Annotated in this window: 124 protein-coding genes, 2 tRNA genes, 1 other RNA gene and 1 pseudogene (2 of these 128 only partly in view); 63 read left to right on the forward strand and 65 right to left on the reverse strand. The window is 62.4% G+C overall.

Annotated elements, in window-relative coordinates:
* Nucleotides 1-41: the start of a DUF7511 domain-containing protein gene (locus ACSFC7_RS10595; RefSeq protein WP_436347675.1), read on the reverse strand. The gene continues 142 nt to the left of window position 1, outside the view; 41 of the gene's 183 nt are visible here — the first part of the coding sequence; its start codon is at nucleotides 39-41; the stop codon falls past the left edge of the window.
* Between the two features lie 143 nt (nucleotides 42-184).
* Here ACSFC7_RS10595 and ACSFC7_RS10600 point away from each other — a divergent pair.
* From ACSFC7_RS10600 to ACSFC7_RS10650, 11 genes are all read left to right on the forward strand, one after another.
* Nucleotides 185-259: transfer RNA gene (locus tag ACSFC7_RS10600), tRNA-Arg, on the forward strand.
* Nucleotides 260-424: 165 nt separating this feature from the next.
* A complete protein-coding gene (locus tag ACSFC7_RS10605) occupies nucleotides 425-667 on the forward strand; it encodes a DUF7563 family protein (protein WP_436347676.1) in 243 nt (80 codons plus the stop codon).
* Nucleotides 660-1,016, forward strand: coding sequence for a hypothetical protein (locus ACSFC7_RS10610; protein ID WP_436347677.1), 357 nt, complete (start codon nucleotides 660-662; stop codon nucleotides 1,014-1,016). Before ACSFC7_RS10605 ends, ACSFC7_RS10610 begins: the two co-directional genes overlap by 8 nt.
* Entirely contained in the window at nucleotides 1,013-1,534 is a 522-nt protein-coding gene (locus ACSFC7_RS10615; RefSeq protein WP_436347678.1) for a hypothetical protein, read from the forward strand. Before ACSFC7_RS10610 ends, ACSFC7_RS10615 begins: the two co-directional genes overlap by 4 nt.
* Nucleotides 1,531-2,049, forward strand: coding sequence for a DUF488 family protein, N3 subclade (locus ACSFC7_RS10620; RefSeq protein WP_436347679.1), 519 nt, complete (start codon nucleotides 1,531-1,533; stop codon nucleotides 2,047-2,049). Before ACSFC7_RS10615 ends, ACSFC7_RS10620 begins: the two co-directional genes overlap by 4 nt.
* Entirely contained in the window at nucleotides 2,046-3,665 is a 1,620-nt protein-coding gene (locus tag ACSFC7_RS10625; RefSeq protein ID WP_436347680.1) for a DUF7845 domain-containing protein, read from the forward strand. The genes ACSFC7_RS10620 and ACSFC7_RS10625 overlap by 4 nt, the downstream gene beginning before the upstream one ends.
* Nucleotides 3,666-4,040: 375 nt before the next feature.
* Nucleotides 4,041-4,886: a hypothetical protein gene (locus ACSFC7_RS10630; RefSeq protein ID WP_436347681.1), complete on the forward strand. Its 846-nt coding sequence runs from the start codon at nucleotides 4,041-4,043 to the stop codon at nucleotides 4,884-4,886.
* A gap of 3 nt (nucleotides 4,887-4,889) precedes the next feature.
* Nucleotides 4,890-5,258: a hypothetical protein gene (locus tag ACSFC7_RS10635; protein ID WP_436347682.1), complete on the forward strand. Its 369-nt coding sequence runs from the start codon at nucleotides 4,890-4,892 to the stop codon at nucleotides 5,256-5,258.
* 229 nt (nucleotides 5,259-5,487) lie between these two features.
* A complete protein-coding gene (locus tag ACSFC7_RS10640; RefSeq protein ID WP_436347683.1) occupies nucleotides 5,488-5,778 on the forward strand; it encodes a DUF7692 domain-containing protein in 291 nt (96 codons plus the stop codon).
* Nucleotides 5,779-5,780: 2 nt separating this feature from the next.
* A complete protein-coding gene (locus ACSFC7_RS10645; RefSeq protein ID WP_436347684.1) occupies nucleotides 5,781-6,035 on the forward strand; it encodes a hypothetical protein in 255 nt (84 codons plus the stop codon).
* Complete coding sequence (locus tag ACSFC7_RS10650; RefSeq protein WP_436347685.1) at nucleotides 6,032-6,271, forward strand: hypothetical protein; 240 nt, start codon at nucleotides 6,032-6,034, stop codon at nucleotides 6,269-6,271. Before ACSFC7_RS10645 ends, ACSFC7_RS10650 begins: the two co-directional genes overlap by 4 nt.
* Before the next feature lie 215 nt (nucleotides 6,272-6,486).
* Here the strand turns inward: ACSFC7_RS10650 and ACSFC7_RS10655 are convergent, their stop codons facing one another.
* The 9 genes from ACSFC7_RS10655 to ACSFC7_RS10695 form a co-directional block, all read right to left on the reverse strand.
* A complete protein-coding gene (locus ACSFC7_RS10655) occupies nucleotides 6,487-6,870 on the reverse strand; it encodes a hypothetical protein (protein WP_436347686.1) in 384 nt (127 codons plus the stop codon).
* On the reverse strand, nucleotides 6,857-7,135 hold the full coding sequence (locus tag ACSFC7_RS10660; protein WP_436347687.1) for a hypothetical protein: 279 nt from the start codon (nucleotides 7,133-7,135) through the stop codon (nucleotides 6,857-6,859). Before ACSFC7_RS10660 ends, ACSFC7_RS10655 begins: the two co-directional genes overlap by 14 nt.
* A gap of 47 nt (nucleotides 7,136-7,182) precedes the next feature.
* Entirely contained in the window at nucleotides 7,183-7,449 is a 267-nt protein-coding gene (locus ACSFC7_RS10665; protein WP_436347688.1) for a hypothetical protein, read from the reverse strand.
* A gap of 235 nt (nucleotides 7,450-7,684) precedes the next feature.
* On the reverse strand, nucleotides 7,685-8,860 hold the full coding sequence (locus ACSFC7_RS10670) for a hypothetical protein (protein WP_436347689.1): 1,176 nt from the start codon (nucleotides 8,858-8,860) through the stop codon (nucleotides 7,685-7,687).
* Between the two features lie 108 nt (nucleotides 8,861-8,968).
* Entirely contained in the window at nucleotides 8,969-9,793 is an 825-nt protein-coding gene (locus tag ACSFC7_RS10675; protein WP_436347690.1) for a hypothetical protein, read from the reverse strand.
* The gene (locus ACSFC7_RS10680) at nucleotides 9,790-10,377 is read right to left on the reverse strand and encodes a hypothetical protein (protein ID WP_436347691.1); all 588 of its coding nucleotides are present in this window, start codon (nucleotides 10,375-10,377) and stop codon (nucleotides 9,790-9,792) included. Before ACSFC7_RS10680 ends, ACSFC7_RS10675 begins: the two co-directional genes overlap by 4 nt.
* A 2-nt stretch (nucleotides 10,378-10,379) precedes the next feature.
* Nucleotides 10,380-13,013 carry an outer membrane protein assembly factor BamB family protein gene (locus ACSFC7_RS10685; RefSeq protein WP_436347692.1) on the reverse strand — a complete coding sequence of 878 codons (2,634 nt, stop codon included), beginning with the start codon at nucleotides 13,011-13,013 and terminating at the stop codon, nucleotides 10,380-10,382.
* Complete coding sequence (locus tag ACSFC7_RS10690; protein WP_436347693.1) at nucleotides 13,013-13,753, reverse strand: hypothetical protein; 741 nt, start codon at nucleotides 13,751-13,753, stop codon at nucleotides 13,013-13,015. The genes ACSFC7_RS10685 and ACSFC7_RS10690 overlap by 1 nt, the downstream gene beginning before the upstream one ends.
* Nucleotides 13,754-13,771: 18 nt before the next feature.
* Nucleotides 13,772-14,203 (reverse strand): hypothetical protein, encoded by a 432-nt coding sequence (locus ACSFC7_RS10695; RefSeq protein ID WP_436347694.1) that lies wholly within the window; start codon nucleotides 14,201-14,203, stop codon nucleotides 13,772-13,774.
* Nucleotides 14,204-14,314: 111 nt separating this feature from the next.
* Between ACSFC7_RS10695 and ACSFC7_RS10700 the strand changes: the two genes are divergently transcribed.
* Complete coding sequence (locus ACSFC7_RS10700; RefSeq protein WP_436347695.1) at nucleotides 14,315-14,500, forward strand: hypothetical protein; 186 nt, start codon at nucleotides 14,315-14,317, stop codon at nucleotides 14,498-14,500.
* A gap of 105 nt (nucleotides 14,501-14,605) precedes the next feature.
* On the opposite strand, the gene ACSFC7_RS10705 is transcribed toward ACSFC7_RS10700, so the two are convergent.
* The gene (locus ACSFC7_RS10705) at nucleotides 14,606-15,061 is read right to left on the reverse strand and encodes a type IV pilin (RefSeq protein ID WP_436347696.1); all 456 of its coding nucleotides are present in this window, start codon (nucleotides 15,059-15,061) and stop codon (nucleotides 14,606-14,608) included.
* Between the two features lie 329 nt (nucleotides 15,062-15,390).
* Between ACSFC7_RS10705 and ACSFC7_RS10710 the strand changes: the two genes are divergently transcribed.
* Complete coding sequence (locus tag ACSFC7_RS10710) at nucleotides 15,391-16,185, forward strand: hypothetical protein (protein WP_436347697.1); 795 nt, start codon at nucleotides 15,391-15,393, stop codon at nucleotides 16,183-16,185.
* A gap of 1 nt (nucleotide 16,186) precedes the next feature.
* On the opposite strand, the gene ACSFC7_RS10715 is transcribed toward ACSFC7_RS10710, so the two are convergent.
* A complete protein-coding gene (locus ACSFC7_RS10715) occupies nucleotides 16,187-16,453 on the reverse strand; it encodes a winged helix-turn-helix domain-containing protein (RefSeq protein WP_436347698.1) in 267 nt (88 codons plus the stop codon).
* 603 nt (nucleotides 16,454-17,056) lie between these two features.
* On the opposite strand from ACSFC7_RS10715, the gene ACSFC7_RS10720 reads away from it, so the two are divergent.
* From ACSFC7_RS10720 to ACSFC7_RS10780, 13 genes are all read left to right on the forward strand, one after another.
* Nucleotides 17,057-17,362 (forward strand): hypothetical protein, encoded by a 306-nt coding sequence (locus tag ACSFC7_RS10720; RefSeq protein WP_436347699.1) that lies wholly within the window; start codon nucleotides 17,057-17,059, stop codon nucleotides 17,360-17,362.
* Complete coding sequence (locus ACSFC7_RS10725; RefSeq protein ID WP_436347700.1) at nucleotides 17,359-17,562, forward strand: hypothetical protein; 204 nt, start codon at nucleotides 17,359-17,361, stop codon at nucleotides 17,560-17,562. The genes ACSFC7_RS10720 and ACSFC7_RS10725 overlap by 4 nt, the downstream gene beginning before the upstream one ends.
* Nucleotides 17,559-18,602 carry a tyrosine-type recombinase/integrase gene (locus ACSFC7_RS10730; protein ID WP_436347701.1) on the forward strand — a complete coding sequence of 348 codons (1,044 nt, stop codon included), beginning with the start codon at nucleotides 17,559-17,561 and terminating at the stop codon, nucleotides 18,600-18,602. The genes ACSFC7_RS10725 and ACSFC7_RS10730 overlap by 4 nt, the downstream gene beginning before the upstream one ends.
* A gap of 226 nt (nucleotides 18,603-18,828) precedes the next feature.
* Nucleotides 18,829-19,071: a DUF7563 family protein gene (locus ACSFC7_RS10735; RefSeq protein WP_436347676.1), complete on the forward strand. Its 243-nt coding sequence runs from the start codon at nucleotides 18,829-18,831 to the stop codon at nucleotides 19,069-19,071.
* Entirely contained in the window at nucleotides 19,064-19,420 is a 357-nt protein-coding gene (locus ACSFC7_RS10740) for a hypothetical protein (protein WP_436347677.1), read from the forward strand. Before ACSFC7_RS10735 ends, ACSFC7_RS10740 begins: the two co-directional genes overlap by 8 nt.
* On the forward strand, nucleotides 19,417-19,938 hold the full coding sequence (locus ACSFC7_RS10745; protein WP_436347678.1) for a hypothetical protein: 522 nt from the start codon (nucleotides 19,417-19,419) through the stop codon (nucleotides 19,936-19,938). The genes ACSFC7_RS10740 and ACSFC7_RS10745 overlap by 4 nt, the downstream gene beginning before the upstream one ends.
* Nucleotides 19,935-20,453 (forward strand): DUF488 family protein, N3 subclade, encoded by a 519-nt coding sequence (locus ACSFC7_RS10750; RefSeq protein WP_436347679.1) that lies wholly within the window; start codon nucleotides 19,935-19,937, stop codon nucleotides 20,451-20,453. Before ACSFC7_RS10745 ends, ACSFC7_RS10750 begins: the two co-directional genes overlap by 4 nt.
* Nucleotides 20,450-22,069 carry a DUF7845 domain-containing protein gene (locus tag ACSFC7_RS10755; RefSeq protein WP_436347680.1) on the forward strand — a complete coding sequence of 540 codons (1,620 nt, stop codon included), beginning with the start codon at nucleotides 20,450-20,452 and terminating at the stop codon, nucleotides 22,067-22,069. Before ACSFC7_RS10750 ends, ACSFC7_RS10755 begins: the two co-directional genes overlap by 4 nt.
* A gap of 375 nt (nucleotides 22,070-22,444) precedes the next feature.
* A complete protein-coding gene (locus ACSFC7_RS10760; protein ID WP_436347681.1) occupies nucleotides 22,445-23,290 on the forward strand; it encodes a hypothetical protein in 846 nt (281 codons plus the stop codon).
* 3 nt (nucleotides 23,291-23,293) lie between these two features.
* Nucleotides 23,294-23,662: a hypothetical protein gene (locus ACSFC7_RS10765; RefSeq protein WP_436347682.1), complete on the forward strand. Its 369-nt coding sequence runs from the start codon at nucleotides 23,294-23,296 to the stop codon at nucleotides 23,660-23,662.
* 229 nt (nucleotides 23,663-23,891) lie between these two features.
* The gene (locus ACSFC7_RS10770; RefSeq protein WP_436347683.1) at nucleotides 23,892-24,182 is read left to right on the forward strand and encodes a DUF7692 domain-containing protein; all 291 of its coding nucleotides are present in this window, start codon (nucleotides 23,892-23,894) and stop codon (nucleotides 24,180-24,182) included.
* 2 nt (nucleotides 24,183-24,184) lie between these two features.
* The gene (locus tag ACSFC7_RS10775; RefSeq protein ID WP_436347684.1) at nucleotides 24,185-24,439 is read left to right on the forward strand and encodes a hypothetical protein; all 255 of its coding nucleotides are present in this window, start codon (nucleotides 24,185-24,187) and stop codon (nucleotides 24,437-24,439) included.
* Nucleotides 24,436-24,675: a hypothetical protein gene (locus ACSFC7_RS10780; RefSeq protein WP_436347685.1), complete on the forward strand. Its 240-nt coding sequence runs from the start codon at nucleotides 24,436-24,438 to the stop codon at nucleotides 24,673-24,675. The genes ACSFC7_RS10775 and ACSFC7_RS10780 overlap by 4 nt, the downstream gene beginning before the upstream one ends.
* Before the next feature lie 215 nt (nucleotides 24,676-24,890).
* On the opposite strand, the gene ACSFC7_RS10785 is transcribed toward ACSFC7_RS10780, so the two are convergent.
* The 9 genes from ACSFC7_RS10785 to ACSFC7_RS10825 form a co-directional block, all read right to left on the reverse strand.
* A complete protein-coding gene (locus tag ACSFC7_RS10785) occupies nucleotides 24,891-25,274 on the reverse strand; it encodes a hypothetical protein (protein WP_436347686.1) in 384 nt (127 codons plus the stop codon).
* On the reverse strand, nucleotides 25,261-25,539 hold the full coding sequence (locus tag ACSFC7_RS10790; RefSeq protein ID WP_436347687.1) for a hypothetical protein: 279 nt from the start codon (nucleotides 25,537-25,539) through the stop codon (nucleotides 25,261-25,263). Before ACSFC7_RS10790 ends, ACSFC7_RS10785 begins: the two co-directional genes overlap by 14 nt.
* A 47-nt stretch (nucleotides 25,540-25,586) precedes the next feature.
* A complete protein-coding gene (locus ACSFC7_RS10795) occupies nucleotides 25,587-25,853 on the reverse strand; it encodes a hypothetical protein (RefSeq protein ID WP_436347688.1) in 267 nt (88 codons plus the stop codon).
* 235 nt (nucleotides 25,854-26,088) lie between these two features.
* Nucleotides 26,089-27,264 (reverse strand): hypothetical protein, encoded by a 1,176-nt coding sequence (locus tag ACSFC7_RS10800; protein ID WP_436347689.1) that lies wholly within the window; start codon nucleotides 27,262-27,264, stop codon nucleotides 26,089-26,091.
* A gap of 108 nt (nucleotides 27,265-27,372) precedes the next feature.
* Nucleotides 27,373-28,197 (reverse strand): hypothetical protein, encoded by an 825-nt coding sequence (locus ACSFC7_RS10805; RefSeq protein ID WP_436347690.1) that lies wholly within the window; start codon nucleotides 28,195-28,197, stop codon nucleotides 27,373-27,375.
* A complete protein-coding gene (locus tag ACSFC7_RS10810; protein WP_436347691.1) occupies nucleotides 28,194-28,781 on the reverse strand; it encodes a hypothetical protein in 588 nt (195 codons plus the stop codon). Before ACSFC7_RS10810 ends, ACSFC7_RS10805 begins: the two co-directional genes overlap by 4 nt.
* A gap of 2 nt (nucleotides 28,782-28,783) precedes the next feature.
* Entirely contained in the window at nucleotides 28,784-31,417 is a 2,634-nt protein-coding gene (locus tag ACSFC7_RS10815) for an outer membrane protein assembly factor BamB family protein (protein ID WP_436347692.1), read from the reverse strand.
* Nucleotides 31,417-32,157 carry a hypothetical protein gene (locus ACSFC7_RS10820; RefSeq protein ID WP_436347693.1) on the reverse strand — a complete coding sequence of 247 codons (741 nt, stop codon included), beginning with the start codon at nucleotides 32,155-32,157 and terminating at the stop codon, nucleotides 31,417-31,419. Before ACSFC7_RS10820 ends, ACSFC7_RS10815 begins: the two co-directional genes overlap by 1 nt.
* Nucleotides 32,158-32,175: 18 nt before the next feature.
* On the reverse strand, nucleotides 32,176-32,607 hold the full coding sequence (locus tag ACSFC7_RS10825) for a hypothetical protein (protein WP_436347694.1): 432 nt from the start codon (nucleotides 32,605-32,607) through the stop codon (nucleotides 32,176-32,178).
* A gap of 111 nt (nucleotides 32,608-32,718) precedes the next feature.
* Here ACSFC7_RS10825 and ACSFC7_RS10830 point away from each other — a divergent pair, with 111 nt between their 5' ends.
* Complete coding sequence (locus ACSFC7_RS10830) at nucleotides 32,719-32,904, forward strand: hypothetical protein (RefSeq protein WP_436347695.1); 186 nt, start codon at nucleotides 32,719-32,721, stop codon at nucleotides 32,902-32,904.
* Nucleotides 32,905-33,009: 105 nt separating this feature from the next.
* Here ACSFC7_RS10830 and ACSFC7_RS10835 read toward each other — a convergent pair whose 3' ends face one another.
* A complete protein-coding gene (locus tag ACSFC7_RS10835) occupies nucleotides 33,010-33,465 on the reverse strand; it encodes a type IV pilin (protein WP_436347696.1) in 456 nt (151 codons plus the stop codon).
* A gap of 329 nt (nucleotides 33,466-33,794) precedes the next feature.
* Between ACSFC7_RS10835 and ACSFC7_RS10840 the strand changes: the two genes are divergently transcribed.
* Nucleotides 33,795-34,589, forward strand: coding sequence for a hypothetical protein (locus ACSFC7_RS10840; RefSeq protein ID WP_436347697.1), 795 nt, complete (start codon nucleotides 33,795-33,797; stop codon nucleotides 34,587-34,589).
* Between the two features lies 1 nt (nucleotide 34,590).
* Here ACSFC7_RS10840 and ACSFC7_RS10845 read toward each other — a convergent pair whose 3' ends face one another.
* Nucleotides 34,591-34,857, reverse strand: a complete 267-nt coding sequence (locus ACSFC7_RS10845; RefSeq protein ID WP_436347698.1) for a winged helix-turn-helix domain-containing protein — start codon at nucleotides 34,855-34,857, stop codon at nucleotides 34,591-34,593.
* A 603-nt stretch (nucleotides 34,858-35,460) separates the two neighbouring features.
* On the opposite strand from ACSFC7_RS10845, the gene ACSFC7_RS10850 reads away from it, so the two are divergent.
* Genes ACSFC7_RS10850 through ACSFC7_RS10860 form a run of 3 tightly spaced genes read left to right on the forward strand, consistent with a single transcriptional unit; the run spans nucleotide 35,461 to nucleotide 37,006 of the window.
* Nucleotides 35,461-35,766, forward strand: a complete 306-nt coding sequence (locus ACSFC7_RS10850; protein ID WP_436347699.1) for a hypothetical protein — start codon at nucleotides 35,461-35,463, stop codon at nucleotides 35,764-35,766.
* Nucleotides 35,763-35,966 (forward strand): hypothetical protein, encoded by a 204-nt coding sequence (locus tag ACSFC7_RS10855; RefSeq protein ID WP_436347700.1) that lies wholly within the window; start codon nucleotides 35,763-35,765, stop codon nucleotides 35,964-35,966. The genes ACSFC7_RS10850 and ACSFC7_RS10855 overlap by 4 nt, the downstream gene beginning before the upstream one ends.
* On the forward strand, nucleotides 35,963-37,006 hold the full coding sequence (locus ACSFC7_RS10860) for a tyrosine-type recombinase/integrase (protein WP_436347701.1): 1,044 nt from the start codon (nucleotides 35,963-35,965) through the stop codon (nucleotides 37,004-37,006). Before ACSFC7_RS10855 ends, ACSFC7_RS10860 begins: the two co-directional genes overlap by 4 nt.
* A gap of 409 nt (nucleotides 37,007-37,415) precedes the next feature.
* Here the strand turns inward: ACSFC7_RS10860 and ACSFC7_RS10865 are convergent, their stop codons facing one another.
* The 3 genes from ACSFC7_RS10865 to ACSFC7_RS10875 form a co-directional block, all read right to left on the reverse strand.
* Nucleotides 37,416-37,574: a hypothetical protein gene (locus ACSFC7_RS10865; protein ID WP_436347702.1), complete on the reverse strand. Its 159-nt coding sequence runs from the start codon at nucleotides 37,572-37,574 to the stop codon at nucleotides 37,416-37,418.
* Nucleotides 37,575-38,392: 818 nt separating this feature from the next.
* Nucleotides 38,393-38,608, reverse strand: a complete 216-nt coding sequence (locus ACSFC7_RS10870; RefSeq protein ID WP_436347703.1) for a hypothetical protein — start codon at nucleotides 38,606-38,608, stop codon at nucleotides 38,393-38,395.
* A gap of 203 nt (nucleotides 38,609-38,811) precedes the next feature.
* Entirely contained in the window at nucleotides 38,812-39,471 is a 660-nt protein-coding gene (locus tag ACSFC7_RS10875; RefSeq protein ID WP_436347704.1) for a MaoC family dehydratase, read from the reverse strand.
* 403 nt (nucleotides 39,472-39,874) lie between these two features.
* Between ACSFC7_RS10875 and ACSFC7_RS10880 the strand changes: the two genes are divergently transcribed.
* The 4 genes from ACSFC7_RS10880 to ACSFC7_RS10895 all read left to right on the forward strand — a co-directional run bounded on the left by ACSFC7_RS10880 (nucleotide 39,875) and on the right by ACSFC7_RS10895 (nucleotide 43,862).
* Nucleotides 39,875-41,521: a potassium channel family protein gene (locus ACSFC7_RS10880; protein ID WP_436347705.1), complete on the forward strand. Its 1,647-nt coding sequence runs from the start codon at nucleotides 39,875-39,877 to the stop codon at nucleotides 41,519-41,521.
* A gap of 66 nt (nucleotides 41,522-41,587) precedes the next feature.
* The gene (locus tag ACSFC7_RS10885) at nucleotides 41,588-42,298 is read left to right on the forward strand and encodes a DUF2270 domain-containing protein (RefSeq protein ID WP_436347706.1); all 711 of its coding nucleotides are present in this window, start codon (nucleotides 41,588-41,590) and stop codon (nucleotides 42,296-42,298) included.
* A gap of 215 nt (nucleotides 42,299-42,513) precedes the next feature.
* Nucleotides 42,514-42,825: signal recognition particle sRNA (gene ffs / locus ACSFC7_RS10890), an RNA gene on the forward strand.
* 236 nt (nucleotides 42,826-43,061) lie between these two features.
* Nucleotides 43,062-43,862: a LolA family protein gene (locus ACSFC7_RS10895; RefSeq protein WP_436347707.1), complete on the forward strand. Its 801-nt coding sequence runs from the start codon at nucleotides 43,062-43,064 to the stop codon at nucleotides 43,860-43,862.
* Nucleotides 43,863-43,898: 36 nt separating this feature from the next.
* Here ACSFC7_RS10895 and ACSFC7_RS10900 read toward each other — a convergent pair whose 3' ends face one another.
* The 3 genes from ACSFC7_RS10900 to ACSFC7_RS10910 form a co-directional block, all read right to left on the reverse strand.
* Nucleotides 43,899-44,831 (reverse strand): mechanosensitive ion channel family protein, encoded by a 933-nt coding sequence (locus ACSFC7_RS10900; RefSeq protein WP_436347708.1) that lies wholly within the window; start codon nucleotides 44,829-44,831, stop codon nucleotides 43,899-43,901.
* Nucleotides 44,828-45,076 (reverse strand): YhbY family RNA-binding protein, encoded by a 249-nt coding sequence (locus tag ACSFC7_RS10905; RefSeq protein WP_436347709.1) that lies wholly within the window; start codon nucleotides 45,074-45,076, stop codon nucleotides 44,828-44,830. The genes ACSFC7_RS10900 and ACSFC7_RS10905 overlap by 4 nt, the downstream gene beginning before the upstream one ends.
* Nucleotides 45,077-45,220: 144 nt before the next feature.
* Entirely contained in the window at nucleotides 45,221-45,499 is a 279-nt protein-coding gene (locus ACSFC7_RS10910; protein WP_436347943.1) for a ribonuclease P protein component 4, read from the reverse strand.
* 236 nt (nucleotides 45,500-45,735) lie between these two features.
* Between ACSFC7_RS10910 and ACSFC7_RS10915 the strand changes: the two genes are divergently transcribed.
* From ACSFC7_RS10915 to ACSFC7_RS10930, 4 genes are all read left to right on the forward strand, one after another.
* Entirely contained in the window at nucleotides 45,736-47,562 is a 1,827-nt protein-coding gene (locus tag ACSFC7_RS10915) for an ABC transporter substrate-binding protein (protein ID WP_436347710.1), read from the forward strand.
* Nucleotides 47,562-48,401 (forward strand): phosphatase PAP2 family protein, encoded by an 840-nt coding sequence (locus ACSFC7_RS10920; protein ID WP_436347711.1) that lies wholly within the window; start codon nucleotides 47,562-47,564, stop codon nucleotides 48,399-48,401. Before ACSFC7_RS10915 ends, ACSFC7_RS10920 begins: the two co-directional genes overlap by 1 nt.
* An 86-nt stretch (nucleotides 48,402-48,487) precedes the next feature.
* Nucleotides 48,488-50,302: an ABC transporter substrate-binding protein gene (locus ACSFC7_RS10925; protein ID WP_436347712.1), complete on the forward strand. Its 1,815-nt coding sequence runs from the start codon at nucleotides 48,488-48,490 to the stop codon at nucleotides 50,300-50,302.
* On the forward strand, nucleotides 50,302-51,171 hold the full coding sequence (locus ACSFC7_RS10930) for a phosphatase PAP2 family protein (RefSeq protein WP_436347713.1): 870 nt from the start codon (nucleotides 50,302-50,304) through the stop codon (nucleotides 51,169-51,171). Before ACSFC7_RS10925 ends, ACSFC7_RS10930 begins: the two co-directional genes overlap by 1 nt.
* A gap of 374 nt (nucleotides 51,172-51,545) precedes the next feature.
* Here the strand turns inward: ACSFC7_RS10930 and ACSFC7_RS10935 are convergent, their stop codons facing one another.
* Entirely contained in the window at nucleotides 51,546-51,929 is a 384-nt protein-coding gene (locus tag ACSFC7_RS10935; protein ID WP_436347714.1) for a hypothetical protein, read from the reverse strand.
* A 134-nt stretch (nucleotides 51,930-52,063) separates the two neighbouring features.
* On the opposite strand from ACSFC7_RS10935, the gene ACSFC7_RS10940 reads away from it, so the two are divergent.
* Together ACSFC7_RS10940 and ACSFC7_RS10945 are read left to right on the forward strand one after the other, a co-directional pair.
* Nucleotides 52,064-52,408: a hypothetical protein gene (locus tag ACSFC7_RS10940; RefSeq protein WP_436347715.1), complete on the forward strand. Its 345-nt coding sequence runs from the start codon at nucleotides 52,064-52,066 to the stop codon at nucleotides 52,406-52,408.
* 170 nt (nucleotides 52,409-52,578) lie between these two features.
* Nucleotides 52,579-53,211, forward strand: a complete 633-nt coding sequence (locus ACSFC7_RS10945; RefSeq protein ID WP_436347716.1) for a hypothetical protein — start codon at nucleotides 52,579-52,581, stop codon at nucleotides 53,209-53,211.
* A 564-nt stretch (nucleotides 53,212-53,775) separates the two neighbouring features.
* Here ACSFC7_RS10945 and ACSFC7_RS10950 read toward each other — a convergent pair.
* A complete protein-coding gene (locus ACSFC7_RS10950) occupies nucleotides 53,776-55,245 on the reverse strand; it encodes an FAD-dependent oxidoreductase (RefSeq protein WP_436347717.1) in 1,470 nt (489 codons plus the stop codon).
* Nucleotides 55,246-55,891: 646 nt separating this feature from the next.
* Here ACSFC7_RS10950 and ACSFC7_RS10955 point away from each other — a divergent pair.
* On the forward strand, nucleotides 55,892-56,227 hold the full coding sequence (locus ACSFC7_RS10955; protein ID WP_436347718.1) for a DUF5789 family protein: 336 nt from the start codon (nucleotides 55,892-55,894) through the stop codon (nucleotides 56,225-56,227).
* 176 nt (nucleotides 56,228-56,403) lie between these two features.
* On the opposite strand, the gene ACSFC7_RS10960 is transcribed toward ACSFC7_RS10955, so the two are convergent.
* Nucleotides 56,404-57,108 (reverse strand): tyrosine-type recombinase/integrase, encoded by a 705-nt coding sequence (locus ACSFC7_RS10960; RefSeq protein WP_436347719.1) that lies wholly within the window; start codon nucleotides 57,106-57,108, stop codon nucleotides 56,404-56,406.
* 153 nt (nucleotides 57,109-57,261) lie between these two features.
* Nucleotides 57,262-57,606 carry a DUF5789 family protein gene (locus tag ACSFC7_RS10965; RefSeq protein ID WP_436347720.1) on the reverse strand — a complete coding sequence of 115 codons (345 nt, stop codon included), beginning with the start codon at nucleotides 57,604-57,606 and terminating at the stop codon, nucleotides 57,262-57,264.
* Between the two features lie 594 nt (nucleotides 57,607-58,200).
* Between ACSFC7_RS10965 and ACSFC7_RS10970 the strand changes: the two genes are divergently transcribed.
* Nucleotides 58,201-58,713, forward strand: a complete 513-nt coding sequence (locus tag ACSFC7_RS10970) for a hypothetical protein (protein ID WP_436347721.1) — start codon at nucleotides 58,201-58,203, stop codon at nucleotides 58,711-58,713.
* 197 nt (nucleotides 58,714-58,910) lie between these two features.
* Here the strand turns inward: ACSFC7_RS10970 and ACSFC7_RS10975 are convergent, their stop codons facing one another.
* The 3 genes from ACSFC7_RS10975 to nth form a co-directional block, all read right to left on the reverse strand.
* Nucleotides 58,911-59,675 (reverse strand): DUF2797 domain-containing protein, encoded by a 765-nt coding sequence (locus ACSFC7_RS10975; RefSeq protein WP_436347722.1) that lies wholly within the window; start codon nucleotides 59,673-59,675, stop codon nucleotides 58,911-58,913.
* 190 nt (nucleotides 59,676-59,865) lie between these two features.
* Nucleotides 59,866-60,108 carry a hypothetical protein gene (locus ACSFC7_RS10980; protein ID WP_436347723.1) on the reverse strand — a complete coding sequence of 81 codons (243 nt, stop codon included), beginning with the start codon at nucleotides 60,106-60,108 and terminating at the stop codon, nucleotides 59,866-59,868.
* A gap of 108 nt (nucleotides 60,109-60,216) precedes the next feature.
* A complete protein-coding gene (gene nth / locus ACSFC7_RS10985; protein WP_436347724.1) occupies nucleotides 60,217-60,900 on the reverse strand; it encodes an endonuclease III in 684 nt (227 codons plus the stop codon).
* 283 nt (nucleotides 60,901-61,183) lie between these two features.
* On the opposite strand from nth, the gene ACSFC7_RS10990 reads away from it, so the two are divergent.
* Together ACSFC7_RS10990 and mvaD are read left to right on the forward strand one after the other, a co-directional pair.
* Nucleotides 61,184-61,951, forward strand: a complete 768-nt coding sequence (locus ACSFC7_RS10990) for a hypothetical protein (RefSeq protein ID WP_436347725.1) — start codon at nucleotides 61,184-61,186, stop codon at nucleotides 61,949-61,951.
* 74 nt (nucleotides 61,952-62,025) lie between these two features.
* Nucleotides 62,026-63,009, forward strand: coding sequence for a phosphomevalonate decarboxylase MvaD (mvaD, locus tag ACSFC7_RS10995; RefSeq protein ID WP_436347726.1), 984 nt, complete (start codon nucleotides 62,026-62,028; stop codon nucleotides 63,007-63,009).
* A 373-nt stretch (nucleotides 63,010-63,382) separates the two neighbouring features.
* Here the strand turns inward: mvaD and ACSFC7_RS11000 are convergent, their stop codons facing one another.
* From ACSFC7_RS11000 to ACSFC7_RS11015, 4 genes are all read right to left on the reverse strand, one after another.
* A complete protein-coding gene (locus tag ACSFC7_RS11000; RefSeq protein ID WP_436347727.1) occupies nucleotides 63,383-63,574 on the reverse strand; it encodes a hypothetical protein in 192 nt (63 codons plus the stop codon).
* Nucleotides 63,574-63,702 (reverse strand): hypothetical protein, encoded by a 129-nt coding sequence (locus ACSFC7_RS11005; RefSeq protein WP_436347728.1) that lies wholly within the window; start codon nucleotides 63,700-63,702, stop codon nucleotides 63,574-63,576. Before ACSFC7_RS11005 ends, ACSFC7_RS11000 begins: the two co-directional genes overlap by 1 nt.
* 171 nt (nucleotides 63,703-63,873) lie before the next feature.
* Complete coding sequence (gene fen, locus ACSFC7_RS11010) at nucleotides 63,874-64,851, reverse strand: flap endonuclease-1 (RefSeq protein WP_436347729.1); 978 nt, start codon at nucleotides 64,849-64,851, stop codon at nucleotides 63,874-63,876.
* Nucleotides 64,852-65,092: 241 nt separating this feature from the next.
* Complete coding sequence (locus ACSFC7_RS11015; protein ID WP_436347730.1) at nucleotides 65,093-65,692, reverse strand: GNAT family N-acetyltransferase; 600 nt, start codon at nucleotides 65,690-65,692, stop codon at nucleotides 65,093-65,095.
* Between the two features lie 215 nt (nucleotides 65,693-65,907).
* Here ACSFC7_RS11015 and ACSFC7_RS11020 point away from each other — a divergent pair, with 215 nt between their 5' ends.
* The 4 genes from ACSFC7_RS11020 (at nucleotide 65,908) to ACSFC7_RS11035 (ending at nucleotide 70,093) form a co-directional block, all read left to right on the forward strand.
* The gene (locus tag ACSFC7_RS11020; RefSeq protein WP_436347731.1) at nucleotides 65,908-66,462 is read left to right on the forward strand and encodes a hypothetical protein; all 555 of its coding nucleotides are present in this window, start codon (nucleotides 65,908-65,910) and stop codon (nucleotides 66,460-66,462) included.
* A 154-nt stretch (nucleotides 66,463-66,616) separates the two neighbouring features.
* Nucleotides 66,617-66,985 carry a DUF7344 domain-containing protein gene (locus tag ACSFC7_RS11025; RefSeq protein ID WP_436347732.1) on the forward strand — a complete coding sequence of 123 codons (369 nt, stop codon included), beginning with the start codon at nucleotides 66,617-66,619 and terminating at the stop codon, nucleotides 66,983-66,985.
* A 49-nt stretch (nucleotides 66,986-67,034) separates the two neighbouring features.
* Nucleotides 67,035-67,775 carry a DICT sensory domain-containing protein gene (locus tag ACSFC7_RS11030; protein WP_436347733.1) on the forward strand — a complete coding sequence of 247 codons (741 nt, stop codon included), beginning with the start codon at nucleotides 67,035-67,037 and terminating at the stop codon, nucleotides 67,773-67,775.
* 98 nt (nucleotides 67,776-67,873) lie between these two features.
* Nucleotides 67,874-70,093, forward strand: coding sequence for a PAS domain-containing sensor histidine kinase (locus tag ACSFC7_RS11035; protein WP_436347734.1), 2,220 nt, complete (start codon nucleotides 67,874-67,876; stop codon nucleotides 70,091-70,093).
* A 366-nt stretch (nucleotides 70,094-70,459) separates the two neighbouring features.
* On the opposite strand, the gene ACSFC7_RS11040 is transcribed toward ACSFC7_RS11035, so the two are convergent.
* From ACSFC7_RS11040 to ACSFC7_RS11055, 4 genes and pseudogenes are all read right to left on the reverse strand, one after another.
* Nucleotides 70,460-70,530 (reverse strand) — tRNA-Gly (locus ACSFC7_RS11040).
* 106 nt (nucleotides 70,531-70,636) lie between these two features.
* On the reverse strand, nucleotides 70,637-71,356 hold the full coding sequence (locus tag ACSFC7_RS11045; protein ID WP_436347735.1) for a class I SAM-dependent methyltransferase: 720 nt from the start codon (nucleotides 71,354-71,356) through the stop codon (nucleotides 70,637-70,639).
* A 125-nt stretch (nucleotides 71,357-71,481) separates the two neighbouring features.
* Nucleotides 71,482-73,587 (reverse strand): type II secretion system F family protein, encoded by a 2,106-nt coding sequence (locus tag ACSFC7_RS11050; RefSeq protein WP_436347736.1) that lies wholly within the window; start codon nucleotides 73,585-73,587, stop codon nucleotides 71,482-71,484.
* Nucleotides 73,584-75,484, reverse strand: a pseudogene (locus tag ACSFC7_RS11055) (type II/IV secretion system ATPase subunit). The gene ACSFC7_RS11050 and the pseudogene ACSFC7_RS11055 overlap by 4 nt, the downstream one beginning before the upstream one ends.
* A gap of 223 nt (nucleotides 75,485-75,707) precedes the next feature.
* Here ACSFC7_RS11055 and ACSFC7_RS11060 point away from each other — a divergent pair.
* The 5 genes from ACSFC7_RS11060 (at nucleotide 75,708) to ACSFC7_RS11080 (ending at nucleotide 81,399) form a co-directional block, all read left to right on the forward strand.
* On the forward strand, nucleotides 75,708-76,178 hold the full coding sequence (locus ACSFC7_RS11060) for a DUF5793 family protein (RefSeq protein WP_436347737.1): 471 nt from the start codon (nucleotides 75,708-75,710) through the stop codon (nucleotides 76,176-76,178).
* A gap of 120 nt (nucleotides 76,179-76,298) precedes the next feature.
* Nucleotides 76,299-77,453, forward strand: coding sequence for an ABC transporter ATP-binding protein (locus tag ACSFC7_RS11065; protein ID WP_436347738.1), 1,155 nt, complete (start codon nucleotides 76,299-76,301; stop codon nucleotides 77,451-77,453).
* A 169-nt stretch (nucleotides 77,454-77,622) separates the two neighbouring features.
* Nucleotides 77,623-78,273 (forward strand): DUF998 domain-containing protein, encoded by a 651-nt coding sequence (locus tag ACSFC7_RS11070; protein WP_436347739.1) that lies wholly within the window; start codon nucleotides 77,623-77,625, stop codon nucleotides 78,271-78,273.
* 69 nt (nucleotides 78,274-78,342) lie between these two features.
* Nucleotides 78,343-78,621: a UPF0058 family protein gene (locus tag ACSFC7_RS11075; protein WP_006089374.1), complete on the forward strand. Its 279-nt coding sequence runs from the start codon at nucleotides 78,343-78,345 to the stop codon at nucleotides 78,619-78,621.
* 48 nt (nucleotides 78,622-78,669) lie between these two features.
* Nucleotides 78,670-81,399: a DUF7527 domain-containing protein gene (locus ACSFC7_RS11080; RefSeq protein ID WP_436347740.1), complete on the forward strand. Its 2,730-nt coding sequence runs from the start codon at nucleotides 78,670-78,672 to the stop codon at nucleotides 81,397-81,399.
* A 322-nt stretch (nucleotides 81,400-81,721) separates the two neighbouring features.
* On the opposite strand, the gene ACSFC7_RS11085 is transcribed toward ACSFC7_RS11080, so the two are convergent.
* On the reverse strand, nucleotides 81,722-82,027 hold the full coding sequence (locus ACSFC7_RS11085) for a hypothetical protein (RefSeq protein WP_008163294.1): 306 nt from the start codon (nucleotides 82,025-82,027) through the stop codon (nucleotides 81,722-81,724).
* 417 nt (nucleotides 82,028-82,444) lie between these two features.
* Here ACSFC7_RS11085 and ACSFC7_RS11090 point away from each other — a divergent pair, with 417 nt between their 5' ends.
* The 3 genes from ACSFC7_RS11090 (at nucleotide 82,445) to ACSFC7_RS11100 (ending at nucleotide 84,694) form a co-directional block, all read left to right on the forward strand.
* On the forward strand, nucleotides 82,445-83,815 hold the full coding sequence (locus ACSFC7_RS11090) for an adenylosuccinate synthase (protein WP_436347741.1): 1,371 nt from the start codon (nucleotides 82,445-82,447) through the stop codon (nucleotides 83,813-83,815).
* A 78-nt stretch (nucleotides 83,816-83,893) separates the two neighbouring features.
* A complete protein-coding gene (locus ACSFC7_RS11095; protein ID WP_436347742.1) occupies nucleotides 83,894-84,103 on the forward strand; it encodes a methytransferase partner Trm112 in 210 nt (69 codons plus the stop codon).
* Between the two features lie 15 nt (nucleotides 84,104-84,118).
* Nucleotides 84,119-84,694 carry a DUF7524 family protein gene (locus ACSFC7_RS11100; RefSeq protein WP_436347743.1) on the forward strand — a complete coding sequence of 192 codons (576 nt, stop codon included), beginning with the start codon at nucleotides 84,119-84,121 and terminating at the stop codon, nucleotides 84,692-84,694.
* Nucleotides 84,695-84,803: 109 nt separating this feature from the next.
* Here the strand turns inward: ACSFC7_RS11100 and ACSFC7_RS11105 are convergent, their stop codons facing one another.
* The 5 genes from ACSFC7_RS11105 to ACSFC7_RS11125 form a co-directional block, all read right to left on the reverse strand.
* Nucleotides 84,804-85,955 carry a DR2241 family protein gene (locus ACSFC7_RS11105; protein ID WP_436347744.1) on the reverse strand — a complete coding sequence of 384 codons (1,152 nt, stop codon included), beginning with the start codon at nucleotides 85,953-85,955 and terminating at the stop codon, nucleotides 84,804-84,806.
* A 9-nt stretch (nucleotides 85,956-85,964) separates the two neighbouring features.
* On the reverse strand, nucleotides 85,965-86,876 hold the full coding sequence (locus ACSFC7_RS11110) for a CbiX/SirB N-terminal domain-containing protein (protein ID WP_436347745.1): 912 nt from the start codon (nucleotides 86,874-86,876) through the stop codon (nucleotides 85,965-85,967).
* A 109-nt stretch (nucleotides 86,877-86,985) separates the two neighbouring features.
* Nucleotides 86,986-87,339 (reverse strand): BsuPI-related putative proteinase inhibitor, encoded by a 354-nt coding sequence (locus ACSFC7_RS11115; RefSeq protein ID WP_436347746.1) that lies wholly within the window; start codon nucleotides 87,337-87,339, stop codon nucleotides 86,986-86,988.
* 582 nt (nucleotides 87,340-87,921) lie between these two features.
* The gene (locus tag ACSFC7_RS11120) at nucleotides 87,922-88,752 is read right to left on the reverse strand and encodes an NAD(+)/NADH kinase (protein WP_436347747.1); all 831 of its coding nucleotides are present in this window, start codon (nucleotides 88,750-88,752) and stop codon (nucleotides 87,922-87,924) included.
* A 79-nt stretch (nucleotides 88,753-88,831) separates the two neighbouring features.
* Nucleotides 88,832-90,142, reverse strand: a complete 1,311-nt coding sequence (locus ACSFC7_RS11125; protein WP_436347748.1) for a M28 family peptidase — start codon at nucleotides 90,140-90,142, stop codon at nucleotides 88,832-88,834.
* A 146-nt stretch (nucleotides 90,143-90,288) separates the two neighbouring features.
* Here ACSFC7_RS11125 and ACSFC7_RS11130 point away from each other — a divergent pair, with 146 nt between their 5' ends.
* The 3 genes from ACSFC7_RS11130 (at nucleotide 90,289) to ACSFC7_RS11140 (ending at nucleotide 92,188) form a co-directional block, all read left to right on the forward strand.
* Nucleotides 90,289-91,353, forward strand: a complete 1,065-nt coding sequence (locus ACSFC7_RS11130; RefSeq protein ID WP_436347749.1) for a polyprenyl synthetase family protein — start codon at nucleotides 90,289-90,291, stop codon at nucleotides 91,351-91,353.
* 184 nt (nucleotides 91,354-91,537) lie between these two features.
* Nucleotides 91,538-91,939, forward strand: a complete 402-nt coding sequence (locus ACSFC7_RS11135) for a DUF7541 family protein (protein ID WP_436347750.1) — start codon at nucleotides 91,538-91,540, stop codon at nucleotides 91,937-91,939.
* Between the two features lie 12 nt (nucleotides 91,940-91,951).
* Nucleotides 91,952-92,188 carry a DUF6684 family protein gene (locus ACSFC7_RS11140; protein WP_436347751.1) on the forward strand — a complete coding sequence of 79 codons (237 nt, stop codon included), beginning with the start codon at nucleotides 91,952-91,954 and terminating at the stop codon, nucleotides 92,186-92,188.
* 69 nt (nucleotides 92,189-92,257) lie between these two features.
* On the opposite strand, the gene ACSFC7_RS11145 is transcribed toward ACSFC7_RS11140, so the two are convergent.
* Entirely contained in the window at nucleotides 92,258-92,392 is a 135-nt protein-coding gene (locus ACSFC7_RS11145) for a hypothetical protein (protein ID WP_436347752.1), read from the reverse strand.
* Nucleotides 92,393-92,750: 358 nt separating this feature from the next.
* On the opposite strand from ACSFC7_RS11145, the gene ACSFC7_RS11150 reads away from it, so the two are divergent.
* From ACSFC7_RS11150 to ACSFC7_RS11160, 3 genes are all read left to right on the forward strand, one after another.
* A complete protein-coding gene (locus tag ACSFC7_RS11150) occupies nucleotides 92,751-93,017 on the forward strand; it encodes a DUF7520 family protein (RefSeq protein WP_436347753.1) in 267 nt (88 codons plus the stop codon).
* Nucleotides 93,018-93,176: 159 nt separating this feature from the next.
* Nucleotides 93,177-94,052: a hypothetical protein gene (locus tag ACSFC7_RS11155; RefSeq protein WP_436347754.1), complete on the forward strand. Its 876-nt coding sequence runs from the start codon at nucleotides 93,177-93,179 to the stop codon at nucleotides 94,050-94,052.
* A 111-nt stretch (nucleotides 94,053-94,163) separates the two neighbouring features.
* Entirely contained in the window at nucleotides 94,164-94,439 is a 276-nt protein-coding gene (locus ACSFC7_RS11160; RefSeq protein WP_436347755.1) for a HalOD1 output domain-containing protein, read from the forward strand.
* Nucleotides 94,440-94,790: 351 nt separating this feature from the next.
* Here the strand turns inward: ACSFC7_RS11160 and ACSFC7_RS11165 are convergent, their stop codons facing one another.
* From ACSFC7_RS11165 to ACSFC7_RS11230, 14 genes are all read right to left on the reverse strand, one after another.
* A complete protein-coding gene (locus ACSFC7_RS11165) occupies nucleotides 94,791-95,561 on the reverse strand; it encodes an NAD(P)-binding oxidoreductase (RefSeq protein WP_436347756.1) in 771 nt (256 codons plus the stop codon).
* Between the two features lie 105 nt (nucleotides 95,562-95,666).
* Nucleotides 95,667-96,473, reverse strand: a complete 807-nt coding sequence (locus ACSFC7_RS11170) for a CBS pair associated ParBc domain-containing protein (protein WP_436347757.1) — start codon at nucleotides 96,471-96,473, stop codon at nucleotides 95,667-95,669.
* Between the two features lie 111 nt (nucleotides 96,474-96,584).
* The gene (locus tag ACSFC7_RS11175; protein ID WP_436347758.1) at nucleotides 96,585-98,141 is read right to left on the reverse strand and encodes a DHH family phosphoesterase; all 1,557 of its coding nucleotides are present in this window, start codon (nucleotides 98,139-98,141) and stop codon (nucleotides 96,585-96,587) included.
* 128 nt (nucleotides 98,142-98,269) lie between these two features.
* Nucleotides 98,270-99,799 carry an NADH-quinone oxidoreductase subunit N gene (locus ACSFC7_RS11180; protein ID WP_436347759.1) on the reverse strand — a complete coding sequence of 510 codons (1,530 nt, stop codon included), beginning with the start codon at nucleotides 99,797-99,799 and terminating at the stop codon, nucleotides 98,270-98,272.
* On the reverse strand, nucleotides 99,799-101,322 hold the full coding sequence (locus ACSFC7_RS11185; protein WP_436347760.1) for a complex I subunit 4 family protein: 1,524 nt from the start codon (nucleotides 101,320-101,322) through the stop codon (nucleotides 99,799-99,801). The genes ACSFC7_RS11180 and ACSFC7_RS11185 overlap by 1 nt, the downstream gene beginning before the upstream one ends.
* The gene (gene nuoL, locus ACSFC7_RS11190) at nucleotides 101,322-103,370 is read right to left on the reverse strand and encodes an NADH-quinone oxidoreductase subunit L (RefSeq protein WP_436347761.1); all 2,049 of its coding nucleotides are present in this window, start codon (nucleotides 103,368-103,370) and stop codon (nucleotides 101,322-101,324) included. The genes ACSFC7_RS11185 and nuoL overlap by 1 nt, the downstream gene beginning before the upstream one ends.
* A 1-nt stretch (nucleotide 103,371) precedes the next feature.
* A complete protein-coding gene (gene nuoK, locus ACSFC7_RS11195) occupies nucleotides 103,372-103,677 on the reverse strand; it encodes an NADH-quinone oxidoreductase subunit NuoK (RefSeq protein WP_436347762.1) in 306 nt (101 codons plus the stop codon).
* On the reverse strand, nucleotides 103,674-104,168 hold the full coding sequence (locus ACSFC7_RS11200) for a hypothetical protein (RefSeq protein WP_436347763.1): 495 nt from the start codon (nucleotides 104,166-104,168) through the stop codon (nucleotides 103,674-103,676). Before ACSFC7_RS11200 ends, nuoK begins: the two co-directional genes overlap by 4 nt.
* Nucleotides 104,165-104,434 (reverse strand): NADH-quinone oxidoreductase subunit J, encoded by a 270-nt coding sequence (locus ACSFC7_RS11205; protein WP_436347764.1) that lies wholly within the window; start codon nucleotides 104,432-104,434, stop codon nucleotides 104,165-104,167. The genes ACSFC7_RS11200 and ACSFC7_RS11205 overlap by 4 nt, the downstream gene beginning before the upstream one ends.
* Before the next feature lie 2 nt (nucleotides 104,435-104,436).
* Complete coding sequence (locus tag ACSFC7_RS11210) at nucleotides 104,437-104,898, reverse strand: NuoI/complex I 23 kDa subunit family protein (RefSeq protein ID WP_436347765.1); 462 nt, start codon at nucleotides 104,896-104,898, stop codon at nucleotides 104,437-104,439.
* Nucleotides 104,895-105,983 carry a complex I subunit 1/NuoH family protein gene (locus ACSFC7_RS11215; RefSeq protein WP_436347766.1) on the reverse strand — a complete coding sequence of 363 codons (1,089 nt, stop codon included), beginning with the start codon at nucleotides 105,981-105,983 and terminating at the stop codon, nucleotides 104,895-104,897. Before ACSFC7_RS11215 ends, ACSFC7_RS11210 begins: the two co-directional genes overlap by 4 nt.
* Before the next feature lie 2 nt (nucleotides 105,984-105,985).
* A complete protein-coding gene (locus tag ACSFC7_RS11220) occupies nucleotides 105,986-107,644 on the reverse strand; it encodes an NADH-quinone oxidoreductase subunit D (RefSeq protein WP_436347767.1) in 1,659 nt (552 codons plus the stop codon).
* The gene (locus tag ACSFC7_RS11225) at nucleotides 107,641-108,348 is read right to left on the reverse strand and encodes an NADH-quinone oxidoreductase subunit B (protein ID WP_436347768.1); all 708 of its coding nucleotides are present in this window, start codon (nucleotides 108,346-108,348) and stop codon (nucleotides 107,641-107,643) included. The genes ACSFC7_RS11220 and ACSFC7_RS11225 overlap by 4 nt, the downstream gene beginning before the upstream one ends.
* Nucleotides 108,345-108,519, reverse strand: partial view of an NADH-quinone oxidoreductase subunit A gene (locus tag ACSFC7_RS11230; RefSeq protein ID WP_436347769.1) — the final stretch only. The gene runs 239 nt beyond the window's last position; only the last 175 of its 414 coding nucleotides appear in the window; its start codon lies off the right edge, out of view — the gene reads right to left on this strand; the stop codon is at nucleotides 108,345-108,347. Before ACSFC7_RS11230 ends, ACSFC7_RS11225 begins: the two co-directional genes overlap by 4 nt.

Here is a 108,519-nt window from a genome sequence, read left to right on the forward strand (position 1 = left end):
GACTGGCCGTCGTCTGAGACTGGGGCCTCGTTCACCGTCATGGACGGGTGTATGGTGTGCACGGCAAAGACCCCGGGCGGCGGTTTTCATCGGATGAGAAGTTCCGATAGTGGGTGTGGGGATGGCTGTCGAAATGCTCCCAAACCGAGCGACTTATACGGGGTCGCCGGAATTGCTGTAGTACGGGCGCTTAGCTCAGTCTGGACAGAGTGCTTGGCTTCGGACCAAGTTGCCACGGGTTCAAATCCTGTAGCGCCCACTCACAGACGGCCCGATTCTCGACTAATTCTAACCATGGAATAGAGGTATCGAAAGCCTCGATTTCGTCGTTTTCTTCATTCGAGAGCAGGGGAGCTAAATCTGATCCAAACGGGGAACGGGTTGCGTCCCCGTCACGTCATGCGAATCTCTTCGCAAACGGGGGGTGGTCGGCGTGACGGTCGCTCCGTGGCCGTCGACCGATACCTCGACGACGTGCGGACACTGCGGAGCCTACGTTTCGGACCGTTTCTGCCGCGTCTACGGCGACAACAGCGACCGCGCCCACCGCTGCGGAGAGTGTGATTCGTATCGACGACTGACCCGCGGATCCGCAGCTGGTGTCGACGTCGGCATTCCCGATCCGGAGATGGCACTCGGTCACCACGGAGGTGAGGCCGATGTCTGAGTTCGTCCCGGCGAGTCAGCTGTACAACGTCGAGAGTCGAACGCCCATAGCCCATCCAGCCCATCAGGCTACCGATGCGGACGTTCACCGTGCGCTTAAGAAGAAAGGAGTTCGAATCGACGGCAGTGTCAATAGCGGTACTGAGGTCAGGAATGTCAGGGTAGAAGACCCTGACACGGAGCAGATCTGCGAACTGCTCTATGGAATTCGGACTCATTTGGCGGTTCTGATAGTGGTGGTGCAGGATACCTCTGAGTCCAGTTCAAGGGACTCAGTAAACGATAATAAATTCGCTAGGAGTTGGCAACAATCGCCGGGTGCTGTGCCTGAGAACGGTGATTCGCGATGAGTTCGCGGACGTCCGAACTCGAGAGTCCGAAGGCCAGCGGTGACGCCCTCGAGGCGGAGATCGTGCAGGTGATCGACGCCCTGGAGTACGTCGGCGATCGCACGGCCACCTGGCACGACGCGCGAACGACGGCCGTCCTCGAAGCGAGCCGATCGCTGCCGTTCTACGGCATCGTTCTCGTCGAACCTGAGACGCCAGTCGAGATCAAAGGCTGTCAAATCAAAACAAGCAACGGCAGCCGATCGACTCGAGGCCGGTTCTACGTCAAACGCAGCGCTCACGAGCAGTTGCTCGAGGCGGGTGGGATGTACCTGCTCGTGGTCTATCTGCCGCGACCGGGGCTGCCCCAGGTCGCGCGAGCGATCGTCCCGGCGACGATCGTCGACGAGTTGCTGTCCGGACGGTGGTACGACGTCGGCGGGTCGCGTTCCGAACAGGAGGTCGCGAAACTCGCGTGGTCGCACGTGATGAACCCGGCCGGTGTCGATCCGGCCGAGACTGTGGGGTGGTCGCGATGACGGTCTACACGTCGTACTTCGGCGGACTCTCGAGTCACGACCCTGCCGACGAGGATGACGTCTTCGGCGTCGTTCGGTACCCACAGGAATTCGTGAAGCGCCTCACCGATCGGAATATCCCGGCGGTTGCGCCACCCGAAGACCTGCTAAACGCGTACAAGACCGTCGAGTCGGCAGCCGAGGAAAACGGTGAGTCGAATCCGGCTGCGGTCGCATGGAACTCCGTCGACTACGAACGCCGCTATCTCGAGTCCCTCGAGCGGAAGGGGCCACAGACTGTGATCGACGAGCTGGCCGACCGCGCTCGCGAACGCGATATTTGGCTCGTCTGCTGGGAGAAAGACGCTCGCTGGTGTCACCGTCGGTTGCTCGCGAACGCGATCATCGCTGACCTCGAGGACGTCGAGATCGTTCACCATCCGGACCCGTCGACCATCCCGATCGAGGCGGAAGCCGACGCCGACGATGAGTCTGCTGCCACGCTCGCGGACTTCGCCGCGAGCGGAGGACGATGACGCAAGTCGAGACGACGCCGCACGAGATCGAAGGCCGCTGGAAGTGGCCCGACTGGGGTCGCGGTCCGTACGATGCGCTGTCGTCGGTGATGCTCGGCCCGCCGTTCGAGGGATACCTGGAACTGGACGTCGAGATCGGCGGCGAGCCCTGGCACCTCGAGGTGCGGTACAGTAAATCCGGATTCGCGCCGCGACTGTCGGACGGGATCAACGCGGAACGGCTGTACGAATGGGATATCGTGGGCCGTGGGCGCGGTGAACGGAAGGCGTCGTACAACATTTCGCCGCGGTTTCCGAACATGCGCCACTGGGAAACCGGCGACCCGATTCAGCTCCCGTGGGAGAATCAGATCGGCGAGGTCGACGGCGTCGACGTCGAGTTCCACACGAGCAACGTCGAAGCCGAACGCGGGCTCGAGTTGCTGCCGGAGTTCTACGCGGCGGTGTTCGAACACGCGAACGAGCGAGTTCATCCCGAGTATTTCCGGACGGAACCGCACTCAGCGAGCCGAATGTGGGCGTACGAGCGGTACGTCCGGATTCGACGCGAGTGGGCGGAAAAGCTCTCGTCGGCCGGTGTGCTCCAGAAGGTCGCGCTCTATTTGTCCGACCTCAAGGGCGTGAAGGCGGAACTCCACATCGACAACGAGGAGACGATCAACCACCAGAATCGGCTGTTTTTGAATCCGGCGTCGGCCAGTAAGCTGCTGCCGGGTCACACCTACGGACGGAAGTTCGAGATCTACCAGCTAAAGGACCCGGACGCGGTTTCGAAAGATCACCCGTCCTACCACCCGAAGGTGGAGGTGCTGGTAAACAAGTCGATGAACGACCGCGAGGCATGGGCATGGGCCGATCGCCACGCGGTGACCGAGCAAATCGAGGAGACGCTGTTGAACGCGCTCCATTGGGAAGACATCCCGCTCGGTCCCGATGGGAACGGCGTCTACATCGCTGACGATCATTTCGACGCGGTGGCTCGAGAGCAGCCTGTGGAACTCTACGAGGACCCCACGCCGCGCCTCGAGGCGAAGACGGATCACCTGTTGATGACGACGCTCCGAGACATGGGCGAGACTGCTCGCAACGTGACAGAGCGGGTTGCGACCGACGGTGGATCGACGGTCGACGGTCTCGCCGACGAACTGGGGAAGCACCCCGCGACGATCTATCGGGCAATCCAGGATCTTGGCGACGTCCTCGAGCTCGACCAGGGCGACGTGTCGTTCCGTGCTCGAAAGTATCGGGAGGAACTCCGCGCACTCGTCGAGTCCGCCGAGTACGCGATCGAGAGTTACGCCGATCGGATGCAGCACCTGATGGGACTGGCGGACCACGTTGCGGAGTCCTCGCCGTTTCAGAAGTGGCTTGCAGAGAACGGTGCCGACCTCGAGTTCGACGAGAACGGCGACCCCCGACGAATGCGGGTCGATACGATTCTCTCGCGACTGAAGTTCGATAGCTTCGAGACTGTCGAGGCGATCGCCGCCGAAGCCCTCGAGAAATGGTCGAAGTCGGGCAACGATCCGACGGTTCTCCGCGGCGCCGAGCTGACCTGGAAGACTCCCGGCGGCGGGAGCGAAACCGGATTTGTCGGCGCTGTCGCTGATCGGTGAACCGGCCCGAGTAGTGGCAACGCTACCCCTTTGCTTCATTTAGACAATCAGAACTTCATTAGCGGCTGATTTTCGCAACTTCGGTTGTATTTGAACCCTCGAGGGCGGGGTCGGCACCGCGATCGCACCGCAGGGCCTGCGGGGTCGTTTCGCGCTTCGCGCGAAAGCCCCCTTGGCGGGTGTCCCCAAGGGGACTGAGCCAAAAAATTACAACGCCCTGCCTCGTCTCCGAACGTAGATCTCCAGTTGAAGCACATGAAACGGGGGTTACTGCCAGAGATTTTACCTTCACTCTCACCGGGGCAATCAAATATCAAAAGATAATAACGCTTCACTCTTGTATCCGCATATATCCAGAAGTCGGGTCCATCTAATATGATTGAGAAAGTTAATAGAGAAAATGTAGGTAATTTAGCCGGGTATATTCTGCTGTGCGTTGTTTCTGCTGTCAGTATTGCTCTTGCAGTTACTCAAGATTATTCTGGGAATGTTACGCTTGGACTTATATTAGCAGCATTCTTGTCAGCTATATTGTTCCTGGAATTCGAAACTCTGAAACTGAAATTCAGAGATGTACAAATGGAGCTCGGAAGTCGTGGTCGATCTAGTGAACACCATTTTAGAGAAATTCTAGAGATAGCTCAAAACGAGTCAGATAGAGCATATGCACTGTTAACTCAGATTGAAAGTGAGAGCACATCAATTAGAACGTTTGATGAACTTTCTAATGTGATCGAACAAGGACTAGTACTCAAGTCATCTTCACCATTTGAGTACGTTCTTCAAGTCATGAATGAAATCGTTTCTACAAAGAAATACACTAGTAAATATGATGATACAGAGATGAAGGTAGTTCGGTTTGAAAATGATACACTATATGTGAAATCAGAAGAAAGGGGCCCCGATCTAAAGAGGGGAATGAAGTTTGAAGTAGTGAGAATCGGAACGCAGCCATCAGGAGAAGAAATTGAGGAGGTTAGTGAAAGGGTTGCTATTGCAGAGGTTTCGTTAGCACAGAAGAGAACAACTGAACTTAAGATCATTAGATGGGAAGTGCGAACAGACCAAGAAGAGATCATTGAAATTCGGAATAACAACCTTCTTGATAGAAGAGTCACCGTAGACATAATAACGCCTGAAGAAATAGAAGAGATTAGCCAAGATGAATTGGAAGAGACTCAAAGGGAGTTACAGCGACTGTTCTATGGAAAAGAGGGGTAAATTATGATAGAGGGAAAGGTTGCTGATATCCTCAATGAATACGAAATCGTCGCAAATGTTGGAGAGGAGGACGGCGTTGAAGAAGGAATGGAATTCATTGTCTATTCTGTTGGAGATGTTATTGAGGATCCAGATACCGGTGAAGCACTCGGTAATGTTGAGCATGTGAAAGCTAAAGTACAAGCTAAGCATGTGCAGGAATCAATAACAGTCATGAAATCTGCAGAGACAATTAAAAAGAAAACGGGGTTGGCCCATGTAACTTCATCAGGAACGAAAAGAGTAACCCGGGAAATTGCTGAAGGACCTGAAGAAAAGGAAGACGACAAAGTCCGAAAAGGAGATCTAATCCGGCAAAACATCTCTGAATAATTCAGACTTTCCCTTCTCTCCTCTCCCTCCCCTTGCGGTTGGACGTCGTGAAGATCGATTTCCCCGATATGAACACGAACCGAGTACCGGCCGTGTTCATATTCCGCCCATAGCCCACGAGATCGTCACGGCCATCGCGCCGATCACGCCGGATCACGACCCCTCTTTATAAACTGAGACCGTTTGAGTGAACCGAAAAAACTAGGATAGGCGGGTTGTGTTCACGGCCATGTCTCACTCAGAGACGCCCGGATCGGTTCGAATCCGGACCGACGACGGTAACGAATGGCGATTCGACGCTATCCAGAAAGCTTCCCGGTTCTACGACTGCAACCGGAGCAACGCGGTCGCGTTCGCTTGCGAAGATGTCGACCAGCTTGTCTCCGCAGCTACACGCGTCCTCGAGCGCGACGACCTCACTCGCGAACAGCGCCGGGAGATCGCCGAGACGCTCTCGACTCGAGCTGTCAGCTTCGATGTCGAGACCTCGGTTGCGGTCACGACGAAGGGGGACATGTGACGATGACTATCGACGATCTACTCAGAGAGGCCGAGCGAGAGAGTCGCCGCGAACTCGAGGAGAAGGCGATCGAACTGTACGAAGTCCGCGCGCGAATGCCGACCATTGTTCGCAAGTCGATCGCCCAACTGCTCGAGGAGGCCGACGACCTCGAACACGCCCGCGAACTCGCCGGACTCGAGCGCGACGATCGCCCGAACCCCGCCGAGCCGACCACTCGCGGATTCAAGTACGTCAGCAAGGAGACCGGCACATGAAGGACTATATTCGCGAGGGACCGGGTCCAGGGCTGTCAACAGCCGACTTTGTGCTCGGTTGCCTGCTGTACTGGCGAGTATGGGCGATGGGCGGCATCATGACCGTCGGTTACTTCGGTGGCGCCGCGATCGCGACGACTGCCGGAACAGACTGGTTCTATCCGATCGGATTTGTCGCGGGAGCAATCACGTTCGAGGTGGCCGGTAGACTGTCCAATTTTGGGGACCAGAAATGATCGCTCACTATCTCCCACCAGATTACCCGTGGTACGTCGAGTACCTCCCTCACGGGATGTTTGCTCTGTCGGTAGTGATGTCGGTTTACCTCGCAATTGCGATCTACCGAGACCCTGAATTTCTCCTGTTTTTCCCTCTGGCAGTGTTCGTCCTGGTGGTGATCGCTGTCGAAAAAGTGGTGGCTCGTGTGTCCGATTTCGGTCAGAAAGACCAGTCAGAAAACGTCTGAGATTGCTATTTTTGCCTGCTCAGTTCCACGGTGATCGCCGCCACCATGCCATTTTAGCATGGGCAACGACGCCGATTTCATCATCGTATCCTTGACGATCGTGCAGCCGGAGCGACCGTGTGGCCGGTAGACGACGAAACAGTACCAGCCGTCCGCTCGCCGGAGTTTCTCGTGGTATTCCCTGTAGACCTTGAAATTCCCCGGCTGGCCGTCGCTGTGCTCGAGCATCGTGCTCTTGATTTCCACCGGCGTTCCGTTCTCAAACCGTGCATCGTGCCATGACGCCCGCTCGAGCGTGAACCGTCGTTTCTTCGCCATCCGTTTCTCACACGCCGTTCCGAAGTGATTCGCTCGCTTACTTCGGTTCATGGGCTTCCTCGATGGAATGGGCCTCCGCCCCGATCGGGACGGACACCGGGACCCACTCACGAACTCGTTCGATCGTTTCGGGAATGTCGGTTCCCGTGTAGTACAACAGTTGAGACGTCCACATGAGGGAAATAACGTACCACGTCCATAACGGGAATCCGAAGACTCCCGCCAGCGCCAGCGGAACCGCGAATACGTTCAGTTTAATCGCGAGCAGGATCGCTGGAAGCTCCCACAGACCGGACGAGACGACTGCGAGCAGCACGCCGATAACTACGTCTGCCGAGTGTCGTGAGAGTCGGCGACGGAGCCTCACGGATCGTCCCTCCGTTCGTCACGCCAGCGCCGATCGGCTCGAGCCGTCGACCACGTGAAGAACCCGGCGAAGAGCAGACCGGACAATCCCAGCCCGTACGCGCCCTTCGCGATCGCGGCGACGGCGATCGCGCTCGTGCCACCGATCACGGCCAGCGTCTCTCGAGGGAACACGCCGCGTTCGTAGTCTCGCCGCAACTCGTGGGCCAGGTCGACAGCGGTGAATCGAGCCACATCGATCAGATACCGGAGCGCGACGGTCACGCCGATCGACCCCCATCACGCGCGACGCGATTTTTTCGAAATCGACATCTAAAAAATGTCTGTTTGCTTAGAGTTTGCACGCGCTCCACGCGTGGTAATATATACTCCTCCGCTGCTCGTGAAACGCTCCGCCCATCGGTCGCTTCGCTCCCCCCGGGAGCGAGCGGTGGGCTATGGGCTTGACATCTACTAAAGGGGGGCTGGTTTCGGTTTACAGGTTTACAACCCGCCGCCGTCATGCGATCACGCTCTCTACGGTGTCAACCCATTCTCGCTTCTGGCCGCCTTCATCGATCTCTTTCCACCAGTTTGAGACGGTAGCGTGGCTATACGGCACGAATTCGGAGGTTTCGCGGGCCGACATTCCCTGTTCTCGGCACGCTTCCATCGTCCAGGCGGCCACCTGTTTCACCTCGTCTTCGCCGATCGCCGGCTCGTCGTCGTCGCTCGAGGGAGCGTTCCACGACCAGTCGGCTTCGTCGTTCGTGTGCGGTTCCCAGTCTGCCGGAGGAATCCCGGTGAACGGCCGCGGATCAACGTCCTGCAGTTTCCCGCCGCTGATTCGCTCCGCTTGGATCGCCTTCCCCTGGTCGTTCCGATCCGGCTTTTTCAGGATCGTTCCGACGCGCCAGAGGAGCGGATGTATCGACGATTCGTCGTGGCCGATGTAGATCAGCGCGCCGTTGTACTTGCGGATCTTGAACACCAGCGGACCCATCAGTTTCCGAACTTTCTGGCCGTCCTCGCCGGTCCCGCTCGCGTTCGTCGAGAACTCGTCTCCGATGAACAGTTTCGGCTGTTGTGCGTTCTCGACTGGATCGCCGTCCTTCTCGACCCACTCCTCGAGGAGCGGGTAGTGCGGAATCCAGCCGTCCTCGACATCGCCGGAGTGGGTCACCCAGTCGTCGTTACGCGGCAGCGTGCGGATGTTCGACGCTACTTTGAGATCGCCGTCGACCCACCGATCCCGCAGCTGCGCAATCAGGCACGCGAGGTTCGTTTTCCCCGCTCCCATCTCGCCCAGGATCACGATCACTGGAGCAGGCCCGGCGACGATCTCCTGTAGCCGGGTGATCGCTTTGATACCCGACAGGCTCGCCTCCTGCGACGGGTCGCCGAGATAGTGCTTCAAGGTCAGCGTATCGCCGTTCTCGAGCGCCTCACGCGCCGTGTGGCTACCTTCGCCCTGAACGATCCGCCGGTTCTTTCCGACGTCCATGTACGTCGCTGCGGCCTTCCCTTGCCAGCGGTCCGGGTCGTGGTGGAGCGCTCGAACGGTCATCTGTCGGTCGATCTGCTCGTCACGAACGAATCCCGTGTGCTCGAGCACCTCGTCGGGATTGCGCTTCATCTTGCCGTCCTGATACTCGCGGAATCCGCCGACGTTGTAGTTTTCTTGCTCGTCACTCATCGTTCGAAACCTCCTTTTCTAACTCAGCGATCACCCACGCCGACGCGATCGCGACCGTTCCGATTCCGGCGAACGCTGAAACCATCACTAACTGCGGGAGTGATTCCATCATTGGTCTGTTCCTCCATCGGTTGCAGCGGACTGTTCTGTGGCCTGTGCGCGCGTCTGCGGTGGTCCGCCGACCGTGTTGATTCCGTGCTCGTCGCTGTAGTCCTCGACGTACTCGGTGATGTCCTTAATCTCGTCCGTGTCGGCTTCCTCAGCGTCGTCTTTCGCCGATTCGAACCGATCCTTTACGGACGTGCGCGGGTTCATCAGACCGCGCTCGTCGGCCTCTGCTTCCTCGTTGATCACGTCGCCCTGAATCTGGAGCCCCATCTTCGAGATTCGGCCCCGGAGTCGGTTGTACTCGAGAAACGCGTCAACGAGGTCGCCGTGGATGTCCTCGAGCATGGCTTTCGTCGTGACGAGTTTCGAGTCGGCCATCTGGCTGAAGTAACAGCCGCGAACGATCAGCGTGCCGTGCTCGCCCTGGTCTTCGTGCCAGTCGAACTCGCGCACCTCGAACGACTCCCCGTCGTTCACGCTGTACGGAGACGGCCCCTCGACGGTCTTCTTACCCCACACGGCCGGCTCGACGTAATATTTCTTCCTCACGTCGCTGACACCGTTGATGTGGTAGACTTCGACCATTCGGCGCTGCCGGAGCGCTCGCGCTCCCGTGACGAACAGACCGAGCAGCGGCGGCCCAAGAAGCAACAGCGCTGCGAACCAGCCGAAGACAATCGGCGGAACGCCGGGGAGAGACGGCCGAATCCAGATCAACGCGGCACCAAGCGAGACCGCGAGACCGAGAACGATCAACTGCCCTTCCGCGGCGATGTGGGTGAGCCGATCGGCCCATCCACCGAAGGTGTTGCTCGTGTCGCTCATGCCTCGATTACTCCGCTTTCCTCGGATCGAATCACGTACCACGAGCCGCCCCCGGCCATACCGACCGTCATTAAGACGCCGGAGAACAGCCCGCTTTCACCGCCGAAGTGACGGAACGGGTTTTGTTCGACCTGCCCGATGCTGAGGGTCGCGCCGCCGCCCTGTTCGAGTGACCGTCTCGTCGCGATCGCGACGCCCGCCCCCTGCCGGTCGGTGACCGGCATGGTGATCGTGTTGTTTCCTTCCTCAACGTCGAATTCTTCGTAGTTGAACGAACCTGCACCTTCCTCGAAGTCACCCGCTTCGGTGACCGAAACCCGGGTTCCCTCGTCGGCTTCGATGACGATTTCGAACATTCCGGGGTTGTACGACCAATCGACGATTCTCGTATCTGAGTCGATTTCTCGAACGAAGTCCTCGTTCGGCGAGACCGCCGACTCGTTCGCGCCCTCGAGCTCACCGTCGGCCTGGTCGCTCGAGTTCGTCGTGTTCTCTTGCGCGGCGATCGCGCTGCCCATGCCCATGCCCATGCCCATCGCTGCAAGCAGGGCTACCGTCGTGGCAAAAATCAAAATCCGTTTCATGGTCAGTTACCCAGTCCAGGAATTACGTCGGTCACGATACCGATCACCGCCAGCACGACGACGCCGATGAGACCGAGACCGAGCATCCCCGAATCAACGCCTAAGTCTGAGAAGGGGTTGCTAATCCCTACACTGACTTCGCTATCGCTATCGTCGTCTTCCTCGCCGGCTGCAACAGCGTCAGCGTGTTTCGTCGAGACCTCATCGAGGTACTCGCTGAACGGCTCCATATCGACTTCATCGTACTCGGGTCGGTCCCATTCGGCTTCGTAGTCGTCCTCGAGTTCCTCGCCGTCCGACGTGGTTAGTTTCTGGATCTGTAGTTCGCCGTTTACCAGTTCGTATTCGTCGCCGGACGGGGCGTCGAAGAACGTGCCACGGAATACGTCGTCGTATTCGGGGATCGAAGAGGATACGACTCGAGCGTTATCGCCAGTGTTCTCCTCTATAGCGACCACTTCGTTTTCTTCGAGATCGTAGACGTGGAGTTCCTCATCGAGTCTCCCAGCGATAGCGACGTATCGCCCCTGTCCGGCAATGTCGATCGAGTAAATGCGCTCGCCGAAGTCATACGAGAACGTTGTCGAGCCGTCCTCGGCGTCGAGACCGATCACCGGCCCGCCAGTGTCTTCGGTCGCGACGATCTCGTTCCGTTCGGGGACATAGACTATATCGTCGCTGTATCCGTTGAGGTCAACACTCCAGTCCTCCGACGGCGAAGACGGGTCAGAGAGGTCGTAACGGGTGTAGTTGCCGCTTTGGTCGTGGAAGATGAGCGACTCTCCGTCGTTGAACAGTTCGATAGCGTAGACGCTATCACTGCCTCTGGTCTCAGTGTGGAGCACGTCGCCAGTCTCGGTGTCGAACACCTCGAAATCGGTGTCATCGACCGACGCAACGCCGATCCCGGCTGACTCGGATACCTGGACGTAATCCGAACTGCCAGAGTCGCTCGACCAGTTCTGACTGACGCTGTTTTCCGATACGTCGAACGAGGAATAGGAGCCGCTCGCGGCCACGTAGAGCGTGCTTCCAGACTTGTACGCGCCGTTAACGTCGTCGGGAGCGAGATCGTTTCGCCAGAGTTCGTCGCCCGTATCCATATCGAGTGCGACAACTTCTGACGCTTCGAATTCGGGGACGTAGTACCACAGTTCTCCGTCCTCGTAGGCTTTCGAGTCGATGTTGATCGGGATGGCCCCGGCGGAGACAGTCTCGCCCTGCGTCCAGACCGTGTTTCCAGACATGGCCTGTCGGCAGACGATCGACCCGCCGAGTTCAGCAGTGAACATGAGCGGGTTGCACTGGTACGTTGAGTCAGGTGAGAGCGAGCCGGAGAGGTCGCCGAATAGCTGGCCTTCCAGTTCGACGGTCTGCTCATCGAGCAGTTCGACGCGCTCGAGTTCGCCAGTGTCGGAGTCGCGGACCATCTCGCGGTCAGTGAACCCGTCGTACTCGGCCGTCATCGATGAGACCTCGGAGAGGTCCTGTCGGTCGAGTCCGAGCGAGTTCAGCAGCGCCATTCGGTAGCGGTCCGAGGTCGCATCAGTGGACCCGCTCAGGTGTTCGGTGAGTCCGTAGACGCCACGGACGTCCGACGGTTCGATCAGTCCGTCATCCAGCGCAGCGTAGATGTCGTCGACGAGGCTCAGATCGTAGTTTCCTTTGACCTCCTGCATCTGGTCCTCGATCTCCTCGAGTTGTTCCATCACTTCGCGGAGATCGAATATCGCCTCGGACTCGAGTTCTTCATCCGGGACAGCCATCGACTGGAACAGACCACGGGCATCAGCGGTTTCGTCGTTTTGGGTGGTCAGGTTGAACAGTTCGTCAGTGTAACTGTAGCTGTCGAGGAGGTCTCCGTCGAGTTGGAACGACACGCTATCGCCGTCATCCCACTCTTGGTAGATCACCGGAGAGCGGACCTCTTTGGTTTCGCCGTTTGGAAGCGTAACGTCACTGGTGTTGATTCCGGGTGTGATGTTCGTTTCCTCCTCGACGATCGCGCCAGAGCCCGAGTAGTCGCTATTGAGGATCGTATGCGTGACGAAGCGGTCGTCAATCTCGCTGGACGCTTGAGCCACTTCGGACACGTAGCTGATCTGCTCAAGGACGGTTCCGGCGACCTCGAGCGTGTTTCCGTACGGAACCGAGAACGTGTTTTCTACTGCGTCAAACACGTAATCGTTAGCTTCGCTTGAACTCGCGCCATCTTCCCACGCATCAGCGATCGCCGCCCGTCCGTTGGAGTGGGCGGCCATTTGCAGGTCCGTGAGACGATTATCGAGCATCGTCGCGTAGGCGTTGTTCCACCATTCTCGGGCCGTTATGAGTGCCGAGTAAAGTGCGATTTCGTCTGAGTTCGGTTCGTCGTTCGTATCTCCCGAACCGAAGACCTTCCCGAACAGGAAGCCAACGGTGTCAGGAGCAACGTTTTGCTCCTCAAAGGACTGGTCGTAGTAGTCCGGGTTCGTGGGGTCGTCCGTAGCTGCCGCCGTGCTCGAGGCCGCCACCCCGCCCGCCGCGATCGCCGCGGCCGCGGCCGTCCCCTGGAGGAACGTCCGCCGGTCGAGCGAGCAGCCGGGGACGACCTCGTGGGCCGTGGGCTGTGGGCTGCTGTCTTCTGCCGACGACATCATTCACCTCCCGATCGGACTCGAGCGACGACGCAGGCCACCGCGATCGCCGCGATCGCGACCGCAGCGCCGAAGCCAGGCGAGCCGTCCGAGCCGCCGAAGATACCACCGACTGATCCGTCATCGACCGTGACGGAATCCGCTTCCGTGTCGTCGGCCGAGACGATCACTCGGTACTCATCGCCGTCGACAAGCCCGTCAGCGTCCGTGTATTCAGCGTCCGTCGTGTTGCCCGGATCCGCCGTCATCGAATCGGACACCACCGAATCCGCCGTCGCAGTCACGGACAGAATCGTGTCGTCGGCCGTCAGCGTATCAGACGTGTGGTCGGACAGGTCAACCGTCCCATCGTCCGCGATGTCAGCCGACCCCACCGTTACCGTCGTCGCGGACTGGTCGAGCTCAACGTCGAACGTCGTGTCGTTCGAGACGTTCGAGTCGTCGAACTCGGCGACCGTTTCGTTCAGCGTTTCCGAATCAAGATGCGAGTCGGTCACATCGTCGCCGTCGATCTGGTAGGCAGACTCGCCGTAAATCGTCACGTCCGCCGTCGCGCTCGAGTCCGCGTCATCCATCCAGTCAACTTCAACCGTCACGTTCGCCGAATCGTCGAACACAACCGGTTCGTTCGCCATGTCGGTAACCGCGATCGAGGCCGCGCCGATCCCGGCCGAGCCGACGATCGAGACCGAAATCAGTGCCAGTGCAACTACCGCCGCCGTGAGTTTCGAAAATTGCATTGTGAAGTCCTCTATGTGTTATTTGTAGGCGATAACGTAGAACGCGGCCGCGTTCAGGATCACAGTGAACCAGCCGACGTACCACATCGACTCGAGCGTCACCGAGATGGCCGGAACGAGGCTGCTCAGGATGTTGAGGATGACCGCCAGGAGCACGACGACGGTTTCCACGTCGGTCCAGTCCTCCGGCGTGCTCTCGTTGGTCAACCAAGCGATCACGAGGATACCCATGCTCATGATGAACGCGTAGGTGATCTCTGTCCCGTGGGCCGAGTAAAGCGGTTCAGCGAGCGACATATTGAACGGCGCGAAGAACTCGAGCGTTCCGACCGCGCCGACCGAGATACTCGCGAGCACGAACAGCGGCGCGAGAAGGCTGTCTGTCAGGTCGATTCCGTCCTCCCGACGTACCGTGTCGGGAACCATGTTCTGCGGTAGGCTAAGTGCCATACGCACGCCCGCTTTCCCCGTTCTGACAAAACACTTAGGAATACCGCCGGAATACCTTGGTTATCCAGAGGTTCACCAAGTTTTATGAGAAGTGGGGTCGCGCACCGAGATATGGCACTGAATAAAATTCGGCAGTTGGACAACGACTCCGTCGGGATCACGCTCCCGAAAGACGACATGCGCGTTGAGGGATTAATCGATAAAAACGGCGAACTCGAGGGCGACCATCACATTCACATCCGACACGTCGGCGAAGGAGAGTGGACGCTCGAGTTGATGGAAGGTCTCAACTCATAGTCTAAGTCTGGAATTTGAGGACTAACTATAATATCTCTCTGCTGATTAGCTACCTCAGTGATAAAAAAACGCGGAACCGTAGTGATTTAATTGTTGTTTGCCATGTCAGTCGGTGGTCCAATCCCAATCGAAACTACCGGCGTTGCTCTCTGAATCGCCGTCGATTGCGATAACGTTCGCAGTGCCACTCTCTTGCAAGACTTCACCTTTGTCTGTCTCATTGCCACTGGTGAGCGTCTGGGTATCGCCAGTTTGGTTGAGATCTAGCTCTACTTCATTGTCAAGAGTCTCGTTGAGATCACCACGGAGGACAAACTTATCGACGTTGTTAGCTGTTGTCACATCTAACGACACTTCCTCATTACTGTTGCTGACGTCAGAACTCACAGCAGCGTCCACCGAACCACTTCCCATGTCATCGCCGATATCAAGCACGAACGCGGCGATCACGGCTGCTAGAATCACTGTTATGGCAACCATCAAGATGACCCCGATAACTGGGGACACGGCCCGTTCGTCTTCGCTTCCAATCAGCTTGCTGCGGTACTTTTTCAAATCCATTGTTGTCACGCACCGCCTGAACGGTCGGAAAGCTTATTCTCGGCGGCCCGATACCACCGTGTGACGCTCAGGGGGATTGGGTTTGCACAACCATCCCGTGCGTCATCCTTCCTGCCGTTCGGTTTTGGTGCTGATAGCAACCAGCCCACCGGACCCATATATATCTAGAGGATAGTGAATCTCTCAGAGACTGATAGCGGTTTCATAGATGATAATCAGCGTCTGATAGAATCCTTGCAGTGTGTCCTTGAAACGCTTGAGTCGCCCGATTTCGGAGCTTCGGAGCGAAACCAGCAATTGTTAACCCGGTTCGACAACACTACCTCGATATGACTACTTCGGCATTGATATCCGAACGCGCTCTCGCGCGCACCTACAACACGCCCTCTTACGCAGATCCGTTCGAGTCCGTCGAAGACTACGAACGAGTGATGGAATACGCGAGCAAGCACCCGAACAAAGGATCAGGCGCAATCTCGTCTCAATTAGAACTCCCCCGTGGCCGAATCCGACCGTGGGTAGACAACAACTCGAAACCAGATCCAGTTCGGGCGATTGAAGCGGCACGCGAGTACGGTTGGCTCGAATGTTCCTTCGGGGACCCGGAGTTCACAGCCCTCAACACACTCGTCGCGAACGTCTTTTCGGGTGGATCGATCGCCGAACGCAATTACGAATCGAGCTTCGCACTGAACCATCGGGGCGAAGAGAGCCACGTCTTCGACGCCCTCGAGCTGGCCGGCGTCGACTACCAGGTGGTCGGCGATCGCGATGGCCGGGCGGACGAAGTACGGCCGACCGAACACGGGACGGTTCTCGGTCGCGTGCTCGCGGTACTCGGTGCACCAGTGGGACCGAAAGCCGAGCAGCACCTCTCGTTACCTGGCTATCTTTCGAGCGCACCAACGGACGTTCGCGAGCAGTTCGTGTACGCGTATCTCGAGAATCGAGCCGTCGAACGATCCGGGAAGGATACGCTCACAATACGCGAGAAGCGAAACTGGGACTATCTCTCTTCGTTGGCCGATTTAATCGAGGCGGTGGCAGGTGGATCTGTGAGACTCGGAAAACATGATATCATCGTCTCGGCCGATGCAGCACGCCGCCTCGGGACGGTTCGATAGCTCAAGACGAGTCGTTTTCTTCCAGATCCTCCGCGTCGAGTTCGCCCTCGAGATACGCACGGCCGCGTTCGGTGATCCGGTAGTAACTCCCGTCCACTTTCTCGATGAGCCCGGCGTCCTCCAGCTTACTCATTCGTCGAGAGACCCAGTTTCTCGAATAGTCCAAGTTAACCGCTGCAACTGCGGGCGAGAGGATCAAATCGGATTCCTCCAGTAGCTCGAGAATCCGGTTATCAGTCTGGTTCATCCACTCCACCCGCGGGCGCATACCCGTTCGTCGTATGCATGCATTTAACAGATAACGAATCTTGTATGACCAAATTGCATTCGGTGTTCGATAGAACACGGATTGTTGGGTTAGTATTAAGTAGTCCCCGTGACTGGGTGAGTGCAACGGAGGCCAGACGGACCCGCCGCTACTCGGTCGGGTCCTCGTCAGAAACGCGGACCCGGTGTAGTAGCACCGGCCCGCCTGGCTTCCGTAATCAGGGTACGGAAGCATGTATTCGCACATCGCTACGGGGGAAAAAGCCCCCGATCGGCCGCAGCGCGTGGACTGTAGCCCACAGCCCACGCCGAAATGGAATCGTTTCGGAACTCGACGATACTCGCGAAATCGTTCTCGAGAGCGAGTCTATCACCGAAAGCTGATTTTATCGGAATTCGGAATTCGGGCTCCGACTACTAAGAGGGCGGGGTACAGTCGATACGAACAGCCGACGGACAGCGACCGCACGCGCCCCCTGGTCCAACAAGTGGCGCGCGCGGTTCGTCCGCGGTCCCACAACAGTGAGACCATGAGCGAAATAGCACGCATCCACGGTAAGAGTACCGGATACTGTAACTACAGCGACGATCCCGAGGTGGGCCGATGAGTGACGATCGCGACCAGGAGCGCCAGGCCGACGCGATGGAACGACAGGCCGCGGCCCTCGAGGCGATCGCGACGGAACTGCGCTATCAGAACGCGGCGCTCGTCGAGACGATCGACGTGATCGACCAGCTGGCCGCGCACGTCGACGACCACCACGTTTCGGAAACCGAGCCGCGTAACCGGTCGGGCGCTGCGCTCCAGACGGCGATCGCGGATCGGCTGTTCGAACGCGACGACCGTGAGGACGATCTGATGAACGGCCTAGATCGTTCGGAGAACTGGTCGGACGGTGATGGGCGATGAGCCTCTACGGTCTCTGCTACGACTGCGGCGACCAAGCGACCCTTCGGTTCAAGCCGGACGTTGCGCTCGATGATCAGACCCGGCCGTCGGTCTGCAACGCCTGTCGAATGCGTCGCGAAGAGCGGATGGTCGACGAGTTCCGTGCGGAGCGACCCGTGTCGCCGCGTGTTCCGTCAGTCCCCGATGAGGGTGACCGATGAGCGAGGGTCTCGAGCCGATCACGCCGTCCGCTGCCGTCGACTTGCACCTCGACGCGATGAAGGACGGATCAGCCGAATGGACTCAGACGAGCCACAAGAGCGATCTTCGAGCGTTCGTCGAGTGGTGCCGCGAAGAGGGTGGAATCGACAACATGAACGAACTGAACGGACGGCACCTCTACGAGTTCCGCGTCTGGAGACGCGAAGGCGGCTACTCGAACGGCAAAGACGACGAACTCGCGAAGAAGACGTTGCATTCGAACCTCACTACGATTCGGGCGTTCCTCCGGTTCTGTGGTGACGTGGAGGCCGTTCACGAGGACCTGTATCTGAAAGTCCCGCTGCCGGACCTCTCGATCGGTGACGAAGTCAGTGACAGCAAGATCGTCCCCGAGCGGGTGCCGCCGGTCCTCGAGTATCTCTCTCGCTACGAGTACGCGAGCAGGGATCATGTCATGTGGACGCTGATCTGGGAGACCGGTGCTCGTCTCGGTGGACTCCGCGCGATCGACCTGCAGGACTGCGAACTCGAGGGGCGTCAACCGGGAATCGATTTCGTTCACCGCCCGGAGAGCGAGACGCCGCTGAAAAACGACGAAGGAGGCGAGCGGTACAACCGAATCACCGAGCAGACAGCGAGGATGGTTCAGGACTGGATTGAGGGGCCACGACCGAGCGTCACCGACGACCACGGTCGCGATCCGCTCATCACGACGAAGCAGGGGCGAGTGAGCCGGAGTTGTGTTCGCGATGCGGTCTACCGATGGACCCGCCCGTGTACTCGCGAGGAGTGCCCGCACGATCGTGATCCCGACACCTGCGAGGCTATCGATCACTCGTCGATGAGCAAGTGTCCCTCGAGCCGGTCACCGCACGACGTTCGGAAGGCGAGAGTGACGAAGTACCGAAACGACGGGGTTCCTCGAGGAGTCGTTTCCGACCGCCTCGACGCCTCGGAAGAAATTCTTGACAAGCACTACGACCGCGCCAGTCGGCGTGAGCGAGCATCGCGACGCTGGAAAATAATCAACGGACAATGAATATGAAAACTGCAAGCAAGCAGGTAGCAACGACCCGGCCACTCAAGGCCTGTAGCGCCCACTCACAGACGGCCCGATTCTCGACTAATTCTAACCATGGAATAGAGGTATCGAAAGCCTCGATTTCGTCGTTTTCTTCATTCGAGAGCAGGGGAGCTAAATCTGATCCAAACGGGGAACGGGTTGCGTCCCCGTCACGTCATGCGAATCTCTTCGCAAACGGGGGGTGGTCGGCGTGACGGTCGCTCCGTGGCCGTCGACCGATACCTCGACGACGTGCGGACACTGCGGAGCCTACGTTTCGGACCGTTTCTGCCGCGTCTACGGCGACAACAGCGACCGCGCCCACCGCTGCGGAGAGTGTGATTCGTATCGACGACTGACCCGCGGATCCGCAGCTGGTGTCGACGTCGGCATTCCCGATCCGGAGATGGCACTCGGTCACCACGGAGGTGAGGCCGATGTCTGAGTTCGTCCCGGCGAGTCAGCTGTACAACGTCGAGAGTCGAACGCCCATAGCCCATCCAGCCCATCAGGCTACCGATGCGGACGTTCACCGTGCGCTTAAGAAGAAAGGAGTTCGAATCGACGGCAGTGTCAATAGCGGTACTGAGGTCAGGAATGTCAGGGTAGAAGACCCTGACACGGAGCAGATCTGCGAACTGCTCTATGGAATTCGGACTCATTTGGCGGTTCTGATAGTGGTGGTGCAGGATACCTCTGAGTCCAGTTCAAGGGACTCAGTAAACGATAATAAATTCGCTAGGAGTTGGCAACAATCGCCGGGTGCTGTGCCTGAGAACGGTGATTCGCGATGAGTTCGCGGACGTCCGAACTCGAGAGTCCGAAGGCCAGCGGTGACGCCCTCGAGGCGGAGATCGTGCAGGTGATCGACGCCCTGGAGTACGTCGGCGATCGCACGGCCACCTGGCACGACGCGCGAACGACGGCCGTCCTCGAAGCGAGCCGATCGCTGCCGTTCTACGGCATCGTTCTCGTCGAACCTGAGACGCCAGTCGAGATCAAAGGCTGTCAAATCAAAACAAGCAACGGCAGCCGATCGACTCGAGGCCGGTTCTACGTCAAACGCAGCGCTCACGAGCAGTTGCTCGAGGCGGGTGGGATGTACCTGCTCGTGGTCTATCTGCCGCGACCGGGGCTGCCCCAGGTCGCGCGAGCGATCGTCCCGGCGACGATCGTCGACGAGTTGCTGTCCGGACGGTGGTACGACGTCGGCGGGTCGCGTTCCGAACAGGAGGTCGCGAAACTCGCGTGGTCGCACGTGATGAACCCGGCCGGTGTCGATCCGGCCGAGACTGTGGGGTGGTCGCGATGACGGTCTACACGTCGTACTTCGGCGGACTCTCGAGTCACGACCCTGCCGACGAGGATGACGTCTTCGGCGTCGTTCGGTACCCACAGGAATTCGTGAAGCGCCTCACCGATCGGAATATCCCGGCGGTTGCGCCACCCGAAGACCTGCTAAACGCGTACAAGACCGTCGAGTCGGCAGCCGAGGAAAACGGTGAGTCGAATCCGGCTGCGGTCGCATGGAACTCCGTCGACTACGAACGCCGCTATCTCGAGTCCCTCGAGCGGAAGGGGCCACAGACTGTGATCGACGAGCTGGCCGACCGCGCTCGCGAACGCGATATTTGGCTCGTCTGCTGGGAGAAAGACGCTCGCTGGTGTCACCGTCGGTTGCTCGCGAACGCGATCATCGCTGACCTCGAGGACGTCGAGATCGTTCACCATCCGGACCCGTCGACCATCCCGATCGAGGCGGAAGCCGACGCCGACGATGAGTCTGCTGCCACGCTCGCGGACTTCGCCGCGAGCGGAGGACGATGACGCAAGTCGAGACGACGCCGCACGAGATCGAAGGCCGCTGGAAGTGGCCCGACTGGGGTCGCGGTCCGTACGATGCGCTGTCGTCGGTGATGCTCGGCCCGCCGTTCGAGGGATACCTGGAACTGGACGTCGAGATCGGCGGCGAGCCCTGGCACCTCGAGGTGCGGTACAGTAAATCCGGATTCGCGCCGCGACTGTCGGACGGGATCAACGCGGAACGGCTGTACGAATGGGATATCGTGGGCCGTGGGCGCGGTGAACGGAAGGCGTCGTACAACATTTCGCCGCGGTTTCCGAACATGCGCCACTGGGAAACCGGCGACCCGATTCAGCTCCCGTGGGAGAATCAGATCGGCGAGGTCGACGGCGTCGACGTCGAGTTCCACACGAGCAACGTCGAAGCCGAACGCGGGCTCGAGTTGCTGCCGGAGTTCTACGCGGCGGTGTTCGAACACGCGAACGAGCGAGTTCATCCCGAGTATTTCCGGACGGAACCGCACTCAGCGAGCCGAATGTGGGCGTACGAGCGGTACGTCCGGATTCGACGCGAGTGGGCGGAAAAGCTCTCGTCGGCCGGTGTGCTCCAGAAGGTCGCGCTCTATTTGTCCGACCTCAAGGGCGTGAAGGCGGAACTCCACATCGACAACGAGGAGACGATCAACCACCAGAATCGGCTGTTTTTGAATCCGGCGTCGGCCAGTAAGCTGCTGCCGGGTCACACCTACGGACGGAAGTTCGAGATCTACCAGCTAAAGGACCCGGACGCGGTTTCGAAAGATCACCCGTCCTACCACCCGAAGGTGGAGGTGCTGGTAAACAAGTCGATGAACGACCGCGAGGCATGGGCATGGGCCGATCGCCACGCGGTGACCGAGCAAATCGAGGAGACGCTGTTGAACGCGCTCCATTGGGAAGACATCCCGCTCGGTCCCGATGGGAACGGCGTCTACATCGCTGACGATCATTTCGACGCGGTGGCTCGAGAGCAGCCTGTGGAACTCTACGAGGACCCCACGCCGCGCCTCGAGGCGAAGACGGATCACCTGTTGATGACGACGCTCCGAGACATGGGCGAGACTGCTCGCAACGTGACAGAGCGGGTTGCGACCGACGGTGGATCGACGGTCGACGGTCTCGCCGACGAACTGGGGAAGCACCCCGCGACGATCTATCGGGCAATCCAGGATCTTGGCGACGTCCTCGAGCTCGACCAGGGCGACGTGTCGTTCCGTGCTCGAAAGTATCGGGAGGAACTCCGCGCACTCGTCGAGTCCGCCGAGTACGCGATCGAGAGTTACGCCGATCGGATGCAGCACCTGATGGGACTGGCGGACCACGTTGCGGAGTCCTCGCCGTTTCAGAAGTGGCTTGCAGAGAACGGTGCCGACCTCGAGTTCGACGAGAACGGCGACCCCCGACGAATGCGGGTCGATACGATTCTCTCGCGACTGAAGTTCGATAGCTTCGAGACTGTCGAGGCGATCGCCGCCGAAGCCCTCGAGAAATGGTCGAAGTCGGGCAACGATCCGACGGTTCTCCGCGGCGCCGAGCTGACCTGGAAGACTCCCGGCGGCGGGAGCGAAACCGGATTTGTCGGCGCTGTCGCTGATCGGTGAACCGGCCCGAGTAGTGGCAACGCTACCCCTTTGCTTCATTTAGACAATCAGAACTTCATTAGCGGCTGATTTTCGCAACTTCGGTTGTATTTGAACCCTCGAGGGCGGGGTCGGCACCGCGATCGCACCGCAGGGCCTGCGGGGTCGTTTCGCGCTTCGCGCGAAAGCCCCCTTGGCGGGTGTCCCCAAGGGGACTGAGCCAAAAAATTACAACGCCCTGCCTCGTCTCCGAACGTAGATCTCCAGTTGAAGCACATGAAACGGGGGTTACTGCCAGAGATTTTACCTTCACTCTCACCGGGGCAATCAAATATCAAAAGATAATAACGCTTCACTCTTGTATCCGCATATATCCAGAAGTCGGGTCCATCTAATATGATTGAGAAAGTTAATAGAGAAAATGTAGGTAATTTAGCCGGGTATATTCTGCTGTGCGTTGTTTCTGCTGTCAGTATTGCTCTTGCAGTTACTCAAGATTATTCTGGGAATGTTACGCTTGGACTTATATTAGCAGCATTCTTGTCAGCTATATTGTTCCTGGAATTCGAAACTCTGAAACTGAAATTCAGAGATGTACAAATGGAGCTCGGAAGTCGTGGTCGATCTAGTGAACACCATTTTAGAGAAATTCTAGAGATAGCTCAAAACGAGTCAGATAGAGCATATGCACTGTTAACTCAGATTGAAAGTGAGAGCACATCAATTAGAACGTTTGATGAACTTTCTAATGTGATCGAACAAGGACTAGTACTCAAGTCATCTTCACCATTTGAGTACGTTCTTCAAGTCATGAATGAAATCGTTTCTACAAAGAAATACACTAGTAAATATGATGATACAGAGATGAAGGTAGTTCGGTTTGAAAATGATACACTATATGTGAAATCAGAAGAAAGGGGCCCCGATCTAAAGAGGGGAATGAAGTTTGAAGTAGTGAGAATCGGAACGCAGCCATCAGGAGAAGAAATTGAGGAGGTTAGTGAAAGGGTTGCTATTGCAGAGGTTTCGTTAGCACAGAAGAGAACAACTGAACTTAAGATCATTAGATGGGAAGTGCGAACAGACCAAGAAGAGATCATTGAAATTCGGAATAACAACCTTCTTGATAGAAGAGTCACCGTAGACATAATAACGCCTGAAGAAATAGAAGAGATTAGCCAAGATGAATTGGAAGAGACTCAAAGGGAGTTACAGCGACTGTTCTATGGAAAAGAGGGGTAAATTATGATAGAGGGAAAGGTTGCTGATATCCTCAATGAATACGAAATCGTCGCAAATGTTGGAGAGGAGGACGGCGTTGAAGAAGGAATGGAATTCATTGTCTATTCTGTTGGAGATGTTATTGAGGATCCAGATACCGGTGAAGCACTCGGTAATGTTGAGCATGTGAAAGCTAAAGTACAAGCTAAGCATGTGCAGGAATCAATAACAGTCATGAAATCTGCAGAGACAATTAAAAAGAAAACGGGGTTGGCCCATGTAACTTCATCAGGAACGAAAAGAGTAACCCGGGAAATTGCTGAAGGACCTGAAGAAAAGGAAGACGACAAAGTCCGAAAAGGAGATCTAATCCGGCAAAACATCTCTGAATAATTCAGACTTTCCCTTCTCTCCTCTCCCTCCCCTTGCGGTTGGACGTCGTGAAGATCGATTTCCCCGATATGAACACGAACCGAGTACCGGCCGTGTTCATATTCCGCCCATAGCCCACGAGATCGTCACGGCCATCGCGCCGATCACGCCGGATCACGACCCCTCTTTATAAACTGAGACCGTTTGAGTGAACCGAAAAAACTAGGATAGGCGGGTTGTGTTCACGGCCATGTCTCACTCAGAGACGCCCGGATCGGTTCGAATCCGGACCGACGACGGTAACGAATGGCGATTCGACGCTATCCAGAAAGCTTCCCGGTTCTACGACTGCAACCGGAGCAACGCGGTCGCGTTCGCTTGCGAAGATGTCGACCAGCTTGTCTCCGCAGCTACACGCGTCCTCGAGCGCGACGACCTCACTCGCGAACAGCGCCGGGAGATCGCCGAGACGCTCTCGACTCGAGCTGTCAGCTTCGATGTCGAGACCTCGGTTGCGGTCACGACGAAGGGGGACATGTGACGATGACTATCGACGATCTACTCAGAGAGGCCGAGCGAGAGAGTCGCCGCGAACTCGAGGAGAAGGCGATCGAACTGTACGAAGTCCGCGCGCGAATGCCGACCATTGTTCGCAAGTCGATCGCCCAACTGCTCGAGGAGGCCGACGACCTCGAACACGCCCGCGAACTCGCCGGACTCGAGCGCGACGATCGCCCGAACCCCGCCGAGCCGACCACTCGCGGATTCAAGTACGTCAGCAAGGAGACCGGCACATGAAGGACTATATTCGCGAGGGACCGGGTCCAGGGCTGTCAACAGCCGACTTTGTGCTCGGTTGCCTGCTGTACTGGCGAGTATGGGCGATGGGCGGCATCATGACCGTCGGTTACTTCGGTGGCGCCGCGATCGCGACGACTGCCGGAACAGACTGGTTCTATCCGATCGGATTTGTCGCGGGAGCAATCACGTTCGAGGTGGCCGGTAGACTGTCCAATTTTGGGGACCAGAAATGATCGCTCACTATCTCCCACCAGATTACCCGTGGTACGTCGAGTACCTCCCTCACGGGATGTTTGCTCTGTCGGTAGTGATGTCGGTTTACCTCGCAATTGCGATCTACCGAGACCCTGAATTTCTCCTGTTTTTCCCTCTGGCAGTGTTCGTCCTGGTGGTGATCGCTGTCGAAAAAGTGGTGGCTCGTGTGTCCGATTTCGGTCAGAAAGACCAGTCAGAAAACGTCTGAGATTGCTATTTTTGCCTGCTCAGTTCCACGGTGATCGCCGCCACCATGCCATTTTAGCATGGGCAACGACGCCGATTTCATCATCGTATCCTTGACGATCGTGCAGCCGGAGCGACCGTGTGGCCGGTAGACGACGAAACAGTACCAGCCGTCCGCTCGCCGGAGTTTCTCGTGGTATTCCCTGTAGACCTTGAAATTCCCCGGCTGGCCGTCGCTGTGCTCGAGCATCGTGCTCTTGATTTCCACCGGCGTTCCGTTCTCAAACCGTGCATCGTGCCATGACGCCCGCTCGAGCGTGAACCGTCGTTTCTTCGCCATCCGTTTCTCACACGCCGTTCCGAAGTGATTCGCTCGCTTACTTCGGTTCATGGGCTTCCTCGATGGAATGGGCCTCCGCCCCGATCGGGACGGACACCGGGACCCACTCACGAACTCGTTCGATCGTTTCGGGAATGTCGGTTCCCGTGTAGTACAACAGTTGAGACGTCCACATGAGGGAAATAACGTACCACGTCCATAACGGGAATCCGAAGACTCCCGCCAGCGCCAGCGGAACCGCGAATACGTTCAGTTTAATCGCGAGCAGGATCGCTGGAAGCTCCCACAGACCGGACGAGACGACTGCGAGCAGCACGCCGATAACTACGTCTGCCGAGTGTCGTGAGAGTCGGCGACGGAGCCTCACGGATCGTCCCTCCGTTCGTCACGCCAGCGCCGATCGGCTCGAGCCGTCGACCACGTGAAGAACCCGGCGAAGAGCAGACCGGACAATCCCAGCCCGTACGCGCCCTTCGCGATCGCGGCGACGGCGATCGCGCTCGTGCCACCGATCACGGCCAGCGTCTCTCGAGGGAACACGCCGCGTTCGTAGTCTCGCCGCAACTCGTGGGCCAGGTCGACAGCGGTGAATCGAGCCACATCGATCAGATACCGGAGCGCGACGGTCACGCCGATCGACCCCCATCACGCGCGACGCGATTTTTTCGAAATCGACATCTAAAAAATGTCTGTTTGCTTAGAGTTTGCACGCGCTCCACGCGTGGTAATATATACTCCTCCGCTGCTCGTGAAACGCTCCGCCCATCGGTCGCTTCGCTCCCCCCGGGAGCGAGCGGTGGGCTATGGGCTTGACATCTACTAAAGGGGGGCTGGTTTCGGTTTACAGGTTTACAACCCGCCGCCGTCATGCGATCACGCTCTCTACGGTGTCAACCCATTCTCGCTTCTGGCCGCCTTCATCGATCTCTTTCCACCAGTTTGAGACGGTAGCGTGGCTATACGGCACGAATTCGGAGGTTTCGCGGGCCGACATTCCCTGTTCTCGGCACGCTTCCATCGTCCAGGCGGCCACCTGTTTCACCTCGTCTTCGCCGATCGCCGGCTCGTCGTCGTCGCTCGAGGGAGCGTTCCACGACCAGTCGGCTTCGTCGTTCGTGTGCGGTTCCCAGTCTGCCGGAGGAATCCCGGTGAACGGCCGCGGATCAACGTCCTGCAGTTTCCCGCCGCTGATTCGCTCCGCTTGGATCGCCTTCCCCTGGTCGTTCCGATCCGGCTTTTTCAGGATCGTTCCGACGCGCCAGAGGAGCGGATGTATCGACGATTCGTCGTGGCCGATGTAGATCAGCGCGCCGTTGTACTTGCGGATCTTGAACACCAGCGGACCCATCAGTTTCCGAACTTTCTGGCCGTCCTCGCCGGTCCCGCTCGCGTTCGTCGAGAACTCGTCTCCGATGAACAGTTTCGGCTGTTGTGCGTTCTCGACTGGATCGCCGTCCTTCTCGACCCACTCCTCGAGGAGCGGGTAGTGCGGAATCCAGCCGTCCTCGACATCGCCGGAGTGGGTCACCCAGTCGTCGTTACGCGGCAGCGTGCGGATGTTCGACGCTACTTTGAGATCGCCGTCGACCCACCGATCCCGCAGCTGCGCAATCAGGCACGCGAGGTTCGTTTTCCCCGCTCCCATCTCGCCCAGGATCACGATCACTGGAGCAGGCCCGGCGACGATCTCCTGTAGCCGGGTGATCGCTTTGATACCCGACAGGCTCGCCTCCTGCGACGGGTCGCCGAGATAGTGCTTCAAGGTCAGCGTATCGCCGTTCTCGAGCGCCTCACGCGCCGTGTGGCTACCTTCGCCCTGAACGATCCGCCGGTTCTTTCCGACGTCCATGTACGTCGCTGCGGCCTTCCCTTGCCAGCGGTCCGGGTCGTGGTGGAGCGCTCGAACGGTCATCTGTCGGTCGATCTGCTCGTCACGAACGAATCCCGTGTGCTCGAGCACCTCGTCGGGATTGCGCTTCATCTTGCCGTCCTGATACTCGCGGAATCCGCCGACGTTGTAGTTTTCTTGCTCGTCACTCATCGTTCGAAACCTCCTTTTCTAACTCAGCGATCACCCACGCCGACGCGATCGCGACCGTTCCGATTCCGGCGAACGCTGAAACCATCACTAACTGCGGGAGTGATTCCATCATTGGTCTGTTCCTCCATCGGTTGCAGCGGACTGTTCTGTGGCCTGTGCGCGCGTCTGCGGTGGTCCGCCGACCGTGTTGATTCCGTGCTCGTCGCTGTAGTCCTCGACGTACTCGGTGATGTCCTTAATCTCGTCCGTGTCGGCTTCCTCAGCGTCGTCTTTCGCCGATTCGAACCGATCCTTTACGGACGTGCGCGGGTTCATCAGACCGCGCTCGTCGGCCTCTGCTTCCTCGTTGATCACGTCGCCCTGAATCTGGAGCCCCATCTTCGAGATTCGGCCCCGGAGTCGGTTGTACTCGAGAAACGCGTCAACGAGGTCGCCGTGGATGTCCTCGAGCATGGCTTTCGTCGTGACGAGTTTCGAGTCGGCCATCTGGCTGAAGTAACAGCCGCGAACGATCAGCGTGCCGTGCTCGCCCTGGTCTTCGTGCCAGTCGAACTCGCGCACCTCGAACGACTCCCCGTCGTTCACGCTGTACGGAGACGGCCCCTCGACGGTCTTCTTACCCCACACGGCCGGCTCGACGTAATATTTCTTCCTCACGTCGCTGACACCGTTGATGTGGTAGACTTCGACCATTCGGCGCTGCCGGAGCGCTCGCGCTCCCGTGACGAACAGACCGAGCAGCGGCGGCCCAAGAAGCAACAGCGCTGCGAACCAGCCGAAGACAATCGGCGGAACGCCGGGGAGAGACGGCCGAATCCAGATCAACGCGGCACCAAGCGAGACCGCGAGACCGAGAACGATCAACTGCCCTTCCGCGGCGATGTGGGTGAGCCGATCGGCCCATCCACCGAAGGTGTTGCTCGTGTCGCTCATGCCTCGATTACTCCGCTTTCCTCGGATCGAATCACGTACCACGAGCCGCCCCCGGCCATACCGACCGTCATTAAGACGCCGGAGAACAGCCCGCTTTCACCGCCGAAGTGACGGAACGGGTTTTGTTCGACCTGCCCGATGCTGAGGGTCGCGCCGCCGCCCTGTTCGAGTGACCGTCTCGTCGCGATCGCGACGCCCGCCCCCTGCCGGTCGGTGACCGGCATGGTGATCGTGTTGTTTCCTTCCTCAACGTCGAATTCTTCGTAGTTGAACGAACCTGCACCTTCCTCGAAGTCACCCGCTTCGGTGACCGAAACCCGGGTTCCCTCGTCGGCTTCGATGACGATTTCGAACATTCCGGGGTTGTACGACCAATCGACGATTCTCGTATCTGAGTCGATTTCTCGAACGAAGTCCTCGTTCGGCGAGACCGCCGACTCGTTCGCGCCCTCGAGCTCACCGTCGGCCTGGTCGCTCGAGTTCGTCGTGTTCTCTTGCGCGGCGATCGCGCTGCCCATGCCCATGCCCATGCCCATCGCTGCAAGCAGGGCTACCGTCGTGGCAAAAATCAAAATCCGTTTCATGGTCAGTTACCCAGTCCAGGAATTACGTCGGTCACGATACCGATCACCGCCAGCACGACGACGCCGATGAGACCGAGACCGAGCATCCCCGAATCAACGCCTAAGTCTGAGAAGGGGTTGCTAATCCCTACACTGACTTCGCTATCGCTATCGTCGTCTTCCTCGCCGGCTGCAACAGCGTCAGCGTGTTTCGTCGAGACCTCATCGAGGTACTCGCTGAACGGCTCCATATCGACTTCATCGTACTCGGGTCGGTCCCATTCGGCTTCGTAGTCGTCCTCGAGTTCCTCGCCGTCCGACGTGGTTAGTTTCTGGATCTGTAGTTCGCCGTTTACCAGTTCGTATTCGTCGCCGGACGGGGCGTCGAAGAACGTGCCACGGAATACGTCGTCGTATTCGGGGATCGAAGAGGATACGACTCGAGCGTTATCGCCAGTGTTCTCCTCTATAGCGACCACTTCGTTTTCTTCGAGATCGTAGACGTGGAGTTCCTCATCGAGTCTCCCAGCGATAGCGACGTATCGCCCCTGTCCGGCAATGTCGATCGAGTAAATGCGCTCGCCGAAGTCATACGAGAACGTTGTCGAGCCGTCCTCGGCGTCGAGACCGATCACCGGCCCGCCAGTGTCTTCGGTCGCGACGATCTCGTTCCGTTCGGGGACATAGACTATATCGTCGCTGTATCCGTTGAGGTCAACACTCCAGTCCTCCGACGGCGAAGACGGGTCAGAGAGGTCGTAACGGGTGTAGTTGCCGCTTTGGTCGTGGAAGATGAGCGACTCTCCGTCGTTGAACAGTTCGATAGCGTAGACGCTATCACTGCCTCTGGTCTCAGTGTGGAGCACGTCGCCAGTCTCGGTGTCGAACACCTCGAAATCGGTGTCATCGACCGACGCAACGCCGATCCCGGCTGACTCGGATACCTGGACGTAATCCGAACTGCCAGAGTCGCTCGACCAGTTCTGACTGACGCTGTTTTCCGATACGTCGAACGAGGAATAGGAGCCGCTCGCGGCCACGTAGAGCGTGCTTCCAGACTTGTACGCGCCGTTAACGTCGTCGGGAGCGAGATCGTTTCGCCAGAGTTCGTCGCCCGTATCCATATCGAGTGCGACAACTTCTGACGCTTCGAATTCGGGGACGTAGTACCACAGTTCTCCGTCCTCGTAGGCTTTCGAGTCGATGTTGATCGGGATGGCCCCGGCGGAGACAGTCTCGCCCTGCGTCCAGACCGTGTTTCCAGACATGGCCTGTCGGCAGACGATCGACCCGCCGAGTTCAGCAGTGAACATGAGCGGGTTGCACTGGTACGTTGAGTCAGGTGAGAGCGAGCCGGAGAGGTCGCCGAATAGCTGGCCTTCCAGTTCGACGGTCTGCTCATCGAGCAGTTCGACGCGCTCGAGTTCGCCAGTGTCGGAGTCGCGGACCATCTCGCGGTCAGTGAACCCGTCGTACTCGGCCGTCATCGATGAGACCTCGGAGAGGTCCTGTCGGTCGAGTCCGAGCGAGTTCAGCAGCGCCATTCGGTAGCGGTCCGAGGTCGCATCAGTGGACCCGCTCAGGTGTTCGGTGAGTCCGTAGACGCCACGGACGTCCGACGGTTCGATCAGTCCGTCATCCAGCGCAGCGTAGATGTCGTCGACGAGGCTCAGATCGTAGTTTCCTTTGACCTCCTGCATCTGGTCCTCGATCTCCTCGAGTTGTTCCATCACTTCGCGGAGATCGAATATCGCCTCGGACTCGAGTTCTTCATCCGGGACAGCCATCGACTGGAACAGACCACGGGCATCAGCGGTTTCGTCGTTTTGGGTGGTCAGGTTGAACAGTTCGTCAGTGTAACTGTAGCTGTCGAGGAGGTCTCCGTCGAGTTGGAACGACACGCTATCGCCGTCATCCCACTCTTGGTAGATCACCGGAGAGCGGACCTCTTTGGTTTCGCCGTTTGGAAGCGTAACGTCACTGGTGTTGATTCCGGGTGTGATGTTCGTTTCCTCCTCGACGATCGCGCCAGAGCCCGAGTAGTCGCTATTGAGGATCGTATGCGTGACGAAGCGGTCGTCAATCTCGCTGGACGCTTGAGCCACTTCGGACACGTAGCTGATCTGCTCAAGGACGGTTCCGGCGACCTCGAGCGTGTTTCCGTACGGAACCGAGAACGTGTTTTCTACTGCGTCAAACACGTAATCGTTAGCTTCGCTTGAACTCGCGCCATCTTCCCACGCATCAGCGATCGCCGCCCGTCCGTTGGAGTGGGCGGCCATTTGCAGGTCCGTGAGACGATTATCGAGCATCGTCGCGTAGGCGTTGTTCCACCATTCTCGGGCCGTTATGAGTGCCGAGTAAAGTGCGATTTCGTCTGAGTTCGGTTCGTCGTTCGTATCTCCCGAACCGAAGACCTTCCCGAACAGGAAGCCAACGGTGTCAGGAGCAACGTTTTGCTCCTCAAAGGACTGGTCGTAGTAGTCCGGGTTCGTGGGGTCGTCCGTAGCTGCCGCCGTGCTCGAGGCCGCCACCCCGCCCGCCGCGATCGCCGCGGCCGCGGCCGTCCCCTGGAGGAACGTCCGCCGGTCGAGCGAGCAGCCGGGGACGACCTCGTGGGCCGTGGGCTGTGGGCTGCTGTCTTCTGCCGACGACATCATTCACCTCCCGATCGGACTCGAGCGACGACGCAGGCCACCGCGATCGCCGCGATCGCGACCGCAGCGCCGAAGCCAGGCGAGCCGTCCGAGCCGCCGAAGATACCACCGACTGATCCGTCATCGACCGTGACGGAATCCGCTTCCGTGTCGTCGGCCGAGACGATCACTCGGTACTCATCGCCGTCGACAAGCCCGTCAGCGTCCGTGTATTCAGCGTCCGTCGTGTTGCCCGGATCCGCCGTCATCGAATCGGACACCACCGAATCCGCCGTCGCAGTCACGGACAGAATCGTGTCGTCGGCCGTCAGCGTATCAGACGTGTGGTCGGACAGGTCAACCGTCCCATCGTCCGCGATGTCAGCCGACCCCACCGTTACCGTCGTCGCGGACTGGTCGAGCTCAACGTCGAACGTCGTGTCGTTCGAGACGTTCGAGTCGTCGAACTCGGCGACCGTTTCGTTCAGCGTTTCCGAATCAAGATGCGAGTCGGTCACATCGTCGCCGTCGATCTGGTAGGCAGACTCGCCGTAAATCGTCACGTCCGCCGTCGCGCTCGAGTCCGCGTCATCCATCCAGTCAACTTCAACCGTCACGTTCGCCGAATCGTCGAACACAACCGGTTCGTTCGCCATGTCGGTAACCGCGATCGAGGCCGCGCCGATCCCGGCCGAGCCGACGATCGAGACCGAAATCAGTGCCAGTGCAACTACCGCCGCCGTGAGTTTCGAAAATTGCATTGTGAAGTCCTCTATGTGTTATTTGTAGGCGATAACGTAGAACGCGGCCGCGTTCAGGATCACAGTGAACCAGCCGACGTACCACATCGACTCGAGCGTCACCGAGATGGCCGGAACGAGGCTGCTCAGGATGTTGAGGATGACCGCCAGGAGCACGACGACGGTTTCCACGTCGGTCCAGTCCTCCGGCGTGCTCTCGTTGGTCAACCAAGCGATCACGAGGATACCCATGCTCATGATGAACGCGTAGGTGATCTCTGTCCCGTGGGCCGAGTAAAGCGGTTCAGCGAGCGACATATTGAACGGCGCGAAGAACTCGAGCGTTCCGACCGCGCCGACCGAGATACTCGCGAGCACGAACAGCGGCGCGAGAAGGCTGTCTGTCAGGTCGATTCCGTCCTCCCGACGTACCGTGTCGGGAACCATGTTCTGCGGTAGGCTAAGTGCCATACGCACGCCCGCTTTCCCCGTTCTGACAAAACACTTAGGAATACCGCCGGAATACCTTGGTTATCCAGAGGTTCACCAAGTTTTATGAGAAGTGGGGTCGCGCACCGAGATATGGCACTGAATAAAATTCGGCAGTTGGACAACGACTCCGTCGGGATCACGCTCCCGAAAGACGACATGCGCGTTGAGGGATTAATCGATAAAAACGGCGAACTCGAGGGCGACCATCACATTCACATCCGACACGTCGGCGAAGGAGAGTGGACGCTCGAGTTGATGGAAGGTCTCAACTCATAGTCTAAGTCTGGAATTTGAGGACTAACTATAATATCTCTCTGCTGATTAGCTACCTCAGTGATAAAAAAACGCGGAACCGTAGTGATTTAATTGTTGTTTGCCATGTCAGTCGGTGGTCCAATCCCAATCGAAACTACCGGCGTTGCTCTCTGAATCGCCGTCGATTGCGATAACGTTCGCAGTGCCACTCTCTTGCAAGACTTCACCTTTGTCTGTCTCATTGCCACTGGTGAGCGTCTGGGTATCGCCAGTTTGGTTGAGATCTAGCTCTACTTCATTGTCAAGAGTCTCGTTGAGATCACCACGGAGGACAAACTTATCGACGTTGTTAGCTGTTGTCACATCTAACGACACTTCCTCATTACTGTTGCTGACGTCAGAACTCACAGCAGCGTCCACCGAACCACTTCCCATGTCATCGCCGATATCAAGCACGAACGCGGCGATCACGGCTGCTAGAATCACTGTTATGGCAACCATCAAGATGACCCCGATAACTGGGGACACGGCCCGTTCGTCTTCGCTTCCAATCAGCTTGCTGCGGTACTTTTTCAAATCCATTGTTGTCACGCACCGCCTGAACGGTCGGAAAGCTTATTCTCGGCGGCCCGATACCACCGTGTGACGCTCAGGGGGATTGGGTTTGCACAACCATCCCGTGCGTCATCCTTCCTGCCGTTCGGTTTTGGTGCTGATAGCAACCAGCCCACCGGACCCATATATATCTAGAGGATAGTGAATCTCTCAGAGACTGATAGCGGTTTCATAGATGATAATCAGCGTCTGATAGAATCCTTGCAGTGTGTCCTTGAAACGCTTGAGTCGCCCGATTTCGGAGCTTCGGAGCGAAACCAGCAATTGTTAACCCGGTTCGACAACACTACCTCGATATGACTACTTCGGCATTGATATCCGAACGCGCTCTCGCGCGCACCTACAACACGCCCTCTTACGCAGATCCGTTCGAGTCCGTCGAAGACTACGAACGAGTGATGGAATACGCGAGCAAGCACCCGAACAAAGGATCAGGCGCAATCTCGTCTCAATTAGAACTCCCCCGTGGCCGAATCCGACCGTGGGTAGACAACAACTCGAAACCAGATCCAGTTCGGGCGATTGAAGCGGCACGCGAGTACGGTTGGCTCGAATGTTCCTTCGGGGACCCGGAGTTCACAGCCCTCAACACACTCGTCGCGAACGTCTTTTCGGGTGGATCGATCGCCGAACGCAATTACGAATCGAGCTTCGCACTGAACCATCGGGGCGAAGAGAGCCACGTCTTCGACGCCCTCGAGCTGGCCGGCGTCGACTACCAGGTGGTCGGCGATCGCGATGGCCGGGCGGACGAAGTACGGCCGACCGAACACGGGACGGTTCTCGGTCGCGTGCTCGCGGTACTCGGTGCACCAGTGGGACCGAAAGCCGAGCAGCACCTCTCGTTACCTGGCTATCTTTCGAGCGCACCAACGGACGTTCGCGAGCAGTTCGTGTACGCGTATCTCGAGAATCGAGCCGTCGAACGATCCGGGAAGGATACGCTCACAATACGCGAGAAGCGAAACTGGGACTATCTCTCTTCGTTGGCCGATTTAATCGAGGCGGTGGCAGGTGGATCTGTGAGACTCGGAAAACATGATATCATCGTCTCGGCCGATGCAGCACGCCGCCTCGGGACGGTTCGATAGCTCAAGACGAGTCGTTTTCTTCCAGATCCTCCGCGTCGAGTTCGCCCTCGAGATACGCACGGCCGCGTTCGGTGATCCGGTAGTAACTCCCGTCCACTTTCTCGATGAGCCCGGCGTCCTCCAGCTTACTCATTCGTCGAGAGACCCAGTTTCTCGAATAGTCCAAGTTAACCGCTGCAACTGCGGGCGAGAGGATCAAATCGGATTCCTCCAGTAGCTCGAGAATCCGGTTATCAGTCTGGTTCATCCACTCCACCCGCGGGCGCATACCCGTTCGTCGTATGCATGCATTTAACAGATAACGAATCTTGTATGACCAAATTGCATTCGGTGTTCGATAGAACACGGATTGTTGGGTTAGTATTAAGTAGTCCCCGTGACTGGGTGAGTGCAACGGAGGCCAGACGGACCCGCCGCTACTCGGTCGGGTCCTCGTCAGAAACGCGGACCCGGTGTAGTAGCACCGGCCCGCCTGGCTTCCGTAATCAGGGTACGGAAGCATGTATTCGCACATCGCTACGGGGGAAAAAGCCCCCGATCGGCCGCAGCGCGTGGACTGTAGCCCACAGCCCACGCCGAAATGGAATCGTTTCGGAACTCGACGATACTCGCGAAATCGTTCTCGAGAGCGAGTCTATCACCGAAAGCTGATTTTATCGGAATTCGGAATTCGGGCTCCGACTACTAAGAGGGCGGGGTACAGTCGATACGAACAGCCGACGGACAGCGACCGCACGCGCCCCCTGGTCCAACAAGTGGCGCGCGCGGTTCGTCCGCGGTCCCACAACAGTGAGACCATGAGCGAAATAGCACGCATCCACGGTAAGAGTACCGGATACTGTAACTACAGCGACGATCCCGAGGTGGGCCGATGAGTGACGATCGCGACCAGGAGCGCCAGGCCGACGCGATGGAACGACAGGCCGCGGCCCTCGAGGCGATCGCGACGGAACTGCGCTATCAGAACGCGGCGCTCGTCGAGACGATCGACGTGATCGACCAGCTGGCCGCGCACGTCGACGACCACCACGTTTCGGAAACCGAGCCGCGTAACCGGTCGGGCGCTGCGCTCCAGACGGCGATCGCGGATCGGCTGTTCGAACGCGACGACCGTGAGGACGATCTGATGAACGGCCTAGATCGTTCGGAGAACTGGTCGGACGGTGATGGGCGATGAGCCTCTACGGTCTCTGCTACGACTGCGGCGACCAAGCGACCCTTCGGTTCAAGCCGGACGTTGCGCTCGATGATCAGACCCGGCCGTCGGTCTGCAACGCCTGTCGAATGCGTCGCGAAGAGCGGATGGTCGACGAGTTCCGTGCGGAGCGACCCGTGTCGCCGCGTGTTCCGTCAGTCCCCGATGAGGGTGACCGATGAGCGAGGGTCTCGAGCCGATCACGCCGTCCGCTGCCGTCGACTTGCACCTCGACGCGATGAAGGACGGATCAGCCGAATGGACTCAGACGAGCCACAAGAGCGATCTTCGAGCGTTCGTCGAGTGGTGCCGCGAAGAGGGTGGAATCGACAACATGAACGAACTGAACGGACGGCACCTCTACGAGTTCCGCGTCTGGAGACGCGAAGGCGGCTACTCGAACGGCAAAGACGACGAACTCGCGAAGAAGACGTTGCATTCGAACCTCACTACGATTCGGGCGTTCCTCCGGTTCTGTGGTGACGTGGAGGCCGTTCACGAGGACCTGTATCTGAAAGTCCCGCTGCCGGACCTCTCGATCGGTGACGAAGTCAGTGACAGCAAGATCGTCCCCGAGCGGGTGCCGCCGGTCCTCGAGTATCTCTCTCGCTACGAGTACGCGAGCAGGGATCATGTCATGTGGACGCTGATCTGGGAGACCGGTGCTCGTCTCGGTGGACTCCGCGCGATCGACCTGCAGGACTGCGAACTCGAGGGGCGTCAACCGGGAATCGATTTCGTTCACCGCCCGGAGAGCGAGACGCCGCTGAAAAACGACGAAGGAGGCGAGCGGTACAACCGAATCACCGAGCAGACAGCGAGGATGGTTCAGGACTGGATTGAGGGGCCACGACCGAGCGTCACCGACGACCACGGTCGCGATCCGCTCATCACGACGAAGCAGGGGCGAGTGAGCCGGAGTTGTGTTCGCGATGCGGTCTACCGATGGACCCGCCCGTGTACTCGCGAGGAGTGCCCGCACGATCGTGATCCCGACACCTGCGAGGCTATCGATCACTCGTCGATGAGCAAGTGTCCCTCGAGCCGGTCACCGCACGACGTTCGGAAGGCGAGAGTGACGAAGTACCGAAACGACGGGGTTCCTCGAGGAGTCGTTTCCGACCGCCTCGACGCCTCGGAAGAAATTCTTGACAAGCACTACGACCGCGCCAGTCGGCGTGAGCGAGCATCGCGACGCTGGAAAATAATCAACGGACAATGAATATGAAAACTGCAAGCAAGCAGGTAGCAACGACCCGGCCACTCAAGGCCTGTAGCGCCCATGATTTTGCGACGAACGGACGTGAGGAGCAAATCATGTCCGCGAAGGATTTGAAGTAGAGAACGGCGAGCGGAGCGCGGTTCGGAACGAAGTGAGAACCGCGATGCGAACGGTGAAACCGTGAGCGAAGCGAGCCGTTCGCGTGGTTCAAACCCTGTAGCGCCTGTCCACAATCAACTCAATTCTCAGCTACCTCGAATATTCGAAACGAGGCGTCGAAAGTGGCATCTTCGATGGGTTCGCCGTTCAAGAGCAGGAACGTCGAATCTAATACAAATGAGGAACGAGTTGGGGCTTCGGGATGCCGTGATACCGAGCACAGCGGACGGCTCGAACAGGCGCGACGCAATTACATTGCATCACCGAGTTCCTCCGCTTCCCACTCAGATGCGAGTTCCGTGGCGAGTTCGCGCGGCTTGTGACTGTACACCAAGTGATGCTCGAGATCTTCGCCAGGAGCCATCGTCTCGTTACACAGGTGACAGTAGATCGGTGACGTGGTTGCCATACCGATTATACGCCGTAATCGGCGAAAAACCTCTCGTCGGAACGGAGGTTTTCAGACCAGAAGCGCGATGCTCGAAGCGCCTCGTAGGCGATCGGTGGATACGGGAGGTGAGCGGGGAGTTGCGGACGGTACCGATCACGCGAGACTCCGGAAGTCGTCACCGCCACACTGGCACTGCTCACCGACTCCCATGAGGAAGACGGACCCATCGGTCTCGATTTCGGCGGTGAAGATGGAGCGACAGCCGGTACACCTGACAGCGGTCTTTCTCTGTATCTCCTGGCGGTTCATCACAACGCTCCGTAGCCCAGTCTCGGGCTTTACCTCGTCTCCAAACCACGTTGGGTCGAGAGTCGGGTACTCGAGAACCGTGACCAGAGCGTCGGTCCGCGCCCGAAAATCTCGAGCGGAACGCCGAGCACTCTCCGAGGCCGCTGTGTACGCTATCGAGAGCGACACCGATCGGAAGCAGCAACTGAACGGCTAGCCGATCACGTTCGGAGTCGTTGCGGAAGCGACTCGCGAAGAACGGTGCCGTCCTCGAGCCGACCCGGCGACTGCCTCGAGTCGAGGTCGCCGCCGTTCCGCGAGATCGATCAGTATCCTCGAGCGGTCGACTCGACGGACCTGCTCGGTCGGTGTCCACGGTGATGGCAACCGCTGCCACGAGAGTGAACGCCGAAGACGAGTACGACACGCCAGCAATCCCGGTGGCGCGTGTCAGTGGGCGACGATAGCGCGGCTAGTCGTCCGTGAAAGCGTCGTAAAAGCCGGCCGATAGCGAGCGACTGGTCACCGTTCGATACCCGTTCGAGACGTTAGCTCGATGGCCGCGGCACCGCGGGGCCACCGTCGTTCGTCGGCTCGCTTCCTCCGGACGGCGTGATCCGCTCGAAGTCGCCGTCGCCGCAGGTACACTCCTGTGAGACGCCGATGGGTCTGATCGTCCCGTCCGGCTTCTGCTCGGAGACGAACACCGATTCACAGGAGCGACACACTGCGACGATCCTCGCCTCCGATTCTGACCTGCTCATCGAGTACGAAAAGGAGACGGAGGGGCATCATCATTGCTCCAAGGTATTTTGGCTCTGGGAAGACGACACGAGGGCGAAGCGGCCGCCGCTCACGGGTAACGGCCTCGAAAACGGCGAAATGGACGAGCGACACGACCCGCAGCTATCGACTCACCGGAACCGGAAGCGAAAACGGAATCGGCGCCGCGGACTTCCGATCACGCCTAGGGCTGTGCTTTGATGACGACGATCGCCTCGCCGTCGATCACCGTCTCCTCGTCTGCGGTCTCGACCGTCGTGTGGAGTCGGTACCGGGTGTCGCCGAGCACCTCGACGATCTCGCAGGTGGCGGTAACGGTCTCGCCGATCTCGACAGGCGAGTGGAACTCGAGGTCCTGCGAGAGATAGATCGTCAGGCCGGGGAACCGGGCGAGCGCGGCGCTGATCGTCCCGGCGACGAGCGTCCCGTGGGCGATGCGGCCGCCGAACTGGGTCTGCTCGGCGAACGACTCCGCGAGGTGGAGTCGGTTGGTGTCGCCGGAGACCTGTGCGAACGCGGAGACGTCGGTCTCCTCGATCGGTTTCGTGAATCGGACGTAGTCGCCGACCGCGAGGTCCTCGTAGCTGTCGGTCGAGCGCTCCATCAGCCACGACTCGTCTCCGAAGGCGACTTCGGTGACCGACGGGTCGACCGTCTCGGGCCGTTGCGCTGCGGTGACCGTCCCGCTGGCGTCGTCGGACGACCGGGAAAAGCCCATCGCGGCGAGGAGCGCGTTGTTGGCCTCGACGTAGCTGTTGACGACGTGTTTCGACACGCTCGACCAGTGTTCGCTCGGCGGTGCCCCGGTATCTGTCGCATCGGACTCCGGACAATTACTACTCATGAGTACTCGAGTGCAGCGGATCGTGAGCCGTTCGAGACGTCGAGACGGATCACAACAGCCGTACGTACGCTATCGCCTTTCCATCGTTGCCAAAACACGTTGGGTGTCGAGCGACGACTGTCCGTCTCGAATGGCCGTCGAGCGGCGGGGACGCCACTCGAGGTGTCAACGGTCACCGGAACATCCCATAGACGGAGCTAATCGCGGCGGTTTCCGTCTCAACGGCCGACGACGGAGTGGTTTCGGACGCCCGAGGGTCGACACACCGGGTCCTTGCACTGGCCCCACCAAGAACGATAGCCGACGATCGCAAAGCCCCTCGTGATCGAATGACCGACGGTAACGAGACCGGTTCGTGTACTGACGGGGAGAGGGTGACAGCGCGCATACGGAGCAGGTAACTGTGGCACGACTCACCGCTCGGCTCGCGGGCTACCTCGGCTCGTTGTTGATCCTGACGAGCGTCTACGCCGCCGTCTATCAGTGGGGGATGGCGACGCTCGAGGGCGACCCGCGGACGTGGTATCAGGCCCTCGAAGTCGTCGTCCAGTCGATGACGACGACGGGGTACGGTCAGGACGCGCCGTGGGAAACCCTCGAGATGACGGCGCTGATGATCCTGACTCAGCTGACGGGGATCGCCTACATCTTCGTCGCCGTGCCGCTGTTCGTGGTGCCGTGGCTGCAGACGTTCGTCGAGCCGACGCCGCCGGAGGACGTCGCCGAACTCGAAGATCACGTGATCGTCGTCGGCTACACGGCGCTCTGTGCGTCGCTCATCGAGGAACTCGAGTCGAGCGGGACCGAGTACGTCGTCCTCGAACCGGACGAGGAGCGAGCCCAATCGCTGCACGAAGACGGACTCGTCGTCCTACACCGCGATCCGACGACCGACGATGCACTCGAGGACGCACGGATCGAGGACGCCCGCGCAGTCGTCGTGGACGCCTCGGAGGGCGGGTACATCAGCACGGTCATCGAACTGGCCCGTCACGACGACGGTCCACGAGTGCTCGCGCTCGTCGCCGACCCTTCGCGAGCGCGCTACCTTCGCTACGCCGGTGCCGACGAAGTGGTTTCACCGAAACACCGCCTCGGGAAGGCACTCGGGGACAAGGTCCGCCCGGTCGTCGACGTCGACGACGAACTACGGAACGCGGTCGACCTGGGTACCGACCTCCACCTGGTCGAGTACCCGATCGACCCGGAGAGCGAACTCTACGACGAACCGCTCGCCACCTGCCAGCGCGTCGAGTCCGGCGGTGCGACGGTCCTCGGCGCGTGGATCCGCGGGGACTTCTGCCGGTCGCTCCCGACGGGCGTCCACGCGGACGAGAACACGACGCTGCTGGTCGCCGGAACGGCGGACACGCTCGAGACCGTCCGCGAGGCGACCGGAACCGCCGGCTCCGACTACCGACCGATGCGCGAACCGGTCCTCGTGGTCGGGACCGGCACCGTCGGTTCGTCGGCGATCGGGGACCTCCAGCGCGCCGACGTCGAAACGGTCGTCCTCGATCAACGGGGCGGCGAACTGGTGGATATCGTCGGCGACGTGACGACCGAAGACGGCCTCGCGGCAGCCGACGTCACCGACGCGGGCACCCTCATCCTCGCGCTCGACGACGACGAGAACGCCCTCCTCGCGACGCTCGTCGCGCGCGAACTCAACCCCGACCTCGAGATCTTCGCGGCCGCCGACCTCGAGTCGAACGTCGTTCGGCTTCGCGACGCCGGCGCGACCTACGCCCTTGGACTGCCGAACGTCGCCGGACGGATGCTCGCCCTTCGACTCTTCGAGCGCGACGCCGTGACGTTCGGTGATCGACTCCTCCTCCGTCGCGTCCGGGTCTCGGAATCGGGTGGCGAGCGTCTCGACGCCGCGACGATCCGCGACCGAACCGGCTGTTCCGTCGTGGCCCTCGAGCGAGACGGCGATCTGGACACGGACCTCGAGGACCGAACGCTCGGCGGCGGCGACCGACTCGTCGTCGCCGGGACCGAGTCGGAACTCGAGGCGTTTCGAGAGTCGTTCGGATCGGCCCGATGAGCGATCGAGTCGCCCGGCAATGACCGGTGAAAGCGGGTTGTGTCAGGGTCTCGTACTGGCTCCCGTATGAGCGACGGCGACGCCGATACCGGCTCCGACTTCGAGCCGACGGATCCGGAACAGAAGGAGATCGGGCGCGAGATGGTCGACGAGAGCACCGGCCTCGGCTCCGTCGCGGCCCACCTCTATCGGGGTGAGGTGGAACGCACCGTCGGCTGGCGCGACCGCCTCGACACCACCACGAACTGGGCGGTGACGGTGATGTCCGCCATCGTCGCCTACGCCTTCTCCGGCGACGTCTCGCACGCGGTCATCCTCGCCGGCATCATCATGGGCACCGTCTTCCTGTTCATCGAGGCGCGTCGCTTTCGCGACTACGACATCTGGCGCTCGCGCGTCCGGGTGCTCCAGGAGAACCTCTTCGCGAACGCGCTCGATCCGTCCGAAGGCGTCGAACACGACGCGTGGCGCGCGGAACTGAGCGAGGACTATCGCGACCCGACGACGAACATCAGCTACCGCGGCGCGTTCAGCCATCGGCTTCGGCGGGTGTACCTCCCGCTGATAACCGCGATGCTGGTGGGCTGGGTCTTCCACATCTGGGCGTTCAACCCCGACGACTCGTTCCTCGAGAGCGCCGCTCTCCCCGGAATCGACGGGACCGTCGTCGTCACTATCGTCGCGCTCTACTACGGCACGTTGTTCCTGTTGGCGATCCCGCTGTCGGCGAAGGAACGCGGCGAGTCCGGTGGGGCGGACCACGGCGACATCGAGTGAGCGTTCCCTCGAATATCGTCCTTTCGATCGATTTCGAAGACTCGTGGCCGAGTAATCCCGCTCTCGAGTGCGTCTGCTGTGGGTGCTCGAGCCGTCTGTGACGCTCTCCGGACTCGAGACGCTCCGCCGACTGCCGTGCCGCTGTTTGCTGGTGGCCCCCACGCCCGCGTGCGATTGCCGAGGCGAAAGGTCCTTAAGTTCCACCCGCCTACGAGTAGATGGATAGGTCGGGCAGTTTGGCCCTGCTCACTACCCGCGCTATGGTCATTAGCGGGGACCAAAGACCGCGGGCGTCCGGTCAGACCGGCCGGGGCCCCGGGAGCCAACAGAGAAGCCTCGTCCGTCGGGGACAGCGGTCCACGGTGGCCGTCCGCAGGGACGCCCCACCGTGGTTAGCCGGCGACAGCCCATCAGGCGCGGAAGCGAGCAGTGGACCGCCGGACACCTGTCGCTCGACGGGTCGCGGGGTGGAGAAGGCAACCGGGATTCCCCCGGCCGGAACGCCGGGCAATCGCGGCTTCCACACTCATACTTCATTCCGATTTGTATCCGCGAGCGACCGCGTTGCGCGTCGTACTCGTCAGGTGCCGTCTTCGTCGGAGACGCCCGTCGACGCGTCGCGCTGCCCGCGACGGCCTCCCACTCGAGCGGTCGTCTCCGACCCGCGACCGGAGTCCGGTCGGCTGTAACCGACGGCGCGGTCGCTTTTCGTTCGTCCGGAAGATAGAAAAGCTTAGGACGGTCCCCTCTTATTACCCGCTCCATGGCGTCTCGTCGATTCGTCGCTGCGCTCGGAGCGCTCGCGATCCTCGTTCTCCTCGGCGGCTGTGTTGCAGTCTCCCCGCCCGCGAGCGACGAGCCCGAACCGGAGGATCCCGAACCGGAGGCGATATTCGAGAGCACGTTCGTCTACGGCGACGACCTCGAGGACGTCTCCGGCGAGATGACGATCGAAATCACCGGCGGTAACGAGACGGTTTCCGAAACCGTTCGCGTCCACGAGCGGCCCTACGTCGACTACTACGAGGAAGTGCTCGAGACGACGGAACCAGAACAGGACGGAGCCGTCTTCGCCTCGAACGCGTCGGGAGCGTGGTGGTACTATCCGGAATCGTCGCTCGCCCAGCACCACGAGGCCGCCGAACCGTTCGAGAGCGAGGCCGTGCGGTCGGATCGAGCCGAGATGGCCGAAATGCAACTCGAGTGGTACGACCTCGAGTACCGAGGCACCGAGGAGATCGCCGACCGCGAGACGCACATCCTCGACGTCGATCTGAACGAGGAGGCGGTCGCGGACGGCATTTCGGTCCTTATCGGGAGCACCGAGTACGTCTACGCGCTCGAAACGGTCGAGGCGCCCGACGAACTCGACGTCGTCGAGCAGACGGTCTGGGTCGACGACGAGTACGACTACCCGCTGAAAGAGCGGATGGTCTTCGAGAACGCCGACGGCGAGCGCTACGAGATGATCGAGCGGTTCGAGACGGTCTCGTTCAACGACGGACTCGAGGACGAAACGTTCGAGTTCGAGCCGCCGGAAAACGCCACGGTCGAATCGCGGTAGTCGAACGCGGGTAATCGAGTCGGAACGGCCAGCGCGTCACTCGGCCGTCTGTCCGACGTACTGCGTGTCCTCGAGCTGGAGTCCGCCCTCGAGCGTGCGGACGGGGTAGGGCATGTCGATCCCTTCCTCGTCGAACCGCTCCTTGACGTCGGTGACGTACTCCCCGCGCGTCCGAACGAAGTCGGCGCGCGAGGGATTCGCGATCCAGAACCGCGACTGGAGGCCGACGTCGGAGTCGCCGAGTTCCGTCAGGCGGACGGAGGGTACCGGATCGTCCATGATCTCGGGGTGGCGTTCGGCCTCGTCGACGATGATCTGGGTCGCCTCCTCGATGTCGTCGTCGTAGCCGATCCCGAAAACGAACTTGAGGCGGAGTTTGTCGCCGTCGACGGGGTTCTTGAGGACGCTGTCGGTGAGGTTGGAGTTCGGAACGGTCAGCAGTTCGTTGTCGAACGTTCGAACCCGGGTCACGCGAAGGCTGATGTCCTCGACGGTGCCCGAGTAGGTGCCGTCGTCCCACTCGATCCAGTCGCCGATGCGGAACGGTTTGTCGGTGTAGATGAACACGCCCGCGACGAAGTTCGAGATGACGTTCTGCATCGCCAGTCCGATCGCGAGCGCTCCGGCCGCGGCGATCCCGGCCATGGAGACGAGGAAGTTCCCGAAGCCGGCGAAGCCGAAGGCGACGGCGACGCCGAAAAAGAGGACGCCGAAGCGCGTGAGCATCAACAGCGGGTTCTGGGCGTGTTCGTCCAACTCGCGCCGATCGAGGGCCCGCCGGATCAGCGGGATGACGACGAGGCGGCCGACGAACCAGATTACGGCGAGGGCGAGGACGAACCGGATGATACTCGCCGCGCTCGCGGCGACGGCCGAGTCGACGTACGGGAGCCCCCACTCCTCGAGTCCGCGGCCGATCGGTCCCAGGCCGTCTGCCTGAACGAGAGACGATCCGACGCCGACGCTCATCGATGGACGACTGCCGTGTGCCCGCGCGTGTCGATCAGTTCGGCGTTGACGCGGTCGGCGAGGTCGGTCGCCTTCTCCTCGGTCGAACTGCCTGCACGGGCGGCACGAAGGAACTTGACTTTGACGAGCTTCTCGTTCGAAAGCTGGTCGTCGAGTTCGTCGACGACCGACTCGAGACCGCTCTTGCCGACCCAGACGGTGACGTCGAGATCGTGCGCTTCCTGCTTGAGCGTTTGTTTATCCATGGACTAGCCTAACGAACCGAGCCGTTTGAATCTTCTCGAATCGGCACGTCGCCGGTCCGTGTACACGCGGGTCACAGATCGGCCGGCGTCGACGGTCCGGACGTCGGGTCCGGCCGGTCGCCGAATCCCGCGTCAGCCGCTCGGTCAGTCCTCGTACGGATAGCGCGCGTGAGCCCCGCAGTCACAGGTGATCACGACGTGGCCGTTCTGCAGTCGAACGCGGGCGTTCGTCCCCGGTCGCAGGTACGCGTCACAGCGATCGCAGGTGAACCGTCGGAACTCCCGCGGCAGCGTCAGCCGGTTCCGCTCCGCGACGCGACGGGCGAGTCGGACGTAGTAACGCGCCCGGTCGTCGTCCCGATCCGCTGCCGCCGCTCGAGCCAACTCGTGGAGGCGCTCGATCCGTTCGGCGGCGATGTCCATACCCCGTCTTTCGGCGGTCCACATATCGGTGTTGTGCTCTCGCGGCCCGGTCACTCGAGTGACGTCGGCGACCGACTGGCGGCCCACTACCGTCGAGTTTCGTGGCAACAAATATCATAGATCGAGCGATTCGACGTGAAAAGAAGTCAATTGAAAAAGTATTTTACCCTTCCCCGTAGTCGATCGTAGTACGCAATATTGTTATATATCAACAGCAAAAAGGTGTAATAGACTGAATGAATTGGAACTCAACCGAATCAGATGACGGTGTCGATCGACGATCCGTCCTCGCTGCCGGTGCGGCGGGGCTGTCGCTCTCGTTGAGCGGCTGTATCGACACCGTTCGTAGCGTCGTCACCGACGACAAAGACGACCAGCTCTCGCTCTCCATCGTCACGGTTCCCCGGGACGACAACCGTGAGTCCGTCCAGATCGCCCGCCATCTCGAGTCGAACCTCCAAGCGGTCGGTATCGATGCGGATCTCACGATTCGCTCGCACTCCGAGTTTCTGGAAAAGGTCCTGATCGACCACGATTACGACCTGTTCGTCGGACGCCACCCTGCCGATTACGACCCGGACTTCCTCTACGAGGCCCTCCACTCCTCGTTCGCAGACGAATCCGGCTGGCAGAACCCCTTCGGATACAACGTCAGGGCGGTCGATCGGCTCCTCGAGGAACAACGGCAGGCGGACCCCAAGGATCGGAAAGACGCGCTCGAACCGCTCCTAGAAGAGATCGCGATCGAGACGCCGTTCGAACCGATCTGTCGCCCGACCGAGTACCGAGTCGCCAGCGACCGATTCGACGGCTGGGACGAGAACCACCTCGCGACCCGACGCGGCTATCTCGGCCTCGAACCGGACGACGGTGTCGAGCGATTAGAGGCGCTCGTGACCGACGCACGACCGTCGCGGAACGTCAACCCGCTCTCGGCGACGGGCCGGGAACGGGAGACGGTCGTCGACCTCCTGTACGATTCGCTCGGAACGGTGGTCGAAACCGACGACGGCGATATCGAGATCAAGGAGTGGCTCGCCAAGGAGTGGGAATGGGAGACGCCGGCGGACGACGATGTCGAGAAGACGACCGCGACCGTTCGGCTCCGGGAGGGCTGTACGTTCCACGGCGTCGACGAGAACGACGAGCCGGTGCCGGTCACCGCAGAGGACGTCAAATTCACGTATCAGTTCATCGAGGATACGGTGTATCCGCTCAACGCTCGCCCCTCCCCGGCACCGCGGTATCGCGGCCACGCGAGCGCCGTCGACAGCGTCGAGACCGACGCCGAGGACGAGCACTGGCTTCGGATCACCTTCGACGCCGGTCGAGAGGTCGCCGAACGAGCGCTTACGGTTCCCATCCTGCCGAAACACGTCTGGTGGGCGGAACTCGACGAACGGATCACCGATATCGAGAACGTCTCGGCTCCGCAAGGTCAGTGGGGGATCGTTACCAGCAACTCGATCGCCCCGATCGGGAGCGGTCCCTACCAGTTCGAGAGCCAGTCCGAACGGGATCACCTGACCCTCGAGCGCTTCGACGACCACTTCACGTTCCAGGACGACGCCGACGACGATCACCTCCTCGAGCCGACCGCCGAGGAGATTCGCTTCACCGTCGATCCCGGGAGCGTCTCCTCCATCAACCGCGTTGCAAGCGGCGGTGCCGACCTCACGGAGTCGATGCTCGAGGCCTTCTCGCTGGGCGAAATTCCCGAGGATACCGACGAGATCGAACGCTACGAGGACGACTCGTGGACGTTCTATTACCTCGGCTTCAACTGGCGGAAGTACCCCAAGTATCAGTTCCGGCAGGCGATCGCGCAGTTGATCGACAAGGAGTGGGTCGTCGACGAGGTCTTCTTCGAAGACCACGCGGAGCCGCTGGCGACGCCGGTAACCGACGAGTGGATTCCGGAGAGCCTCGAGTGGGACGGCGGCGAACACGTGACATCGTTCGTCGGCAGTGACGGAGAACCGAACGTCGAACTCGCACGCGATATGTTCGAGGAAATCGGTTACCAGTACGACGATAACGCAGGGCGACTAAGGCACTACTGATGCTCACTGAGGTACTGACGCGACTGGCGGTCGTCGTCGGGATCATGCTCCCGATTTCGATCGCGCTATTTATCGGCCGTGAACGACTCGAGACGACGCTTACGGAGTGGTACTCCCGCTTGCGGATTTCCGGCCCGGTCCTCGTCGTGTTGGGGGTCGCGTTGCTTCTCAATCGGATGATGCGACGAAGCGATCCGGATATCGGCTTCCACATGACCTCGACGATCCGGAGCATCGAAGGGGAGTTTATCCTGATCTTTCAGGATGTCGCCAGCTCGGAGCTGACGACGTACTTCTCGTGGATCTACGTCTACGGCTACACCTATCTGCTGATCTTCCCGGCCGTGGCGTACTTCGTCCTCTCGGACACTCGGATGTTTCGGCGTCTGTTGACGGCCTACGCGCTCAACTACGGGCTCGGGCTCGTCCTGTACCTCCTGGTCATCGCCTACGGCCCGCGGAACATCTTCGCCGGCGAACTCGAGACGGTCCTCTACGATCATAACCCTGAGTTCCAGCACCTCACGCGGGAGGTCAATCGGAACACCAACGTCTTCCCGTCGCTGCACACCTCGCTCGCGGCCACGGTCGGCATCTTCGCGTATTTCACGCGCGACGAGTACCTAAAGTGGTTCCCGGTCGCCGTCGTGCTCGCGGTCAGCGTCATCGTCTCGACGATGTATCTCGGGATTCACTGGGGGATCGACGTCGCCGCCGGACTCGTACTCGCCACGTTCTGCGTCTGGTTCTCGGGCGTCCTCGTCGGCCGGTGGTCGCTGACGGAACTGGTCGGGCGACTGAACGGCAGCGACGAGACCGACGGAACCGATTCGGGCTAATCCGCGAGTCGTCCGAGACGCGCCTCGATCGGACGCCAACACAATACTGTTATATCGCAGCCGGCGAACTGTGACAAACGATTCGAATGAGTGAGCGCGGAGCCGCGTCGTTCGACGACGATAGCGAGAGACACGCCGACGGTCGCGATCGGGCGGACACGTTGAGTCGCCGCGCCGCGCTGGCCGGGACCGTCGGTCTCACGATGTCGACGAGCGGCTGTCTCAGCCAGTTTCGAAGCATCGTCAACCGAGACGATATCGAACAGCTCTCGTTGACCATCACGACCCTTCCCGCGGACGGTGACCGGGAAAGCATTCGGCTCGCTCGAGAGATCGCCGCCGTGCTCGAAACCGTCGGGGTCGACACGTCCATCGAGATGCGCTCGAACGAGGAGTTCCTGCGGGCCGTCCTGATCAACCACGACTTCGACGTCTACGTCGGCCAGCACCCCGGCGGCACCGATCCGGACTTCCTCTACGAGGCGTTGCACTCGCTGTATGCCGACGAATCCGGCTGGCAGAACCCCTTCGGCTTTACGAACCTGCTGGTCGACGAACTGCTCGAGGCCCAGCGGGACGCCGACGGCGACGAGCGCCGCGACGCCGTCGAGACGGTGCTCGAGGCGCTCGCCATCGAACAGCCGTTCGTTCCCGTCTGTACGCCGACCGAGCATCGACTCGTGAGAGCCGACCGGTTCGAGGGCTGGACGGACGGCCATCTCGCGACGCGACAGGGGTATCTCGGCCTCGAACCCCAGATAGACGGGAGCGGCGACCTGCTTCGAGCCGTTCACACGGACGCCCGTCCGTCACAGAACCTCAATCCGTTGACCGTCGAGTACCGCGACCGGGGGACGGTCACCGATCTGCTGTACGATTCGCTCGCGACCGATACCGTCACTGCCGACGGCGCCCGCTCGTTCGAGCCCTGGCTCGCCGAGGAGTGGGAGTGGGAGGACGAGTCGACGCTGGTCGTCGACCTCCGGCCCGACTGTTCGTTCCACGACGGCGAGTCGCTCACCGCGAGCGACGTCGAGTTCACCTATCGATTCCTCGCCGACACCGCGCTCGGAGACGGCGGGTCACCCGCGCCCTCGCCGCGGTTTCGGGGCCGCGTCGCAGCGATCGAGGACGTCGAAGCGCGCGACGAGTCCACCCTCGAGTTCGCGGTCGACGCGGGTCAGGCGGTCGGTGAACAGGCGTTGACGGTGCCGATCCTCCCCGAACATATCTGGAGCGACCGTGCAACCGAGGCGTCCGTCCGCGGCGTTCGCGTCGCCCAGGGAACCACCGAGGCGGTGGTGAGCAACAACGTTCCGCCGGTCGGCAGCGGGCCGTTTCGGTACGCCGATCACACCGATCGGGAACACGTCACGTTCGAGCGGTTCGACGATCACTTCACGCTACGCGAGGCCGTCGACCTCCCCGAACCGACCGTCGACGAACTCCGGGTGCAGATCGATCCGCGAAGCACGTCGGCGATTCAACTGGTCGAGGACGACGCCGCCGACGTCACGAGTTCGGCCCTCGAGAGCTACGTCATCGACGATATCGAGGAGAGCGAGGACGTCGAACTGCTCGAGTCGCCGTCGTGGACGTTCTACCACCTCGGCTTCAACGCGCGCAAGACACCCTTTGGCAACCCGCGATTTCGGCAGGTCGTCGCTCGACTGCTCGACAAGGCGTGGCTGGTCGAGGAGGTGTTCGACGGCTACGCGAGGCCGATCGCGACGCCCGTCACCGACGAGTGGGTCCCCGATGGCCTCGAGTGGGACGGCGAGGACCCCGAGATGCCGTTCCTCGGGTCGGACGGCGACGTCGACGTCGAGGCCGCACGGACGGCGTTCGAAGACGCCGGGTTTCGGTACGATTCGGACGGCAACCTCCGGGTGAGACACTGATGCTCGCTCAGGTGTTGGTGCAGTTGGCCGTGGTCGTAACGCTCATGGTGGTCGTCTCGATCGGGCTCTTCGTCGGCCGATATCGACTCCGCAAGACGCGAACGGAGTGGCGAGGGCGGATTCGGGCGGCCGCGCCGATCACGGTCGTGCTCGCCGTCGTCCTGCTGTTCAACAGCATCGCCAGACAGATCGTGCCGGATCTCTCGTGGATCGGTGCAGTGAGGCTCGGGACCGCCTGGAACCTCACGTGGACGATCTACGACATCGAGGGCCAGTTCATCGTCTGGCTGCAGTCCCTGGCGTCGCCGTGGCTGACGGCGTACTTCTCCTTTATGTACATCTACGGCTACGTCTTCCTGCTGGTCTTCCCCGTCGTCGCCTACTTCGCGCTCTCGAACACCCGCCCGATGCGAGAACTGCTGACGGCCTACACGCTGAACTACGTGTTCGGTCTGATGCTGTACGTGCTCGTCATCGCCTACGGGCCGCGTAATTTGATGCCCGAACTCGTCGAGGCCCTGCTGTACGATACGTACCCGCAGTACCAGCACCTCACCCGGCAGGTCAACCGCAATACCAACGTCTTCCCGTCGCTGCACACCTCGCTCGCGGCCACCGTCTCGTTTCTGGCCTATCGCACGCGCGAGGTCTATCCGAAGTGGAACGTCGTCGCGGCCGCCCTCGGGGTCTCCGTCGCGACGTCGACCATGTACCTCGGTATCCACTGGGCGATCGATGTCGTCGCCGGGATCGTGCTCGCGTACGTCAGCGTCGAACTCGCCCACCACCTCGTCGGCCGCTGGCCGGTGTCGGACTGGATCGACGGTCGCGTCCCCTCGGTCGACGGGCTCCGCAACCGCGACTCGTGACGTACCCGCGGGTCGCCGTCTTCACGGATACCTACTGCCGACGATCAACGGGGTCACCTCCACCGTCCGCCACTGGCGCGACCGATGGCTCGAGCGCGGCGGGCGGATAGCCGTCGTCTTCCCCAACGCACCCGGATACGAGCCTCGTGCGGGCGAACATCCTGTGAGGAGTCGCCCGTTTCTGTAAACGGATCGTCCTCGAGGCGCGGTGTCTCGAGGTGCGAGAGACGATCGACCTCGGGGATCGGTCGATCGGCTTCGGGACGCCTACGCGTCGCTGGGCAGTCGGTGAGTCGTGGATCGCCCGGGACGCGAGCCGCTGCTGACTATCTGATCGACGAAGCGAAAAACCGCAATCGAGGGATCGCTGGTCGTTAGTTGTCTTCGAGCGCGTCGGCGATCCGCTTGAGGGCGCGCGTCTGATCGCGCATCTCGTCGCGCAGTTGTCGGACTTCCTGGACGAGTTCCTCGTTGCCGACCTCTTCGCCGCGGCCGCCGGGACCGCCCGGGCCGCCGCCCATGCCGCCTGGGCCGCCACCGCCGCCCATCATCCCGCCCATCATCTGGGCGAACGGGTTGCCGCCGCCGCCACCCATGCCGCCGGGGCCGCCACCGCCGCCGCCGAACGGACTCTCCGGTGGCTCGCCCTCGCCTTCGCCCTCTTCAGCGCGTTTTTCGCGAATCTCTTCGACTCGCTCGCGGAAGGACTTCTCCTCGCCGTCGTCGCTACTGTCGTTGGATTCGTTTTCGTCGGACATACCCTCGGATTCTCTACCGCCGCGGAAAAGGATTGTCATGTCTCGGACGGCGCGACAGTCCTGCGGCCGTGGACGACGGGGCACGGGGACGATGCCGGCACAAGAACGAACCGACTCGGCGTGGAAGCGCTCGTATGGCAGACGAACACGCCGAACGAGAGCCGATCGTCAGCGAGGGACGGTACGCGGTCGTCGGCGGCGACGACAGTGCGGACGCCGACTACCGACTCGTCGTCGAGGATCAGGCGGATGGTCTCCCGCTCGAGGAGACGGAACTCGACGATCTCGAGGCCGTCGTCTCACGGTTTCGAAAGGCGCGCAGCGATCCCGAGGGAACGGGCACGGGGACGGAGGCTCCCGATTCGGTCGAACTGGAGTGCCACGAGTGCGGGAAGACGTGGACCTACACGGGATCCGAGGAGCACGCGGCCTGTCCCAACTGCGAGACCGAGGTTCCGGTGGAGGGGATCGGCCCCTGACGGACCGATCGGGACGATCGTCGACTGTCGTCCGTACAGGCGACCACGACCACTCAGGCCGAACCCTTGTGTCGAGCGTCGACCAAGCCGGGGTCATGCATTCGAAACCGATGGCGGGCAGCGTGCTGGACGACGTCGAGACTGTCGACTCGAGTCACGGGTGACCAGACGTGGCTCGTACACTGACCAGACGGCGGGCGATAGCGGGACTCGGCAGTGCAGTCGCGGTCGGTAGTGGCGCGAGCGTCGCCGGCGCGAGCGAGCGGCCCGAAGACGCGGTCGTCGACGTCGATCGCAACGGCGACGCCGACTACCCTCGCTGTCTCTACAAACCGGACGACGGCGAGTGGAACCCCGTGATGCCGATCAACGTTCACGCGCGTGCTTCGGGCGACGCGTCGGCGGTCGACGCGATCGAAGACGGCTTTTCAGGGCTCTCGAACCTCGAGTGGACGCGGGTCTTGCCGGACGCGACGGCCAGAGCGTGGGACGGCGAGGAAGAAGCGCTCGTCCCGCCGGATCACTCCTTTCGCCGGCCGCGACTGGGCGACGAGTGGAACCACGTCCACGTCTGGGCGGCCGACGAGGATCGGGCCGCGATCCACGCCCATTTGGACGTAATCGATTTCACCGCCTCACACTTCCACCGGGGCGATCACTACGGCGACGCGGCCGGGGAGCTCACGGCCCACCTGCGCGGGGACGGCTGGGACGAACGGACGCCCTACAGCATCGACTACGGGGTCAGCGACGGGAGACGCGAGGCGTGGGGCGAGACGGGTGACGTGAAACTCGAGTACTGAACGGGACGCCAGATGCGGCTCTATCGGCTCATCTCGTCTCACGGGTAGCGTTCAGTGCAGGTGAAGGATGTAACGCTACAGATCACAATTCACTGTTCCCTGCCATGAATCGCGTGCTGAATACAGGGGGTATATGCAGCATGGAGGATACATTTTATTCACGCTTGGTTGGTTGAATCAGCCGATCGATGAACATGCGAAGGACTCGCTTCGCTCGCCATTCCCACCAGCGTACATTGCTGTTCGAGACGCGCAAACGCGTGTCTCTCTGGTGTGGCGAACGGTATCGCGAGCGAAGCGAGCGGTGAGTGATACTGTTGGACAAAACGGTTCACACACCGATCGCACTCGAGAAGCCGTCGCCGGTGGCGACAGGCTTCGAGACGCGATCGGGTGTTCACGGACGTTTGTCCGACAGTATGAGTTATCTGTATTGATTCTCTGCGGTTAGTTGTCGGCCTCACATCGCCCATTACTGGCAGATGCGTGCTCCATTTCTCGAGTGACCTCCACTCCTTCAAGAAGAACGGGGGACCGAAACATGACCTGCGATCTCGACTGAATTCAAGTTCCATCAGTTGCGTCAATGCTGTTTCCTTCTCGTGGAGATGGACTCATCTCGTCGTCTTCGATGTGACTCGTCATGTGACTGTGAGGCGGCTCTCGTAGCGACGACTGCTCGTCTTTCTGGCCCGGCCTGAGCACGCGCCACAGTACACTGGGACGTAACAGCGAGGTGGGCGGTTGCTGCATCGAAAGGACGCGAGTGAAGGCATCAGTCAAGACGCGGTCAGTATGGGCCTTTCGGAACAGCCGGTCCAGATACCAGTTGAAGAAGGCAGTTCCACGAGGTCTGTCACCTTCTGTCTGTGGAAAACTGAAGTCCGCTCCAGTCGCTAGCATCCACGCGGGCTCGACAACCTCTGCAGCACGATCGAAAAAGCGAAGCCCGAACTGCTCCCGGTCGTCCGTCGCAAGCGTGTGGTGAAGCATTAGCGCTTCGAGCGCGGCTACTGACATGCCCTGTCCGTAGATCGGGTTGAAACTGGCGATCGCATCCCCCATGACGATTAGACCGTCCGGGAAGCGGTCGAGTTCTTCGTACCGGTATCGCCGGTTCGATGGGAACGGATAGAAGGCGATCTCCTCGAACACCCGGGGGCGCTCGTCGAGGAGGTCTTTCACGATTGGGGTGGGCAGACTCGCTGCGAAGTCTTTGGATTCCTCGACATTCGTCGGGGGATGATCACCGTGGATACCGTGGAGGTTCACCAGCCAGCGATTGTCCTCGACGGGTAACACCGCCCCACCACGGGTACGCGGTGCCTCGGCCAGCACACCGATCATTCGGTGGTCGTCGGCAGGTCGCTCAATAAGGCTGGCGCTGTAGGCCAGGTCGATGTGCACTTCCTCGGCGGCAGGTGGCGTGTAGCCGTGCTTCTCTAACCAGTTCGGCGTCCGGCTCGTTCGGCCGGTGGCATCGACGACCAGATCGGCGGTGAGTTCCTGCTCAGAGCCATCGTCTCGGATCACCACACCGTTCACGCTGGTCACTCCGTCGTCAGCGAGATATTCAAGAAATGGACAGTTGCCCCGCAGCTGGACTCCATCGAGTTCGGAGACACGTCGTCGAAGCAACTGCTCGTACAGCGGTCGCGTCGCTGCGTAGAGTTGAAACGGCTCCGACCCGGCAGCAAGGAAATCGTCTTGGCTGTACATGTAGAAGTCGCTCCGACCATCGATTACCACCCCACCAGCGGTACGCACCTCTTCGCTGTAACCCGGGAAGAGTTCTTCCAATGTCGCTCGTCCGGCTTCCCACAGAATATGGATTTGGCGGGCCTGGGGGACGCCGGGGCGTGCAACTGGCTCATCGGGGAGTGGATCACGATCGAGCACCGTTACCTCATCGAATGCATCCACAAGGACACGGCCAGCCACCAGACCGGCTATGCCCGCTCCGACTACTACCGCATGCCTATCTCTGTTGGAGATCTGTGTACTGTCGTACTGCGGTACAGTTGCTAATGGCATACCATTTATTAATTATTTGCTTGGTTGGCTTCCCATTTTGATTGAGTTGGAAGACCGCCCCCAGGCCGCACTCGTCGGCGTCGCCGCTCGCACCGCGACCACGCCGGTCGAGCGCGTAGACCGTGCAGTAGTCCACCAAGGCAGGATTGACTCCTGACAGGTCCAATTGATGTGATCGCCGGCACTCCCGTGAACGGGCATGAGTGGTCGTCCGCTTCCCGTCCGCGCAAACGCGATTTGGGTTTCGTTCGGGGAGGTGTCGGTTTGCATTTTTTCCTCCCACCTGGTGGTGTTGTCTCGGCCATAGTGATTCTCTCTTTCAACTATGTGGGTTAGTCACATTACTTCATCCCATGAACAATCTGCAAGCGTTGACAGAGATGCAATGAGTGACGAATTAGGCGGTGAACGATATGCGCTTTGTATTCAGCGGCATCGAAATCTACGGACAGAATGCTGCCAGAAAGAGGGTGCTGAATACAGAGGTTGTATACAGCACGTCGCCGCCGATTATTTCACGTGAGATTCCCCGAACTAGCCGCTCAATCCATGTGCATATTTGCCGAGGTAGTCGATGAGGTGTTCGAGCGAGCCAGCGCCGATAAGTGACCACAGGATTCTTCCGCTCGCTCACGTAAAATGGGTGATGGCAGATGACAAAACGGGGCGAGACAAGAAAGCGGATGATGAAAAGCGACGCCAGCGAGAGCGGGAACTCAAGGAAGCGCGCGACCGGGCCGACGAACCCGAACCGGTACACGATGAAGCTGGCGAGAGGCTTGGTGACCTCGATGACGCGCTCGACAACCACGACTATCCAACGACGACGGATGAATTGCTCGAGGCCCACGGCGATCGTGAGGTCGAAACTCAGGAAGGGTGGAAATCCATCGATGAGGTGCTCGACCCGATCGATAACGAACAGTACGACTCCGCCGATGACATTCGAACCCGGATACAGGGACTGATACGTCGCGGATGAGTGCGTCCAAACCAATCAACGCTGTATCTGTATTTCCTGTCCCTCACCCCGACACAGATATCCGCTCTACTAAGTAACAGTAACCCAATACGTCGACGTCAATTTGGTTCCTCAGTCATGCTGTATTCGCGCTGTGAGTTCAACAGAGACTCCAGGAGTAGTGAGTAGGCTGTTAGTTATCGATGATGGGCTTGCCGGAGTGCATCTGCGGTCGCTGTTCCAGAAATCCGGATGTATTTTTGGGCAGTGGCAAGATCGCTCCAGCCCATCAATGCCTGAAGTGGGACTGGCGCAACTCCCTGATAGGCGTGGTAGCTCGCAGCGGTTGCTCGTAAACAGTGGGGATAGACACGCCCTCGAAGACCGGCAGCCTCGGCAGCTTCTTTCACTCGCCTATTGATCGTCAAGCGCGAATGTGGGAACGAATCGTAGCGATTGGCGAACTGTTCGATACACAATTCGAGACGTAACGACAGGTCGAAGGGGATCGCCCGCGCGGAGGAGACCGTCTTTGGATGCCACCGGGCCTCTACTGCTTCATCCTGAGTGAGATCGTCACAGTGGCTTGCTTCTTGAGCTGCTTGGCGATGACAGTACCCACAGGAACACGGCTCGTGCTGTGGGATCTGGAGAAGCTTCCGATCCCAGTCGAACCACGTGGTATTGAGGTGGGAAATCTCTCCCGCCCGCAATCCGAGCCGACCTGCTACCAAACAGATGAACCGCGCTTGGAAGTCACGGGAACTGGGTAAATCCGAACAGGCTTCGAGTAGCAACTCGAACTCTCGGTCAGTGAGTACATCTTCGTGAGAATGTCGTGTCGTCAATGCTCGTCGATGTCGTTCCGCCCATGTTGATGACTCAAATTGATGCTGTGTCATTACAGCCGGAGGTGTGTGCGGCTCCCAGAGAAACTATTCGAAATTGAGAGGATATGTGCAGCAGAACGACTCCGTTTGTTTCACGCCGAAAGCGGCGCATCACCCGCTTACTAAACGTACGAATCTAACCCTTTCGCCAGCCTTGCGGGCGGTTTAGAACGACTCTTGGTGGCGCAGACCCTCCTGATCGGGTGCACCTTCGTCCTGGCGGTCCTCACCGGGGGCGGGCGGCGTTCGGTCGCTGTAGTTCTTGCGTCCGATCGCCTCGTCGCCGACCATGTTCATGATCGTCTGTTTGACCTCCATCTTGGAGTCGTAGGTGCCCTGATTGAGCGGTTCGAGGAGGTCGGCGAACGTCGCCCGTTCGTCGCCGAACTCGAGTTCGTGATCCCTGTAGGCTTCGAGCAGGTCCTTCTTGCTCGCCGGATAATCGTGAGTTTCGAGCTTCTCATGGAGGTCGCCCAGATCGACGCCCTGCTCGCGGCTGCGGTCGCTCATGGGTAGATGGTTGACGTCTGATGGAATACTATCCCACCATGCAAGTGCGCGCCGACGCAAATGATACAAGACGCGCACTCACGTTCCAGTGATCGTTCTGTCTGGAATGAGTAAAAACCCCATCGAATCCCGAGATCTCAATGACGATACTGACGAAGATGCAATCCTCGAAAGCCGGTTGATCCCGGCGAGTTCGTCAAGGTAATTCGGCCATTCGAGAAGTTCTGGTTTACAGTTATGATAGAGGACTGATGGCGACCGATTCAATGGTAACTCCTTCCTCTGTACTAAGCGATTCGGCCCGTCACAATTTCTGTGGAGTGCCGTGCGACATTCGCGCCTTACATCTTGCACGCTCGGTTCGATCTACCTAACAGCTGTCAGAAACAGCGTGCGAGATATAGAGAATGAGTTCACCACATTGGCTCTCTTAACCCACTAATTCTGTTCTCCATCATCACCGTAATTGTCGTTTGTGAACATTCACCACACTATCAGCCATATTAAACCGTACGTTGCACCTGCGCGCTTGCAGATGGTTTCGGTGAACAATTGCTGGGTCTCATGACCTGGAATCGCGGTGGTTGTAATCGCATGGCTGAGCAACCAGCACCAGACGTAGGTGGCGAATCGGCGACTGACAAGTCCGGGCGGAGCATCCGGTGGAAGATGCTCGTTGTGGCCGTGCCAATGGGAGTCATCATCGGTGGGCTGCTGGCGCTCGTGTTTTCGGAACTCGGTGGCTCGATCCCGGCATTCTTCGTGGGATTTTTGGTGGGTAGCTACTACCTGTATCGAAAGCCGCTACCGACGGCGGCCATCGGTACGGGGTTGTACATCAGCGCCGCACTGCTCGTACTGTACCCGATTTTCCACTATGTACCGATGCTGTTGGGGGCGGACGAGAGCACCGCGGAGGGAGCGGGGACGTTCATTGGGAGTATTATCGGACTCCTGCTCTGGGGGTTCGTATCCTTCCTCATCGGGCTCGTGATCTTCGCGGCGGGCTATTTCCTCAACCGACGGGCCCGGCGAAAGCTCGACGCTCAGGTGGATGATGACGGGACGGCCGAGCGGGGCGCGGATGGCGACACACAGATCGCGTGACTGGCCACACACCATCCCATTATTCAGCGACCGCCTGCTGCCAGAAGGGAGCGGCCCCTGTATTAGACAACCACTTCCTTCGTAGATCAAACACCTTCTACATTCGCGCTTTGTATTCAGCACGACTCAACGAACATCATCAGTAGATGATAGAAATCCCAGTGCTTAGTTCACAAGTGACGTGAACGAAGCCCCGCTCAGCCGAACGACCCGAGCGACGACTGGAGGTCCCGGCTCGTCTCGCCCGTCGAAATATCGTAGCCCACGAGATCGCGCATGTCCACGGCGTAGGTCGTCCCGCCGTTCTCGAGGACGAGCAGCCGCCCCTTCACGCCGACGACGGTCCCCGAGGCGATCGTCTCGGGAACCGGCTGGCTCTCGAGGCCGAGATCGTAGTCGAAGACGAAGCGCTCGCGGACGTCGAACTCCGCGAGGACGGCCTCCCAGCCCTCGAGATCGACGCTCGAGGCGAGCGAGCCGACTTTCGTCGGCGTTCGGACGCGATCGACCAGCCACTCGGCGATCTCGGCCTCGATCTCGCGGGCGATCCGGCCGTTCGAGACGGTGTGGACGCGGGCCCCGCGGTCGGCCCCCTGCTCTCGGAGGCGGGTCTCGAGGCGGCGGCTCTTGGTGACGCCGACTTTGAACGTATCGGGGGCGAAGGCGGCGATGTAGACGGCGTGTTCCTCGTAACAGTCCATCTCGTCTTTCAGGCAGGTGCCCGTACAGCGGGCACAGACCCAGGTGCTGGTGTGATAGTCGCAGTAGGGCGTCGACGGGCGGTCGCAGGCGACGTGTTCGGGCTCCGAGGGACCCCAGTCGATGGTTCCGGCGCAGTGTCTCGAGTCGAGCGAATAGGAGAGGCTGTCGCCGGACTCGAGGTGGCGTCGCTCGACGGGGCCGCCGTCACTGAGCAGGAGCGCGGAGCCGCGTCCGCTCGGCTCGTAGCCGACCAGTTGCACGCGATAGGGTAGGGGGCGGTCTCGGATATACCGTTCGTCTTTTTCGCCTGTTTCGAGCCAGTACTGGAGTACGTAGCGCCGTCGGTTCGCACAGCGATCTCACTCGAGGTCAGCGGCGGCGAGAAAAAACGCGAGTGCCGGCATCGGCGGGTCGTCGTCGCGCTCGCAACGTACGCGGCTCGAGCCGCGATCAGCTGTTGTACGGCTCCTCGTCCCGGTGGTGGTCCGGGTTCGCGTTTTCGCGGGCGTCGTCGACCCGGTCGTCGGACTTGTGCTCGATGTCCTGACGCATCTCTTCCTCGTCCCGGCGCTCTCGAGCCTCCATCTCTTCCTCGGTGAGCTCCTCCTCGTCTTCGGCGTCCGTGTCTTCGTGTGCCAGTTCGACGTCCCGCCCGTGCTCGTCTTTGCCGGTCTCATCAGTGTTGTCGGACATACTGATCCCGATTGGGGGTACCGTCGATCCGCGAAAAGGCGTTGGGCTTGCGAGGGTCGGCGACGCGATCTGGGGGGATAGAAGCCGGTCAGCGCCGCGTTCAACGGCTTACCAGGGCTCGCCCGAAGCGAGGTCGATCTCGCCGTCTCCCTTCGCGGAAGGACAGATGTCGGCCAGCACGCAGTCCGCACAGTCGGGGTTTCGGGCCGTACAGGTCGCTCGGCCGTGATCGATACAGAGGTGGGTGAACTGCTGCCAGTAGCCCTCAGGGACGATCTTCATCAGGTCCTGCTCGATCGCCTCCGGACGTTTCTCCTCGGTCAGGCCGAGTCGACGCGAGAGCCGCTGGACGTGCGTGTCGACGACGATTCCCTCGACGACGTCGTGGCCGTGCTGGAGGACGACGTTCGCCGTCTTCCGCCCGACGCCCGAGAGCTCCGTCAGTTCGTCCATCGTGTCCGGCACCTCGCCGTCGTGCTCCTCGAGGATCATCTCGCAGGACGTCCGGATGTACTCGGCCTTGCTGTTGTAGTAGGTGATCGAGTTCAGGTCCTCGGCGAGTTCGTCCTGCGGGGCGTTGGCGTAGTCTTCCGGCCCGTCGTACTTCTCGAAGAGAGCCTCGGTCTCTTTGTTCACGCGCTCGTCGGTACACTGCGCCGAGAGGATCACCGCGATCAGCAACTCGAGGCGGTTCGAGTACCGGAGCGAGATCGTCGAGTCCGGATAGGCTTCTTCGAGGCGGTCGATGACTTCCTCGGCCTGCTCCGTGCGGCTCTCGAGCGGGGTTCCCATGCAGCGTGTCTTGCGAGAGCGACCATTTGAGGTGTTCGGTTCGAGGCGAACTGGCTGCGGTGTCCGTCCCCAGTACCGACAGCGGCTCTCGCAGGGACGACGAACGAGTACGGATCCGACTCGATGCGTTCCGATCCCGACGGACGGATACTATTATTATCTTCCAAGGATATAATTCAAAAGTAAAGACGATCACTTCGACGTTCCGATCACCGTGGCCCCGTTCCAGCAACGCTAGCAGCGGACGGCGACCGACCGTCCTCGAGTGATCGACCCGACCACGATGTCACCACAGAACGACCCCGCGCCGTCGGACGAGCCACCGGACACAGCCAGTGGCGACGTACTCGAGGCGCTGCTGCTCGAACTCCGAGGCGAGGAAAACGACGCTAACCGAGCAGCGCTTCGTCGGGCACTCGAGGTCGACGAGTCCGATCCCGACGGGACCGAAACCGACGAAGCAGGATCTGATAGGCACGATATCGGCGAGTCCGTCGACACCACGTTCGCGGACCTGCAGGCCGAACTCGAGGCGACGAGGAACGAACTCGACGTGCTACGGTCGGATATCGAGGATCTGCGGACGACCGACGACGCCCTCCGGAGTCGCCTCGAGGCGACGCTTCAGCCCGAACTCGACGAGGTCTCTCGGCGGCTCGCGGACCTCGACTCCCGGCAGATCGATCGCCGCTCGGAAGTGAACGGCCTCCGGACCGAACTCGACGGCGTTCGGTCTCGGCTCGAGCAGTCGACCGGTGAACTCGAGGCCGCGATCGACACGCACGAAGCCGCTCTCGAGACTCGGACGGACGAGCAGTCACGGCGAATCGACGGCCTCAAAGCGCGACTCGAGCGAGAAGTGGTGTTGCTCCGGTCCGAGCTGTCGACGCAGATCGGCGACGTCACCGAGGATCTCGAGGGCGTTACCGACGAACTCGAAGCGCTCGAGGAATCAATGCCCAGCGACGCCGACGACCGAATCGCCGCACTCGAGGCGGATATCGAGACCGTCGAAGCGTGGCGTCGGTCCGTCGCGAAGCGTTTCCAGTAGCGAACGCCCGCCGATCTGTCGGCGAACGATCGGATGCCGTGAACTTTAAGCGGGCGTCATCCGCGTATCTGGGTATGAAAGCCACCGCCATGGCCCACCCGATTCAGGGGTTGGTCAAGTATCACGGAATGCGCGACGATATCAAGCGGCTTCCGTACCACGACAGCATCAGCCTCTGTACGGCCCCGAGCCACACCCGCACGACGGTCGAGTTCTCGATGGACTACGACGAGGACACGTTCGTCGTCGACGGCGAGGAACTCGACGGCCGAGCCCACGAACGGGTCGAAGCCGTCGTCGAGAAGGCCCGCTCGAAGTCCGACGCCGCCCACACCGTCTACCCCGTCCGCCTCGAGAGCGAGAACAGCTTCCCCTCGAACGTGGGCCTCGGCTCCTCCTCCTCCGGCTTCGCGGCCGCCGCGATGGCGCTCGCCGAAGCGGCGGAACTCGACGCCTCGCGCCAGGAGATTTCGACCATCGCGCGCGTCGGGTCGGCCTCGGCCGCGCGCGCCGTCACCGGTGCGTTCTCCCAACTTCACACCGGACTGAACGACGAGGACTGTCGCTCCCGGCGCATTCCGACGGATCTCCACGAGAATCTCAAGATCATCGTCGGACTCGTTCCCTACCACAAGGAGACCGAGGACGCCCACAACGAGGCCGCCGACAGTCACATGTTCCAGGCCCGGAACGCCCACATCCACGGCCAGATCGCCGAGATGCGCGACTCCCTGCGGAACAACGACTTCGAGAACGTCTTCGAGATGGCCGAACACGACTCCCTTTCGCTCGCCGCGACCACGATGACCGGCCCCTCGGGCTGGGTCTACTGGCAGCCCGCGACCCTCGAAATCTTCAACCGCGTCCGCCAACTCCGCGAGGAAGAGGACATCCCGGTCTACTTCTCGACCGACACCGGTGCCAGCGTCTACGTCAACACCACCGACGAACACGCCGAGCGCGTCGAAGAGGAGATTGCTGACTGCGGCGTCTCGACGACCGTCTGGAACGTCGGCGGCCCCGCGAAACTGCTCGACGAAGAGAAGCACCTGTTCTAGAACCGACGTTTTGCGCTACGGGTGCGCCGAAGGCGCACACTCGATAACATCTTCAACAGAGCGCTCCGCGCTCTTTTGGACTGAGCGATTCCGACGGGATCGCTTGCAGTCGGGCGGCGTTGCCGCCCGACGACCTCGCGGGGTCGAAATCTACTCGAGCGAGCGCCCGAGCGTTCCCGGGCCGCCGACTGCGACGACCTCACCGGCGCCGTCCGAGAGCCGGACGACCGACAGCGCGGCGGCGGGAGAGGCGAGGTTCGCGCTCGTCGGAGTGCGGTAGGCGTCTCGGACTTCGTAGGCTATCGTCGCTCGAGGCGGAGTCGCGATAAAATAGGTCGGCGGGTGAGTCCACGCGAGTGACCGAACCGCGTCACTACGCTCGCGTGTAGCGCATCGCTCGCATCGCTGCGCCCATCCCGATGAACGCAACGACGGCGATCACGAGCCACTGTCCGGTCTGCGTCGAGAGCGCCTGGGCGGTCATGCCGAGCAAGTCGGCGCCGATAGCCCGTCCCAACGCGAACAGGACGACGACGAGTCCGACGATCGCAACGAGGGTCTGCATCACGGTCGACAGTATCCACGCTCCGGGAGCGACTCCCGGTTCGTCGGGCCGACCGTCCGGCTGCGCTGCTCGACCACCGTCACGGGGTCGGTCGTCACCTGCTTGTCGTGACATGGAGTTTCACCCATCGCGTCGTACTCGCCGGTCAGCATTTATTATCCGGAGCGTACCCCGTTTCCGATTCCGTGACAGTCGTCGCCGGATGGCGTTCGGTTGCTCGAGAAGAGACGTATGCAACGCCTATGCCGATATCGGAGAGGGTGGAGAGCCGGACGTATGAAATCGGGGTCGATACGGGCTCACGTCCAGCGGTCTAACCCCGTCTGGCTTACGCTCTCTTCGATCCGCTCGAAGCCGCGCGCGACCTCGTCCGCGTCGACGGCCCACTCCTCGCAGACGTACTCCCTCGCGGCCTCGAGATCCGGATCGAGCGACGTTTCGAACTCGTAGTCGTCGGTCACGTTCGGGTCGCGGAACAGCTGGCGGACCCGGTCGCCGTACTCGACGTGCGCCCCGCGGGCCTCGAGGACGCTCCAGAGGTCCCCGTGTTCGGTGATGGCCGTGATGGCCGTCTTGGGGCCGATGCCCGAGACGCCCTCGTTGAAGTCCGTCCCGATGAGGATCGCCGCGTCGATGAGTTGCTCGAGAGTCAGTTTGTGATGGTCGAGCGTGGCCTCAAGATCCATCAGTTCCGGATCGCCCTTGCTCGTCAGCTGGCGCAGGGTGAGCGGGGAGCCGAAGAGCAGGGCGTCGTAGTCCTCCGACCCGACGTAGTCGGCGTCACCCCGCTTGACCATGTGGGCCGCCTGGGCCTCCCCCTCCGCGGGGGCCTCGACGATCGGCACGTCGAGCAAGCCCAGGAGTTCGCGGCTGGTCTCCTGGATCGTCGGCGTCAGCCGCTGGGTGCGCGACTCGAGTTGGGCGATGGCGACCTGGTCGCCCTCCTCGCGGGCGGTCTCGAGTTGCTCCTCGTACGTTCGGCGCTGCTCGCGGCGCGATTCGATCTCGTCGTCTTTGAGTTCGGAGGGGCCGCCGTCGAAGACCATCACCGGAACGATGTCGTGTTCGAAGAACTTGGGCAGTCCCTGGACGATACCGATGAGGTTTGCAACCTCGGTACCGTCCGCGGTCGTGTACGTCCCGCTGTTCGTCCACTTGACCGTCGTCGTCAGGTACCGGTAGAGCCAGTTGTGCGCGTCGACGGCGACGACGCCCTCGACGTCCTCGAAGGGGATCTCCTCGATGACGGCGATATCTCGAAGTGCAGCGTTTCCCATTGGGGGTGTCTTGGAACGACTGGGATTTGTATCATTGGCTTCCGGCCGTCGCTGCTCGAGCGGCTGCGATACTGTCGAACGCCTATTCGAACGGTTGCTATCGTGGCAACGAGGATTTCCACACCCTCCCCAGCCGACTCACTCACGACCGTGGGCCGTTCGCTCGTCCCTCGCGGTTACCGGCGCGTCTCGATGGCCTCTCGCCGCGCCGATGCGCACCAAAAAATAACCTGTACCGCACTCAGTCGGCGGAGCCGACACCGGGTGGTCCGCCATCACGGCGCGACTCGAGAAACGACTCCTCCTCGTCGCTGAGGTCGCGGTCGCGAAACTCCTCGAGGCCAGCCTGATACCGCTCTCGTTCGCTCCGGTCTGCGCCATCGATCGGTGTCGGGTACTCGAGGATCAGTTCGGCGATACCGGTCGTCTCTCCCGTATACGCGAAGCCGGTTCGGTAGAGCGCCTCGTAGGCGAAGGGGTTGTTGACGGCGATCCGAAGGCGGTCGTAACCCCGTTCCACGGCGCGGTCTCGGACGAGTGCGAGGAGTTCCGGGCCGATCCCCTCGCCGCGCCGACTGCGCTCGACGGTCACGTAGCGCAGCCAGAGGGTCCCCTCGTCGGTGCGGTCCTCGTTGAACGCGACGGCTGCGACGATCGGGGTCTCGACGGCGGAGCCGTCGATCTCGGCGGCCGAAGCGTTCTCGTCGATCGCAGCGGTCGCGTCTCGAGCGACGGCCTTCCCGGTGTTCGTCATGACGAACTTCCCGGCGTAGCTGAAGCGCTCGTAGTCGAGCCGGAGTTTTGGACCGTCGGGCGGCCAGCCGAGTAGTTCGTACTCCACGCTGGTTCGTTTACGCGCCAGACACTAAGCCCGGTGGGGTGTCGATCCGCGGTCGGGTGCTCGTCGGTCACTCCGCTCGAGCGCTCGATACCGATCCCGCACTCAACACCACTGAACTGTCTCAGTCCGAATTCGCCCGCCGTGAGAGCGGTGGCCTCGCGGAGGTTGTAGGTGCTGGTCGAACCCTTTTGGACGCGCTCGTGGTACCCGGGGATATGAGTGCCGAGTCCGATAACGTGACGGCGTTCGGTATCAGTGGGGCCAGCGGCTGGCTGGTCGGTGGCGCAGTCGGCGGCGCCGTCGGTGCCGCCGCGTTCGGCGTCCTCATGTGGCTGTTCGACCCCGCGGTCGTCGAGGTCGCGATCCCCTCGATCTACGGCCTCGATCCAGTCGGACCCGTCGGCTGGGGGATTCACGTCGCCCACGGGATCGGTCTCGGTCTCGTGTTCGGTCTCCTCGTCACCCGCGATCCGATCCTCGGCATCCTGTTGACGGACGTCGAGACGGATGCCGTCTCCGGGGTCGGTGCGATGGCCCGGATCGTCGGTGCCGGTTTCGTCTTCGGACTCGCGGTCTTCGCGATCCTCCCGCTGCTCGTCCTCCCCGTCTGGGCCGAGGCCGGGGCCGCGGGCGGCGGCGTCGGAGACTTCCCGACGGCCGCTATCGAGACCCTCCTCGGTCACCTCGTGTTCGGGACGGTCCTCGGAATCGTCTTCGCAGTGACCGTCGATCTCCACGGCCGGACCGCCGATCGGCCGCTCGAGGACTGACGCCTCGGATTCGCCGACGCGGATTCCGACGATCGAGTCAACTCGGTTCTGTTCGAATCGACCATCGGTGCTCGGTCGACCGTCGCGACGCGCAGTACGACCGGCGAGTGAAGGCGAAAGATACCCGTCGCTATCGGATATACCTAGTACGAGAATGGATCCGACACAGCCGTCGTCGAACGGGCCGAACGCGGACTCGGACGTGCTCGACGACGCGTTTCTGGCGCTTCGCGATCGGACGCGCCGGTACGTCTGCTACTTCCTGCTCGAGCGCGAGACAGCCTCGCTGTCGGAAGTAGCCGACGTCGTCGCCGGCTGGATCCACGCGACGGACGGCGGGATCGTCGAGCCACAGTGCCGATCTCACCAGTATTCGAGTCTCCTGCACACGCACGTTCCGCGACTCGTCGAGATCGGTATGGTTCACCACGATGAGCAGCGGGAGACGCTCTCGCTGGACCCCTGTCCCGAACCGGTTCGAGACATGGTCGCTCGAGCCTGCGCGTCAGAAACCGGCTCCTGATACCGGATCCCGACACTGGCGGCCACCGACACGCGAGTCCCCGAAACCGATGACACTCTCTGATTGCTTCGATCGAATCACTCGATCGAACCGGTCGGTCGCCGTCTACGCACCCCCGCCACGGCCGGCGATCGTCGACCGACTCGAGGCGGAGGTCGGCGTCAGCGCCGTCGAGTACCGCGCCCTCCCGGACGTGACGGCAGCCAGTCAGGCCTTTCTCGTCGTTCGCGAGGACGAGGAGTTCGTCGCCGCGATCGACCTCGAGGCCGTCCGCGAGTTCCTCGAGCCGCCGATCCACGACCCGTGGGACGGGCTGCTGGACGAGACGACCTACCGGCGCGTCATCGAGGTGTTCGAGTCGACGGTGTGGCACGACCTCGACCGACGACAACTGCTCGCGGTCAGTCGCGAGATCGAGAACCGAGCCTGGCAGGTCGGCAGCGGGACCCTCCGAGTCGGCTTTCAGCGCTCGAGTGCGCTCGAGGCGATGGTACCGGTCTACACCCGTCTCGCTGCCGAATCGGGACTCGACATCCACGTCTACATCGACGACGAGTGGGCCCAGCCGTCGATCCCTGGCGTGACGATTCACGCCGAGTCCGGCGACGAGATCGGCTCGTTCTGGTTTCTCGTCTTCGACGGCGACGGCGACGAACTCTGGAACAGCGCCTTGCTGGCGAACGAGACCGACCCCGGCGAGTTCGACGGCTTCTGGGTCGACGACACGCGACGGGTCGCGACGCTCGAGCGCGCCGTTCTCGAGAGTGCCGTTCTCGAGAGCGCCGAGTGACCCGTGCAACGATCGCTGCTCGCGGTGGTGGAGTCTTCACACGGGTTGACGGTTGGAGCATGCGAGGTTTTATTGGAATCTGACTCCACTACGGGTCAATGACCGAACGCTCAGGAGCTACGAAAACGAACTTTTGGGCGGACACGGAGGACGACGTAGCACTTCACCGTTTCCAAACCCTCGTCAACACGATCGACGACGCAATCTTTCAGTTGGATCCGGCAGAAAACTTCGTCGCAGTCAACGACACGATCGTAGACGCAACCGGCTACACCCGGGACGAACTACTCGGCTCACACATTTCACTGGTCCTAACTGAAGCCGATGTTGAGCGTATTGAAGACGCGATCCAGAGTCACGTCGAAACGGATGACGTCGATCTTCCTACTCTCGAACTCCCAGTGGAAACGGCCGACGGTGAAACGATACTGTGCGAACTCCGATTCAACCTTTTTATAGAAGACGGCGAGTTTCGAGGCTCTGTCGGCGTCGTCCGCGAGATCAGTCATAGTGCTAGGCGGAAAGAAAGAGAAGAAAAGCTCACCCAGTACGAGAACATCGTTGAGACGGTAGAGGACGGTATCTACGTCCTCGACGACGAGTATCAGTTTTCGACGGTGAACCAAGCCTACGTGGATATGACCGGTTATTCACGGGAAGAACTCCTCGGGTCCCACTGTTCGCTCGTCGCCGAAGATACCGCCTCACTCGAGGCGGCAGAGCAGTCTCTGCATTCCACACGGACGGCCGAAGATGTAGCGACCATCGAAGCCGCTATCGTGCGAAAAGACGGAACGCGGCTACCCGCCGAGAGTAAATTCACCCCGCTCGTCTCGAACGATAACGGACACGAAGGAACGATCGGGGTCGTCCGCGATATTTCCGAACGGAAAGACCGCGAGCAGGAGCTGCGAAAGTACGAAACCATTTTCGAGACCGTGGAAGACGGGATCTATGTCGTCGACGAGGATGGGCGCTTTACGATGGTGAACGAATCCTATGCGGACATGCTGGGCTACGCGGCGGAGGAGTTGGTGGGATCCCACGCCCTGACGGTCGTCGACGAAGACGTCCACCGAGTCGCACAGGAGATGGAAGCAGGAATCACCGAAGGCGAAGTGGATACCCCTTCGATGGAAGCGGAGATACGGACGGCCGACGGCGAGCAGTTCTCCGCTGAGGCGACGTTCGCAGTACTCCCGGCACAGGGTGGCGGGCGTGAGCGCGTCGGTGTCGTTCGGGATATCTCCGAACGAAAGGAGCGAGAACGGGCCCTGGAAGAGAGCGAGCAACGGTACCGAACGCTCATCGATCACTTTCCCGGGACGGTCGGGCTGTACAACGAGGAGTTCGAGTACACGTTGGTCGGTGGTGAAATGCTCGACGCCCTCGATATTTCCAGAGACGAAGTGATCGGCTCTTCCATCTACGAACGGTATCCAGACGAGTTGGTGGAGCGGATCGAGCCGCATTTTCAGGCGGTTTTCGAAGGCGAATCGCACACGTTCGAAGACCGGTATCTCGGTCTCGATCTCTGGGCTCACACGTTGCCCGTGCGGAACAGTAACGGTAACATCTTCGCGGGCATGCTGATGGTCCAGGACATTTCCGAGCGGAAAGAGTACCGACGGAAAATCGAGGAATCGAACGAACGGTTGGAACAGTTCGCCTACGCTGCCTCTCACGACTTACAGGAACCGCTGCGGATGATCTCGAGCTATCTGCAATTGGTGGACAACCGGTACAGCGACGAACTCGACGAGGACGGACAGGAGTTCATCGCCTTCGCCGTCGATGGTGCCGAGAGGATGAAACAGATGATCGAGGGTTTGCTCCAGTATTCCCGGGTCGAGACGCAGGGAGATTCGTTCGAACCGGTCGACCTCGATTCGGTATTCGAAAACGCACTCGAGGACCTGAGAGTGAAAATCGAGGAAAACGATGCAGACATCACGGCAGAACCACTGCCGCGAGTCCACGGTGACGCCGGACAGTTACGACAGGTCTTCCAAAACCTGCTGAGCAATGCGATCACCTATAGCGGGGACGAACCGCCACGAGTACACGTCTCCGTCGAGGAGAACGCGGGGAACTGGGTCTTTTCAGTTCGAGACGAAGGCATCGGTATCGATCCGGATGACCGAGAGCGTATCTTCGAAGTGTTCCATCGGCTTCACACCATCGAAGAACATTCGGGAACTGGGATCGGGTTGGCACTGTGCCAACGTATCGTCGAGCGGCACGGCGGGGATATCTGGGTCGATTCCGAGCCCGGTGACGGAGCGACGTTCTCGTTCACGTTGCCTCTCGACGAATGATCCATGGGGCGATAGTCTTCGATTGCAGTAACGCGGTTTCCGAAAGGACGGATCCGAGTTGTCTGGTTGTTCGCGAGGTCCAAAAAGGCGCTCAGCGTTCGTTCGAGGGCAGAAATACGCGGACCGGGATTTGAACCCGACTGCGAGACGGTCCTGCTCGCCTCGCTGGCACTCGGCTGCGCGGGCTGCGACTCGCGTGCTTCAAATCCCTCGTACGATTGCTGTCGCTCGCGAGTTTGCTCGCGACAGCAATGTGCGGACCGGGATTTGAACCACTCCCGAGAACCTGCTCGCTACGCTCGCAGAACCTCGGTATAATTCAAATCCCTCTCGCGCATTTTCTCCTCACGTCCGTTCGTCGAAAAGTGCGCGGACCGGGATTTGAACCCGGGCCATGAGCTTGGAAGGCTCAGGTCCTACCACTAGACCATCCGCGCGCATTCCTCGATTCTGCCTCGGTGTTTAAGGCCCTTCCGTTTTCCGCCAACCCGCTCGAGTCGGCCACTTGTCCCCACCGACTCACGAGCGCACCGGGCCGACCGATCACTCGACCGAATCGGATTCCGCACCCGATCCGGCCACCGTCGCGTAGCAGTTCCCACTCGAGACCTCCCACTCGACCACCTCGAGCGTACTCGCCGCGAGTTCGGCCTCGAACTCCGCCGGCGCGTAGATGTGGTAGAACCGATCGACGGTTTCGCCGTCCGGCAGCGTCCACTCGACGGTCGTGTCGAACCCCGCCGTCTCGTCGAACTTGTCGTGGGCGGTCGACCACGCGCTGACGAGCGCGCGGCCGTCGGGGGCGAGCACGCGCGCAAGTTCGTCAAGGCTGTTCCGACGCGCTCGCTGGGTCGGGAGGTGGTGCAGCGTCGCGACGTAGACCGCGGTGTCGATGGCGTCGGAGGAAAGCGGCAGCCGTGCGGCGTCGCCCTGACAGAGCGCGACGTCGAATCCGCGCTCGGCCGCGCGCTCGCGGCCGGTCTCGAGCAGCCCGCGGCTGACGTCGAGACCGATGACGCGCTCGCAGTGGGGTACCAGCAGTTCGGCGTGTCGGCAGTTGCCACAGCCGAGGTCGAGACCGACGGAGGACTCGCTCGAGTCCGCCACATCCGCGCCCGCGTGCGTCTCGACGAACGCCTCGACTTCGGGCCAGGCGTACTCCCTGGTCGAGGCGAAGTGCGTGGCGATCCGGTCGTAGGTGTCGCGGACGGCGGCCCGTCGACTCGCGTCTCGAGCGTCCGGTCGGTCCTGCTGGTCGGCCATCGTCGGCTCTCGTCGGGGAATGCGCAAAAAGCGTTCGCAACCGGTTCACGACGCCGGCTGTAACTGTTTGCCGGAGCAACCGCGAGACGATCCCGCTTGCTCCGGAAATGACTCACAGCCGACATTCAGACGATAATCGCGAAGAGGAGGATCGTCAGCCCGATCATGACGGCCGCGTGTTTCGCGCCGCCCCGGACGTCACCGGTGCTCAACTGGCCGGCGATCAGTCCGGAGAGCAGTCCCTGCAGGAGCGTCGCGTGGTAGAACAGCGTTCCGTAGGCCGCACTCTCGTCCTCCGAGAAGCCACCGAGGCCGTCGATGGCGGCGCTTCCACTGGTACCGGTCGCGATTTCGGCGCCCCCCGTGGGCAGGTTCGGCAGGAGATACGCCGCGAGCACCGTGATGATGAACAGGAAGACGAGAAACGAGACGTAGACGACGATCAGGTACTCGACCATCCGCTGTCCGCGCTCGTGCTCGAGTCGACGGTCGGCCGCGGCCTGTCGGGCCGCGATCCGAAGGACGGTCGCGATGTTCCCACTGGCGTTCATCGCCTCGGTAAGCAGGGTGACGACGCGGGAGGTCGACCGCGTGCGCACCCGCGTCTCGAACCGGCCGAGTGCGGTCTGTAAGTCGGCACCCCACTGGACGTCCGCCCAGACGCGGTCGAGTTCGATCCCGAGCGGGCCGAGGTTCGAGCCGCGAACGTGGTCGACCGCCGACACCAGCGGCATGCCCGCCTCGTTGACGCTCGCGAGTCGATCGAGCAGGTCGGGAATCGCCGCCTCGATGGCGTCGATTCGACGCCGATGGCCCTCGTAACAGATCGCGAACGCCGTGACGACGAGAAACAGTCCGAGCGCGACGGCGTCGTCTACCGCTGCGACGTCGAACCCGCCCTCGAGCGCCCCCGGAAGCTGCCAGAGGATCCCCGCGAGGGCGACCGGGACGGTGATCGCCAGCGACAGGGACGGGCACTCGAACAACGTCCGGGTCGGGTTCCCGAATCGCTCGCGCAGCCCCGCTATTCGTCGGTAGTAGCGGACGCGTTCGACGTTCGGATGCGCTCTCGCGGCGAGGGTGTCGACACGATCACTCGGCTCACCGCCGTCGGTGCGAGGCACGTGAGCGGCCGCGTTCGCGATGCTCTCGGCGGGTTCTGTCGTTCCGTCGGCCGCCGTTCCGGGCGTGATCTTCTCGGTAACCACGCTCAGGTAGATCACGAACGCGAGGTTGCCGAAGGGAAGGATCAGGTAGACGAGCGCCTGCAACGGATCGAGCGTGTCGCCGACGGCGATGCCGATGACGACGAGGATCGTGATGAGAAAGAGCGGTCCGGCGACGAGCACCGTCACGTAGGCCTCGGCGAGCGTCGCCAGCAGGTCGAGGGTGCGTTCCTGCCTGGATTCCGCTTCCTCCTGGTACTCGTGATACTGCCGCTCGAGGAACTCGGAGAGGCTGTGTCCGCTCTGGAGGACGCTGACGAGGTTCTGGGTGAACTCGCCGAACTGCGGACTCGGGGATCGCCGGCCCATCGTCTGTAGCGCCGTGACGACGTCCATGCCGAACGTGTCCATGTTGCGCACCGCGACCTCGAACTCCGTCGCCGCCTCGCCGTAGGTCTCCTCCTGAGCGGCGACGATCCGGATCACCTCGGGGAAGGCCATCCCGCTCTTCGAGAGCGCGTAGACGAACGCGACCGTCGAGGGGAGCGCCGCCTCGATCCGACGGGCGCGGTTGTCGACGACGTAAGAGGGGTACCACCAGCGGAGCCAGTACGCGCCGCTGCCCGTGATCGCCCCGAGAGTGAGACACGAGGCGAACAGCAGGCCGAACAGTTCGAGGGGCGATAGCGTCGGCACGCCTCCGAGGTTCGCGAGGAATTCGAGGGCGCCGGGCAACGCCTCGCGCAACGTCGCGGGATCGATCGAGAGCACGAGCAGGAGTCCCCAGATGACGTAGATGCCGAGCACCGAGCCGAGGATCGCGAACAGTCCGGTGTACAGCAGGGTCTTCGCGCCGTACTCGCGGTAGGTCACCGGGAACTGTGCGGCCCGGAGTGCCGACTGTCTGTCGGGGTGTTCGCTGCGGAACTCGTCGAGGTAGCCGCCGAAGAGCCGAATCGACGCGCGAGTGAGAGCGCGATCGACCCGGCTCGAGTACCCGGCGGCGACCACGGGTGAACACCAGCAGAGGGCGACGAGCAGCGGGAGAAAATTCGAGACCGTCATGGCGGGTCTCGGTGGTGATCGCTCCCGTCGACGCGGGCGTGCTTGCGTCCATCTCGAGACTCGCTCCCGTCCACGTGCGTGTGCTCGCGACCGTTTCGATGCTCGCTCTCGCCCGCGCCGCCCTTGGTGCCGGTCGCATCGTTCCCGGTGTCGTCCGCGCCGCCCTCGGTAAACGAGACGCCTACGTCACCACCGTCGACCGAGTCGGTAGCGTCGTCGCTGGCGTCCGCGATCGTCTCGAGGATACGTGCCGAGTCGGTGTAGTACTCGTTGACCAGCGCGGTAAAGCGCCGGTAGTCGGTGATCCCGTTTCGCTGCAGATATTCGAGGAAGCGCTCGCGGTTCTCGAGTTCGTCCAGGAGGTCTCGCTGGCTCCAGCCGCGGTCCTCGCGGACGGCCTCGAGTACCTGGCTCCCGCTGGATCGGAAGCTGTCGGTGTCGCCGTCCCAGGTGAACGCCGTCGAGTAGTCGAGTTCGCCCGTCCGCTGGTCGATGCCCTCGATCTCGGCGAGGACCTTGTTTCGCCGGACGCGGCCGTCCTCGAGGCGGGTGAGCGTCTGGACCGAGAGGATGTCCAGACTCTGGACCATCGGCCGGGGGACGTTGATGGGCTCGTTCTCGAGACGATTGATGGCCGTCTGGACCGAGTCGGCGTGCATCGTCGAGTAGGTCGTGTGGCCGGTGTTCATCGCCTGGAAGAGCATCATCGCCTCCTCCCCGCGAACCTCGCCGACGACGATGTACTCGGGGCGGTGTCGCAGCGCGGAGCGCAGCAGGTCGTACATCGTGACGTCCGTGCCCTCGTGGATGCGCTCGCGCGTGACCGAGGAGAGCCAGTTGTCGTGGTACAGTTGCAACTCGCGGGTGTCCTCGATCGTCAGCACCTTCGCGCGCGGCGGGATGAACATCGAGATGGCGTTCATGCTGGTCGTCTTCCCCGAGGCGGTCCCGCCCGCGAAGACGAGGCTCTTGTTGTGTTCGATCGCCAGCCAGAGGTAGGCCATCTGCTCGACGCTGAACGTGCCGTACTCGAGCAGATCAACCGGCGTGAACGGCTCGTCGGCGTACTTGCGAACGGTGAAGGCCGAGCCCGGGGGGTCACCTCCTCGCCGAGCGCGAGTTCCGCGCGCGAGCCGTCGGGCAGGGTCGTCTCGACCATCGGATCGCCGATGGAGATGTGCCGGCCCGAGTGCTGGGCGAGTCGGACGACGAAGCCGTCGAGGTCGGCTTTCGCGAAGGAGACGTTCGTCTCGATGTCGGTGTACTCGTCGTGGTAGACGAAGATCGGCAGCTCGTAGCCGTCACAAGAGATGTCCTCGACGTGGGGGTCGTGCATGATCGGATCGAGGCGACCGTAGCCCCGGAAGTTCCGGTGAACGGAGTAGAAGAGCCGATAGAACGTCGCCATCTCGATATCCGCGCCGTAGCGCTCGAGGTACTCGTGGACCGTCTCCCGCAGGAGCGTCTCGATGTCGGTGGCGTCGTCCTCGCGATACAGCAGCGGATCGCGAATATCGTCGAACAGCGTCTCGAGCAGGACGGCCTCGTCCTCGCGAAGCGTCGGTTCGACGGTGTGGTACCGATACTGGTTCGTCTCCGGATCGTGGCCGATCGTGACGAACGAGAACGGCGCGTTCACCCAGTAGCGCTTGACCTCGTCGAGGCCGTCGATGCCGTCGAACTCGAGCAGCGGGCCGTGGGCCGCGGGGTCGTAGTTGGTGACGTCGATCTCCGACCCTCGTAGCGTCTCGAGAACCCGGCGGATCGTCCGGCGGGCGGTCTCGAGAGTCGACTCGAGGGGGTTATCGACGCTCGTTGCGGGGTGAGCCGAATCGACACTGGCACCGTCGTCGGACGCCGGGCGATCGGTCGCGGCTGGGTCGGTTTGCTCTACCATCTGTGAATTCGTCCCGCGAGCGAGTCCGTTCTCGGCGTGCTCGTGAAATGGCGACTCGGGGGACAGGGGGTCTCTGGCATGTCGCGCGCGAACTGCCATAAGTGAGACGGCCGATCGTCGACTCGCCGATTCGACCATCCGGAAACTGGTATTCGAACTGGACGGATTCCGACGCGGGGTGCGTTACGTTGATACGGTGTGAGTGCGAACCCTCGGGTACGGAATGAGGCGCGAGCATTTCACACTAGATGTCTGCAATGTCGACTGGGTCGAGACCGATGGCGAACCGAGCAAACCCTCGGTATCGATCGACTTTACCGGCCCGGCGACGATGCTCCGCGAGCGCCTTACCGGCTCCGACGGAGACGTCCTCGAGGCGAGCGAAACGGACGTCGCGCTCCGACTCCAGGAACCGCTAGGTAGCGACGCCGCGGGTGTCGTCAGCGTCACGAACCGAGTCACGGGCGAGTTCATCCTCGAACTCAACGAGGCGGCCGACGACGTCCTCACCTTCATTCGGGCCGCCCGCGGCTACGGCGAGGACGCCACCGAAGACGAGGGCCGATACGAGGTCGAAATCACGCTCGACGGCGACCACTTCGTCACCTACGACAAACGGACGTTTCTGGTCTACGACGACGAGGGGAACCTCCTTCGCCAGCACAGCCTGATCCCGAGCGGCGTCGAACTCTAGATCGCGTTCGTCCGGCTCCGAACCCCGATCTTCCCGGTCCGCTGGAACTGACCGGCAGCTATAAGTGTTTTAGGCACGCCTAAACCAAACGAACGCCGGCGGACGCCGGAGGGTCGATCGATGGGGAACGGACAACTACTCACGACGGCGGCCGAGGAACAACGACCGGAGCCAGACGGAGAGAGCGTGGTACTCGAACTCGATAGCGTCGCCAAACGGTACGGTACCGAAGCGGTCATCCCCGACCTCTCGCTGTCCGTCCGCGACGGTGAAATTCTCACGTTACTCGGCCCGTCCGGCTGTGGCAAGACGACGACGCTCCGACTGATCGCCGGCCTCGAGAGACCGAACGAGGGCCACATCAGGCTCCGAGACGACGACGTCGTGGGCAACGGCCGCTTCGTCCCGCCGGAGGAACGCGGCGTCGGTGTCGTCTTTCAGGAGTTCGCGCTCTTTCCCCACCTGACCGCCCGCGAGAACGTCGCCTTCGGCCTGCAGGAGTGGGACGACGAGGAACGCGACCTGCGGGTCGACGAACTGCTCGAACTCGTCGGCCTCGAGGAACAGGGCGACAGCTACCCGGAGGAACTCTCCGGCGGCCAGCAACAGCGGATCGCACTCGCCCGTTCGCTGGCGCCGGAGCCCGAGATGCTGTTGCTCGACGAACCCTTCTCGAATCTGGACGTCGATCTGCGCGTCGAGATGCGCGAGGAGGTTCGCCGGATCATCAAGGAAGCAGGTGTCACTGCGGTATCCGTAACCCACGATCAGGAGGAGGCGCTATCGATCTCCGACCGCGTCGCCGTGATGAACGAGGGCGACGTCGAACAGATCGATACGCCCCAGCAGGTCTTTCAGCGGCCCGAATCCCGCTTCGTCGCGGGCTTTCTCGGCCACGCCAGCTTCCTCTCGGGGGAAGTACGCGGCGACAGCGTCGACACCGCGCTCGGCCGCGTCCTCCGCGACGACGTCAACGGCCTCGCGCACCAGTACGACGGAACGAACCTCGATCTGCTCGTCCGCCCCGACGACGTGACGGCCTTCCCGGCGGAGGGCGAGGAGGCCAACGGCTCCGTGGTCTACCGCCGCTATCTCGGCCCGACCGTCCTCTACCGCGTCGAACTCGACTCCGGAGAGACCATCGAGTGCATGCACAACCATTCCGATCGAATCGATCTGGACGAACGCGTCGCCGTCCGCGTCACCGCCGACCACGAACTCGCGTGGTTCCCGGCCGACCAGCGCGACGGGTCGACGCCGGCCGCCGCCGACTGAGGTCCTCACGATCCCCTTTGGCCCTCGATATCGTTCGAGACGGTATCTCGAGTTCGCTTTTGCAATCGCTCCGTGAGCCGTACCGATACGAGCTCGTCCCGAGAGCAGGATGTGCGAGCGGTGGCGTCCGATGAATGGGTTGATGAACGGGACTGTCCATCGTTCGATAATGACAGACAGGAACTGGCGACGGATCGCGACGACGTGTGGACTCGCCGCGCCGGTCGTCGCGCTCGGCGCGATCCTCCTCGCGACGCTGCTCGCCTCGCCGGAGACGTTCACCTGGCGCGACCGGGCGCTCTCCGACATGGGTCGCTACGAGGCTCGGACGTTCCTCCTCTTCAACGGCGGGCTGATCCTCGGCGGACTGCTCGGTGTTCCCTTCGGGTGGCGACTCTGGACCGCGAGTCGAACCGGCTTCGAGCGTCTCGGCGTCGTCCTGCTCTGGGTCGCGACCGTCGGCCTGCTCGGCGTCGGCGTCTTCTTCATCGGTCACACCAATTTCTACCTCGGAACCGATCTGCACCCACCGGCCGCGCTGCTGTACTTCGGGCTCGCGCCGTTCGCACAGTGGATCTACGGCACCGGACAGATTCTCGTCGACGAGCGGAAAGTGGGGCTCGTCTCTCTTTGGCTCGGCCTCGTTCATCCGCTCGCGTGGCTGGGCTGGCTGCTGTATCGGCCCGTCGCGAGCGATCCCGCGGCGTGGTTCGCCGTCCCCGAGATGGTCGCCGCCCTCGCCTTTGGCTGTTGGATCTTCGCGCTCGCGGTCGACCGGTACCGACGGGAGGCCGGGAACCACCGGAAATCGATACGCTGAGCTCGCACGAACGGTCTTGTTTCGGGGTTTCACACAACGTTTATGCCGAAACCGTTCGTACAGGCGACCATGCATAAAGACGAACTCCTCGAGCTCCACGAAGAACTCGTCGTCATCATGGAGTACTTCTCACAGCGGGAGGACGTCGACGAGGCCCTCTTCGAGCCGTATCACCAACTCGACGTCGATCCCTCGCACGTCCACAAGTCCAAGAGCGAACACAAACACGCCGTCTTCGTGCTGGGCAACGCGCTCGCGAAGGGGATGAGCGAAGACGAGTTCTCGAGCGCCGGCCGAATTGGCAAACGAATGAAAGAACTCGCCGAGGACGCCGAGTCAAAAATATAGACCGTATCTAGGCGAAACGTATTTAGTCCGGTTCTCGCTTGTTGACGTATGGACTCGCGCACGCAAGAGCGCGCCGAACAATGGGACTCTCGCCCGTTCAGTGGCGGTTACGACGGTCTTACTGATCTCGCTGCTTCTGAGTTCTCGGGAGCCGTCGCTGCCGCCGGAACGTGGCTGTTCATGCTCAACGGCCGCATCGTCGGCGTCGTCGACGGAGCGATCGAGGACTTCGAGAACGCCTCCGGAACCGTCTACGAGGCCCCGCACCCCTCTCTCCCGTTGCTCTGTACGATGGAAGCACAGGGCGGCGAGACGAGAGCGAAGTACTACACCAACGAGACGCCGCTCCGGGAGGTCGACGGGACGCTCCAGGACGGTTCGTTCACCGGCTACGTCGAACTGAGCGAGAACGTCCTCAGCGGCGACTACTACGCCGTCTACTACGGCGGTCGACGGATGGCAGCCGCCTACATCGGCAACGCCGAACGGTTGCTCACCGGCGACGAGGCGTTCGACCGAGCCGACGACGAAGTCGGGATCTACACGGTCCGCGACGTCGATATCGACGTGACCGACGTCCCGGGAACGGGTGACGCCGACGACAGTGTCGGAACGAGTGCCGCGAGCGGTTCCGACGCCGAAGCCGACCCCGCGTCGGACACAGTAGCGGACGTCGACCCCGCGTCAGGCGCAGGAGCGGACGCCGACCCTGTATCGGGTTCAGTGACCGATTCCGAACCCGGCACGAGCACCGATAGCCGTGACGAACCGTCGGTCGATCCGACGGAGTCCGCGATCGAATCGATCGATCTCTCGGGATCCGACTCCGACACCACGGCCGACGACACGACCTCGAACGCGCTGATCGAGGACGTGGCGATCGACGACGTGACGTCGGGATCACCGGACCGCGAGGAGACGGACGGACCCTCTGGGATCACCGCGACCGATGAGGCGACGCTCGACACCTCCTCGAGTGGAATTACCGCGACGGAGTCCGATCCCGACGCGGCCGCGGCGGACTCCATCGACGCGGAGCCCGAACCGAACGCGTCCGTCGCCGACGAGTCGGTGTCGACCAGCTTCGACGAGACCGCGACGGAGTCCGCAGCGGCCGACTCGGCACAGACCGACCCGACAGCAGCCGACTCGGCACAGGCCGATCCGACAGCAGCCGACGCCGCACGGACAGATCCGACCGCTGTACCGGACGCGACGCCGGATCGAGGCGACAGTCGGGATGACGGCGACGAGCCGCCGTCACCGGACGAGACGGAAGTCTCCGAGAGCACCAGCCCCGACCTCGCGGAGGTGGAGGCGGCTGCGGAGCAACTGGACCAGAACGACATCTCCTGGACCGAGGACGACGTCGAATCGTCGACCGAGAAATCGGAGCCGGCGGCTGCGTCGGATTCGCCGTCCGAACCGGATGCCGAATCGGAACAGCAGGCGGACCCGGAGGACGAGCGGTTCGAAGAGGAAGCGCAGTGGCGCGAAACGCGCAGCATCCCGTCGATCGATCCCGACAACAGCCAGGCGAGCGAGTCGAAACGGGAGCCGGCTGCCAGCCGCGGGGCGACCGAGCGGACGAGTACGAGCGGCCGTCGACAGTCGGAGTCGGCGACCAGCGGATCCGACGGCAGTGACCGCGACACGTCCACACCGTCGGCCGACTCGAGTGGGAGTTCGACTGCGACAGCCGAGCGATCCGCACAGCAACACAGCGCCCAGCAACGACAGCCACAGCAGGCGGAGCGTGCCGAATCCGGCTCCGGCCGCGGAGCCACGAGCACCGCCGACTCGAGCCCCGAACAGCAAGAGCGGATCGCCACGCTCACGCAGCAACTCGAGACGCTCGAGGAGCAACGCGACGCGCTCGTCACGAAAGCCGAAGAGCTCGAGGCCGAACGCGACCAGCTGCGATCGGAGAACCAGGAGCTGAGTTCGACGGTCGACCGGCTCCAGAGCCGGATCGAGGAGCTCGAGACCGAACTGCAACGCGCTCGCGAGGCGACGGCCAGCGACGCGGAGTCGAAGACGCCGGCCGCGAGCACCCAGCTCCCGCCCCAGCAAGCGCTGGCCGAGACGAACCTCTTCGTCCGGTACGGCTCGAAGAGTCAGCCGACGCTCGAGACGGCCCACGGCGGCGACGCCGACAGGAGCGAGGTCGCGTCGAACCTACAGCTCGAACACCACACCAGCTTCGACGCGGCCGACGTCGCCGTCGACGGCGATTCCTACGGCGACTTCCTGCCCGCGACGATGGAGTACCAGTTCGTCGAGTGGCTGACCGAGACGGTCCTCTACGAGATCCGGGACACCGGCAACGCCGACGCGCTGGGCGATCTCTACGACGCGATTCCGCGGATCGACCGCGCCGAACTGGGCGCGTCGATCTCGCTCGCGGACGACGAGACCGAGGACGTCCCGGACGAAGTGACGTTCGACGTCGTCGCGTTCGACAAGATGGGCAATCCCCTCGTCGTCGCGAACCTGAACGACTCGCGCGAGCCCGCAACGCAGGGAATGCTCGAGGGGATGGAGGAGGCCGCCTCGGCGGTCAAGGCCAACTACCCGGACCTCGCGGCGTCGATCGTCGTCACCTCGAGTTACTTCGAACCCGGCGCGCTCGAGGTCGCAGAACAGGCGACGGGCGGTGGCTTCCTCAGTCGCGGCTCGAAGCTGAGTTACGTCTCCCTCTCGCGAAAACAGGGCTACCACCTCTGTCTGGTCGAGTCGCGTTCGGAAGGGTTCCACATGAACGTTCCCGAACTCTGACTCCGGATTCCCCTGTTATTCGATATGCTGTGGACGAGAGCGCGATCAGCAGTGTATTCTGGTGAGACGTAGCCGACGGTATACCGTCGCGAGAGCGTGAGATCGGCGTCCGTCCGAGAAACCGGTCGGTCCGGGATGCGTCTCGGGAGACACGAAAGCGGCAGAACGGTGGTTATCCGCCGGCTGTCGACCGGCATCGACCGGACGAGGACGGGCGCCAGCGGCGGTCGGTTTGCGATTCGATTCGGCGGGGACTGTTCCCCCTAACTCAGGACGGCTCGAGAGCGGCTGTCGCGCTCGAGTCAGATGAGTGGGAGAGAGACTAGCCTTCGATTTCGGCGACGTCTTCGATCTTCATGCCGTCGAGTTTGTCCATAATGTCGTCGAGTTTGCCGTCGAGTTCGTCGACGAACTCCGCGGTGCGCTCGGTCTTGATCGCACCCTGGCTGGAGGGCTCGATGAGGTTCTCCTCTTCGAGGACGCGCAGCGAGTAGCGGACCTTGTGGTGGGGGTATCCCGTCTCGTTCGACATCTTGACGATCCCGATTGGCTCGTTCTCGATAACCATCTTCAGGACCTGCAGATGACGTTCCAACATATCGACTTCCTTCTCAAGTCGGTCTATCATGGCATTTGTTAACTTGTCGTTGGACCTTTTAAAAGTTACTCCTGCGGATCCAACTGTGCACTGTCAACTCGATGGTTGTTCCTGACAGTAGTTAACGTTTCCGTTCTCGGATCGACTGTGCGCAATATTCACCGCACGAATCAGATGCGGTCTCCGGAACGCAGCGGATGATTCCGCGCCGATATCGGTCGGCTAGATGTCGTACCCGCGGGCCGACTCGAGCGCGCCAGTAACGCCATCGGTCGCGACGAGCCGACCAGCGAGGGTGCCCGTCGAATCAGTCGACTATCACGAGGGCACGAGGGGTGGGCACCCGTTGCGAGCGGGCGAACGTATCCACATCTGTGTATATCTCGGCGCGTTCCACCCGTCCATACCGTAATCTGTTTATCGACCCGGCAAGAACCCGTCGCTGTTATGACCGTCACAATCGTCGGGTCGCAACTCGGCGACGAAGGCAAGGGTGGGGTCGTCGACCTCTACGGCGACGCCGCCGACGTTGTCGCCCGGTATCAGGGCGGCGACAACGCTGGACATACCGTCGTGGACGACGGTGAGAAGTACAAGCTATCGCTCGTGCCGTCGGGCGCCGTCCGGGGCAAGGTCGGCGTCCTCGGAAACGGCTGCGTCGTCAATCCCGAGACGCTGTTCGACGAGATCGACACGCTCCGCGAGCGAGGACTCGACCCCGACGTGCGCGTGGCCGAACGCGCACACGTTATCCTCCCCTACCATCGAGCCCTCGACGGCATCGAGGAGGAAGAGAAAGAGGATCTCGCGGCCGGGACGACCAAGCGCGGTATCGGCCCGACCTACGAGGACAAGGCGGGCCGCCGCGGCGTCCGGATCGGCGACCTGCTCGATCCCGAGGTGCTCCGCGAGCGCCTCGAGTACGTCGTGCCCCAGAAGAAGGCCCTCGCCGAGGACGTCTTCGGCAAGGAGACCGGCGAGGAGTTCGACGTCGACCACCTCTACGACACCTACCGCGAGTACGGCGAGCGCCTCGCCGAAGAGGACATGACCGTCGACTGCGGGACCTTCCTGCAGGACCACATCGACGACGGCGACAACGTCATGCTCGAGGGCGCACAGGGGACCTCGCTCGACATCGACCACGGGGTCTACCCCTACGTCACCTCCTCGAACCCGACGTCGGGCGGCGCGACCGTCGGCACCGGCCTCGGCCCGACCGTCGTCGGACAGGGAGAGGTCGTCGGCATCGTCAAGGCCTACCTCTCGCGGGTGGGTACCGGTCCGCTTCCGACCGAACTCGGGGGCGTCGAGGATCAGACGCCGGACTACGAGGACGAGTCGGGCGCAGGCGAGGCCGAGGAGGAACTCGCGACCTACATCCGCGACGAGGGCGGCGAGTACGGTACCGTCACCGGTCGGCCCCGCCGCGTCGGCTGGCTCGACATGCCGATGCTCCGCCACGCGGCCCGCGCGAACGGCTTTACGGGGCTCGCGATCAACCACATCGACGTCCTGGCGGGACTGGACGAGGTGAAAGTCGGCCACTCCTACGAGTTCGACGGAGAAGAGATCTTCACGATGCCCCCCACCACCGAACAGTGGGGCCGCTGTGAGGCCACGTTCCGGACCTTCGACGGCTGGCCGGAGGTCGACTGGAGCGAGGTCGCAGCGGAGGGGTACGAGGCGGTTCCCGAGAACGCCCGAACGTACCTCGAGTACGTCAGCGACGAACTCGACACGCCGATCTACGCGATCGGTGTCGGTCCCGGCCGCGAGGAGACCGTCATCGTCGAGAATCCGTACGAATCGCCGTAGCGCTTCGGACTCGCGACCGTCGCTTTCACTCCGACGCGTTCCCGAAACCTTTTGCTGCATGCGGACACCCTTCGTACTATGAAGGAATCGCTGCTGGAGATTCTCTGCTGTCCGCTCGACAAACAGGATCTGGAACTCGAGGACGCCGAATACGCGACCGACGGCGACGAGAGCGACGAGATCGTCGCGGGGACGCTCGTCTGTAGCGAGTGCGGCGAACGGTACCCGATCGAGGACGGAATCCCGAACCTGCTGCCGCCGGATATGCGCGAGGAAACCCCGGCCTAACCGGCCCGATTCACCATGTCTCGAGAGGCCACCGTCCACGTCAATCGCGGGTCCGCAGACTCGCTCGAGACAGCCGTCGGTACGCTCGAGACGCGAGATTCGTTCAATCTGGTCCTCGAGAGCCACGGGCCACCAGCACACGTCCACTGTCGCCTCGCCGGCGACCTCGAACGGATCGCGACGCTCGAGACGTCGAACTACTACGTCGAATCGGAGGGCGAGACGATCGTTCCCGTCCACGTCGCTTCGGAGACGATCGACCGTCCCGTCGAGGGCGTCCTCGAGGTACTGACCGGATACGGGTCGGAGTCGCTGTCGATCCCCGTCGTCGCGAAACCGGCCCCGGCCGCGGTCGACGTCGACGACTCCCTCGGTAAACCCCCCCAGTCGGAGCCGGAACCGACCGCGTTCGAGCGCGCGGTCGCCGCGAGCGGTCTCGAGCCGGCGACGCTCGTCGTCGTCGCACTCGGAATCGTCGCCGTCGGCATCGCGACGACGACGGCGGCGGCAATCGGCGGACCACTCGCGATGGCCGGCGTCGGAATCGTCGCCATCGGCTTCTGCGTCGCGGTACTGTTACTGCTTCAGTGAGCCCGTTCGGTTCACGTATCTCGATTCTCGTCGCCCTCCTGCCGTCGACCACTGAACGAAAACGGATCGCCGTTATCGGTGCCGCACGGTAGATCGGGACGGGATCGACCTAGTCGTCGCGTCGCTCTCGAGCCTCGAGGCCTCCCTCCTCGTCGAACCGCTTCGCCCGGAGGTATCGCGCGCGGAAGCGGTTCGCGCCGTCGTTGACGTCCGCTTCGCGGATCTCGTCGGTCCGGCCCTCGGCGACGGCGTCGATCAGTTCCGCGAGCTGGTTGAACTCGCTGGTGGTCAACTCGAGTTCGTAGGTGCGGTCGTCCTCGGACTCGAGGATGGTCCACTTGCGGGCGGCGGCGACGACGAGCGAACAGGGTTCCCGGCAGGGGAAGGGGCCGTCACCGCCGTCGACGTCGAGGTCGTCGCCCTCCTCGTACTGCCACTCCCGGCGGCGGAGACACTGCGAGTCGACGCAGCAGGCCTCGGCCATCCAGTCGACGGCCTCGCGGGGCAGTTCGTCGATCACGTCGTAGATGCCGGTCTGGCGCTCGGCGGTCTCGAGCCAGTGGTCCACGTCCAGCGCGTCTCGCCGTTCCCGGTGCCAGTTGGCGACCGTCGCGGGGTAGAAGAACTCGACCGTCTCGACGAGTTCCGCGCCCGAGAGTCCCGTAAAGGCCCAGCCCGAGACGAGCGTGGGTGCGGTCTTCAGCGGCCGGTAGCGGCCGTCCTCGTCGTAGGTCGCGATCTCGCGGGCGTCGAGGGGGTCGTCGTAGACCTCGAGGTCCGCGAGGTCGGCGTCGGCGTCGTCGACGTGCCAGCAGCCGTAGACCCGCTCGCCGCCGGGTTCGTCGACGTCGACGAACCTGGTTGTGATAGCCAGCTGTCCCCACTGGCGATCGATGCCGTCGCGCAGGGCGTCGTATCGTGCTGGGACTGCGAGTGTCTCCTCGTCCGTCGGCCGGTCGGTCTCGGCCCCGTTCTCGCGTTCGTCGTCCTCGAGCGGTGCTCGTTCGCACCGGCGGAGGAACGCGCGGCGAGCGGTCTCCTCGCCGGCGACCGACTGCTGCCAGTAGTACCAGTTCGTGACGTACTCCGCGATCGGCTCGAGCGCCTGCTGGAGATCCGCTTCCTCGAGCCCCGTCTGCGCTCCCTCGGACGTCTCGACGGTGTACGCGTCGTCCTCGCGCTCGATTCGGAGGCCGTCGAACTCGATCGGTGCCTCGGACTCGATCGCGCTCACCAGCGATTCGAAATCGGCGGTCGCCATCGTCACGCGTCAGTCACCCGCCTCTGCGCCCGGGTCCGTGCCGGCGTCGCGATCCGTCTCGCTCGAGAGCGTCACCTCGTCGCGGACCGCCTCGAGTGCGTCGCCGATATCGGCCCCGGCGTCCGCCGCGCGCTCGAGGAGGACGTCGGCCATCAGGCCCTCGGTGCCGACCGCGCCGGCGTACCAGATGCGATGGCCGTCGACGTCGGCGGGAACGTTCCAGCCGAGGCGATAGTCCTCGGTCAGTCCCACGTCCTCTGGAATGTCCTCCTGGGTGTGGTAGCCGTCGGCGATGAAGAGGGGGACGACGACGACGTCCTCGCTCTCGAAGAACTCCGTCACGTCGTCGACCTCGGGCTCTTCGTCCATGAACAGCGCCTCGACCTCGTCGAACCGATCCATCTCGCGGATCCGGTCGGTGTGGTACTCGACGGCCTTCGCCGAGTTCTCGTTGCGCTCGGTGCCATGGCCGACGACCGCCAGCCCGAACCCCTCGCCGACGTTCGGATCCTCGGTGACGGACTCGGCGCGCTGGACGATGACGTCCGTCATCGCGTCGTGCGTGCCGGCCGGGCCGCAGTAGTGGATCGTCTTCCCGACGTCGTCGGCCTCGAGCGTCACCTGCGAGGCCTCCGTCCCGTCCGACTCCCACTTGGCCGGATCCCACTCCTCGAGGCGGAGTTCGCGGGGGATCACCTGCTCGGTGAAGTAGCCCTCGCTGATGAAGAGGGGGACGACGAAGACTTCGTCGGACTCGAGGGTCCGGATCACCTCGCGAAAGTGCGGTTCTTCCTTCCAGAACGCCTCGCGAACCTCGTCGAACGCGCCCGTCTCGCGGACGGTATCCGCGTGGGCGTAGGTGGGGTCGGAGGCGTCCGGATTCAGGTGCGAGCCGTGCGCCGCGATAACCAGCGCTTGCATGGTCGCCCGTTAGGATGGGGACGGTTTAGCAACTTCGCTGTCGGCCCTCGTCGCCGCAGTCTCGGATCTCCCGTCGTCGCGCTCGGAACACTCCGTCGTTGCATTCGGCTCACTCCGATACGGCGAAGTCGGTCCGTGCCTCACACGCTCGCTCCCGTGCTCGCAATTCGGCACGGGCGATGTAGCCGCCCGGCTGAGGGCTCATCCATTCACCTTCGTACGTCGCCGTCTCCCCCGACTCGAGTCGGTCCGTACTGAGCATCTGTGCGAACATCCGCCCCTCGCTGAACCGCCAGACCTCGCGGCCGTCTTCCGTCACGACGAACTCCGCCTTGCAGGCGTCCGAGAACTGCAGGTCGACCGGTTCCGAGCCGCGGTTGGTGACGGTGAACGCGAACGTGACCATCGTCGATTCGTTGCCGTCCGTCGATACGTCCGCCTCGAGTCGTCCCTCGAGTGTCATAGCCGCGGATTCGGCGCGGGACCGGATAGGTCTTTGTTCGGGAGTCGACCGTGCGATCCAGACCGGTTTCTCGAGAGTCGTGCGTACACTTGTCGTTAGGGTGGTCACCCGTGTCTCACACTGACCCGTCGAGCCACGTGCGGTGGCGCGCGCTGGCTGCGAGGCGCGACCGGCGGGAGCGCCTCGGAAACGCGAACGGGGAGCACAGCGACCCGCGAGTCCAGTGAGGCGCGGTCAGATATCGTGCGAGGGCGTCGCGAGTAGTGCGGGACCAACGGTCCCGCATACCATGCGAACGGCGGCTTTGCCGCCGTGAGCAGACGGGGCGTCGGCCCGCAAGCAGACGGCGTGTCGCGCCGTGAGCAGACGGATCGACGGTCCATGAGCAGAGGACGCAGAGCACCCGTGAGGAGAAATTGGTTGGGGAGGACGTGGCACTCATCGCCGCCAATGTGAGCCGTACGGTCGCCTACACGAGAATCGACGCGAGCACACGTTCAGTAACTCGCCGAGGGCCGGACGGGGAATCAGAGCGAACGGCCGCAAAAACCTACCACAGGTCGCTCGAGTCCCGAACCGCCGTCATCCGCCAATCGTATCGTCCGGAACGACGAACGTCGAGAGCGTGCCGTCGACGCCGAGCCGAACCCGGGAACCGACGCCGACCGTCCGGACGGATCGATCGTCGACGACGAGCGTCACGTCGCCCTCGTCGCGTTCGACCGTGAGCACGATATCGTCGTCGGGAAGCACCCACCGGCGCGTCCGCATCGCAAACGGGGCGATCGGAGAGACGACGACCGCGTCGATGCTCGACGCGAGGTAGGGTGCCTCGAGCGCGCTACTGTAGCCGTAACTGCCCGCCGGCGTCGCGACGACGACGCCGTCGGCGCGAAACGTCGAGACCGAGTCGCCGCGGCTCTCGACGCCGTACTCGGAGATCCGCGCCGGTTCGTCGGTGACGAGCGTCGCGTCGAACAGCGCGCGCTCGCGGGTGCGGTCACTCACGGTGTCGTCCGCGCTCACGGTGTCGTCCGCGCTCCTGGTACCGTCCGCGTCTCCGTCGTCTTCGACCTCGATCCCCAGCACCGAGTGGCGACGGACGGTGGCTGTCCCTTCGAGCACGGCCTCGAGCGCGTCCGGAACCCGCGGCGCGGAGACGGTCTCGATCCCGGTCACTTCGCCGACCGGCAAGACGGGACAGTCGCTCCCGACGCGAGCGGCGGCCGAGAGGTCGCTCTCGCCCGCGGTCACCAGCAGGGACGGATCGGCGGCGAGGACGGTCTCGAGGTCGCCGCGGACGCTCGTCGCGCCGTGGGCGTCGACGCTCGACTCGACCTCCGGCACCGTCGCTGTCCCCGCGTCGACGATGCCGACGACCGACTGCTCGTCCTCTGACCACGCGGCGTCCATGCCGTGGCGTTGGCGCGGATCGAAGAAAAACGTGGGGTTAGCGATCGTCTCGGCTGTCAGGAACTCGTCGTAGGGCCAGTCACTCGTCGTAGGGCCAGTCCCCCGTGGTCCGGATCCCCTCCGCGAGTCCCTGGTCCTCGAGGTCCGCGGCGATCTCCTCGGGCGTCCGGTGCTCGACGGTCACGTCCTCGCGCGCGAGGCGGACGACGAGGTCGGTCAGCAGGATGGCCTGCTCCCGTAGCGTGCGCCGCTCGAGTTTCTCGAACGTGTCGGCGAAGGTGTGACCCCAGCCGCGGCCGACGTCGTCGGAGGTCGACTTGACGTGGTAGCCGGGCACGCCCCAGCGGACGAACGGCCAGTGATCGCTGTGGGGACCCATCTTCGGCACCGTCTCGATCGGGTGGTCGTAGCGCTCGGCGATCTCGATCGCCGCGGCCTCGAGTTCGTCGAAGCCGTGGGTCGTCAGGGAGAGCGTTCGATCGCGCACCACGCCGTCGCTGTTAACGATTGCCGTAATCGTGTCGTGATCGGTCGTCTCGGCGTGATGCGAGGAGCCGACCAGTCCGACCTCCTCCGCGCCGTAGGCGACGAACTCGACGCGGGTCTCGAGGTCGGCCTCCCGGTTCGCGAGCGCGTTCGCGAGTTCGACGACCATGGCGGTCCCGGCGCCGTTGTCGAGCGCGCCCTCCGCAATATCGTGGGCGTCGACGTGGCTCGTCACGAGGACGCGCTCGTCGGTGTCGGGTCCGAGTTCGGCGTGGACGTTCTGGCTCTCTGCCGGATGGATCTCCGCCTCGACGGCGAGTTCGATCTCGTCGCCGTCGAAGCGCCGGGCGAGTCGCGCGCCGACCTCGCTCGAGACGCCGACGGCCGAAATCTCGCCGATGGGTTCGTCTTCCGTGCCCACGCTTCCGGTCGGGGGCAGACAGCCCGCGACGTGATTCCGATAGACGAAGCCGACGGCCCCGTTTTCGACCGCGTGGTAGTACTTCTCCCGGCGGTGGAGGTAGCGGTCGTAGTGGTCCGGAATGTCGCTGCGGACCATGACGACGGCTCCCTCGAGGTCGCGCGCCTCGAAATCGCTCGGGAGGCCGTAGCCGAGGTCGACCAGCGGCGCGGTGACGCGCTCGGAGGGGCTTCGTGGAAGCGCGATACACTCCTGGGTCGTCTCGCGGGCCGTAATCGAACTCTCGCCGCGCGTCCAGCCCTGGATGTCGAACGACTCGAGGCGGACGTTTCGCGCCCCGGCGTCGACCAGTGCGTCGCGCGTCAGTTCGGCGGCCTGCCGCTCGCCGTCGCTGCCGGCCATCCGGTTGCCGATATCGACCAGGCTCTCGAGGTGCGTCCAGCCGACGTCGCTCCTGAAGACGTCGCCGATCCAGTTGCTCATACCTGCAGTCTGAACGTACGCGTGGGTAATTGTACCGTTCGCGGAACTGTCCGATTCGGACGGGAGAGTACACCGATCTGACATGCTTTCGGTACTGACAGGTGGAACTGGGAATCTTTTTTACGCCCCTCCCTCTCGAGTCGAGTATGCGGGAGACGCTTGCCGACTGGCGGCCGGCCATCGACGAGGCGATCGCCGACCTGGTCCCACGGGAAATCGACGCCGACTACCTCGAGTCCTTCTTCGGCGCCCCCACCTACGAGTACGACCCGACGGGTATCCAGCGGTCCCTCTCGACGCCGCTGTGGGACCTGCTCGATCGGGGCGGGAAACGGTGGCGCGCGGTGCTCTTTCTCGTCTTCGTCGAGGGCTTCGGCGAGGATCCGGCGGAGTACGTCCACTACGCCTGCATCCCGGAGATCCTCCACAACGGGACGATCATCGTCGACGATGTCGAGGACGGGGCCACGATCCGGCGAGGCGAACGCGCACTACACCACAGTTACGGGCAGGATATCGCGCTCAACGCGGGCAACGCGATGTACTTCCTGCCGCTGAAGGTGTTGACCGACGATCCCGCCGACCTCCCGGCGGATCGACGGCTCGCCGCCTACGAGATGCTGATGTGCGAACTCAACCGAACCCACCTCGGACAGGGGATGGACATCTGCTGGCACAACGAACGCGAGGTTCGGATCACGCCCGAGCAGTACCTCGAGATGTGCGCGTGCAAGACCGGCTGTCTCGCCCGAATCGTCGCCCGACTCGCGGCGGTCGTCACGGACCAGCCGGCCGAGGTCGAGGAGGCCGTCGCGACGTACGCCGAACTGACCGCCGTCGCCTTCCAGATCGGCGACGACATCCTGGACGTCGAGCACTCGCTGGGCCGGGCCGGCGACTTCGGCAAGGAGTTCGGTAACGACATCCGCGAGGGCAAGCAGACGCTGCTGGTCATCCACGCGATCCAGGAGAGCGACCCCGAGCGGGCCCAGCGCCTGCAGGCGATCCTGGCCGCCGACGAAAACACGGAGGCGGAGATCACCGAGGCCCTCGCGATCATCGAGGACGCCGGCAGCCTCGAGTACGCCCGCGAGCGCGCGCTCGAGCTCGCGGCACAGGCCTGCGAGACGATCGACCGACTCGCATTCGACGACGAGACGACCCGAAAGCTCCACGAATTTACCGAGTTCGTCATCGACCGCGAGGACTGACGCGGCGAGCAGCCATCAGCCGACTCGAGCGCTCCGGTCGACTCGAACGATCCACTCGAGTCGAATGCCCCCGTTCGAACACCTATCCGACCCGAATTATCCAGCGACACGGTCCGATCCGTGACAGTCACACGATCCGACGCCGAGCCCTAGCTACTACTAGCCGGAGGTGGTAGCCGCCGACATGACGGCCGATCACTCGAGCGCGAACGACCGAGAGCGGACGACGGCGAGCCCGTGGCCCATCCTCGTGGCGCTCGGCCTCGTCCTCTCGGAGGTCGGCATCGTCGTCGATCTGTTTCCGATCGCCGTCGGCGGCCTCGTGCTGTTCGCCGCGAGCGTTGCCGGGCTGCTGGCCGAATCGAATCACGTCTCGAGTCAGTGGTCGCTCGCGACCGGATTCGGCGTGCTACTCGTCGTCGCGGGATCGGCGCTGTACGCGCTCGGAACCGGTGCGCTGGCCGTTCCCGCGGCCGACGGCCTCGTGGGGCTCGCGAGTCGTGGCCTCGCAATCGCCGTCGCCGGCGCCGTGACGGTCGTCGGAAGCGTGATCGTCCGCAAACGAACCCGCCGATCGACAACCTAGAGTAATACCCATATGAGCCGACGTGCCTTCGACTCGGAAGTCGCACTCGACCTGGCAGTGAACCTGATCCCGTTCGCGATCATCCTCTTCTTCGTCGCCCTCTTCGCGGTGTTCAACCCGTGGGGGTTCTCACCGCTGCAGTCGACGGTCCAGTTCGCCGTACTGCTGACCACGGCGGGGCTGCTCGCACTCGTCACCTACTTCTCGGCGCGCGCGATCGAGGGCGACGAGCACACGAGACACGACTGACGGCGGTGCGGTCGGGGTCGCGGCGACAGCCGAGTCGAAATCACAGCGGTCGCGGAGCGCGAGCCCCGGTCAGTTGACAATGAGGACGAACCCAGTCACGCCCATCAGGAGGGCGATCCCGACGAGGAGCAACAGGAACAGCTCCTTCTCGGCGAGTCGTCGTTCTGTCCTCGAGTCGTCAGTAGCTGCCGAGTCGGAATCCACGGATGCTCTACTCGAGGCTACGGTGCCGACGGCCAAAAAACGGTGTGACGGCGGTCGGGAGCGCCATTGGTGTGGCGCTCGAGAGCCGTCGACGTTCGCACGCCCACAGACACGAGCCGGGCAATGCCCGGGGGATGGGGGTGGGGGTGGCGTGGGAGTGCGGCGGCAGCGTGACGGGCGTCGATCCGGTGCCCGCGACCTGCCGTATCCGTTCGTATACCGACGCCGGAAATACCAGTGACTCCAAACGATATTGGTATATCAATTGGTGAACAATATCGACGGTTGCTCGAGCGTTCGTTCCCGGACTCGCGGCGAAAACACAACACCCTCGTCCCCCTCCGACGAACGGTCACGCGTGACCGCAGATCGAGAACTCGGCGGGCGTCGCGTCGTCGTCGGCCTCGTCGGCGCGCTGACCGCCGTGACCGCCGTCTTCGGGGCGCTTCTCGGCTACGTGCTCCCCGCGTGGACCGGGCTCGAGGAGATCACCGTCCTCGAGACGGCGGTTCCCGTTTCGCCGGTGACGTTCGGCCTCTACGGCGGGGTGACGATCGGCGTCTTTCTGGTGACGCTGCTGTCAATCGTACGGTTCATCTCCCGATTCGACGAGGGCGCGGTGTGAGCACCGCCGGCGAGTCAGTCGACGACTGACACGACTGTAAGACTGCGACGTGCGAGAACGACAGCGGCATGGGAGAACGATAGCCGCATGGGAGAACGACAGCGGCGCCCGTACCCGCGTGTCGCGGGAGTTATCCTTCCCGAACTGCAATCGCTCGGTATGTTGTCGACGGACGTGGTCCTCGTCGGGGCCGTCGCGCTGTTCGGACTCGCGTTCCTCGGCGTCGGACTCTCCATCGCCTCCATCGGCGCCGGCCGGATCCGGACCGCTCGAGTGCTCCGCGAGGCCGGACCGACGGCGCTGCGCGACGTTCCCACGGCGAGCGGGCTCGTCGAATTCGAGGGGACCGCGCGGACGGCCGACGAGGGGACTCTCGAGGCCCCGATCTCCGGCGCGTCGTGTCTGGCGTATACGGTTCGCGCGCGGTCTCGGGTCGACGGTACCGGTGGGGGCGGTACCGATTCCGTCGGCGATCCCGCCGCCGGTACCTCCGCCAACGACGGCGCCGCGGACGACGAGCAGTGGACGGTCGACGGCGGCGCGGCGGCGAGCGTCCCCTTTGCGGTCGAAGACGGAACCGACCGCGTCGCGGTCGACCCGACCAACGCCGTCCTCTCGCTGGACGATTGGGAGGCGAGTCAGCAGGTGTGGACGGACGGCGCCGACCTCGAGCGCGACGAACTGGAACGACTGGACGCGGCCGGCCTGCCCGGAGTCGACGGCGAGGCCGACGACGACTCGAGCGAATTCCGACACCGGCAGTACCGCGAACGGCGTCTCGACCCCGGAGCCGACGTCCACGTGTTCGGCGGAAGCGTCGTCGACTCGAGTCGGGACGAGCGAGCGTCCGGCCGGCCCGTTACCGTTGCCGGCGACGACTGGTTCGAGATTTCGGCCGGCGGGCAGCAAACGGTCCTGTCCGACAACCGTCGCTCCGGGTCGATGTATCTCATCTTCGGTGGGCTGATCGCCGTCCCGGGCGTCGGATTCACCGTCGCGGGGATCGTCGGACTGGTTACGACGCTGGTACTGTAAGCGGCGCGCTCTCGGCGACGAGTCGTCCCAGTAGCGACGGAATACCGATCGCGAGTTCGATCACCCGGATAATCACAACTTGTATAGCTGCGGGTACTGCTACCGGATAGCATGGGTGAGGATGGCGAAGACGAGACACCGATTCATCGACAGTACGATTGGTCGACTACGACGCCGAGTACGACCATCATCGACGTGATCGCCGCACTCGAGGATGTCGACGCCGTCGCTCTTCCACGAGCGCTCGAGACCACACTCTTCGATCACGTGGATCCCGAGGCGCTCGATACGCTGCTCGCTACCTCGGGCAGTATCGAAATCTCGTTCGCGTTCGACGGGTACACCGTTCGGATCGACGAGTCCGCGGTAGTCGTGAGCGATGGCTGACGATTCCCGACGCCGGTCTCGTGAGTCGTTCGTGGCAGTTGGGAACGAGTCGCCCACGACGACTGCCGGCAGCGCCTCGCGACAACCGCCGCGCTCGGTCGTCGCAGCCCCCTCTCAGACGAGTCCGATCTCCTCGCTGTAGGCGCCTCCGCGGATCTTCTCGCGGGACGTCCTGCCGGTCCGCCAGCGGGACGTACACCGCGTAGATCACCGGCGCGAATGGGTTGATCGTAAACGAGGTCGAGACCTCCTCGAGATCCTCATCATCGTACGTGCGCGTAATATTTGAAGTAAGGATTCCGGGGGATCGCAGCCGCAACCGACGAGCGCCGCGTCCGACGACGGCCGATTTCAGCGTTGCGCTCGGTCTCGGCCGGTTCGCTCCCGTTCGTAGCCGTCGAGACGGTCGAACGCCCAGTCGATGTCGACGAGGTTCCGGGGCGGTTCGCTCAGACCGCCGCGACAGACGACCTCGAGCGTTCGATCGTACGCGTCGGGAGTAAACGGAGCGGCGGCCATCAGGCGGGCGACGTCGGCCCGCGGGATCGATCCCGCCACCGAGTCGCCGCCCTCGCCGACGACGGGGTCGTCGCTGGGCGGCGCGTTGGTGAGCGTGCCGGGTCGAACGATCGTGTATCCCAGGCCCGACCGACGCAGCGCCCTCTCGGCGTCCCGTTTGGCACGGAGCGAGCCCCGAATCAGGAGTCTGGCGGGCAGCGACAGCCCCTTCTTCGAACTTCCCACGCCGATCGCGCTCTCGTGGACGAAATAGGAGGCGTTCGCCCCCATCGCGGCCGTGACGAGGTTGATGACGCCGGTCCGATCGACCAGTTTTCCGCCGAGCGTGTGTCGCACTCCCGGCGGCGTCCCGAGCGCACAGTAGACCACGTCGCAGCCCTCGACCGCGGCAACGGCGTCGGCCGACTCGAAGAAGTCGGCGACGATCACGTCGTCCGCCCCGAGTCGCTCGAGAATGTCGACGTTCGCGTACGATCGCGTCGTCGCTCGGACGGTGAGGTCGGTGGGTCGGAGTACGGAGAGCAGTTCGTGGCCCGTTTCGCCGCTCGCGCCGGCGACGAGAACCCGGTCGGCATCCGTCAGTCCGGAGGGGGTACCTGCCATCGAGCGGGTTACTGTCCGGGGACGGATAATCCTCACCAGTAGACAGCAAGCCCGACAGTCGCGCTCGAGAACAGATCGCGTCGAAGCCGGCGCGACACCGGTCGGCTACTCCCCCGACTGCAGCCGCTTCGTCGTCTCGACGAGCGGATGGCGGGCGTAGTCGACGACGTCGATATCGTCGATCCGCTCGAGTTCCTCTTTCTCCGCGGTGTCGGCCATGCCGAGTTTGATCTCCCGATCGACGACGATGACGTAGGCGTCCATCTCGTCGATTCCCAACCGATCCGACGCCATGACGCGATGGTGGCCGTCGGCGAGCAACAGCGTTCCGCCGTTGTCGATGACCACCAGCGGTTCGGCCAGTCCGTGCTCGAGTTCGTATCGTCGGCCCTCGAGTTCGTCGGCGTAGACTCGCCCCTGCGTCGGGGTAAGTTTGGACAGCGAGACCGTTCGCCGTTCCTGCTCGAGTTCGGTGTCGTGGATCTGCTCGAGCGTTCGCATCAGTTTCCCCACCTTCTCGGGCGTGGCGCGCTCGATCTGACTGCGGATGACGTCGGCGTTGGAGATGATCCCCACGAGGTTGCCGGCGTCGTCGACGACGGGGAGTTTCTGGATCCCCGATCGGAGGATGACGCGGGCGGCGTCGGTCACCTTCATGTCGGGGTGGGCGACCAGCAGGTCCGTCGTCATCACTTTGAAAATCGGTTCGTCGTCGTCGGCCAGCAACAGGTCGCGGGCGCTGACGAAGCCCTCCACGCGTCGCCGTTCGCAGACGGGAAACCCGCTGTGTTCGTCGCTCTCGGCGATCCGCGTCGCGACGTCGCCGACGGTCTCGTCGGGGGCGACCGTCACCACGTCACGCGTCATGTACTCGTTGACCTGGGGTTTGGTCCTGTCCGACGCGACCTCCATACCCCATTCGAGGGACTCCGCGCGCAAAAGCGTGTCCTCCCGCCGGTGACTGCCAGCACTGTTCGCTCTCGGCCTCAGTTATCGCTGATTTCGGCTGTGTTCCGTGTCGGGTTAGGCCGACTCCCCGCCCTCCAGTTCGCCCTCGTCGTCGGAGCGTGCCGGGTCACCGGCGGTGCCGCTGTCCTCCTCGTCGACCGTAAACAGCCACTCGCTGGTCTGGGTGTACGCGCCGACGGAGACGCCCGGACGGCTCTCGATGGCTTCGAAGAATCGGTTCGTGATCACCTCTTCGACGACGCTGACGATCGACTCGATCTCGTCTTCGTCGTCCGCGCTCCCGAGGATACCGATCTCGAGTTGGGCGCCGGCCATGTCGGCGTGGCCGCCGGCGCTGCCGATCCGGTCGAACCCGTCCCGGAGGGTCTCCCCGAGGTCGACGTCTCTCGCGCGCGACCGCGCCGAGAGGAACACCATCTCGTCTCTGAAGCCGAAGACGAGCGTCGTCTCGACGCCGTCGATCGACAGCAACTGGTCGGCCGCCTGCGGCAGCGCGTCGCGGTTGCCGATTCGACCGACGCTCGCGACGGCGACCGAGTCGTGTTGGATCCGGTTCTTGATCGCTCGAGCGATCGTGTCCAGCGTTTCGCCTTCGACCGTCGGCTGTTCGATCTGGCGCAGGATGGACGTCTCGACGTGGGGCCACAGGATCGAGGCGGCGTTGAAGTCGGCCGGCGACACCTCCCGCGTGAAGTCGTTCGTGTCGATCCGGATGCCGTACAGCAGCGCCGTGGCGGTCGCCCGTCGGGGCTCGAGGCCGAACCGTTCGAGGTAGTCGGTCATGACGGTGCTGGTCGCGCCGGCGTGTTCACGCAGGTCGACGAACTCGCCGGGGACGGGACCGCGAGGCGGGTGGTGATCGATGACGATGTCGACGTGGAGGTCCTCGGGAAGCTGATCGTTGACGCCCGGTCGGGAGTGATCGACCAGCGCGAACGCGTCGTACTCCTCGAGGGAGTCGGCGGGCGAGAGGTTCCGGAGGTCGAGACCGAGCAGGTTGACCATCGCGCGATTCTCCTGATGGGAGATGTCGCCGAAGTAGCAGGCGTCGGCGTCGACGCCGACCTCCGCGGCGATCTCGACCAGCGCGACGGCGCTCGCGATGGCGTCCGGATCCGGGTTGTCGTGCATGACGACGGCCAGTCGACCGTCGATCGTCGCGAGTTGTTTCCGGAGGCCGATCGCAGCACCGGCCGAGGGCCGTGCGACGCCGTCGATGACGTGATCGACCATCGCCCGCTTGGCGTCGACGACGTGATCCGCGAACTCCTCGAATCGCGCTCGATCCGCCGACGTCACGTTCCCGCCCAGATAGGCCACGATCGACGCCGTGGGAAAGCGTTCGCGCGCTTGTTCGAGGGCGGCCCGGTTGACGTCGGTGCGATCGCTGGCGACGAAGACCACGTCCGGCTGTTCGACGTTCGCGATCACCGCCGGATCGGTCGGATCCGCACACCAGGCGGGAATGCTCTCATCGCGAAGCGTCTCGACGATGCTCTCGTCCTCGGTCACGACGAGCAGTCTGTCGTGAGCGTCACCGGTGCGCTCGGGTATCTGTTCGACCACGTGGCGTCCCACTGTTCCGCACCCGAGCACGAGCCGGAAAACCATATATCTCGAATTGCAACTCTGGGCGGGAAAAGCTACCGGGTCCTTCCGTACGGACTGCTGTGAGTCATTTCCGATGCAACCGCGAACCGCCCTGCGGTTGCGCTACCGAATCGGTACAGCGGACCGCATCAGTCGAGGGCCGCCACTGCGGCCTCGAGTGCGGCGTCGACGACCGGACCGAAGCCGGGAAGGATGAGAACCGTCATCACGGCGGCGACGATGATCGCCGCGTAGAGCCCGGTCGGCTGGGCGAGTCGATCGCGAGTGGTCGCGGGCTCCTCGATCCAGAGGGCCTTGACCAGCCGCGAGTAGTAGTACAGCGACAGCGCGCTGTTGACGACGAGCGCGGCGGCCACGGCGAGCATTGCCGTGTTCGCGGCCGACGCCTCGAGGGCGCCCATGAACAGGAAGAACTTGCTGAAGAAGCCGCCGAAGGGCGGGATTCCCGCGAGGCTGAACAGGAAGACCGCCATCGCGGCACAGGCGACCGGTGCCTGCGTCGAGAGCCCGTTGTAGTCCTCGAAGGTGCGGCCGACGCCCCAGTGTTCGGCCAGCGCGACGAACAGGAACGCACCCGTGTTCATGAAGCCGTAGACGAGCAGGTGCATCATCGCCGCACCCATCACGAGTTCGCTGCCCGCGCCGAGACCCGCCAGTCCGATCAGCGCGTAGCCGGCGTGACCGATCGAGGAGTAGGCGAGCATCCGCTTGACGTTGTCCTGGGTCGCCGCGGCGAAGTTCCCGACCGTCATCGTGACGATCGCGAGGACGATGAACGCGTGGGTCCACTCGAGGCCGATCACCGCGGCCGTCTCGGCGAGCGGGAACGCCTCCGTGAACACGCGAAAGAGGACGACGAAGCCGGCGGCCTTCGACGCCGAGGAGAGGAACGCGCTGATCGGTGCGGGTGCGCCCTCGTAGGCCTCGGGGGCCCAGAAGTGAAACGGCACGCTGGCCGTCTTGAACGCGAAGCCGCCGATCAGCATGAGGATGCCGAGTCCGAGCAGGCCGCCGTAGGCGTCGGCCTCGCCGTCGGCGATGACCTCGGCGATGGCGGCGAGTTCCAGGTAGCCCGTCGCGCCGTAGACGAGCGAGATGCCGTAGAGGAAGATCGCCGACGAGAGCGCGCCGATCAGGAAGTACTTCAGCCCGGCTTCGACGCTGCCGCGGTTGTCCTTGAGGATCGACACGAGCGCGTACGACGGCAGACTCGCCAGCTCGAGGGCGATAAAGATCGTCACGAGGCTGTCGGCGGCGGCCATCATCGACATGCCGGTCGCCGCGAGGACGACCAGCGAGTAGTACTCGGCCTGATAGGCGTGACCGACCAGATAGTCGTAGCTGGCCACCACGATCAGGGCCGTGACGATGGCCACGATGATCATGAAGTACAGCGCCATCTGGTCGACGACGAAGCCGTGGATCGGATCGATCTCGCCGAGTCCGCCGTCGACCGTCGGCGTGCCGACGCCGGCGACGGTGAACCAGACCGCGACGGCCAGCGACGCGAGCGCGCCGCCGGCCGCGGTGCCCGCGAGCAGCGAGCGGTTGGTCGAGTGCGGCGAGATGCTGTCGAAGACGAACAGCGCGAGCGCCGTCCCCGCCAGAATCAACGCCGGTGCGAGCGCGGTCCAGTCCGCGAGTTGGAACAGTGCCATCACAGCTCACCTCCGTTCAGGATCGGATCGACTGCGTCGGTTATCATCTCGAAGATCAGGTCGGGAGCCACGCCCAGGGCGATGATGAGCCCGAGCAGCACGAACATCGGGGCGACGTCGTGCAGCGGGGCGGGACCCACGTCGTAGTCGGTCTCGAGTTCGTACGGCCCGAAGACGGTGCGCTGGAGCGCGAAGAGCAGGTAGCCGGCGACGATGACGATGCCGAACATCGCGAGCGCCGTAAAGAGCGGGGCGTAGTCGAAGCCGGCACCGAACGCGCCGAAGAAGATGAAGTACTCCGCGGCGAAGCCGGACATCAACGGCAGCCCCATGTAGCCGAACGCGCCGGCGACGAGGATGCCGACGGCGATCGGCATCCGGTCGGCCATCCCGGACATGTCGGTGACGAGCCGGGTGTGAGTGGCGTTGTAGATGACGCCGACGGCCATGAACATCAGCCCCGAGATGAGGCCGTGCGAGACCATCTGGAACGTCGCGCCGCCGACCCCGAACTGGGTGTAGGCGACGAGTCCGAGGATGACGTACCCCATCGACGACACCGAAGAGTAGGCGACGATCCGCTTCAGGTCGGTCTGGGCCAACGCGAGCATCGCGCCGTAGATGACGCTGATCACGGCGATGGCGGCGATCGGAACCGCGTACGTCGCGACCTGATCCGGAAACATCGTGAAGTTGAACCGGAGCAGGGCGTAGGTCCCCATCTTCAGCAGGACGCCGGCCAGCAGCACCGACGCGGGCGTCGGCGCCTGAACGTGAGCGTCCGGCAGCCACGTGTGGAACGGGACGACGGGCACCTTCACGGCGAAGCCGAGGAACATCGCGACGAAGACGACGGAGGCGAGGGTGGTTCCCTCGAGTCCGAACAGGCCGTCGGGTCCGTCGGTGAGCATCGCGTCGGCGATCTCCGGCAGTGCGAAGCTCGTCACGCCGTCGCCGAGGCCGAAGACCAGTGCGATGAACGCACCGAACATCACGAGCGACGCCACGTTCGTGTAGACGAAGAACTTGATCGCGGCGTACTTCCGGCGCGGGCCGCCCCAGACGCCGATAAGCAGGTACATCGGGATCAGCACGGCTTCCCAGAAGATGAACCAGAGGAAGAAGTCCAGTGCGGTGAAGACGCCGATCAGGTTCGCTTCGATGAAGAGGATGAGTCCGTAGAACTGGGACTCGCGGGTGTCGATCGGCGTCCACGAACTCATAATCGCGAGCGAACAGAGGATCGTCGTCAGCACGACGAGCGGCAGGCTGATGCCGTCGACGCCGACGAACCACGAGATCGAGTACTCGCCGAGTTGGATCCACTCGAGGTGAGATTCGAAGGCGAGCGTGCCGTCGAGTAAGGCGTTGCCGCTGCCGTCGAACGCCGTGAACATCCAGATGCTGAGCGCGGCCGGCACCAGGCTGATGGCGAACGCCAGTTTGCCCGCGATACGGTTCGGCGCGATAAACGTGACGAGCGCGCCGATCAGTGCGACCGCGATTAGTGCTTCGATCATCATCAGAACCACCCTCCGTAGACGCCGAGGAAGACCAGTAAGGCGATGAACCCGGCGACGATCAACGCCGCGTAGTTCGTCACGATACCCGTCTGTAGTCGTTTCACCCAGCTACTTCCGAAGAGGCTGGCGGTCGAGACGCCGTTGACCGTCCCGTCGATGACGGTCTGGTCGAAGCGATCCGCCGCTCGGGAGAGCGGCAGCGTGAGTCCGCGCGCGAGCCAGACCTGGTACTCGTCCTGGTAGTAGTTGCGCCGCAGGACGTGGTACGCGCCGCCCAGCTTCTCCGTGTGTCGAGTCGGGTCGGGGACGTTGTACAGCGTGTGTGCCGCGAACGCGCCCGCGAGCGCCAGTCCGAGCGAGAGTCCGGCACCGAGCAGCATCGTGACCGTATCCGAGCCGACGTACCCCTCGTCGAAGGCCACCGTGTCGTGGTAGTCGTGGTAGGTCAGCCCCTCGACGTAGCCGTACTCACCGTCGAGCCAGAACTCGAGGAACGTGATGTCCGCTCCCGCGAGTTTGGCGATCGGCGCGAGGTTCGCGACGCCCGCGACGACCGCGAGGGTCCCCAGCGTGATCAGCGGGATCTTGATCGACCAGCCGACCGGGTGCGGATCCTCGGCCACGTCCGTGCGAGGCTCACCGTGGAAGGTCAGGAAGACCATCCGAAAGGTGTAGAAGCCGGTGAAGAAGACGGCCACCAGTCCCATCGCGTACGCCGCGAGGATGATCGGCTGCTCTAAGCCGACGATGAGCGCGTCGTACAGAATCTCGTCCTTGGACCAGAAGCCCGAGAACGGGACGATCCCGGCGAGCGCGAGCGCGCCCGCGAGGAACGTGTAGTAGGTGACGGGCGCTCTGTCCTTGAGCCCGCCCATCTTCCACATGTCCTGTTCGTGGTGCATGAGGATGATGACGGCCCCGGCACCGAGGAACAGGAGCGCCTTGAAGAAGGCGTGGTTCATGAGGTGGAAGACGCCGGCGACGTAGCCGCCGACGCCGAGTCCGAGCATCATGTAGCCGTACTGGCTGATCGTCGAGTACGCCAGCACCTGTTTGATGTCGTCTTTGACGACGCCCATCGTGGCCGCGAACAGCGCGGTGAAGCCGCCCACGAAGGCGATGATCGACAGTGCGGTCGGGGAGAGCGCGTAGTAGCCGAACATCCGTGCGACGAGGTAGACGCCGGCCGCAACCATCGTCGCCGCGTGGATAAGCGCGGAGACGGTGGTCGGGCCTTCCATGGCGTCCGGCAGCCAGGTGTGGAACGGGAACTGGGCGGATTTGCCCAGCACACCGCCCAGCACGAGCAGTCCGGTGATCGTCACCCAGGTCTGGGCGTCGAAGCCGAACAGCGTCGCGCCGTCGTCGATGGCGGTCTCGGCGGCGACGACGAACGAGTCGTCACCGGCGAACGCGACCGTCCCGAACGTCGCCGCGATGGCGACGACCCCCACCAGGAAGAAGTAGTCACCGAAGCGGGTGACCAGGAACGCCTTCTTCGCTGCCGAGGGTGCCGATTTCGTGCGGAACCAGAACCCGATCAGCAGGTACGAACAGAGGCCGACGAGTTCGAAGAACATGAACGCCATCAGCAGGTTGTCCGCGTAGACGAAAGCGAGCATGCTGAACGTAAAGAGGCCGAGACTGGCGTAGTATCGCGGCAGCCCGGTCTCGCCCTCGGCGTTCATGTAGCCGAGACTGAACACGTGGACGAGGAACGCGACGAGCGAGACGATGACCAGCATCAGCGCCGAAAGCGGGTCGATCAGCATGCCGAAGGTGAACGAGATACCTTCCGCGCCGACCTCGCTCGGGACCGTCTCGCTGACCGTCCACTCATACAGCGTCTCGTGAGCCACTTCACCGCCAGCGACGGTCGCCAGCATCCACAGCGAGAACAGTAACGAACCTGTCGTCGCGATGATGCCCGGAATCGCACCCTTCTTCGGCAGCCACTTGCCGAAGGCGAGCACGACGACGAACGCCACGAGCGGGAACAATGCAATCGCCGGAGCGTAACCGAATGGACCTGCACCTGTTCCTACCATCTTACCACCTCATCGTCGTCGGAACCGTGACGTCGACGTCACGGAAGTTGCGGTACAACACCAGGATGATCCCGAGGCCGACGGCGACCTCCGCGGCGGCGAGCGCCATCGTAAACAGCGCGAACACCTGCCCCGTGAGGTTGCCGTGATAGAACGCGAAGGCGATCAGGTTGATGTTCGCCGCGTTCAGCATGAGTTCGACGGACATCAGGAACATCAGTGCGTTACGACGCGTCAGCACGCCGAACAGGCCGATACAGAACAGGCCCATCGACAGCAGCACGTAGTACTCGACGGCGACCGTCATCGATCGTCACCTCCCGCCGACTCCGCGTCGGCGTCGGTCGCGTCGTCCTCGAAACTCGCGTCTTCGGCGGCGGGACCGCCGTCCGTCGACGTCGGTTCGGAGTAACCGAAGCCGCTCGAGTCGCCGGAACCGGTACCGGGAGCGGCGTCGCTGGGACCCGTACTCCCGAGCGCCGAGACGGGCTCGCCGTCTTCCTCGCGTTTCGCGAGGACGAGCGAGGCGTCGAGCGCCGCGTCGAGGGCGACCGCGATCAACAGGAACGCGGCGAGGAACGGTTCGGTGCCCGTCACGCCGTCGGACTCCTGGAGCGCCGCGAAATCGAACAGCGCGTAGCCGATCGCGGCGGTGATCGACTCCACCTCGAAGCCGCCGGCGGCCATCGGCTGGAACGACGTGTTGAGGACGATCAGCGCCATCAGACCGAACAGCGCGACGGCCAGCAGCCCGGGCGCGAGCGTCCGCCCGAGTCTGAGTTTCGGCCCGGTCGTCATGCCTGTACCACCTCTTCGGACGCCGGTTCCTCACGCTGGGTGAGCATCACGGCGAACGTAATGAGCACCAGCACTCCGCCGACGTAGACGAGGATCTGCATCATGGCGACGAACTCCGCCGCCAGCATGACGAAGTGCACCGCGATGCTCATCAGCGCCACGCCGAGCATGAGCGCCGAGTGCCACGGGTCCTCGAGGAGGACCACGCCCAGCGCGCTGGCGAGCGTCACGAACGCGAATGCCGCGAACGCAATCGTTTCTAACATTGTTACTGGTAATCGACGTCCCCCTCTCCCTCGCCGATCCACGCGCCTCGGTCGGGTTCGCGCGACTCGAGCGGGTCGATGTCCTTGTACCACGGTACGGCCTTCAACTGCTCTTTGTTGTAGACGAAGTCGTGTTTCGTGTCCGCCGTGAACTCGAAGTTCTGGGTGAGCAGGATGGCGTCGACGGGGCAGACCTCTTCGCAGAGCCGGCAGTAGATACACTGGCCGATGTGGAGGTTGTACTGTTCGCCGTTGCGCTGGTCGTCCATCACGATCTGTATCGTGTCGTTCGGACAGACGTTCTCGCACTGGCGACACCAGATACAGCGCTCCTGGCTGAACTTGTGGACGCCCCTGAACCGCGGCGAGACATCGGGTGCGGTTTCGGGATACTCGACGGTGAACGTCGAGCCATCCAGTGCGTGTTTCATCGTCGTGGCCATGGATTTGAGTAGTCCGATCATGCTATCAGCCCCACAATTACCGCGGTGAGTACGAGATTCGCAAACGAGAGGACGAGGAGTCCCTTCCAGCCGATCTCGATCAGCTGGTCGATCCTGACCCGCGGCACCGCGGATCGGAGCCACTGAGTCAGCAGGAACACCGCCCAGATCTTGATGATGAACCAGACGATGCCCGGCAGGACCGGTCCGGCCGGTCCGCCGAGGAAGATAGTCGCGATGATCGCCCCGCCGAGGAAGATGTGGATGAACTCCCCGAGGTAGATCAACACGAAGTAGACCGAGGAGTACTCGGTCTGGTAGCCGGCGACGATCTCGGTCGGCGCTTCGGGCGTGTCGAAGGGGTTCCGACCGACCTCCGCGAAGTTCGCCAGCAGGAACAACACGAACGCGAACGGGTTGACGAGCGCGTACCACGCCGGAATCGAGACGACGCCGAGATCGAGCAGCGGCGCCGCCTGGGCCTCGACGATCGTGCTCATCTGCAGGGAGCCGGCGAAGATGACGACCGACATCCCGGTGACGACCAGCGGGATCTCGTAGGCGATGTTCTGGGCGACCGCACGGAGACCGCCGAGCATCGAGTACTTGTTCGCGGACGCGTAGCCGGCCATCACCAGGCCGATACTCGCGATGCCGGCCACCGCGAAGACGTACGCCAGTCCGACTTCGGGGTCGGCGAGGTGGATCCCGCTCCCCATCGGAATAACGGCGAAGCCGAGCAGTGCCGAGGAGGCGACGACGATCGGCGCGAGGTCGTAGGCCGGTCGGTCGGCGTTCTCGGGGATGATCAGCTCCTTCGAGAGCAGGCGCACGGAGTCGGCGACGATGATCAGTAAGCCGGCGGGACCGAGCCGATTGACGGCGATCCGGTCGGTGAACGCAGCGGTGATCTTCCGTTTCGCCCACGGCCCGGCGACGCCGGTCATCGCCAGCATCAGGTTGCCGACGAAGAACGCCGCCAGGAAGATGGCGAGTAGTTCGCCGCCGGTACCGAACTGATCGAGTCCCGTCAGGTCCCCGATTCGTTCGGGGAGCAAGACGGTGTCGTCGTTCTGCAGCGGCGCCCGTGCCATTGCGCCGAACATACTTACCGGTCCACCTCCCCGAGAACGATGTCGAGACTGCCGAGCGAGGCGATCAAGTCGGGGATGTACTCCCCTTGGGTCATCTCACCGAGCGCCGAGAGGTTGTGATAACACGGGCTTCGGATCTTGAATCGGCCCGGTTTGTCGGTGCCGTCGGATCGGATGTAGATTCCGAGTTCGCCCTTCGCACCTTCGACGGCGCGGTAGACTTCCGCGTCCGCGTCGGGCTTGAGGGTCCGCGGGACGTTGGCTTGGACGGTTCGCTCGTCCTCGGGCCAGTCCTCGAGCAGGTCGAGACACTGCTCGATGATCTTCGCGGACTCCTCGACTTCCTGCATCCGACAGAGGACGCGGCTGTAGTTGTCACAGCCGTCCTCGACCACGACGTCCCAGTCGAGTTCGGGGTAGTAGCCGTAGGGGTCGTCGCGTCGGAGGTCGTAGTCGACCCCGGAGCCGCGTGCGACGGGACCGGTACAGCCGTAGTCCTTGGCGACCTCGGGTTCCAGCACGCCCGTGTTGATACACCGGGCCTGGAAGATCTCGTTCGAGGTGACCATGTCGTTGTACTCGTCGACCTTCGCTGGGAGTTCGTCGAGGAAGTCCCGGGTCTTCGCGATGAACTCGTCGCGGGGTTCGGGCAGGTCCCAGGCGACCCCGCCGAGTCGGAAGTAGTTGAACATCAGCCGCTGGCCGGTGAGGTCCTCCAGAATATCCTGGACGACCTCCCGATCGCGGAACGCGTACTGGAAGACGGCGGTGAAGTCGCCGTAGACGTCCAGACAGAAGGTTCCGAGCGCGAGCATGTGCGAGGCGATTCGGCACAGTTCGGCGCCCATGGTCCGGATGATCTGGGCGTACTCGGGCACTTCGATCTCTGCCAGATCCTCGGCCGTGCGGGCGTAAGCCCACTCGTTCAGCAGGCCGGCCGAGACGTAGTCCCACCGGTCGGGATAGGGCATGATCTGGTGGCGGTAGGTGCCGTTCTGGCACATCTGCTCCTCGCAGCGGTGCAGGTAGCCGACGTCGGGGTCGACGTCGACGACCGTCTCGCCGTCTAGCACCGTCTTGACGTGGAGCACGCCGTGGGTCGCGGGGTGGTGGGGACCGATGTTGAGGAACATCGTGTCCGACTCGGTGTCGTGGTGGTCGGGCTGAATCGGATTGGCGTGTTCGGTGAGGGTAACCAGCTGTGGCTTCTCCTGGTCGTAATCCAGGCTCAGCGGGTGTCCCTGCCAGGTTTCGGGCAGGAGGATCCGTCGCGGATCCGGGTGACCCTCGTAGTCGATCCCGACGAGGTCGAACGCCTCGCGTTCGTGCCAGTCCGCCGTCCGAAACACCGGTTCGACGGACTGGCTGACGGGGTCGTCGACCGCCGTCGGCACGACGATCGAGACCTCCTGCGTCGGATCGGCGTACTTCTTCATGTGGTAGATCGATTCGTACCGATCCTCGTACTGCTGGGCGGTGAGACAGGAGAGGTGATCGAACCCGGCCTCGTCCCGCAGATCCGAGAGGACGTCTTGGACGTCGTCCGGTCGGATCACGAATCCCGGCGCGTTCAGGTGATCGTCCCGCGCGAGCGCGCGGTCGCCCAGCAGCGCCTCGAGGTCGTCTTCGGTGACCTCAACTGATGGCTGTGTTCGCTCGAGTCCCGTGCTCATGGTGAATCAGCCCAGTTGTAGCGCATGACGAGGTCGTCCTCGTCGATCTCGCTCGCGAGTTTCTGTACGAGCTCGTCCTTCTCCAGATCGCCGAACTGCTCGAGTTCGTAGGGTTTGACGACCACGGGTGAGGATTCGCCGTTCCGGATCCGCTCCTGGAGTTTGGCGACGCCGTAGACCAGCGCCTCCGGGCGGGGCGGACAGCCGGGAACGTGGATGTCGATGGGGATGATCTCCTCGGCGCCCTTGACGACGTTGTAGCCGTGCTGGAAGGGACCGCCGGAGATCGTACACGAGCCCATCCCGACGACGAACTTGGGTTCGGGCATCTGATCGTAGACGCGCTTCATACGGGGACCGAACTTCGAGACGATCGTCCCGGGGACGATCATCACGTCGGCCTGTCGCGGCGAGGCGCGGGGAACCCCGGCGCCGAAGCGGTCGAGGTCGTGTTTGATCGCGTACGTGTGGATCATCTCGATGCTGCAACAGGCGATTCCGAACTGCAGCATGAACATCGAGTTGCCCCGCACCCAGTTCATGAACTTGTCGAACTTCGTGAGGATGAACGGCGTCGAGCCGAACGCCTCCCGCAGTTTGGAGTTGAACCGGTCGTCGGGACCTTCGCCGATCCGCGAGTCGCGGGTGTCCGTCGACGGTGCGGTGCTATCGTAGATCGATTGCCGTGGATTGTCACTACTCATTGTCGGTCAGTATCGGACGCTGCCTGACGAGGTGTCTGTGCCCACTGTACTGCACCGGTGCGCCACGCCCACGCGAGTCCGACGAGGAGGATGGCGACGAACAGCAGCATCGGGCCGAGCGCCTCGAGCAGTCCGTACTCCGGGGAGGCCAGCGCATCCTGATAGACGACC

Origin of the sequence: Natronorubrum halobium, assembly GCF_051351675.1 — an archaeon.
Lineage (GTDB): Archaea > Halobacteriota > Halobacteria > Halobacteriales > Natrialbaceae > Natronorubrum.

Coding starts and splice junctions, on each gene's coding strand:
- ACSFC7_RS10610 (WP_436347677.1), top strand. CDS start 660: ATGTCTGAGTTCGTCCCGGCGAGTCAGCTGTACAACGTCGAGAGTCGA.
- ACSFC7_RS10615 (WP_436347678.1), top strand. CDS start 1,013: ATGAGTTCGCGGACGTCCGAACTCGAGAGTCCGAAGGCCAGCGGTGAC.
- ACSFC7_RS10620 (WP_436347679.1), top strand. CDS start 1,531: ATGACGGTCTACACGTCGTACTTCGGCGGACTCTCGAGTCACGACCCT.
- ACSFC7_RS10625 (WP_436347680.1), top strand. CDS start 2,046: ATGACGCAAGTCGAGACGACGCCGCACGAGATCGAAGGCCGCTGGAAG.
- ACSFC7_RS10630 (WP_436347681.1), top strand. CDS start 4,041: ATGATTGAGAAAGTTAATAGAGAAAATGTAGGTAATTTAGCCGGGTAT.
- ACSFC7_RS10635 (WP_436347682.1), top strand. CDS start 4,890: ATGATAGAGGGAAAGGTTGCTGATATCCTCAATGAATACGAAATCGTC.
- ACSFC7_RS10640 (WP_436347683.1), top strand. CDS start 5,488: ATGTCTCACTCAGAGACGCCCGGATCGGTTCGAATCCGGACCGACGAC.
- ACSFC7_RS10645 (WP_436347684.1), top strand. CDS start 5,781: ATGACTATCGACGATCTACTCAGAGAGGCCGAGCGAGAGAGTCGCCGC.
- ACSFC7_RS10650 (WP_436347685.1), top strand. CDS start 6,032: ATGAAGGACTATATTCGCGAGGGACCGGGTCCAGGGCTGTCAACAGCC.
- ACSFC7_RS10655 (WP_436347686.1), bottom strand. CDS start 6,870: ATGAACCGAAGTAAGCGAGCGAATCACTTCGGAACGGCGTGTGAGAAA.
- ACSFC7_RS10670 (WP_436347689.1), bottom strand. CDS start 8,860: ATGAGTGACGAGCAAGAAAACTACAACGTCGGCGGATTCCGCGAGTAT.
- ACSFC7_RS10675 (WP_436347690.1), bottom strand. CDS start 9,793: ATGAGCGACACGAGCAACACCTTCGGTGGATGGGCCGATCGGCTCACC.
- ACSFC7_RS10680 (WP_436347691.1), bottom strand. CDS start 10,377: ATGAAACGGATTTTGATTTTTGCCACGACGGTAGCCCTGCTTGCAGCG.
- ACSFC7_RS10685 (WP_436347692.1), bottom strand. CDS start 13,013: ATGTCGTCGGCAGAAGACAGCAGCCCACAGCCCACGGCCCACGAGGTC.
- ACSFC7_RS10690 (WP_436347693.1), bottom strand. CDS start 13,753: ATGCAATTTTCGAAACTCACGGCGGCGGTAGTTGCACTGGCACTGATT.
- ACSFC7_RS10695 (WP_436347694.1), bottom strand. CDS start 14,203: ATGGCACTTAGCCTACCGCAGAACATGGTTCCCGACACGGTACGTCGG.
- ACSFC7_RS10700 (WP_436347695.1), top strand. CDS start 14,315: ATGGCACTGAATAAAATTCGGCAGTTGGACAACGACTCCGTCGGGATC.
- ACSFC7_RS10705 (WP_436347696.1), bottom strand. CDS start 15,061: ATGGATTTGAAAAAGTACCGCAGCAAGCTGATTGGAAGCGAAGACGAA.
- ACSFC7_RS10710 (WP_436347697.1), top strand. CDS start 15,391: ATGACTACTTCGGCATTGATATCCGAACGCGCTCTCGCGCGCACCTAC.
- ACSFC7_RS10715 (WP_436347698.1), bottom strand. CDS start 16,453: ATGCGCCCGCGGGTGGAGTGGATGAACCAGACTGATAACCGGATTCTC.
- ACSFC7_RS10720 (WP_436347699.1), top strand. CDS start 17,057: ATGAGTGACGATCGCGACCAGGAGCGCCAGGCCGACGCGATGGAACGA.
- ACSFC7_RS10725 (WP_436347700.1), top strand. CDS start 17,359: ATGAGCCTCTACGGTCTCTGCTACGACTGCGGCGACCAAGCGACCCTT.
- ACSFC7_RS10730 (WP_436347701.1), top strand. CDS start 17,559: ATGAGCGAGGGTCTCGAGCCGATCACGCCGTCCGCTGCCGTCGACTTG.
- ACSFC7_RS10740 (WP_436347677.1), top strand. CDS start 19,064: ATGTCTGAGTTCGTCCCGGCGAGTCAGCTGTACAACGTCGAGAGTCGA.
- ACSFC7_RS10745 (WP_436347678.1), top strand. CDS start 19,417: ATGAGTTCGCGGACGTCCGAACTCGAGAGTCCGAAGGCCAGCGGTGAC.
- ACSFC7_RS10750 (WP_436347679.1), top strand. CDS start 19,935: ATGACGGTCTACACGTCGTACTTCGGCGGACTCTCGAGTCACGACCCT.
- ACSFC7_RS10755 (WP_436347680.1), top strand. CDS start 20,450: ATGACGCAAGTCGAGACGACGCCGCACGAGATCGAAGGCCGCTGGAAG.
- ACSFC7_RS10760 (WP_436347681.1), top strand. CDS start 22,445: ATGATTGAGAAAGTTAATAGAGAAAATGTAGGTAATTTAGCCGGGTAT.
- ACSFC7_RS10765 (WP_436347682.1), top strand. CDS start 23,294: ATGATAGAGGGAAAGGTTGCTGATATCCTCAATGAATACGAAATCGTC.
- ACSFC7_RS10770 (WP_436347683.1), top strand. CDS start 23,892: ATGTCTCACTCAGAGACGCCCGGATCGGTTCGAATCCGGACCGACGAC.
- ACSFC7_RS10775 (WP_436347684.1), top strand. CDS start 24,185: ATGACTATCGACGATCTACTCAGAGAGGCCGAGCGAGAGAGTCGCCGC.
- ACSFC7_RS10780 (WP_436347685.1), top strand. CDS start 24,436: ATGAAGGACTATATTCGCGAGGGACCGGGTCCAGGGCTGTCAACAGCC.
- ACSFC7_RS10785 (WP_436347686.1), bottom strand. CDS start 25,274: ATGAACCGAAGTAAGCGAGCGAATCACTTCGGAACGGCGTGTGAGAAA.
- ACSFC7_RS10800 (WP_436347689.1), bottom strand. CDS start 27,264: ATGAGTGACGAGCAAGAAAACTACAACGTCGGCGGATTCCGCGAGTAT.
- ACSFC7_RS10805 (WP_436347690.1), bottom strand. CDS start 28,197: ATGAGCGACACGAGCAACACCTTCGGTGGATGGGCCGATCGGCTCACC.
- ACSFC7_RS10810 (WP_436347691.1), bottom strand. CDS start 28,781: ATGAAACGGATTTTGATTTTTGCCACGACGGTAGCCCTGCTTGCAGCG.
- ACSFC7_RS10815 (WP_436347692.1), bottom strand. CDS start 31,417: ATGTCGTCGGCAGAAGACAGCAGCCCACAGCCCACGGCCCACGAGGTC.
- ACSFC7_RS10820 (WP_436347693.1), bottom strand. CDS start 32,157: ATGCAATTTTCGAAACTCACGGCGGCGGTAGTTGCACTGGCACTGATT.
- ACSFC7_RS10825 (WP_436347694.1), bottom strand. CDS start 32,607: ATGGCACTTAGCCTACCGCAGAACATGGTTCCCGACACGGTACGTCGG.
- ACSFC7_RS10830 (WP_436347695.1), top strand. CDS start 32,719: ATGGCACTGAATAAAATTCGGCAGTTGGACAACGACTCCGTCGGGATC.
- ACSFC7_RS10835 (WP_436347696.1), bottom strand. CDS start 33,465: ATGGATTTGAAAAAGTACCGCAGCAAGCTGATTGGAAGCGAAGACGAA.
- ACSFC7_RS10840 (WP_436347697.1), top strand. CDS start 33,795: ATGACTACTTCGGCATTGATATCCGAACGCGCTCTCGCGCGCACCTAC.
- ACSFC7_RS10845 (WP_436347698.1), bottom strand. CDS start 34,857: ATGCGCCCGCGGGTGGAGTGGATGAACCAGACTGATAACCGGATTCTC.
- ACSFC7_RS10850 (WP_436347699.1), top strand. CDS start 35,461: ATGAGTGACGATCGCGACCAGGAGCGCCAGGCCGACGCGATGGAACGA.
- ACSFC7_RS10855 (WP_436347700.1), top strand. CDS start 35,763: ATGAGCCTCTACGGTCTCTGCTACGACTGCGGCGACCAAGCGACCCTT.
- ACSFC7_RS10860 (WP_436347701.1), top strand. CDS start 35,963: ATGAGCGAGGGTCTCGAGCCGATCACGCCGTCCGCTGCCGTCGACTTG.
- ACSFC7_RS10865 (WP_436347702.1), bottom strand. CDS start 37,574: ATGGCAACCACGTCACCGATCTACTGTCACCTGTGTAACGAGACGATG.
- ACSFC7_RS10870 (WP_436347703.1), bottom strand. CDS start 38,608: ATGAGCAGGTCAGAATCGGAGGCGAGGATCGTCGCAGTGTGTCGCTCC.
- ACSFC7_RS10875 (WP_436347704.1), bottom strand. CDS start 39,471: ATGAGTAGTAATTGTCCGGAGTCCGATGCGACAGATACCGGGGCACCG.
- ACSFC7_RS10885 (WP_436347706.1), top strand. CDS start 41,588: ATGAGCGACGGCGACGCCGATACCGGCTCCGACTTCGAGCCGACGGAT.
- ACSFC7_RS10895 (WP_436347707.1), top strand. CDS start 43,062: ATGGCGTCTCGTCGATTCGTCGCTGCGCTCGGAGCGCTCGCGATCCTC.
- ACSFC7_RS10900 (WP_436347708.1), bottom strand. CDS start 44,831: ATGAGCGTCGGCGTCGGATCGTCTCTCGTTCAGGCAGACGGCCTGGGA.
- ACSFC7_RS10905 (WP_436347709.1), bottom strand. CDS start 45,076: ATGGATAAACAAACGCTCAAGCAGGAAGCGCACGATCTCGACGTCACC.
- ACSFC7_RS10910 (WP_436347943.1), bottom strand. CDS start 45,499: ATGGACATCGCCGCCGAACGGATCGAGCGCCTCCACGAGTTGGCTCGA.
- ACSFC7_RS10915 (WP_436347710.1), top strand. CDS start 45,736: ATGAATTGGAACTCAACCGAATCAGATGACGGTGTCGATCGACGATCC.
- ACSFC7_RS10920 (WP_436347711.1), top strand. CDS start 47,562: ATGCTCACTGAGGTACTGACGCGACTGGCGGTCGTCGTCGGGATCATG.
- ACSFC7_RS10925 (WP_436347712.1), top strand. CDS start 48,488: ATGAGTGAGCGCGGAGCCGCGTCGTTCGACGACGATAGCGAGAGACAC.
- ACSFC7_RS10930 (WP_436347713.1), top strand. CDS start 50,302: ATGCTCGCTCAGGTGTTGGTGCAGTTGGCCGTGGTCGTAACGCTCATG.
- ACSFC7_RS10935 (WP_436347714.1), bottom strand. CDS start 51,929: ATGTCCGACGAAAACGAATCCAACGACAGTAGCGACGACGGCGAGGAG.
- ACSFC7_RS10940 (WP_436347715.1), top strand. CDS start 52,064: ATGGCAGACGAACACGCCGAACGAGAGCCGATCGTCAGCGAGGGACGG.
- ACSFC7_RS10950 (WP_436347717.1), bottom strand. CDS start 55,245: ATGCCATTAGCAACTGTACCGCAGTACGACAGTACACAGATCTCCAAC.
- ACSFC7_RS10955 (WP_436347718.1), top strand. CDS start 55,892: ATGGCAGATGACAAAACGGGGCGAGACAAGAAAGCGGATGATGAAAAG.
- ACSFC7_RS10960 (WP_436347719.1), bottom strand. CDS start 57,108: ATGACACAGCATCAATTTGAGTCATCAACATGGGCGGAACGACATCGA.
- ACSFC7_RS10965 (WP_436347720.1), bottom strand. CDS start 57,606: ATGAGCGACCGCAGCCGCGAGCAGGGCGTCGATCTGGGCGACCTCCAT.
- ACSFC7_RS10970 (WP_436347721.1), top strand. CDS start 58,201: ATGGCTGAGCAACCAGCACCAGACGTAGGTGGCGAATCGGCGACTGAC.
- ACSFC7_RS10980 (WP_436347723.1), bottom strand. CDS start 60,108: ATGTCCGACAACACTGATGAGACCGGCAAAGACGAGCACGGGCGGGAC.
- nth (WP_436347724.1), bottom strand. CDS start 60,900: ATGGGAACCCCGCTCGAGAGCCGCACGGAGCAGGCCGAGGAAGTCATC.
- ACSFC7_RS10990 (WP_436347725.1), top strand. CDS start 61,184: ATGTCACCACAGAACGACCCCGCGCCGTCGGACGAGCCACCGGACACA.
- mvaD (WP_436347726.1), top strand. CDS start 62,026: ATGAAAGCCACCGCCATGGCCCACCCGATTCAGGGGTTGGTCAAGTAT.
- ACSFC7_RS11000 (WP_436347727.1), bottom strand. CDS start 63,574: ATGCAGACCCTCGTTGCGATCGTCGGACTCGTCGTCGTCCTGTTCGCG.
- ACSFC7_RS11005 (WP_436347728.1), bottom strand. CDS start 63,702: ATGGGTGAAACTCCATGTCACGACAAGCAGGTGACGACCGACCCCGTG.
- fen (WP_436347729.1), bottom strand. CDS start 64,851: ATGGGAAACGCTGCACTTCGAGATATCGCCGTCATCGAGGAGATCCCC.
- ACSFC7_RS11020 (WP_436347731.1), top strand. CDS start 65,908: ATGAGTGCCGAGTCCGATAACGTGACGGCGTTCGGTATCAGTGGGGCC.
- ACSFC7_RS11025 (WP_436347732.1), top strand. CDS start 66,617: ATGGATCCGACACAGCCGTCGTCGAACGGGCCGAACGCGGACTCGGAC.
- ACSFC7_RS11030 (WP_436347733.1), top strand. CDS start 67,035: ATGACACTCTCTGATTGCTTCGATCGAATCACTCGATCGAACCGGTCG.
- ACSFC7_RS11035 (WP_436347734.1), top strand. CDS start 67,874: ATGACCGAACGCTCAGGAGCTACGAAAACGAACTTTTGGGCGGACACG.
- ACSFC7_RS11045 (WP_436347735.1), bottom strand. CDS start 71,356: ATGGCCGACCAGCAGGACCGACCGGACGCTCGAGACGCGAGTCGACGG.
- ACSFC7_RS11050 (WP_436347736.1), bottom strand. CDS start 73,587: ATGACGGTCTCGAATTTTCTCCCGCTGCTCGTCGCCCTCTGCTGGTGT.
- ACSFC7_RS11060 (WP_436347737.1), top strand. CDS start 75,708: ATGAGGCGCGAGCATTTCACACTAGATGTCTGCAATGTCGACTGGGTC.
- ACSFC7_RS11065 (WP_436347738.1), top strand. CDS start 76,299: ATGGGGAACGGACAACTACTCACGACGGCGGCCGAGGAACAACGACCG.
- ACSFC7_RS11070 (WP_436347739.1), top strand. CDS start 77,623: ATGACAGACAGGAACTGGCGACGGATCGCGACGACGTGTGGACTCGCC.
- ACSFC7_RS11075 (WP_006089374.1), top strand. CDS start 78,343: ATGCATAAAGACGAACTCCTCGAGCTCCACGAAGAACTCGTCGTCATC.
- ACSFC7_RS11080 (WP_436347740.1), top strand. CDS start 78,670: ATGGACTCGCGCACGCAAGAGCGCGCCGAACAATGGGACTCTCGCCCG.
- ACSFC7_RS11085 (WP_008163294.1), bottom strand. CDS start 82,027: ATGATAGACCGACTTGAGAAGGAAGTCGATATGTTGGAACGTCATCTG.
- ACSFC7_RS11090 (WP_436347741.1), top strand. CDS start 82,445: ATGACCGTCACAATCGTCGGGTCGCAACTCGGCGACGAAGGCAAGGGT.
- ACSFC7_RS11095 (WP_436347742.1), top strand. CDS start 83,894: ATGAAGGAATCGCTGCTGGAGATTCTCTGCTGTCCGCTCGACAAACAG.
- ACSFC7_RS11100 (WP_436347743.1), top strand. CDS start 84,119: ATGTCTCGAGAGGCCACCGTCCACGTCAATCGCGGGTCCGCAGACTCG.
- ACSFC7_RS11105 (WP_436347744.1), bottom strand. CDS start 85,955: ATGGCGACCGCCGATTTCGAATCGCTGGTGAGCGCGATCGAGTCCGAG.
- ACSFC7_RS11110 (WP_436347745.1), bottom strand. CDS start 86,876: ATGCAAGCGCTGGTTATCGCGGCGCACGGCTCGCACCTGAATCCGGAC.
- ACSFC7_RS11115 (WP_436347746.1), bottom strand. CDS start 87,339: ATGACACTCGAGGGACGACTCGAGGCGGACGTATCGACGGACGGCAAC.
- ACSFC7_RS11120 (WP_436347747.1), bottom strand. CDS start 88,752: ATGGACGCCGCGTGGTCAGAGGACGAGCAGTCGGTCGTCGGCATCGTC.
- ACSFC7_RS11125 (WP_436347748.1), bottom strand. CDS start 90,142: ATGAGCAACTGGATCGGCGACGTCTTCAGGAGCGACGTCGGCTGGACG.
- ACSFC7_RS11130 (WP_436347749.1), top strand. CDS start 90,289: ATGCGGGAGACGCTTGCCGACTGGCGGCCGGCCATCGACGAGGCGATC.
- ACSFC7_RS11135 (WP_436347750.1), top strand. CDS start 91,538: ATGACGGCCGATCACTCGAGCGCGAACGACCGAGAGCGGACGACGGCG.
- ACSFC7_RS11140 (WP_436347751.1), top strand. CDS start 91,952: ATGAGCCGACGTGCCTTCGACTCGGAAGTCGCACTCGACCTGGCAGTG.
- ACSFC7_RS11155 (WP_436347754.1), top strand. CDS start 93,177: ATGTTGTCGACGGACGTGGTCCTCGTCGGGGCCGTCGCGCTGTTCGGA.
- ACSFC7_RS11160 (WP_436347755.1), top strand. CDS start 94,164: ATGGGTGAGGATGGCGAAGACGAGACACCGATTCATCGACAGTACGAT.
- ACSFC7_RS11165 (WP_436347756.1), bottom strand. CDS start 95,561: ATGGCAGGTACCCCCTCCGGACTGACGGATGCCGACCGGGTTCTCGTC.
- ACSFC7_RS11170 (WP_436347757.1), bottom strand. CDS start 96,473: ATGGAGGTCGCGTCGGACAGGACCAAACCCCAGGTCAACGAGTACATG.
- ACSFC7_RS11175 (WP_436347758.1), bottom strand. CDS start 98,141: ATGGTTTTCCGGCTCGTGCTCGGGTGCGGAACAGTGGGACGCCACGTG.
- ACSFC7_RS11180 (WP_436347759.1), bottom strand. CDS start 99,799: ATGGCACTGTTCCAACTCGCGGACTGGACCGCGCTCGCACCGGCGTTG.
- ACSFC7_RS11185 (WP_436347760.1), bottom strand. CDS start 101,322: ATGATGATCGAAGCACTAATCGCGGTCGCACTGATCGGCGCGCTCGTC.
- nuoL (WP_436347761.1), bottom strand. CDS start 103,370: ATGGTAGGAACAGGTGCAGGTCCATTCGGTTACGCTCCGGCGATTGCA.
- nuoK (WP_436347762.1), bottom strand. CDS start 103,677: ATGACGGTCGCCGTCGAGTACTACGTGCTGCTGTCGATGGGCCTGTTC.
- ACSFC7_RS11200 (WP_436347763.1), bottom strand. CDS start 104,168: ATGACGACCGGGCCGAAACTCAGACTCGGGCGGACGCTCGCGCCCGGG.
- ACSFC7_RS11205 (WP_436347764.1), bottom strand. CDS start 104,434: ATGTTAGAAACGATTGCGTTCGCGGCATTCGCGTTCGTGACGCTCGCC.
- ACSFC7_RS11210 (WP_436347765.1), bottom strand. CDS start 104,898: ATGATCGGACTACTCAAATCCATGGCCACGACGATGAAACACGCACTG.
- ACSFC7_RS11215 (WP_436347766.1), bottom strand. CDS start 105,983: ATGTTCGGCGCAATGGCACGGGCGCCGCTGCAGAACGACGACACCGTC.
- ACSFC7_RS11220 (WP_436347767.1), bottom strand. CDS start 107,644: ATGAGCACGGGACTCGAGCGAACACAGCCATCAGTTGAGGTCACCGAA.
- ACSFC7_RS11225 (WP_436347768.1), bottom strand. CDS start 108,348: ATGAGTAGTGACAATCCACGGCAATCGATCTACGATAGCACCGCACCG.